This window comes from Paenibacillus sp. WC2504 (genome assembly GCF_052682475.1).
On sequence record NZ_JBQZFH010000001.1, the window covers coordinates 6,782,108 to 6,897,450 of the forward strand.

Genomic DNA, 115,343 nt, shown 5'->3' on the forward strand with positions numbered 1-115,343 from the left:
ATTGGTCTTTTATTGGTTAAGTTTGACACGTGATGGCTCCCCTACCCTTTGTTCAACTGTTTTCTTATTACTAAGGCTTTGGCTTTGACTTTGAAAATCTTCCGGCTTCATCTTCGTAATCATCGTTAAGGTTGGCAATCCCAAATACTGCAGCACTTCTTCCTCTGTTTTCAACTTATCGTCCAAAAACTCCAATAGAAAGGCAATTCCTAATGCAAGCATGAGTGAAACAACAAAACTGATGGCAATGTTTAAGTTTTTATTCGGTTTTACCGGTAGCGGTTGATCGATTTCTTTTGCTTCATTCAACAGCGAGATATTATCTACTTTCATAATCTTAGGTATTTCGCTTTGAAACACTTTAGATACAGCATTTACGATATTTGCAGCTCGCTCATACGAAGGATCTTGAACGATCAGGGTCATGACTTGTGTATTATTAACCGAGCTGACTTTTACGGTCTTAACTAATTTCTCGGCGCTTATTTTCAAATCCGGGTAATCTGTAACTACTTTATCCATAATTCTAGGGGTTTTAATGATTTCCTTATATGTATCAATCAATCTAATATTCAGATTTACTGTATTAATATCGACTTGTGATAAACCAACTTGATCATTCGATTTATTAACGATTAATTTTGTCGATGCCTCGTAAACTGGTTGTATAAAAAAATAACTAATAACACCTGTTGTAATCGTAGCTAGTAAAACAATTGTGACTATCATCCACACCCTTTTCTGTATAATTTTTATATAATCCCTTAAGTCGAGTTCCATTCTGTTCCCTCCGTATCTTTTCTGTCGATAAGTGTCGGTATTTATGAAAATTCAAGGAACCCCCCTCTAATATAAGAGGAGGATTCCTCAAGTCCTTATTTATTCAATAAACGATAAATTACTACAGCTGCTTGAGCACGAGTCGAATTTGCATTAGGATTGAAAACATTGCCCTCTTCACCGATAATGATTCCTTCACTTGCTGCAAGTGCAACACCATTTTTCAAAGAGCTGTTAATTTCATTTGAGTCAGCGAATCCTTTAAGAGCTTCATCAACCTTCGCTGGAGTGAGAGAAACTCCCTTGAGAGATAGCGCTCTGGAAGACATAACCGCCATTTCAGCACGTGTAATCTTCCCATTCGGATCGAATTTACCTGGTTCTTTGCCGTCTACAATCCCGTTCTTAACAGCAGAAGCAACATATACCTTGTACCAATCTTGATCATTTACATCATCAAAGTTTTCCGTTGCATTTGCGTTTTCCAAAGCAAATGTTTTGACGATCATTTTTGCAAATTCAGCACGTGTCACGAACCCATTTGGATCAAAGGCATTCTCAGCACGTCCTTCTAAAATCCCTTTCGCAGCTGCAACTTGAATTTGTCTGCCTGCCCACGCTTTTACTGAAGTTGTATCTTCAAAAGAAACTTGATTTTCTACGACAGTATACGTGGAGAAGGAGTTACGAACGCCTTTGAATGCCCCATTCTCATAACTTCCGCCGTAAAACTCTAATTTTCCATCTACGATTTTTGCCAATGACAGTAGTTCTGTATCGTATTTGTTACCGTTAGGTACCGGAATAGTTACTTCAACTGGTTTATTAAAGCTTGTTACTTTGCTACCGCCTGATGCAAATTCAAATTCATAGACACCGGATGCTACAGGTAACTGTGTTACACTCGTTGCGAATGATGTATCTTGGTTAGTCACCTTGAGGGTTGTATCTGCACCAAATTCAGCTGGACTAACTACGAGTGATAGACCATTCATAGAAATTGCGATCGTATCTATACCATTTGTGATCGCAGCTGCTAATAGTTCTTTTGCTAAAGGAATCTCTGTTGTTTTCGCATCAATGGCACCGAAATTAAGAGTAAGCTGAACTTTTACTTCCTTCGCATCCGGATTCAACGCCTTCAATTGATCGTTAAGCGCTTTGGCTTGTGCAGCAATGTTCTTCAGCTTGCTTACGAGTTCAGACACATTCAATTGCGGCCTCGCCGTATCGCCTTGGACTTTAATCAGAGATTTAAGATCTAAAGTTGCCAATTGCTTAACAGCATTCTCGACTTTGGTTTGAGCTTCTTTAAAGATCTCCTGCTTTCTTGCTTCGCTGGCCCCGTTCAATTCCTTCAATAAGCTACTTAAATCCGGTTTTGTTGGATCAGACGTAGTAGGCGGAGTTATGACACCGCCACCGCCACCACCACCGCCGGTACTAGGACCAGGATTTGTAGTAGAAGGATATAAAGTTATTACATCCTTAGAAATATAGAGCAATAATCCCATTTTCGTATCTCGCGCTTCTATTTTAGCGGAAGCTTGAGTAGTTCCAGTCAATACCAAAGCTTTAGCCACTCCGTCATATTTAATACCGGAACCAATAGCACTCCATTTAAGTAAATTTGAAGGCAATGGATACTCTTGGTTGTTATAAGTCACACTCAGAGCAGGTAATTCCACAGACGATGTACTTCCATTGCTTCTTGTATATTTAATTCTGTCTCCTAGCAGGTACCTTAACCCAGCAGACTCAACAGCTGTCCTAGCATCCTTGGCATTTGTTGAGTTCGATTGTGCATCGACATAATTTGCGATTTTGTTTTGCACAGCGTTCAGATCACCTAAAGTGATATCGTACTTGTTCAATAACTTAGAAATAAGCAGATCACTGTGTGCTTCTATTACATCTTTGGTAACAATATCATTAATTTCTTTTTTGATTGTTTCTGTATCAACTGCGCCACCAATAATGATGACCTCAGCCACTTTTGCCAGAAGCTCATCTTTTTTGCTGTTCAAAGCATCGAGTGCTGCTTGTTGGAATGCGATAATGTCACTCTTTTTCAAACCGTCTGGTTCATCAATACCCGGAAGACCGACTGATGTGAACAATAAACTGATCGCTGTTCGGTTGTTCTCGTCCTGGATCAAGTTGTCAATGGAGTTATAGTCTCCTAAAAACAAGTCTAAGGCATTGATAAGTTGAGCAGTGGCTGCGTACTGTAAAGATGGAGCATTATTTTTAATTTTGTCCCAGACTTCTGCCGTCAATTGATGCTGCAAGTTCTTATCTGTAATAGGATGATCTTTTACGTATTGTTTAACTGAATTCACACTAGCAAGTCCTACCGTATCTTTTGCTAATTCAGCATGTAAAGCATCTAGTTGATCTAGAACTGTATTCGCTGAAGCTGCATTAACTGTGAAACCAAGCTTGCTTGCCAACCCTTTCTCACTTAATGGAAGTCCAGCAATAGATGCAAACATCATGCTTGCTGCCAATGTAGTTACGGTTACTTTCTTTTTCATCGTCATGCTAAAATTCACCTCAATTAATTTAGTTAACTTATTTATTAGATTTCCAAAACTGAAACCACTTTGGTTTCCCCCAAACAGGTTGATATCTCTCGATTTCTAGGTCATGGATGATACTGTTTGCGTTATTTTGGAAGGTGTTCACGAGATCGATCCCCAGCTTTTCTTGCAATATGTCATAAGCCCCGGCAAGAGCAAATGCTCGATTTGTTGTATTATGAGCATCTGATGAAATGAAATGTGACAAATGATTTTTGCACAGATCCAGCGAAAAGGTTTGAATGGATTTGCCGAAGCTTCCTATTAGTGAATGGGCTGTTATTTGGGATAAAGCACCTAGCTGAATTAACTCGAGAAGTTTCAAGGGATTCTCAGCTATCTCCCGATTTCTCTCTGGATGAGCAATAATGGGTACTATGTTCATTAAGCTCAGCTCGTGCAGCAGTTCATGAGTACCTATTGATATCCGGTCAGAAGGGAGCTCTAACAACATATATCGAGAACCATTTAGCGTAGAAGTTTTCTTGGCTTCAATATCCTCAATTAATCCACGGTATACCCGCACTTCTTGACCAGCTAGTACACAAAGCGGAATATTCCTTTTTTCAAGCTCTTCACGGAATAATTTCACACGCAATTCAACAAATTCAATCTCATTTGTAAACTTGCCATTCTCATGATGAGGAGTAGCAATAACAGAGTGTATGCCCTGTACGACAGCTTGCTTAGCCATCGAAATGGAGTTCTCCAAGTCGCAGGACCCATCATCAACACCTGGTAGTATATGACTATGTATATCAATCATTAGGAACCTCATTTTGCTACTAAATAGTAAATAAGTCACAACAAAAGACAATTAACAACACTTTTTTTATTAAATACTCTCTGCAGTTTAGCATATTTGTAATATCCTGCCTACTGCAAATGCCAGGATATTTGAACTACTATCAGAACTTAATCATATCTTTAACTAATCTTTATAATATAAAAAAGGGATATAATATTTCGAAATTTTCCATGAATCTCCCAACTTTAAATGACCATAGACCTATTTACAATATATTATCCCAAGATACACGCATATTCGACATTTACCGACATTATATGCTACTTTCAAAGAGCTGAAATCCACTTTTTATTTATTAGACTATTCTGTCTATAATAACCAATTCTATTATCCCTTAAAGAAATCCAATTTAAAAAAGCCCCAATTAATTGTTCACAAAATTGAGGCTTGCTTTATTGAAAGTTTTAGAAATAACCTATTTTTTCCGAACACTCATAAGATCGCAAAGCCCAACAAAAAAAACAATAATCGTCGTCATAACAATAAATCGAAAATCCCAGGCATTGGGGAAATCATTCACTTTGGTTCCCGTTACACGCAAAATGATGACAAATAAGAGGAGGAGCAAATCAAAAAACATGCAATACGCCATACGGGCTGAAAGCTTGTGAAGGGGAAGTTTGTCCATCATCCTGCCAAATCCGAAAAGATCGGATGATTTGCTCGGTTCATTGGATTTATTCTGGGGGGAATTGTCCTTTGGAGGTTCAGTGTTCGGCTTTTGTTCGTTTGTCATCCTTTTTTACAGATCGTTGAATGGCCTCGTTGACGTCCAGCACATCCAACCACATTAGCATAGCTGCGCCGAAACAAAATCCGATTATGCATATCCCCCCAAAGTTTGATAATATATTCATTTGCCAAGTCATGAGCGCAGCCATTAAGCTTATAAAAAACAAGAAAATAATCCCCGTTTTTTTCATGAAGTTCCCGTTCATTATCTGTTACACCTCCCTTGCTCGAAGTTAAAATAGTATATGATAGATTGCTAGATTCCGTGTTCCTATTTACCGTATAAGTACAGATATAGCTAACATACCTGCTAAGAATTCAGCGTTACTGGGTCACTTGGCGGAGAGGTGCAACCTCATACTAGAAGTTGGCCTGCAGGGCAACTTTGGGAACTACAGGCCGCTATTCCAGCAAATCCAGCCCGGTTCCGCGTCTGAGCGGAATTACGGGGCTTTATTTCCTCCCAAACGCGCTGCTTTCCCTTGGAATAGCAAAATAGCGTCCACTAGTTCCCTTACCCTAGCCCAAGTGGTTGTTTGGGCTGAAATAGCGTCCTGCAGTTCCCTCGGCGAGCAGAGGGAACCGTTGGACGTTGGAGGTGGCGTTAACACCTCCTCCGCCGTTTAGCTTATTAAGAGCGCAATAGCAGCGAATTTTCATCCTTGAAGACACGTACGCTGCTAAGAATTCAGCGTTACTGGGACACTTGGCGGAGAATACCCCACACCAATAAAAAAGCCCGAAGCGCCACCCGCGCTTCAGGCTTAAATTATCTGTTCAGCAAGCTTCCCACATACCGCAGCAACTCATTGGCGCACACAGGGCAATACCCGTGCTCATCAATTAACTGCTTCGTCACATCGTTAATTTTCTTCAGCTGCTTCTCATCCGGTGTTTTCGACGATGTCGTAATCTTCACGATGTCTTTCAGATCGGCAAACAGCTTCTTCTCAATGGCTTCACGCAGGCGTTCGTGGCTGCTGTAATCGAATTTCCGACCTTTCCGCGAATAGGAGGAAATACGGATTAGAATTTCTTCCCGGAACGCTTTTTTCGCATTTTCGGAAATGCCGATTTGTTCCTCAATGGAGCGCATCAAGCGCTCATCCGGATCCATCTCCTCACCGGTGAGCGGATCCTTGATTTTGCCCCAGTTGCAGTAAGCCTCAATATTATCGAGATAGTTGTCGAAAATGGTTTTGGCCGACTCTTCGAAGGAATAGACGAAGGCTTTTTGCACTTCTTTTTTGGCGATATCATCGTATTCTTTACGCGCGACGGAAATGAAGTTGAGGTACCGTTCACGCTCATCCTTCGTAATCGACGGATGCTGATCCAGGCCATCTTTGAGGGCACGCAAGACATCCAGCGCGTTAATGCACTGAAGATCCTGCCTGATCAGAGCGCTCGAAATCCGGTTGATGACATAACGTGGATCGATACCGCTCATGCCTTCTTCTTGGAATTCATTTTGCATTTCTTTCAGATCAGCCTCTTTATAGCCTTCGACGACTTCGCCGTCGTACATCCGCATCTTTTTGACCAAATCCATCCCTTGCTTCTTCGTTTCCTTCAAACGGGTCATGATGGAGAAGATGGCAGCCACACGTAACGAGTGCGGGGCTGTGTGAATGTGCGACATATCGCTCTGTCCGATGAGCTTGTAGTAAATTTTCTCTTCATCGGATACCCGAAGGTTATACGGAATCGGCATGACAATCATCCTGGATTGCAACGCTTCATTCTTTTTATTGGCAATAAAGGATTTGTACTCCGTTTCATTCGTATGCGCAACGATCAACTCGTCGGCACTAATGAGCGCGAAGCGGCCCGCTTTGAAATTCCCCTCCTGCGTTAGTGAGAGTAAGTTCCAGAGGAACTTCTCATCGCATTTCAGCATTTCCTGGAACTCCATGATCCCGCGATTGGCCTTATTGAGCTCCCCATCGAACCGGTAAGCACGCGGATCGGACTCGGAACCGAACTCCGTGATCGTCGAGAAGTCGATGCTACCCGTCAGATCGGCGATATCTTGTGATTTGGGATCCGATGGACTGAACGTCCCGATACCGACACGGCCTTCCTCGGATACAAATACACGCTCCACCAAGACGTCTTCAATGCATCCGTTGTAGTCAGTTTTCAAACGCATTTGGCAGGACGGGCATAAGCTGCCTTCGATTTTCACATTTAACTCTCGCTCGATTTCGGGGCGCAATTCCATCGGAATAAGATGAAGCGGCTCCTCGTGCATCGGGCACCCTTTGATTGCATAGACGGCCCCTAAGTCTGTTTTGGCAAACTGCTCCAACCCACGTTTTAGCATTGTCACAATTGTGGATTTACCACCGCTTACAGGACCCATTAGTAGCAAAATACGTTTACGAACATCCAATCGACGGGCAGCGGAGTGGAAATATTCTTCTACCAGCTTCTCAATCGCTCGATCCAGACCAAAAATCTCTTGGTTGAAAAATTTGTAAGACTTGTGCCCGGATTGATCATTAATCCCTTGCGAAGCAATCATATCATAGACTCTGGAATGTGCAGTTCTTGCGAGTCCAGGATTTTTGCGAAGCAATTCTATGTACTCCGCGAACGTACCGGTCCAGCTCAATGCATCCTTCTCCGTACGATGCTCCGAAATTCTTTTGAATATGTCCATGGGTACCTCCTTTCACTGCTGCCTTTCAAAATATAGGTCAGCTCGTGATGGTGAATTGTGTACTACAATCCTATGCACCCACAGAAGAGAACTTGCCCGAAATTTTTATGAGAATTGGTTTTCATAAGAAAGAAAGTGCGCCCTGCTAATCCGGTTACCTGCACCTACTCCAGCTTTTGAGGCAAAGCCGGCATGGCCATAATCATCTTGGTGCCTTGTTCAAGCTTGCTTTCAATTCGCAGCCCATACTGCTCTCCATAGACCATTTGAATCCTGCGATGAACGTTCAAAACGCCGATGCCGCCCTTTTTACCCGCTTCATCCACTTCGCCGTCCGCAAGTCGATTGGTATTCAGCTTCTCCCGGAGCTGCGTAAGCTTCGCTTCTGACATCCCGGCCCCATTATCCTCCACACTGATCCAAAAGATGCCCTCATGAACGCCGCCATCGATCCGGACAATATGATAATCTTCCAGGCCGTCCGGGAAGGCATGTTGGAACACATTTTCAACCAGCGGCTGCAGCGTTAGACGCACCATGACATGAAGCAAATATTCAGGTCTAATCGCCACATCAATCTCGAACTCCCGGCCTATGCGATGCCTTAATACGACCAAATAATACATAACGTGCTTTAACTCGTTCGCTACTGTGATTTCCTCAAGGTTCGTCTGAACGGAGTAGCGCAGCATATAAGCCAATGCTTTCACAATTTCAGAAATCTCCTCAGAATCCTGAATAGTGGCATAGCAAACGATTGTTTCCAGCGTGTTATACATAAAATGGGGATTGATCTGCAGCTGAAGCGATTGAAATTCAGCCTTCTGGCGTTCCATCCGAATTTCGGAATTGCTTAATTCCACTTGCACTACACGGTCTACGGCTTCCGAAAGCCGCTTGACCATCAAATTATAACGGACCATCAGCTCGACAATTTCATCGCGGTGAGGCGGCAGCGGAATTGTCGCCCAATTCCCTTTCTCCGTCTCCCGCATGCCTGATTTGAGCGTTTGCACGGGTTTAGCAATGGATTTGCCGAATCGGTAGGCGAGCAGCATCGCCAAGATCAAAGTGAACAATCCGACGACCAGCGTTGTCGAGCGGATGTTGGAGAGCGGCTTGCGCAGCTCGCGAAGCGGCATGGACACAACAAGCTGCCAATCGGAAAACTCCGATTTGCGGCTTACATACATGCGCTCATCACCTTCATAGGCGTCAGCAAAGGAATGCGAATCGGCTTGATTCAGCTTATCAAAAAAAGCTTTCGGCACACTCGTGCCGACTTTTAACCCGTCAGGGTGATAAATGTAACGCCCTTTGTCATCAATGATAAATAAATACCCATATTTCCCCAAATCAATACCTTTCCATAAGGCGGATAGATCGGCAGACCGCATCTCAATCGCAAGCAAACCCGACAATTCCGGTGACGTGTAGCCGCGAATACGACGGACGATCGTTAGCATTTGATTCTCTTGCCCTTCAATGATCGTGTGATTCAGGATGCTTAATTGTCCGTTAGCCGTCGTATTGGCGAGGAAATAATCGCGCTGCTTTTGGATATCTTCGGCATTAAAGGATTGTTCATTCACATTATTATAATAATAAACCGCATTCTTCTTATCGCTGATCAGATAGACAGAAGCAAGTTTGGGATTACGTATAAATAAAGGGTCTACGCTAACTTCCCGGATTGTTTTACGATACAAATAGTAGTCATATTCTTCTCTTGTGGCAGGCAGATCAATGAACTCCATAATCTGTCTATTTGTTAACAGCGAGACAATCGAGCGCTCGTAGTCCTTCAGATACAGATCGGTATGGTGAACGGCGTTGCCGGCAATTTGATCCATTTGATTTTCTACCATTTCTTCCAGTTCTCCAGAAGTAATCATATAGGAGAAGAAACCTACACAGCTGAGCGAAAGAACAATAACAATGAGGAAATATGCAAATATTTTCTTCGTGAAACCTCTGATCTTCATTTGATACCTAGACTGGCGCGGTATTCCGTTGGAGAAACACCGACAATTTTCTTAAAGGTTTTTGTAAAATGGGGGTAATCGTCATACCCTACATCCGCTGCAACATCAACGATTCGAACATGCGGTGCGGACAGCATTTCTTTCGCCTTCGCCATTCGCTTGTTAATCCGGTACTGTACGAAGGTCTCTTGCGTGATTTTTTTGAAAAGCGAGCTGAAATACGTCGGCGTCAGTCCAACCATAGCCGCGACTTGATCCAAAGAAATATCCTCTGACAATCGGCTGTCGATATACGCCTTGGCTTCTTCCATCGGATCTTTGAAATGACCGCTGCGGACTGCATGCAGCCCGCTGATCATGTTCAAAAGACCTTTCTCAAAAGCGTCCAACGCTTCTTTGACGCTATCCGCCTGCAGATGAGCCGGAACGGACGCAGGCGAGTAATGGCGTGCTTGAAAGCGTTTCACAAGAAGCGCATTACAATCATCCAGCAGCTCTTTCAGCTGGGCCAGCGAGATATTCGCCGACAGGCAATATTCCCGCCAGCCTGTGATAAGGTGCTTGATTTCCTCCATTTGCAACGCCCATATTTGCTGTTCCATCTGATCGATCCACTCGATATAGCGGGAAGGGGATAAATAACCGTGTTTTGGTTTTTTGATCAGCTGATCCAGCATGTCATGGACATCGCTTTTGGTAGCCGGTTTCAATAAATAGTGCCTGACACCGTAATTCATACTCTTTTGTGCATATTCAAAGTCATTGTAACCGGATATGACAACGGTTTTGATATGAGGGAACTCCTCATGAATGATTTTGCATAATTCCAGTCCGTCCATTTTGGGCATGCGAACATCCGTCAACACCAGATCAGGCTCTGACGCCCGAATTTGCTCCAAAGCAGCTTCGCCGTTTTCGGCCGTCTGAATTTTGGAGAAAGCGGGGACGTACAGTTCCGCCATTTTTACCATCCCTCTGCGAATAACAGGTTCATCGTCCACGATCAGTACATGCATGTCCAGACCTCCTCATGCTCTCAGCGTTGCTAATCCAATTATGATAACCTACTGCTGTTCGTTCATCAACAAATGTGTTTGGGCAAATCGCCAAGTGACTTTCTGATAGGATGAGGATCCATCGTTTTCTCCCATCCATGCACCGATATAATGACCATCCTGATCGATCGTTACGCTCAAATTCCACCAACTGCATTTGCCTTGCTCGTAATCAAAGGTTTCGCCATCATCGTCATAAAGCCTTGCTGTGCCGGGTTCAGTGCCAAAGTGCACCAATTCAATCTCCGTAAGCGTCCCAGGTGCCGGAACATGCGAAAGCGCAGCTGTCATGGGAATAATGGAGCCGCTTTTCACAAAAACAGGGATATGCTCAAGGCCCGCCTGCACACGAATCACACGGCCGCCTGTATAGCGTTCTCCCGTCTCCAAGCCATACCAAATACCAGCGGGCAGCAGCACCTCACGCTCGGTTTCCCCCTCGACCAGAGGAGCAACAAGCAGGGCATCCCCGACCATATACTGATCGTCCCACTCTCTAGCCTTCTTCTTGCCGTAAGCGGCATCCGTCGTATTCAAAAGCTGCTGCTCATCAAGGGCTAACTTGGCTTCACCGTCAGCAATCTCTTCCGGCGTCAGTACGAACGGCATCGCCCGAAACGGCGGAATCCCCTGCTCGCGGTAAACAGCAAAAGCGGTATACAAATACGGCAGAAGTTTCATCCGCAGTTTGATATAATGCCGCACGGTGCCCTCTACCTCGGGGAAGGACCACGGTTTGGTCCCGTCTCCCCATGCATTCAGCATGGCCATCGGCGAGAAACACACCGTTTGCATACGCCGAACCCAATCTTCGGCATTTCTCGCCCGGCGGACCTCCGGTGTCCACAGCAGACCGCTGAAGGAAGCACTACAAATGCCTCGAATAAACTGCTTATGGTCATATAAATCCGAGTACAGAACATAAGGCATTGTCGAGGCAGCGCCGCCTGAAGCTCTGACCAGCCCGTACGTCCGGCGATTCTGGCTTCGGAAGAGATCAGCCGTCATTTTTTGGAACATCAAGCCATACATTTGTCTCATCTGCTCGCCGTCCAAGCCGGAAGGGAACTTGGCATGTGCCGGGAACATCCATGAATTGTTCGTCAATTCGCTGCCATCGCATTCATCCAGCTTGTACCCTGACACTCCGATTTGGATATGCTGTTCCTCATGCTGTTTCTTATAAAGCTCAGCTGCTTCTGGCAGCGAGTAATCCGGCGCAAGCCCGCCCCACACGGTATGAGTTCCCGAAAGCGGCTGCAAACCTGCATACAATTCGCTCTGAGGCGAAACGTAGGGGTGCTCCCAAAGGTTTACACGGAAGCCCTTCTGTGCCAATTCTTTGACAAAGCTAGCGGGCTCAGGGAATCGGCTTTTTTCCCATTCATAACTGACCGGATAACTATGGCTATGCCAGCCAGGCTCAAGTCCAATAACATCGCAAGGGAAATCGTTAAGGCGGAACTGCTCGGCTTCTTCAAGTACTTGCTGATCACTGTATAGTGTCGGAACACGGTGCCAGAAACCTAGTCCCCATTTCGGAGGCAAAACGCCTCCCCCGCACATTAAATTGTATCTAGCTACCACCTCAGAAAGAGTAGGCCCGCCAAATAAATAGACGACTGCGCCTTCGGCAGGAATCTGGATTTCCACTCGTGAAGCAACCGGCGTTGCCTTCCACCCCTTATCCGTATTGCGATCACGAATCTCTTCATGCTGCGTATCCTCTTGCTTCAAAGTAGAGCCGCAATGCATGGTTACGATGCGTGACGTATCCACCCAGACCCCATACCCTTGATCGCTCACATAAAAAGGGACGGGAGCATGCGTTTCACCGGTATCCTGCTTAGGATCGCTATTAACACGCAAAAAGCGGGTTCTTCCCCGTTGGTTCATTCGCAGCAGTTGAAGGCCTGTCCCATACAGCTTCTCGGTCCTATTTAGTGGTAAGGACAGAATAAAGCGCCCTCCCGCCTCCTCCAGCTGAACACGATCCCAGGCAAAAGGTGGCTCTACCTGCGGCATTTGCTCCAAAGCCTCATCCTTAGGTGCAACCCCCATCCAGGTTAACGGTGTGATCCCCTGAGGCTCTCCAATTGTCAAACGCCAGATACCTGGCGCTGTTTGTTCCCATTTTGTGATCGGCATGCTCGAACCTCCATTCATCTAAATTATTGGAACGGGAATTGCGTACGTCTTCCCGAATTCGCTAGCCAACTTGGCATAATGCACAAGCGCCTGCGTTTTCAAATAATCCCGACCGCTTGTCTCCGACTCTCGCCCTTCCCGCAGTGAAGCCAGGAATTCAGCCAGCGTATCTGTTAGATCAATACCGCTATAGTCCTCGATCAGTTGAGCCTCTCCGTCCCGTATGACGCGAATCTCTTTACCGACGTATTCAATCGCTCCCTCCGTACCTTCCAAGCGCCAATTCCCGCTCCACGGTGTTTCAGTCCCTCTGGCCGAGATGGAGGCGTTATATGAAGCCGTTATGCCGTTATCCATCTCCAAGAACACATAAGCATTAATAATGGCGCCGTCCTGCTCCCACGCATTGATCGGATTGTACAGCCTCGCCTGCACCGTTTTCCCTTCTCTTCCGCTAAAATAACGGAACAAATCAAAGTGATGAACACCAATGTCATCCAGAATGCTGACGGTGTATCTTCTTTGTACGTTGTGATATCTATAAAACTGTACATCCATAGAGGACAGGCTGCCGATAACGCCCTCGTCTAGAAGCTGTTTCATTTTACGTATATGCGGCATTCTCCGATAATTTTCTGCGATCATAAAAGGCAGCTTTTCTCGCTCCGCCCGAGTCACCACTTCAATGGATTCCTCATAATTAAAGGAGATCGGCTTTTCGCATAAAACCGCCAATTTACGATCAAAAGCCGCATGATTCACCACAGTGTGCACCATCGGAGACGTTACATTGACAAGAAAATCCGCTTGCTCTTTCTGTAAAGCTTCCTCTAATGAAGTGTAAAAAGGAAAGCGGTCATTCTGCATTTTCTCTTTCATCGCCTCATCCACTTCGACAACAGCTGCCAATAAACCTTGATCTCGCAGGCGCTTATACCAGCTAAATCCTGCCGAACCTAAACCAACCAATATCGCTTTCACGCGTTGGTCACCCCTTCATCGTCTCGTTGCCTTCATTATAGGAATTAATCCGCCACGCAGAAAGGATAAAATTAAGATCGTATGTCATTTTTTACGATTTTGGCATAGGGTAACCTCCTATTTCATTGAAATAACGCCCTGTAGTTCCCCTGGGAATAAAAAATATCCATCAGCAAACAGCTCTGCTAATGGATACTTTTCCGCCTTTATTTAATATCAATCATAATCGCGCCTTGTTTCTTGTTCCAACGATCGGTCGCTTCTTTAATTATCTCGTTACCGCCCTTAGACTTGTACTCTTCGATAACTTTAGGCCAGTCGCTGATCGGCTCTTTGCCGTAAATCATTTTAATCATATGATCAACGATAATTTTGGGACCTACATCGGGTTGCGGCGCCGCAAGATCCGGGAATTTAGAGAACGTGCTCAAATCCGGATAGAAGCCAATACCAGGCAGCCCTTCCTTCGTTAACACCTCATCAAAAGCTTTCAATGTCGCTTTGCCATCCTCGTTCAGCAGCAATCTTGGTTTATTGTAAGTGGAATCATGTACCGCCCACATCGTTCCGCTGCGGAAGCCTTCTTCATCCGTCTCTTCCTTGGTCGTAGGGAACTTGTAATTAATGTTGCCGCTACTGTCCTTGGTGTAAGTATCCCCTTCAATTCCGAAAGTGAAGAAAGTTTCGGCTTCCGGCGTAACCATCCAATCGAAGAATTTAATAATGTTTACAGCCGTTTCTTGCTTCACGTTTTTGTTAATAAAGAAGGTGCGAATGACCGGCGCATAATAGAAGTAGCCGCCTTTCCCTTCCGGCCCTTTGGGCGAAGCAAAGATCTCGACCTTGGACCCTGGAACGGCTTGTTGAATTTTCGTCCGGTATCCTGGCAAGCCTGAAGCGTTCTGCGACCAGATACCGGCTTTGCCTGACTCAATATTTTTGGAGAAATCCGTGGAGGAAATTGTAGCGAATTCCTTTGGAATCAAGCCTTCATCGTACATCGTTTTATACGTAGTCAGCGCTTTTTGTACATTTTCTACATCGAAAAATTTCGGAACAACCTGACCGTTCACCAATTCAAATTGATCCTTGTAAGGAAGCACGTCGTACGCGCCCAAAATAACGTCCGCATACTTGAAGTTTTCCCTCATCTGATACGGATTCTCGACGCCCAGCTTCTTGAACGCCCTTAGCACATTCAGGAATTCATCGACAGTTTTCGGCGCTTGAAGCCCTGCCTTCTCCAGCAGATCCGTACGAATGTAGGTCGAACGACGGGATGGATTGCTCAAAAATTCAGGCACGCCATAAATTTTGCCTTCATATGAAACACTATCCCAAGCGGCTTTCGGAATCAATTTCATCAAGTTCGGAGCGTACTGTTTCAGCAGATCATCCAGCGGCATGAACACGCCGTTCTCCACGGAACCGGACATGGACTTACTGCCTGGACCGCCAATGCTGCCAACAACATCCGGGATGTCGTTACTTGCGAACATGACGCCGAATTTGGCATCCTCCATCACCTTCACGTCAAGATCCGTATTGGTTAGCTGCTCCAGCTTCAGCACCCATTTGTCCTTGTTCAAATCCGGTACGCGGGTATGATAGCCAGTACTGACTGTCGTCGGGAAAAGGATAGAGAATTTCGCCGGTGCTTTCTTCGCATCTGTAGACGGCTGCGACGACGCTTTTTCCGCTACTTTGCTATCTGTTGAACAAGCGGTGAGTGCGGATGCTGCCATGATGACAGCGAGAGTGAGACTTATCGTTTTTTTCATATAACCCCTTCTTTCCAGCTTTTTTGCAAGCGGTTCCACTGCTCAGTGTTATCATAACGACTGCTTAAAATTTTCTGAATGTATAAATTTAAGGAGCTATGTCATTTTATACGATTGCTAAGCGGTCATCCTCATTTCTTTCCAAGAAAAAGAACGCCCTTTTTATTTTGATAACGATCGGTTGCTTCTTTGATGATTTCATTGCCGCCTTTGGTCTTGTATTCTTCAATCACCTTCGGCCAGTCAGAAATCGGCTCTTTGCCGTATATCATTTTGATCATATGATCCATAATGATTTTCGGAGCTGCATCCGAACCTGGCGAAGCAGCATCGGGGTATTTGCTATTCGCCTCCAAATCCGGAGCAAAGCCAATCCCAGATAATCCTTCATGAGCAAGAATGTTATCGAAAGCATCCAGAATATACGGACCGTTCGGATCTGTTTCCATTTTCAAACGGTTCACCGTACTTTCATGGGCGGAGTGCAAGGTGCCTCTATGATCCTGTTCTTCCTGTTCTTCTTTGTTAGTCGGCTCTTTATACTTGATTTTACCATCGACCACCGTATATGTGTCGCCTTCAATTCCGAACGTGAAGAACTTATAAGCCTCGTCTGACGACATCCAATCAAAATATTTCACGATCTCCGCTGCCGTCTCAGGCTTCACATTTTTGTTAATATAGTGCGCACTTGTAACCGGTAAATACATCAGATAGCCGCTTTTGCCATCCGGACCCTTAGGCGAAGCTATCACACCGACTTTCGCGCCCTTCACGGCGTTCGGAATATTCGTCCGGAAGTCATTTAAACTGACCAAGTTTGAAGACCATATGCCTACTTCGCCGGCTCGAATGTTTTTCAACCAATCCGTCGATGACGTCGTCGCGAATTCCTTAGCCATCAATCCTTCATCGTACATGGTTTTATAGACGGATAAAGCTTTCGTCATATTGTCCACATCAAAAAATTTCGGCACAACTTGACCATTGACCAATTCGAACTGTTCTTTGTAAGGAAGCACGTCGAAAGCGCCGAGGATCGTATCGGCATATTTTAACGTTTCACGCCCCCCATAGGGGTACTTAACACCCATCTCTTTAAATTTGCGGAGGACATTCAGGAACTCATCAACCGTTTTCGGTGCCGGCAATCCCGCCTTCTCCAACAAATCGGTACGAATAAAGGTTGCACGCCTGGAGGGATTGTTCAACCAGTTGGGAATGCCGTAAATTTTGCCATTATACGATACGGCTTCCCAGGCTTCCTTCGGTACCATTTTCATCAAATTGGGAGCATTTTGTTTTAATAAGTCATCCAGAGGCATGAACATACCCGCTTCTACAGAACCGGACATCGCTTTGTCTGTCGCTGTCCCCAAGCTTCCCACGACATCGGGCACGTCATTGCTGGCGAACATGAGGCCCATTTTGCTTACTTCCGTAATTTTTAGCGTGAGGTCGGTATTCGTCAGTTCTTCTAACTTTTTCACCCATTTGTCATTGTTAATATCGACACGGGTATGGTAGCCGGTATTGGCCGTTGTCGGATACGAAATGGAAAATTTCGTTGGCTGCTTTTTCGCCTCCGGTGCCGCCGTAGCCGCAGCGGTTTGCTGCGGCTCTGTAGTTCCTGTGGAGCATCCGGCCATAGTTCCAGCAGACAGTGCTGCGGCTAATGCCACAACTGCTACTTTTTTCAATGGAATCCCTTCTTTCTAATCGAAATTAGATGTGTTTCCATAAGGTTATAAGGTTAAGACTTGACGGAGCCTACCATCATACCTTGAATAAAGTGCTTTTGCAGGAACGGATAAACCAGAAGAATGGGTATTGTTGCAACAACAATAACGGCCATTTTGATCCCTTCAGGTGAAAGAAAGAGCATTAATTCGGATGATACATCCGATTGGCCGAACTGATCCGTAAATACAATCTCCCTTAAGCGGACCTGGAGCGGAATCCAATTCCGGTGATCGATATAAAAGACGGCTTCAGCATAACGATTCCAATGTCCAACTGCATACATGATCCCCATGGTCGCCATAGCGGGCTTGGAAAGCGGCAGTACAATGTTCCACAAGATCCGGAACTCCCCGCATCCGTCCATTCGGCCTGAATCCAGCAGCTCAACCGGTAGGTTCAGAAAGAAAGATCGCATAACAAATAGATTAAAAGCACTGATCGCCATCGGGAGCATCAAAGCCCATAGCGTATTAAGCAAGCCTAACTGCTTCACGAGCAAATAATTCGGAATTAGCGGTGCGCTGAAAATCAGTGTAAACAGCACCATAATCAGAATTGATTTACGGAACAAATATTCCGGCCTGGAGAGCGGATAAGCCAGTGTCGTTGTCATAAACAAATTGATGAATGTACCGAATACCGTAATAATGACGCTGTTCCGGAATCCTAACCAGATTGTCGGATCTTGCAAAATAAGCTTATAGCTTCCCAGTGTAAAACCAACCGGCCACAGAGAGACCTGCCCAGCATTAATCGCGACGTTATTGCTTAAGGATTGAGCAATAATATGGATAAGAGGAAGCACCATACTTAGTCCGAGAGCTCCCAACAGAATAATATTAATAAAATTAAAAATTTTATGGCCTCTTGTCATAATCATAACGAACTACCTCCTTTCTTATCTGTGTCATTAATACAAACCTTCACCCGTTACTTTTTTGCTGAATGCATTACTGAACATGATTAACGCTAAGCCGACAACCGACTTGAACAACCCAATAGCCGTTGTGTAGCTGTACTGACGGTCGACAAGTCCTGCACGGTATACAAACGTATCGATAATTTCCCCATTTTCGTTGTTGAGCGGGTTAAGGAAGACGAAGACACGTTCAAAGCCAAAGTCGAGAAAGTTTCCGATATGAAGCAAGAACAGAATGACAATCGTCGGTAAAATCGTCGGAATCGTAATGGAAAACACTTGCCGCAATCGGCTGGCACCATCAATTTGTGCGGCCTCGTAGAGATCAGGGTTAATCCCTGCAATAGCAGCCAAATAGATAATCGTCCCCCAACCGCTGTCTTTCCAAATGCCTGAGGAGATAAGAATCGTACGGATATATTCATTTTCCCCTAAAAAGTAGATCGGATCGACGCCGAATAAGCCGAGAAGATGATTAACGATTCCAGTAGACGGGGAAAGTACGCCGACAACAACCCCACCTACGATGACCCACGAGAGAAAGTGTGGCATATAGACCACGGTTTGAACGATTCTTTTGTAAGTCATGATGCGTAATTCATTGATTAATAAAGCTAAAATAATGGGAACCGGAAAGGCGAAGAGCAAATCGTAGATCCCGATCAAAATCGTATTTTTCAAAATCTGCAGAAATTCGGTGTACTGGAACATCCGCTGGAAATTTTCAAGTCCAACCCATGGACTCCCCTTAATGCCTTTGAATATGTTGTAGTTTTGAAAAGCAATAACTGAACCAAATAAGGGGACATATTTAAAAAGCAAGAAATAAATAATACCCGGTAGTGATATGACATAAATCGGCCAATGTTTTCGCATAAAAGCCCACTTCTGGCTCTGCGATGTGAAATTGTAAATTGTTCGATCAGATGGCTGAATTTTACTGGCCATGTTCTCCTCCCCTTCATGCCTGCAGCATTTAATGTACTTCTTTATCTTACAAGGGTTGGTAGTAGCTAGCGATGGCGAAACTTATAGCGCTTTGTGTTTTTTTATGATTGTTAAGCGAACAATTAACACTCTATGCCGTATCGTTTCGCTGCACTTCGATACAGCCAATCTTCCGCAATTTGTAGCGCCGTCGACTGGTCAATCCAGCCCGCTTCAATTTGATTCCACAGGAACTCGCCCACTAGTCGCTTAATCACGATAATTTTGCCGTAGCTCCACTCCATGCAGCGCGCATCGGACACGATCAGCGAGCTTTTGATAGCAGGCAGAGCCTCCAGCCTGTACTGCATGCTGTCACGGTATGTGCTCGCCCGGAAGTTAAACCACCAGTGCCCGCCAACGTGCACGTTAGGGAAGTTCCATGCAGCCTGCACGATATCCAGATTATTCAGCTCCGATGCCACGACAAGCTCAAACGGACAGGCGTACGCTTCAAATAAAGCGGACAGCTTCAAGATACGTTCCGGATCATTGACCGGCACAGCTGTTCCACACCAGGAGCGCTCTACGCCGAGAAATAGCTGCACGAGCAGTCCCCTCTGTTCAGCTGCTGCACCGATTTCGTGTAAAAGCAACATCAGGATCTCGTCTTTGGTGCTGTCCTGCCCGATAACGACCTTATGATTGGCGCTGGCCTTATAGCTTGGCAGCGTCGTCATAATCCCTTTGACGCCATCCTCTTTGTACGCATCCAACAATTTGCCCAGCTTCGCACTAGTTTCCGCCAAGGCCGCAGCACGGTCACTCGACGCTTCGATGTCCTTGACCCACGTCCCCAATTTGCCATCAATTCGCGGAATAAGAATGGCATTGTGCGCCATACCTTGAAACTCGGCGTGCTCCGGGATATTCACGACGAAACGTCGCGCTTGCATACGGTTGGCTACCTCTTGTGCCCAGTCGGCCCTTTGAGCAGACTGCTTGATGGCCCTATCGGCTTCCAGCACGGAAGCTTTATCGCTGAGCGTTATGCCATAAAGATCTTTGAGAATGTGCGTAAACGCAATGTTCATCAAGGTATTTCTGGTTGCTTGGTACGCATCCAAGAACGCAGAGATTCGCAAATCCTCCGGCAGCTCCATCGCACCTGCCGGATAACCTGCTGCCTGCATCTCGCGAAACAGCCAGAAGTAATGAGCTATTTCCCAAAAATCCGCAGCAGCCAGACGATCCCCCACAAGGTGGGTGTGAGTATCCAAAACCGGTTGCTGCAAAATATGTTTCGTGAATGCTTCTTTACTGAGTTGTATCCCCATGCTCATTTCTATTTCCTCCTCCTGCTGCTACGAAATTCGAATCTATTAACCTGCAAGAATTTGATCAATCAAAGCCAATTCTTCCTCTGTAAAATGAAGCTGGTTCAAAGCCGCCACATTATCATCCAACTGCTGCACTTTGCTTGCCCCGATTAAAGCGGAAGTCACGTGCCCCTTGCGAAGAACCCACGCCAGGGCCATTTGGGCCAAGCTTTGTCCCCGTTCCTGCGCTATCACGTTCAATCGGCGCGATTTCGCAATTTTCTCTTCGGTGATGTCTTCAGGCCGCAGAAACACACTGCCTCCGGCGGCACGCGAGTCGGCCGGAATGTTCTCCAAATAACGATCGGTGAGCAGTCCTCTAGCCAGCGGGCTGTAAGCGATCGAACCGATGCCCTCTTGGGCCAGCACATCCTGTAAGCCTTGTTCCAGCCTTCTTTCGAACATGGAATAGTGTACTTGGTGGATCACGAACGGAGTTCCCAGGCTTTTCAAAATACTCGCTGCCCGTTCCGTCTGCTCTGCATTATAGTTGGATACCCCAACATACAGCGCTTTCCCTTGGCGTACCGCTTGATCCAAAGCGCCCATCGTTTCTTCAAGCGGCGTTTCGGCATCAAACCGGTGCGAATAATAAATATCGACATAATCCATGCCCAGACGTTTCAGGCTCTGATCAAGGCTCGCCAGCATGCTTTTCCGCGAACCACGTTCTCCATATGGGCCATCCCACATACGATAGCCGGCCTTCGTGGCGATGATCAACTCATCGCGGTAGGGGTGCAGATCCTTTTTCATAATCTTCCCAAACGTTTCTTCCGCAGAACCTGCCGGCGGACCATAATTATTCGCAAGATCGAAATGCGTAATCCCCAAATCAAAGGCGTGACGCGAGAGTGCCCTGCTGCTCTCGAACGTATCTACGCCGCCAAAGTTATGCCATAAGCCGAATGAGATCGGCGGCAGCTTAAGTCCGCTTTTTCCCGTCTGATGATAAGCCATTTTGGTATATCGTAGTTCGTCTGCCAAATAGTTCATGAATGAAACCTCCTAATAGGTACGAGTTGAATAGAGTGATTATGAAAGGTAGAGGGTTGCCAGGCCGGAAGCTGGAATCGCCAGCTTATGAATACCTGCCGTAAACTGCGCGTACCTTTCCTCAACAATCTCACCCGTGCACGATGTAATGACCACTTTCGCTGCCTCAACCGGTTCTGATACCTCAAGGTACAGTCCATCCTGCCTTCTGCCGTTCACCACTATCCACTTCGACACAGATCTCGCAGCTGGAATAGACACAATGCTGTCATGGTAAGCGACAACAATCCCTTTATCACCTTTAACAGAACGTACAAGTGGATATAACAATTCCGGATTCATCGGCTCCATGCTGCCGGCCAGAAGCAGATCCCGGTTCTCTTTCCAAAAAGCAAGCCAATAGCCCAGCATCGCCAAATGGTCGGACGGCAATTTATCCAGAAGGACAGAAACTTGAGGGACGGAGAACAAGCAGTTAATCAGCTGGAGTGCGGCGCTTTCCACCGGCTCCTCCGGATGCCACATGATCATATCCGCATGAGCCGCCGTATTTCCGCAAATCAGTCGAATATCAATCGTCCGCACCCGGTTCTGAATGCTATCATTCGGACAATCCGACGCACGGAACATATTGCCGTACTTGCGCATCGCCGGCCCAATATACATTTGGCGAAACTCAATCATGATATCGGGTTTCAGCTCTCTCAGCCTGCCGATCGAATCCGTCAAGAGACGGTCAACAGCCGCCGGAATCGACTCATAATCCTTCCCTTCAACAGTTGAAGGGAGCTGCAGCTCCGGCGAATAAAACGTATCGATGAAATCCAGCTTGAATCCGTCCAAGTCCCATTCTTTCACCGCTTCTTCATATTTATGAATGATATACTCACGGACATCCGGGTATCTCGGGTCAAGCACGGCAGCGCCATGATTCTCATTAAAGCGCAAAATTTTATCCTTGAATTGATCCCACACACGACTGTATTTACCGATAAACGGCACAGAGTACCATAGAATAAATTTCATACCTAGACGATGAACCGCATCCACATGCCGCTTCATATCGGGAAATTTCCCCGCGTATGTCTCCCAATCGCCACAGTAGGCATACCCTCTGCGGTTATCCTCCGTCTGCCAGCCATCGTCAACGATGACGGCTTCCATCCCGAGCTTTTTGGCAATCTGGCACTGCTGTTCAATCTGTTCGTCCGTTACATTCTGGTGCATGCTGTACCAAGTTGAGTACATCGGTTCTTTGGCAGCGGCTGGGACGAAGGCAGGTCGGTACTCCGGCATTGAGCTCCACCACTCCTGCACGCCTTGTAAGCTTTCGTAGTAAGGAACATCTCTTGTGTCCACGAGAAGTTTGGCCTCATACGAACAAAAGGGAGCTGTCGTCTCCGCAAATAATTGGACCCGGCAATGGAAGTCCGCTTTCTCCTCGCTAATGCCTCCCGAGTAATGAACGGTATTCAGCGCATCCGAATACGCGAATGTAAGCCGATTGTGGCCAAGACCGTTAAACAGCGCATAAACAGGGGCCGAGGCCGCTGCGTTCGAGCGCAATGTGCGCATCCAGTCCGCCTTAAAGCTTTTATTACGGTCTTGCGCCGGATGCCAGCTGGCCTGAATGTCACATGCGGGATGGGACCAATTGATCGTTAAAACAGGGGGAACTGCCGCTTCTTCCGCATCCAGACGCAGCGTGATTAGATCGAGGCCCTCTTGCAGCTTCTCAGCTGCAAGGGACACCGTGAACGGATCACTCGCTCCATCTAACGTAAAGGTATGGGCAGCCGTCGTGATTTGCCGGTTCATACGGACTCCTCCTGCTGTTGATTCTTATGGCGGTTCAAGCCTGCATGGCACCATACGGTCACAATCGGATCGTCTTCACTCGAATTGAGATGATGATCTTCGCCTGGCTCAACAATCACGATGTCCCCCGTTGTAACCGGCGTATGCTCCCCGTTAATCTCCATGGTTCCGCTCCCCTGCAAAATGATGAACGCCTCACAATCCCCATGGATATGATAGTCTCTGCCATCCGGTCCATCATTGGTGTGACTGCGCTCACCTCGTTTGGCAAATGAAAGACCCCCTGAAGATAAGTAATCCCCTGGCAAAACATCTTGCAAAATGTGTCCGCTTTTGGTATCCCGCAGCTCGCTCAAACGCAGCTTTATCATCGTTACCCCTCCATTTTCAAACGGTAAAGGCGACTTCGAAAATCGCCTTTCCAGATCGGTAATTGCAAACCAACATGCATTAAATCGTCTCCGCCAAAACACGTAGCTCCAGTCTCATCAGGAGCATCCGCATCATACAAAAGATAATTGGCGCCTGCTTCCAAGCCCTTCAGACGCAGCTTCTTCAGCGGAGCATTGGGCTCAGCCAGCACTTGGAAATAAGCGACAAGCGCTTCTTTCTGATCCTCCGACACGAACATCCAAGCCGCGTCTACACCTTGGAATGGACTGCTCAACCGGTAAAATTCCCCGAATTGAATCAGCGGACGCAGCTGCTTATAGAGCGCAACCTGCCGCTTTACAGCTTCTTTTTCCTCCTCCGTAAACGTGGTCAAATCCAGCTCATAGCCGAAATTGCCCGACATGGCGGCATGTCCCCGCATATCCAGAGGAGTCGTGCGATGGACTTGATGATTCGGGATCGTAGAAACATGCGCCCCCATAGCGCTGATTGGATACACAATACTTGTGCCATATTGGATTTTTAGCCGCTCCACCGCATCCGTGTTATCACTCGTCCACGTCTGCGGCATGTAGTAAAGCATACCTGGGTCGAACCGCCCGCCGCCGCCGGAGCAGCTTTCGAACAACACGTTCGGAAATCTGGACGTGATCCGCTCCAACACTTCGTAGAGCCCAAGCATATAGCGGTGGGCCGTCTCCCGCTGCCGCTCCGGAGGGAGCAGAGCTGAACCGATTTCCGTCATATTGCGGTTCATGTCCCATTTAACATAGGCGATCGGACTGCTGGCCAGTATATCCGTTATGACAGTTACGATGTAATCCCTCACATCTTGGCGCGAATAATCCAGAATCAGCTGCTGTCTCGCCTCTGTCCTGCGCCGACCCGGCACGTGTAGACACCAATCGGGATGTGCGCGATACAAGTCGCTGTCCGGTGACACCATTTCCGGCTCAAACCACAGACCGAACGCCAGTTCCTGCCGGTTCACACGGCTAACCAAATCCGGCAGACCCTTAGGCAGCTTGCCCAGATCGACGAACCAATCTCCGAGCGAGCTTTTGTCATTGTCCCTTTTGCCGAACCACCCGTCGTCAAGGACTAGCAGCTCTAAACCGAGCTGTTTTCCAACGACCGCAAGCTCTTCGATTTTATCCGCGTTGAAATTGAAGTAGGTTGCTTCCCAGTTGTTGATGAGAATCGGTCTGTGACGATCCCGAAACTCCCCTCGGCATAGTCGCGTGCGGTACAGCTTATGGTAAATGCGCGACATGCCGCCAAGACCTTCTGCTGAAAATACAAGAACCGCCTCAGGCGATTGGAAAGCTTGCCCCGGTTCTAACAGCCAGGAGAAGTCAAAGGCATTAATCCCCATGACAACACGGGTTGTTCCATAAGGATCTACCTCTGCTTGCGCAACAAAACTTCCGCTATATACAAGACTAAAGCCATAGGCTTCTCCTTGATCTTCATCCGCCTGCTTCGAGAGCAGGGCCATAAACGGATTGAGCGAATGGCTGCTACTCCCCCTCCGACTCTCAATCACAGATCCCCCCGTTGCCAGAGGGCGTCTTTCGATATGGCGCTCGCGCGCCCAGGTTCCGGACAAATGGAGCATATCGAACTCGGAATGCGAGATGTCGAGGCCGAAACTCAACGCTCTGAGCAGCTTCATCGAACGGTTTCCCGTATTGATGTATCGAACGGATCTGGCAACCGCATCATGATCTCGAAAGACCGTATACGTCAGAATGGCTTGCAAACCGATCGCGGCATCTGTCAAAACGATATCGAGACTCTCCGCTTCGCCGTCCTCTTCCACATAAGTAGCCGGCAAGCCCTCCAGCTGCGGTTTACCCGCATATATCCGATGAGACTCATAAATAAGCTCACTGACGGTCGTCCCGTCTTCCATCTGCACCTGATAGGCAGGTACACGAAAATCACTGCCCCCATACGCCGGAAATTCCTGCGGCAGCGTATCGAGCGACAGCGTTAAATCATCCGGATCCGTAGACGGCGAAAATGAGCAGCGGCGCCGCATGGCGAGCAGCCCGCCAAGATTGCTTCCCCGCACCCGGCGTCCAAAGTGGACGTGAGCAAGATATTTGGATTTAACCAACTGCATGATGTAACTGATCGACTTCCCTTGAAGATGGAAGGTTTGCGAATTCGGATCGTACACAATTCCCATATCCTGAAGCTCCTTTCTTGTGCCATTAAATCTTTACATGTTTCCAAACCATCCGTTTAAACCTGAAATAAATGAGATTTGACCGTAGAAACTGATCGCAGGCAACAGCACTCCATAAGCCGAACATCCCCCACGAAAAGATATAAACAAATAAATAACTGAGCATGACCCGCACGCCCCAAACACCAATCAAAGTCGAGTACAATGGAAATCGCGTATCTCCAGCTCCCCGCAAAGCTCCGCCAAGAATGAACTGAGAGATTTGGGAAATTTGAATAAAACCAACGATCCGAAGCGCCCATGCCCCTTCGCGGATAATGGTGGCGTCATTTGTATACAGCCTAAAAATGGAGGGGGCAAACAAGATAAACACCGCCCCCATGACACCGCCTAAGAGCATGCCGTACTTCCGAATTTGCCAGACATACCGTTCAGCAAGGTCGGGTTTGCCGACGCCAAGCGTTTGCCCTACCAACGTAGAAGCCGCTATGGCAAAAGCAGCCCCGGGCATAAACGAGATTCCGATAATACTCGTCACAATTTGCGAGGCGGCAACCGCAACCGTTCCAAGTCCTGCGCATATTTTGACAAACGTCATAATTCCCAGACGCATAATGAGCTGCTCAAGGCTTGAGGGGATCCCGATTCTCAACATACGGTAAATCATGCTTTTATCCAGACGGCTTACCTCCGCCCAGCCAATCCGCACCGCAAATTTCCCACTGAACATAACGACTAAGAAGGCGATCATCGCCATAGCCTGAACCGCCAAAGTGGCGATAGCTGCTCCAGCAACTCCCATTTCCGGCAGGCCTAAATGGCCGTAAATCAACACAAACCCCAGGGATATGGACAAACACCCCGACAACACATTAATTTTCATTGGCGTCCGGGTGTCTCCAGCCCCGCGTAGAATAGCGGACAAAGCGGACGAGATGGAGGAAAATCCAATGGATAGAAACATCAGCCGGGCATAGTTCAGCCCATAGTGAACAACCTCAGGGCTAGCCCCCATCATTCGGAGCATCTCCTCCGAAAATAAGATGCCAAGTGCAACAATCAGAACGGCGAGCACAGAGCCGAGCATGAGCGATTGGCCGGCAGCCCGGTTCGCCTCCCCCCTATTGCCTGCTCCTGTGGAACGGGCAACAATGACCGTTGTGCCTGTATTCAGCGCCGCAAAAAGGACGGTCATTAGCATATAAGGCTGGCTTGTTAATCCAACAGCGGCAACCGCAACCCCTCCTAAATGGCCCACCAGAATCATCATCACCATTTGTGTCAGGTTAATGAGCAGCATCTCCGCCAAAGAGGGTCCGGCAAGTTTAAAAATCATGCGGCGGACCGCCTTGTGATCCTGCGGATCGACCGTGACGGAATCGCTGTAGGCTTCTGCTGCTTTCATGATCGGGCCGCCATTAGATGTTCCATCCCGGCAAATACGATTTCGTATTTTGCAGCATCTGCTCGAACAACATCTCCGCCTGATTCACATCGATGTTCACAAGCGGGTCATTCACAAAAGCATTGAACGCTAACGCCTTATCCTTTTGTAGAGCAGCCTTCAAAATTAGTTCTTGATTCACCGTGTGCTGCAGCACCAGATTATGCACGGCTGGCGGAAGCTCTCCTGCATAAACAGGGCGCAGACTGTTCGCTGAGAAATAAGCATTCGTCTCCACAACCGCTTCGAGCGGTATCCCCTTCATTTGACCCACATTCGGAACGTTGACATTCGTAACAAAGGGTTGAAGACCAATTAATCCTTTGAGCTGTCTAACTTCTTCCTCACCCGATGCCTTCAGCGGCAGCTTCTCTTCTCCACTAAGCAGCTTGCGGTAAAAAAGCTCCGTCGCAATGTGCTTCTCCACACGGCTTTCGACCGTCGTCAAGCCAAACTTCCAGTAGCGAACCGTATCCGGGTCCTTCATGTACCAAGGAGGCATAAATTCTGCCAGATGGCGATCGCCTGCCGCCGCAATAATCCCATAACGACGGAACAAATCAAACTTCACTCGGTTAGCGGCCGTGTACGTGTTCGTCATCCAGGCATCTTTGTTATGCTCGAAACCCGTCTCGTAATACTTATCTACAAACTTCCGATACATCGGAAGCAGATCGATATTTTGATAAGTGGCTTGATCGATCCAAGTAAAATGATTAATGCCCAGCACATTCACTTTCACTTCATCCCGGTGCACGCCCTCTATCCCTTCCATGTCACGCAGCATGCGAATCAGTAATCCTTGCGTACCAAAAATTTCATGGCAGCAACCGAGCGCCTTAATGCCAGGAAACACTTCGTATAACGTTCTCGTACAAAGCGTCATCGGATTCGTATAATTAAACACCCAAGCATCCGGCGAAAAACGCTCGATGGCTTGTGCAATTTCCACGTACATCGGAATCGTCCGCAGCGCTCTAACCAGCCCTCCAGGTCCGGTCGTATCACCTACCGCTTGGTAAATGCCGTATTTTTCCGGTTCATGCACATCGGAGGCCATCTCCTTGAACGTTCCGGGAAGAATCGAAATGAACACAAAATCACAACCACTTAGCGCTTCCTTCAGCGTCGGATAAGCCTTATAGGTCCATCTGGACTTCGTTTCGGCATAATCAGAAACCGAATTGCCCAATTTTTCGTTATTTTTGGCTTTGTCGTAGTCAAGATCATACAACCGAATCGTCCCTGACAATTGTTCGTCCAGCGCAAGATCCGCAATGAGATTTTTGGCCCAATACATGGAGCCCCCACCAATATAAGCAATTTGTATCTCATTAACTTTCCCGTTATTGAATTTCATTGTGCTTTTGCTCCTCCTCACCATCATCCAATCCTGCATACGCTACAAGTATAGAAAACAATCTGAATTAAAGGGATGGCAAAAATTTAGCGAGGTTGTGATTTTTTACACTTTTCACTCTTGCGGCATTATAAAAAAGACCGTTCAGACGCTCAGTCTGACGGTCTTAGTTTTTTTGTAGACAGTTGCTCTGCTGCTTCTACTTTTTTAGCTACCTACTCACCCTACTACTACCACTGTTTCTCTAGATACTTGCTTTGTTACTTCTACTTTTGCTTCTTAACTAGCATCCCTCGCTCTGCATTGGATGAAATCCAATGAAAGTACCCTTTTAAGCCATATTTTCCACCTTATATTGGAAGAAATCCAATGCGCCTCCTTCAAAACAGCCCATTTCAAGCTAAATTCGATCACCTCATTGGATTTAGTCCAATGAGATTGCTATTTTAGCCGTCCTATCCGCCCTCTCATTGGAATTCATCCAATGGAGCTCCCAGGCTCCGCTGGAACACAACAAAAAGACGCCCGAAGGAGCAAACAAAACTCCCCGGGCGTCCCAAACATCGTTTACAGCAGTCGCAGTAAACGCAAAACCGTAAACCGGTTGCGCACAAACAGCGCATCCCGCAGTGACGCCTCCACCAGCTCCGGCTCCACGCCGAGCTGCTCCGGCGCAACCGGTCCCTGCACATCCCCGAGCCAAGCAGCCAGCTGCTCGGGTGCAGGGACCGCTCGGGCGATGGCTTGCACATCGCCCCACCTCGAAGCGATGCGCGCTTTCAGCGCCTCGCTGTCAACAACACCGCCATCCGCCGGGAAATTCTCGGCGATGACTTGCTCAGCCATGGCCCCATAGGCCCCGCGGATGCGCTCCGCATCCGCCTCCCGGCTTGGGGCCTGGCTTTGCGCTAGGCGCGTAGCCGCCTCAGCGGCCGTGATGTCCCGCAGCGACGCATAGCGCTGCGCCATCATCACGGTCGCGACGCCGACCTTCGCGCCGTGCAGCAGCGCCCGGCGGCGCTGCTGCAGAAGCACCATCTCCCAATAGTGGGAGAGATGGTGCTCGGCTCCGGAGGCCGGCCGCGAGTGGCCGACCAAGAGCATGGAAAGGCCGGACAACAGCAGGCCTTCCATTAGCTTTAACATGCCGAGATTCGTGCGCTGCGCGATCTCGTCCAAGTGAGCCGTGCATAGCTCCACGGCTTCCAGCGTCAACTGCGCGCTCAGCTCGCAGTAGTGCTCGTCAAGCAGCACGCGGCCAAGCGACCAGTCAGCAAGCGAGGTATGCTTGCCGAGCATGTCGCCGAGGCCGGCTGCGATCATCGCTTGCGGCGCTTCCGCGAGCAGCGCGAGATCGGCAAAAATCGCTTCCGGTGAGCTCGCCGGAATCGTCGTTTTGAAGCCGCGCACGATGAGCGGTGCGCCGACCGAAGCGAAGCCGTCGACGGATGGCGCTGTCGGCACAGAGAAGAAAGGCCGCTTCGTGCGGTGACCGACGAAGCGCACGATGTCGTGCAGGGTCCCCGCCCCCACGGCAATCAGAACCTCCGATGATAATGGCGTGTCCAGCAGCAGCTGGACGATCGCTTCCTCATCGGCGGCAACTTCTCCCATCGCATTCTCACGGATCACGCTGATGCTGACCTTGACTTGCGCGGCTTCCAGCAGCCCGCGCAGCTTCACGCCCGCCGCTTGATACGTCTTTTCGTCCGCGACAAGCGTGACTTCACGATACCCGGCTTCTTTCACATAACCGGCCACCTGCCCCAGCGCATCTCGCTCAATCACGATGCGTCGAATCGGAACTTCATGCTTCTGACCACAAGCGCAATCAATCGTACGACCAAGCCATGTATCCAAAACCTCACTCATTCCCCAACATCCCCTCTCCATCTTCAAACCAAACGCCATCACTCGAACTTCAGCTTCCTCGAATCTCCTACTCCATCACTTGAACTTAAGCTTCCCTGAATCTCCTACTCCATCACGTCTCTCAAGATGTACGTACAAGTACTTCTTCCCCTATTTTAACAAAACCTATGCTATAATGATACACACTGCCTTCATCGCAAGTAGGAGGAGAATAGCCATCATGCCCATTCAAACCGAAACGGAGCTCTATGCTCCGGTGAAACAATATTTCGAAGAGCGCGGCTATGCCGTTCGCGGAGAAGTGAAACATTGTGACCTAGTCGCCATTCGCGGGGATGAGCCCCCCATCGTCGTAGAGCTCAAAAAAAGCTTCAACATCCCGCTCCTTGTGCAAGGTATCGACCGCCTTCGTCTAACGGAGCAAGTGTATGTCGCTTTCGAATTACCTAATAAAGGGAAAGCTCCACATCGCTTGGAGTGGGAGGACATCCGGCGTCTCTGCCGCATGCTGGGGCTTGGCGTCTTAACCGTACAATTCTACAAACGCAAAAAACCCGCAGTCGATCTCGTCTGCGAGCCTACGCCTTATACATTACGCCATAACAAAAGAGCGGCTTTACGGGTCGTCAATGAATTCCATGAACGCAGCGGCGACTACAACGTAGGGGGCAGCTCCAAGCAAAAGCTAATGACCGCTTACCGTGAGAAATCGCTGCATTGCGCCTATTTGATGCGTGAGCATGGACCACTCAGTCCGCGGAAGCTGCGGGAACTGACGAATAACAAAGCCGTCAGTTCCCTGCTCCAAAAAAACTACTATCGCTGGTTCGTTCGCCAAAGCCGCGGCATCTATCACATTACTCCGCTTGGTGAAAAAGCTTTGGCAGACTACGTTCACGTAACGACCGCTTTTTCTCCTGCGGAAGCACCCTAAGAATTCCTTAAGAGCGAACGACCACTTTATGAGCGTTCGCTTCTTCTTTTAACATGAGCAGCACTTTGTTCATCCAGATCGCGGCTTGTGCGCCCTCGCCCATCGCAATCGTTACCTGCTCCGCGTGAACACCTACATCACCAGCGGCCCAGAGGAACGGCACACTGGTCATTTTGGAACGGGCATCTGTCATGATGTGGCGATTTTCCAATCGTTCCGCACCTAGCTGACGAGCCAGATCCGACTTCACTTCATTTCCACCAAAAGCAATGAATCCGCGCTCCGCTTCCAGACGCTTCCCATTTACGGTCACAAGGCCGCCAAAAAGCCCATTTTCCTGTCCAAGTACCTCTTGAATATCATCCGCTATGTAAGTGATCCCTTTTTTCTTAAGCTCTTCCAGATTACTGCCTTTTACAGCGCACAAGCCATGGTTAACGTAAGTCAGCTTGTCCGTGCGAAGGCTGAGTTTCAGTGCCATGGCCGCTCCGACATCACCCGACCCCATCACAATCGTCGCTTTATTTCTTATTTCATACCCATCACAATCCGGGCAGACATAAATCGTTAATCCGAGGCAGGGCTTTAACCCTGGAATGTCAGGTATGCGATCCATCAAGCCTGTAGCTAGCAGCAGCGTCGGCGCTTCATATCCTTGACCAGACTTCCCCCATAACTCAAAGCCGTCGCCCGGCTTTCCTTTATTCACTGCTTGTACAACTTCATCCTGGGCAAAAGCTACCCCCAACCTCTCGGCCTGCAGCCTTCCCAGTCTCCGAAGCTCTTCTCCTGAAACACCATCTGGCCAACCCAGAAGGTTGTGATAACTTTTGCACAAGGTCGACCTGCCATAACCGGCATCAATCACGAGAACGCGGTGTTCATATCTGCCAAGCTGAATACCCGCCTGAAGTCCGGCAATGCCTCCGCCAACAATTATACTGTCATACTGTTCCATAACCTGAAGTCCCTCTTCTCCTATCATCTATCCCTAGGATAACCGGGCAAGGGTGCTTTCATGCTCTTGTTAACGATTCTTAATGGACCAGACCAAAGCGAATTGCGTGAGAGAGGCGATCATCAGAATCCACGGAATCATCCCGCCTTCCAAATCACTGCCAAATGTAATGAAGCAAAAAATGGAAATAACACGCCCTACATTTAGAAAAAGCTCTCGAACGACAACGCTTTCGACTTTCAATTCGCCCTTAAGCGGCAATTTGGCGATTAGCCCGTAGTAGTAACCCGTCATGGTATTGCCTTGCAGCGGCGAAAAGACTGAGTATAAAATCATAAATCCTACGACAGTCCAAATAGTAATGCTTCCTAATAAAAGCGACACACCTACCAAATACCCTATCGTGGAAATCGCTAGATACAAACGAGATTTGCTGCCCTGCGCATATTTGGAAATAAACATGCCCATGGCTATGCTTAAGCTGGAGTAAAGCACGCCTAGATAACCTACAATATCTTCCCGCGGCATGACTTGAAACAAGAGAATGTTCGGAAGGAATAACATCGTGCCTTGGAGTAAGCCCATACCGAAAAAACCAAGCAATGCCTTCAGCCAGTCTCGGTTTTTTTTCATAATGAGCCCAGTCCATTTTAAATAGTACACGCGATGATGTCCGCTCGAAGCTTTTATTTTCATAGATATCAAGGCAGCAAGTAGAAACATACAAAAAGCAATACCAAAAACGATGGTATAGCCGCTTAAGCCCTCTTTTAATCGAATAATAAACCCGGCAAGCGCCGGTCCTGCCAGAGAAGCCATCGTGAAGAAAATCATATTGTAGGCAAGATAGCGAATACGATTCTGCTCGGTTGAAACATCGTACATAAGCGTCAGATAACCTACCCAGTAAAAAGCAGCGGCGAGACCATTGAAAATGGCGAACGCTACATAATATTTCACAAGCGCTTCTTGCGCAATAATCACACTCAAGTAAAATAAACCGATCAGCATGATGCCTAAGCGGTACGAGACCATTCTGTCTTTCTTTTTGATCATCCAGCCGCCAAGGGCGAACCCAATCGGTGTCAAAATGTAAACGATAATGTTGTAAGTTCCATTCACGGCTACGCTGTGTGTTAAACGCCATAGATATAAGTTCAGAAACACACCCGACATCGAAGCGCCGAATTGAAAAGTAGAATGGATAATGAGCGAAATAATCGCTTCTCGCGTTAATCTTTTCTCTTGCGGCAAGGAGTTTCCCCTGCTTTGTAACCAAGTCTTGAATCGTAAATCCATCGTAGCCCCCCGCTCCTCAGTCTTCCTTATTGTAACAGCCCCCCCATCCTTCTGTTAAACGGCAAAAAGCCCCAGCTTTGGCGCTGAGGCTCTATTTCTATCCAATATCGTATTACTTCTTCAAGCTATCCCATGTTTTCTGGAATTCATCAAGCATTTGGTCCTTCGTATACTTCTTCGCGACATAACCTTGCATAATATCGCCGAATTTTTTACTGGATGCTTCGCCGCCAGGGAATTTGAACCAGTTCCAGCTCAATGTTTTACCAGCTTTGCTGTAGGAAATAATGTCTGCCGCCAATGGTCCAAGTACTTTCTCGTCAGCAGGAATGGATTTGAAAGCCGGGATGAATTTGAACTCGTCTGTGATATACTTTTTACCCACATCGGATGTTACCATCCAGTTCAGGAATTTCTTCGCTTCGTCTTTCACAGCGGAGTTTTTGTTGATTACCCAGTTGTTCGGAACACCAACAAACAATTTGTCGTTCGATGCAGCATCATCGTTGATCGGCATTGGCAAGAAGCCAACTTTAATGTCCGGGTTCGTTTTGGAAATTTGGACTTGTGTCCAGTTACCTTGCTGTGTCATAGCCGCTTTGCCGGTTGCAAAATCAGTTACTTGCGTGTTGTAGTCTGTTTGCAGCGGGTTTTTGTTACCATATTTCAATTGAAGATCAAATAAATTTACCCATTGATTAAATTGCTCATTACCCGGAATTTTCGCTGTTCCTTTGTTCAAACCGTCGATGAAAGCATTCGGATCTTTCTGATAAGCAAAAGGAAGGTTTACGAAGTGATTACCCAGTACCCACCACTCGCCATATCCGGTTTCAAAAGGTGTAATCCCTTGAGCTTGCAGCTTTTTAGCGGCATCTTCCAATTGTGTAATTGTTTTTGGAAGCTCTGTAATACCAGCTTTCGCGAACAAATCTTTATTGTATTGGAAGCCGTAGCCTTCAAGGTTCAGCGGTTGGCCGTATAGTTTACCATTTTTGGTCATGGGCTCTTTCGCCACGTCTACAAGGTCACTAACCCAAGGTTGATCGGAGAGATCTTCCAAGTTGTCGATCCATTTGTCCAGATCCGAGAAGCCGCCATTGTTGAAAATGTCCGGTTTGTCGCCGGAGTTGAACTTCGCCAGCAAAGCTGCGCCGTAATCTGCGCCGCCGCCTACCGTATCAATTTGAATTTTCACATTTGGATTCAGCTTTTGATATTCAGCTACCAATTTACCCAATTGATCAGCAATTTCTACTTTGAACTGGAACATTTTAATGGTTACAGGTTTACCAGCCGCAGCAGGTGTCGCTGATGCTGATGTCCCGGCTGAAGCAGCAGGCGCAGGTGTCTCTTCTTTTTTACCACAGCCAGCTGCAACCACAGAAAGTGTGAGTAATGCAGCCATACTGACCATCGTTAATTTTTTCATTGAGGTGAAGCCTCCCTTTTTTTGTTTACTCAGCTTACCCTGATAACAGGCCGTTCATTCCCTCGTCATCAGCTTACATGGTTTATTGTAAACACTTTCTTGAACCCTTAACACAGAGGATATTGAACATAAAGGTGGAAGATTTTGAACTTCCTAACAAAAATGTCACCCTTTTACGGAACCTGCTGTGATTCCTTCAACGATATGCTTCTGCATGGCCAGGAAGAAAATAACGATCGGTAGAACGCCGAGAGTTAGACCCGCCAAAGCCAAATCCCATTGCTTCGTATATTGACCAAAGAAGGAGAACGTCGCTAAAGGTATTGTTCGCAGCTCTGGACTGTTCAGCACGAGAGACGGCAGCAAATAATCGTTCCAGATCCATAAACTGTTCAAAATCACGACCGTCGTAGACATCGGTTTTAACAACGGGAACACGATACGCCAGAACACGCCATAGGGCGAGCAGCCGTCCACCGTGGCCGACTCTTCGATTTCGAGCGGAATCGATTTGATAAAACCGTGGAACAAGAAAACGTTAAGGGATACACCGAAACCAAAGTAACAAATAATCAAACCTATCTTGCTGTCCATCAGTCCAACTCCACTCGCTACACGAACCAGCGGGATCATAATGGACTGAAACGGAATGACCATCGCCGCAACGAAGGCCAAGAAAATAAGATTGTTGAATTTACTTGGCTTCCGTACCATGCGGTAAGCAGCCATGGAGCTAATCACGACTAGCCCGATATTGCTGAAAACCGTAATGATTAACGAGTTCATGAAAGCGCTAGGGAATTTCATGATCGTCCATACTTTTTTGTAATTATCGAAATACAACGTTTGCGGCAGCTTTGCCGTACTGGCAGCGAGCTCCGGGAAAGTTTTGAGCGAGTTGACAATAACAAAGTAGAACGGAACTAGAAAGAGCAGAGCGATCAGGATACCCAGCACTTCAAGCGTGAATAACCGTCCGGAATATTTTTTGACTGTTTCCATTACACTTCAACCTCCTTGCGTTTCGTATACATGACTTGGATGGTCGAAATAATGGCCACTACGATGAAGAACACTAATGCTTTCGCTGTTCCTAAGCCATAGTTGTTATTGCGGAACGCTTCTTGATAAATATTGATCGATACGGATTCCGTGGAGTTGAACGGTCCGCCTTTGGTCAAGGAGAAGTTCAAGTCGAACATTTTGAAGTTCCACGAAATCGTCAGGAATAGACATACCGTAACTGCCGGCATAATGAGCGGAACAATAATACTTCTAAGTACTTGGAAACGGGTTGCTCCATCAATATAGGCCGCCTCGATCATATCTTTGGGCACATTGGAAAGCGCCGCAATATAGATGATCATTAAGTAGCCCGCACCCTGCCAAATACTAACGATCGCAATCGCCCAGAAAGCGGTAGGCGCGTCGCCCAGCCAAGGCAGTTGGAAAAAGCTCCAGTTCGTCAATTCACCCAGTGTTCCGAAGCCTTTGACGAAAATAAACTGCCAGATGAACCCCAGCAGAAGTCCGCCGATGACGTTGGGCATGAAGAAAATGGTGCGCAGCACATTTCTCGTTTTCAGCGCTTGTGTTAGCAGCAGTGCCAACAGGAATCCGACAATATTCGTTAGAATAACATCCGTTACGGTAATCCGCGTTGTGAACCAGAAAGCGTTGCGGTAATCTTTGTCATCAAATAGAAGGTGTTTGAAATTGTCCAAACCGTTGAATTTCACGTTTGTCGTGACACCATTCCACTCTGTAAATGAATAATAAATGCTCATGAGAAAAGGAATCACTACAATGAGCGCGAAAAATAGGAACGCAGGTCCGATGAACACCCATTGCTGTAATAGTCCTGATAACCCCTTGCTCTGTTTCATGGGAATTTCCCCCTTACGATTAGGTAACTATAACCTATAGTATAAATACCTTTATCCTCCTGAAACACAGATAATCGTGATGCATTAGGTGGAATTTGTTGACCTCTACTGCTACAATAAAGGGTGAAAAGTCCACGAAGAAACCGAGTTGATTCGACATGTTTCGTCACAGCATACGCAACAAACTGATCCTTTTTCTGCTGATCGCCACACTCGTTCCATTCATTACCTCCATCGTAGTCTCCTATATATTCACCAAGGAAAAAGTCACCGAAGATACCATCACCAACAATTCGGCCCTCATCTCCCAAGCGAAATTGAATATATTAAACTATTTAAATGGGGTTGTCCAAGCATCTACGACGATCTATACAGGTCAGCATTTGTCAGAGCTCGGACAATTATACGATATTCTGGAACGTGAGCGGGATATCGATTATATGAGTGATAAAGTGATCAAAAGCGGGCTGCAGGTCATGTCGCATGCCGTTAAAGAGTTTAAACAAGTTTATTTGTATGCTTCTGTAAGCGACCGCTCCTTCTTGTCGAGTAACGATTTCACAGGAAGTACAACCGGGAAATATGAGTTTTTGCGTCCTTTTCCAGAAGGCAAAACCGTTTATTTTGAAACCACTCATTTGAATCACAGTTACAATATTGCAATTAACGTGTATTCTGCTCCAACACCGGTCCTGTCTATGCATCGCAAGCTGATGTACTCACCGAATAACACATCGATTGGGGAACTTATCATTGATCTTCATTTAGATCTGATATCGGAAATTTCCCAGAGCTTGTACACACATGACACAGAAGAATTGTACATTCTGGATAATGAGGGCTATATTGTTTTCGGTCCGGATCCTTCCAAATGGGGGCAGCGGCTTGAAGGCAGCTGGGGTAATGAAGCGATTCACAGCACATTGGATAAGGGCTCGTATGAATGGAGCAAAGGACCTTACGCCGGCATCAATGTTTTCGAAAAAATGAAAACGGACTATGTCGACTGGACGATTGTCAAACGTCTTCCATATGATCAATTAACCAAAAACGCTAAGCAATTAACACTCATCAACTCGCTTGTCCTGACTTTTTTCATGCTGATCGTTATCGGTGGAACGATCTATATTTCCATTCGTTTTACAGAACCGATCAAGCAATTGATCCGTTATATCACGCGCATTCAAGCCGGTCAGGTTCAACTGGGCCATATGCATAAAGATATCGAATTGACTCGCACCGATGAAATGGGCATTCTAGCCAATCGGTTCCACGGCCTCATGCAGGATTTGAATCAAATGGTCATGCGCGAATACCGTCTGGAGCTTGCGAACAAGTCCAATCAGCTTATGGCGCTGCAAGCTCAGATCAATCCGCATTTTCTGAACAATGCGCTGCAATCTATCGGTACGCTCGCTCTGCAGCACAATGCGCCCAAGGTGTATGCCTTAATCGCTTCCCTGGCCAAAATGATGCATTACAGCATGAATACGAATGAATCCGTTGTCCCTCTGGGCAAAGAACTTGAGCATATTAAAGCGTATCTGGAACTGCAAAAGCAGCGCTTTGAACATCAATTCCAGATCGTCTATGACATTGAGGAAGACACCAAGGCCATCTCGGTGCCCAAGATGATTATTCAGCCGCTTGTCGAAAATTATTTCAAACATGGTTTTAATCCAAGCGCAGCTGAAGATGGGCTCTTGCACATCCAAGCATCCAAACGGACAGAGGAAGACTATGAATTTTTAGAATTAATTGTTGAGGATAATGGAATTGGCGTTACGGAGGAGCGTTTACGCGAGATTAGAAACAGGCTGAATGCCCCCTCCACGGGCGATGAGGCCTGCATTGGGCTTAGCAATGTTCAAACTAGAGTCAAATTGTATTTCACGGATGACGCTACTCTTGACATTGAACATGCTCAGCCCCAGGGGTTAAGAATCGTCATCCATATCCCGATGAATAAGGGAGTTAACAGATGAAAGTTTTACTTGTCGATGATGAGAAACATGTACGCGATGCGATCCGGCTGCTTGTGAACTGGCAGCAGCACGGTATAGATACCATATTGGAAGCGCCGGACGGTGAATCCGCCACCGCGCTTATTGTCCAGCACCAACCTGAAATCATTATGACCGACATGATGATGCCCATCATGAACGGCGTGAAGCTGCTGGAGTGGCTGCAAGCGAACGCTCCAAACTCCAAAACGATTGTCATCAGCGGTCATGACGATTTCTCCTTACTGCGCCATACCTTGAAGTATGGAGGAACCGACTACATTCTGAAACCCATTGATCCGGATCAGCTGAATGAAGCGCTGGATAAAGCGATCCAGGCTTGGACCAAGGATGAGGAGCTTCGTCAAACCAATCGCGAGCTGAATATTGAAATGAATACGATTAAGCCGATGTATTGGGACAAGCTTCTTTCCGGTATCATCGCGGAGCCTTCCACGTATGAGAGCGCCGCTGAGCAGCTCGACAAAGAGCTTCAGTTGACCCGGAACATCAACGAGTGCCGGGTTGCCATTTTATCGCTAGATACCATGGAGCGCAGTGTGAAAAATAAGTTCAGCCAGAACATGGATCTCTTATTTTTCTCGCTCATCAATATTTGCAATGAATTTCTCACGACGGATGGCCGCGGCTACGCTTTCCGCCATTGGCACAGCGATACGGAAATTGTCCTTCTATTATGGAAGGATCTGCTCGGCGCTGAAGGGTTTTTGGAAAAAATTAATGAAGGCATGCGCACTACCCTGCACACACGCGTTGATTTTGGAATCGGCCGCTTGCATGCTTTTCCAGCTGATGTAACTTTATCTTATCAAGAAGCGCGTGATGCGCTTCGCAAACGCAACCTTAAAGCTAGGGATACCTGGATTCACAGCATGTTGAACCCTACCAAATCCCCTCAAGCTGCACCTACCTTCACCCAATATGAGGAGAAGATCAATCTGGCTATCCGCAGCGGGAGCATGGAGCAGATTGAGGATGCCATCCAGCAATGGATGGACACAGTCAAGCTAAGCGAGGTCATTACGCTGGAACAGCTCGATCTGTGGTGGCGCGAGTACACTGTCATGAAACGTCGCTGGGTGCAGCAGTTTTTCTCCGGCATTAGCGAGGACAAAGTCAAGGAGATGCTCGCGGATGAGCCAACGAGCGTCATTGTGCCGCTTGACGAACAGGGGATTCTGTCACTTTCACAGTGGCAGCAGGAGCTTACACGGAGTATCGTGCACATGTCCAAAATGCTGCTTGAGAATCAGCACAAGGACAAAAATGTTATTTTTGAAATTGCCGAATACCTGCAAAATCATTACCACGAAGATGTGACTTTGCAGGAAATAGCGAGCCGTTTTTTCCTGAGCCGCGAATATATTTCCCGCAAATTCAAGCAGGAGTTCGAGGTGAACCTCTCGGATTATTTAGGCCAGATCCGCATGAGCAAAGCGAAGGTTCTACTGCGCAATCCGCATCTTCGGATTTCCCAAGTGGCTGAAATGGTCGGTTATCAGGATGAGAAGTATTTCAGCAAAGTTTTCAAAAAATTAGAGGGGATTACCCCCAATGAATATCGAAAAACATCGAATTCCATCTAAATTTCTGTATAAAATAGGGAATATGCTATACTAGGAGACAGAGGTGATTATCATGAGTATGCAAATCGAGACAACGACGGCGAATTCCTTCCCTCGCGCGGCCAAAGCCACAAAAGCTGGAAGAAAAACGTATGTTTACTTGTTTCTTGGTTGGGTCATGCTGATCGCAATCGGAGTGGCAGCAGCCATGCTGTATACAGAGCATTTAAGACAACAAATAGCAACCGATATCGCACAGCAAACCCAGCAGCAATTGCAAGTCGTGCAGGAAGATTATCAGAAGCAAGTGACCGACTTGAAAGACAACGTTTCAACAGAGATGAAAGCTTTACAGACCAAGGTAGACTCCTTGAATGAACTGCTTGCCTTCACGAAGGACAGCGCCAACAGCAAGACCGATAATAGCAACCAGCTTTACACCCAGCTGGCTGATGTGAAGAAGAAGCTCGATGAGCTGCAGAAGAACTTGGATGTGTTGAAATAATGACGACCATTCAAGGTATCAATCGCGTCTTTCTGCTGGCTTGTGCTCCGTTCGTGGGCATGTTGATTTGGCTGCTTTTCGTTACCGCGAGTATCCCTATTCATCCATGGTCAACTGCACCCGCAGTTCCGGTTTCCTTTCAGCAAGAATCGTCTGCACTTGACAACTTGCTGACCAAAGCAACGACGGATGCTGCGCAAACCAAGACGATTATTCAGAAATATTTTGAACTTTACGAGAAAAGCACAGCCGAAGTCACGGCGGCCCTTCAGAGCGCGACAGCCCAAGTAGCCAAGCCCGGCATCATCTATGATGCGCGGATTACCGCGAAGCTTGGGAGTCCCATTCGCCAAGCCTCATCGGGCAATATCGATTTGAAATTATTTGCTTTGAGTGAAAATAACTACAAAGGTTATGCGCTTAAAGTAAACCTCAAAAGCGATAAAGCCATTAAGCTTGTTCTTGGCAAGGATAAAATGGGCTCCAGCGAGACCACTTTGGAAGCTGTGTCACGCTACGGCGCTATTGCCGGCGTAAACGCAGGAGGCTTTGCCGATGACAGCAAAGGCAAACGCTACCCGCTCGATACGACGGTGATGAACGGCAAGTACTTAAACGGCTTCTTCCCGACGAAAAATGATACGATTTTCATCGGATTGAATAAAGACCGCCAGCTGATCGGCGGCAAGTTCAGCTCCCAAGCTGAGCTGGACAAGCTGAATCCGCTGATGGGTTCGACCTTCGTTCCGACGCTCCTCAAGAACGGAGCCAAAGCGACCATCCCGTATCAGTGGCAAAGCTCGCCGGCGCGTGCTGCCCGAACCGTGATGGCCAATTACAAGAACGACCAGCTGTTGTTTATCGTGACCGATGGTTATGACGAAAGCGGCAACTCAGGTGCAACGCTTGCTGAGCTGCAGGACAAGATGCAGCAGTTAGGCATTGTTGACGCTTATAATCTGGATGGCGGCGGTTCTACTACGCTAGTCATGGGTGGAAGCGTCATTAACCGCCCGTCCGATGGGAAGCTGAGACCGCTGGCTACAAACTTTTTATTTTTCAAATAACTGAAATTATTCACACTTTATTCGTTTCTTTTTTTAGGATGGTTGGGTATAATAAGCCTTAACTATATGCTTTTACGTTCTTTAACCTATAGGGGGTGCAGCAATGTTTGGCTTATCAGCAACATTTTGGCTCGTTAATTCCGTTTTTGTGCTATTTCTCGTCGCTATGATGACGGCTTCCTATAACGAGGACAAAACTAAGGGCCTGTAAGTTTACCAAAGACCATCGGAATGTATCATTCTGGTGGTCTTTTTTACGTTCGGCTAAACGAAAAAAAAGCACCTCTTTCCCTGAAGGAAAGACGATGCTTTTTTCATTATTAGGCTCTCACTTTAAGTACATTCATTTCTGTTACACAAGTGCTGCATATGTAACGTTCTTTGAATTCACTCACGCTCTCCATACTGCCGCAAAATACGCATTTCGGGCGGTATCTCTCCAAAATGATATGATCACCCTGTACCAAAATCTCGACAGGATCCCCTTCATTCATTTGATATCGTTTACGTAACGATTTAGGCAGAACAATACGTCCCAATTGATCGACTTTACGAACGACTCCGGCTGGTTTCATCATAGGACTTCACCTCTCTTCCGCTATCATTTTCTATGCTCGCGTGTTGGCTTAGCATATCTATACGGACTGATAGGGAATACTATTCGCCGTTGGTCAAGAAACTCCTTCTAATTAAAAGCCGAAATTTCTTTTATTGTCAATTTTGTCGACACAGACCTAAATAATGTTGTCGTACTACTATCTAGTTCAACTAGTCAAGCCCCTCGAAACCGGTCTGCCGCAATGCCTCATAGAGCATAATGGCAACCGAATTGGATAAATTGAGCGACCGAACGTTATCCGACATCGGAAGTCGAAGCAGCGTCTCCGGATGCTGACGCAGAAGATCTTCGGGGAGACCTTTCGTCTCTTTGCCAAAAACTAAAAAGTCGCCATCCTGAAATGTAAATTCTGTGTAACGCTTTTTCGCCTTGGTCGTTGCAAAAAAGAAGCGATGCCCTTTATACATCTCCAGCACTTCGTCAAATGAATCATGATACTCGAGTTTTACGGAGTGCCAATAATCCAAACCTGCCCGCTTCAGCGTCTTGTCATCCGTCTGAAAGCCCAGCGGCCTGACCAAATGGAGATGCGTGCCTGTTGCCGCGCATGTCCTTGATATGTTTCCTGTATTTGCAGGAATTTCGGGTTCTACTAGTACAATATGAAAAGCCATCTCTGTCAAATTCACCTCATCTTCTATCCTATTATATGCGCCCACGGATTGCAATTTTACACAGGGTTAACTTTATCTTAATATGTCGATGATAGAGCCCCCTCATAATAGAGTTATCCTTCTCGATAAAAGGAGTCAACCTAAATGCTGAAAAAAAAGATCCTCGTTGTCGATGACGAACCTTCAATCTCAATGCTTATAGAGTTCAACCTGAAGCTCGTGGGCTTCGAAGTATATTGCGTATTCGATGGTGAAGCTGTATTTGATGCGATTCAAACTTTTCGACCTGACCTCATTGTTCTAGACCTTATGCTGCCGAAAATGGACGGCTTTCAAGTATGCCGTAAACTGAGAAACCAAAATAACCTCGTTCCGATTATTATGCTCACAGCTATGCAGGACCTTACGGATAAAATTGCGGGGCTCGATAACGGGGCTGATGATTACATGACGAAGCCGTTTTCGCCGCAAGAACTTATTTCCCGTATTCATGCTATTCATCGTCGGATTCAAACTTTGCCGTCTGCATCCGAGAACACGCCGATTACAATTGGCCAAATCTCCATCAAAGCGGACCAACGCGAAGTTACGATGAACGGCGCACCGATCGAACTCACACCCAAAGAATTTGAATTACTGCTATTCCTATGCAAACACCGCGGTAAAGTCCTAAGCAGACAACAGCTGCTTCATGGCGTCTGGGACTATCATTTCCTGGGCGATACCCGAATCGTCGATGTGCACATTTCCCATTTGCGCGATAAAATTGAACAAAATGCCCGCAATCCGGAATATATCATGACGATTCGCAATGTTGGTTACAAATTGACGGAGCCTGTCGTGAAGGAATCATTAGCTTAAGAAAAGGCAAAATCGCCGCCCGCTCAAAGAATCCGGGGCGGCGATTATTTATTTACCGTTCAGCAATTCTCTGGCGCCTTCTAGCTCCAAACTATGAAGCTTATTTACACGTCTCCGGAAATGTTCATCTGTACGGAATTCGGCTTGCAAAAACGAGCGGACTAAATCCTCTGCCAGCCAAGGCCCGATGATCTGCGCACCGAGGCACATGATATTTACATCATCATGCTCTACACACTGATGCGCCGAATGAATATCATGGCATACCGAAGCCCGAATGCCCGGAACCTTATTCGCTGCAATCGCGGCACCTACGCCTGTACCGCAAACCATGATTCCCCGCTGAAACTCCCCACCGCGCACAGCGTTGCACACGGTTCTAGCCACATCTGGAAAATCGACCGGCTCAACCGAATGACAACCGAAGTCGGTAACTTCAACGCCCAGTTTAGCAAATAACGGCTTCAGAGCTACCTTCAATTCATAACCGCAATGATCGCTTCCCAAGGCAATCTTCAAATGCCTTCCCTCCCTTACTACCTTGCGAGATGCCGACAAAACTAGCTGTTTGGCTCATTTCCCCTCATAGCTTCAATCAGCATTTGAAATAGCTTCAAGTCCTCTTTGGCATCCTCCGGCGTTGTTTTCGGCGTAACATCGTTCACGACTACATCGTAAAAATATTCAAATTGACAAGTGTACGCATCCTTAAAGGTAGGACGAACAACCGTTTCGCTATACGCTTCCCCATTGGTTTCGTTCACCTGCAGTGTTGTAGGAAGATGACGCATGTACGGCGTATTGTACTGTACCTTCAGCGATTTGTTGTTGCCGCAAACTTCAATGTGCGCATCAAAACGTCTTATATGGTCAATCCCCGTTTCATAGGTAACATGAAATCCGTCATATTCCAATATTGCGCTCATAAATCTGCCGTTATTCCATTGTCGAGCGGAAACAACCCTTTTGGGGAATCCGATCACTTCCCGCATCGCGGAGAGATCATGGCTTCCTAGCCCGCAAAGCAAACGATAGGCTGAACGCAAATCCGCAGGGGCTTCGCCGATGGCATCCTTCACCAATTTAGCCGCCCGATCGGCACGGTCTAATTTGGCATGCTCACTGATATCATCAAAACGGTGGACTTTGCTGGATTGATCGATAAACAAATGATTTCCCCCAATAATATCGCGGACCCTCACATAGTTGATTGTATCCAGCTTCTTCACTTCTTCAACCATTTGTACGAATGCCGGGGCATACCTTCTCATATAACCGACCATGACCTTCACGCCCATTTCATCCCGGACACGAATGATGTCATCGGCTTCTTGCAAGGTTAAGCACATCGGTTTTTCGATTAACACATGCTTTTTGTTCTGGAGAGCGGCAATCACACAATCCGCATGATATTCATCACTATTGCAGATGAGAACGGCATCCAGCTCTGGAAGGCTCGTCATTTCAGCAGCATCAACATAGCGGTTCGGCACGTGATACCTATCCCCGATCACCTCTAATAGCTTAGGTGAAATGTCGCAGATGGCAGCGATTTCATACCTCTCGGACAAAGATTCCAATACGGGAAAATGGATAATTTGGGCGACCTCGCCAAGACCGATAATGCCTATTTTTAACCTGGTCAATGAAACTTTCCCCCTTTAAACAGCCAACATTGTTTCCGTAAATGTATTAATCTTTTGCAATCTTGCGTGAAAGGCTCGATACAAACCATCCGCTTGTTCCTGAATTGTTCTTTCATTATTGGTGTACGGATTCAAACTTGTTGCATCATCCACCTGCTTAATTAATTCGGCAGAGATGGATCCTGCCCCTTTCAGCGCACCAGCCAGTCCACCAGCAATTGCAGCAACAGCCCCTGTATCTCTTCCCATATTTACGCCGGCAAGGATAGCTTCATACGCGTTTCCGTTTACTAATCTTAGAATGCAGATCGCCTTTGTTAATGCTTCGTTCGCAAAGCTGTTGCAGTAGGGAACTCCACAACCGTAATAAATTTTGTCAAAGGCCTCTCTCAATTCGCCGAAATCCTTGCAGTGTGCAGTACGTTTCAAGCCGGAGTCCAGCTCCTGTATGACATTATCACGAAGGTAGCCATACTTGTTGCCATCAATTTTGAGCGCAAGATCGGTATAATCGCAATATCTGAAAATGTCGCCAATAACGCTATCAACGGTTGCACCTGGCTTGGTAGCCGAAGCAATCGCTGCGGCGGAAACGCCTGCCCAGCGGACAGCGTAGCTTTTGGACGTCTGGTACAGCTGTCCGATTTCAAAGGCATCCGCAACCGCATTGCGAACATCGCCGGCATTAATTAAACCGATCGGCTGACAGGAGCCAGATGCACTGCTTAATCCCGCATAATCGCAATATTTACCGATGTCCCGGGCAGGGATACCGCTTTTGGCAACCGCCAGCAGCGTATTTTCAAACGGTTCCGTGATCATTCCGCCTGCGTTCGGTTTAATGTCCCTAACCCAGATGGAGCGGATATCTTCCGCATTTACACGATCTTGCTTGGCAAGGATGGCTGTCGTCATAAGCTTTTGTCTTTCCACTCCGTCTTCTGTCGTGCCTGCCTCACGTATCCAACCGTTGTTATTACGCTCATAGGGCAATAATGTATTCAAAACACCGTATTTCGCTTCAATCTCTTGATGGCTCATTCCCTCGACAGGAGCGCCCATGGCAGCACCCACATAAGTTCCCGCTATACAACCATAAAATTTTTCCTTCAGACTAATATTTTCGCTCATTGAAAGAACTCTCCTCACATAGTTAGATTATGCGCATTAGCTAAATTGCAGACATTTGTTCCGAATACGCTTTCAGTTTCAGTAGTCTTGAATGATAGGCCTGGTACAATCCTTCCGAATGTTCTTTCATCGTTCTGTGCGAATTACTTACAACGTGCAGCGAAGTTGCGTAATCAACTTGCTTAATCCATTCCTCAGGAATGGAACTCGTTCCGCTCAACGCACCAGAAATCCCAGCAGCAACCGCTGTAACGCAGTCCGTATCACGGCCCATATTAACAGCGGTAATCAAAGCATCCTTGACGTTGGCATTGACCATTCTGAATATGCATATCGCTTTAGTTACAACTTCGTTCGCATAACTTACCTCATATGGAATCCCTCTAATGCTATAAGACTCATACAAGACCTTGCGCAGTTCGCGAATATCCGTAATGTTTTGTGTGCGTTTAAGCTCACGGTCAATTTCCTTTACAACGACATCGGGGTCGCAATAATTGTAGATCGCCCCAATTACACTATCTACAGTTGCATTCGCTTTCGTAGCGGTTGCAATCGCCGTTGCCGTTACAGCCGCCCATTTTAACCCTCGTCCATTGGATGTTTGATACAGCTGTCCGACTTCGTTCACATCGTTAATGGCATTTTCCACATCACCGGCGTTAATGAGTCCAATCGGATGGCAGGAACGTGAGAAACTGTTCAGTCCGGCGTAATCACAATATTTCCCGATATCCCTGGCCGGAATACCGCTTTTTGCCATCGCTAGCAATACGGCTTCGAATGGCTCCGAGATCATGCCTGCTGACTCCGGCTTAATTTTCGCGATCCACTGTCTGCGGACTTCCTCAGCCGTAACTCGATCCTGTTTTTCAATAATGGCGGAGATCATCAGTTTCTGTCTCTCGACACCGTCTTCCGTCGTGCCCGCCTCACGCACCCAGCCATTATTGAAATGCTCGTAAGATACCAATTTATCCAGGATGCCATACGTTTCTTCCGTTCGTTCAAAATCCCAGCCCTCTACAGGTGCCCCCATCGCGGAACCAATATGAACACCAGCTATACAACCGTAAAACTTGTCTTTTAAGCTCACTTTTTCACTCATAGATTGTTCTCTCCTCAATTTGTTCTATGGATTATTTACTAATAAATAGATCAACATGATGTTTCGCCTTCTCTTAAAACGGGACAAATAAACTAGTACCCATCACCCCTTTCAAGCATTCATCCCTCTCAAATCTCCGAATGGTATCGTTGCCATTTTTAAAGACACGGAAGAATTAGAGAATGTAATCCTTGCCGCAAGCAATTACACGAACTCCTGTCATATCACCATAGAGCACCTTGATTTCTGCTTCGTAATCCCCCGCCTGATTCATCCGTTGAGAATACGTCCCCCATGCCTTACCTGTGCTCCAAAATGAGGTGAACCTGTCTGCATCGATGACAGGTGCAAATGCCATTGTGCCTTGAACCATGTCATATTTGAACCCGCTTAACGCGATAAGCAGACCCCAGCTGGCCATGGAGCGGACATAATGATGACCGCATTCCACCTCATTCCATGGATTACGCCGAATCCCATCGTGGCGATTCCGAACGGTTTTGACAAGCTTCAAGCCCTCTTCAAGAAAGCCTTCGTATATCAGATGTGTGGCTACCTGGTATTCAATGCCGGTCCAAACTTCATCTGAGTACACAAATGGCAGCTTCGGACGACCGCCTTGCGGCCAGGAGCAAAGCAGCATACCTTGTTCGTCGTTAAGCGCGTAGACACGCTGGCAGTTGGCATGCTTGTTAAAATTGTTTCTAAAATTATATTTAAACACTGCACTCAAGGCACTCCTCACCTTGTCTGGCGGAAGTAAATACCCAAGCCCATACAAATGCGCAAATTGTTGTCCCAGCAACTGATCAGACAGGCAGCCTAAACCAAGCTGGTGTTTATGTTGGTCTACATCCTCTACCATTTGCTCGTAGTACTCCCCATTCCACATTAATTCCTCGAGCCGGATGAGGCTTTTTTCATAGATGTCCCGATATGCCCTTGCTTTGTCGGCTTCTCCGAGATAGGCTGCTATTTCCTCCGCCGCCCGCAAAGCGCCTAAGAATATCGTTCCAGTCAGCGGGTTAGGGCCATGGAAATCAATATCATATGTGTTATGCTGCTGCCCATCCATCACGTAATCGCCGTCTGTATCCCAATGTTCCAAGCCGTAATGTAAGGCTTTCTGAACAGAAGGCCACAGTTCCTTAACGAATTCATCCTCTCCGCTAAGCTTCCATTCCCTAAAAACTCGCATGATGGCGCCCATCTGACCATCCGCAGCGCCCGGCGCTATGAGGTTGCCTGGCCATACGAACTCTGATTCGAACACTTTCGTAGCACGGTAGTTCATCTTGCCGTCTTCATGCATTTCCAGCAAAAACTCCGTTTGTCTCATGCTGCGCTCCAACGTTGGAAACAAAAATGCGGCAGTTTGTGCATAGTTCCATACATGCGTACAAGTTCCTTCACAACTGCCCAAATGATTCAAGCTGCCCTCAAAACCAAAAAACTTACCGTTTTTCAGCCAGAAGCAGGTTGTACTGCGAAGAACAGTAATATTGGCGGACATCGCGTCAAGCACATAATCAGGCAATGTACTATTAAATAAAGCGTTTTGGAACAGATACGTTTCCCTTTCTAATCTTTCAAAATGCTGTACGATGTAGGCTGCCGCCGACCATGAGCTGTCAAACCGAGTAGCATAATAGTTTTGGGTGATTTCTCTACCTTCTGCTCTGACACGGAACTGCTCGCTCCAGCCATTCATACGATTCGGGAAATACCAGCTCATGATAAACTGGAACTGTTTTGTTTCTCCTGGGGCCAGCGTTTCAAAGATACCTAAAGAACCGGTATCCGTTTTGCGATCGTCGGAAGGTGTCTCATAACCAAGATCGTTTAGTCGGCCATCTTCTGCGAAATCATCCCAAAATTCCTGAAGATAATCAAAATGGGCGCCTCGCAGCCAAACCCGCTTGCTCGTAACATTTGGATTCGTTGTGACTAGTGACATGTCGCCGTAAAGCAGATCGGTATCAGCATACTTATGGGAGTGAAAAAAAAGGCCGCTGATTCCATCTTTTTGCACAAAGTCATTAACATTCCGGCCTGTGGCAGGCAGCTCCATACTGCCGAAGGCGTTAAAGCTAATCCCGCCTATAGGATTAATTAACGAGCCCGCCACGGTCACATCTACAGGGCGGTCCGATACATTTTTTACCCAGTAAGTCATAACTGCCCCAGGGATACCAGAGTCATCCGCATTCAAAGGAATGAAGGGTGTATAAGCCTCCAGTTCCACCTGCACCGGCAATTCAGAATCCTCAAACACGATTCGGCAGATCGGATACTCGCCTGACATGCGGGATGCCTCCATTCTCGGAAGCCCGCCCCCCGCATACGGGGAATATCCATGAGGTTTGCTGTGCGGCGGTTTGAATTGCGACTGCAGCACCTTTGCGATGGAAGGCTCGCCCTCTTCCTTAGCCCATATTGCGAAATAAGAATTAGGAAAATGGAGTCCCTTATCAGGGTGATTGAAAAGCTCCCAATCTCTGAATTCACCCCGGCTGCCAAGCGATACGTTGCCAGTACCTATTCCCCCTAACAGGAATGCCGCCTCCGACGCTTCAGCAGTGAATGATCTGGCTGATCGGACATGTGATACCTTCTTATGGGATAACACCATGTTTTCTACTCCTATTTTTTCGCTTTTTTCTCTTGATAAATTTTGTTAACTTCATCTGTCCACTCTTTGCCGCCTCGTTTGTTGAATTCATCCACGTATTTATCGAACTCAGACAAAGGTGTTTTACCGGTAATAAACCGAGCGTAGTAGTCAGCTGTCAATCCGCGTAAATCGGCTTGGTACTTCAATTCTGCTTGTGAGTTCATCATATCAGCAGCATTCGTAATAACTTTCCAGTTGAAGGCATCTCGACGGGATTGAACCGCGTAAGTTTCTACCTTTAACAACGGAGCTTCGTTTTCAAATAAGGAGTACCATTGAATCCACTTGCTGTCTTTATTCCATTGCTCTGTGGTGTAGATTTTGCCGTCCTTCTTCTCCCATTGCACGCCTTCAAGACCTGTATACGTCGTAAAACCGCCTTCTTCGGTATTAAAATAGTTCATAAACTTAGCCGCAGCGGAAGGGTGCTTTGTATCCTTCAACACGACCACGCCACGGGCAACCATCCCTGCACCGCGTAAGCCCGATTCACCTCGAGGTCCTATCGGGGGAGCTATGCGAAGCAGTTCGACATTCGGATCGGTTTTCTTCATGGTGTTTTCCATATTTGATTCCCAGGTCCACCAGTTGGCTGATACACCATAACGATTTTTAACAAACTTCTCGTCTCTCACAGCCGAACTGTGCGTAAACATTTCTGGATCAATAAGTCCTTCTTTGTACCAGTTTGCTAACACCTGAAGAGCTTCCTTCGCTTCCGGGCGCGTTGTTTGGGGAATTAGCTTACCGTCCTTTTCAACGAAATAAACGCTCGCTTTCGCTGTGCTTACCCAAGGTGCATCTCCAGCGATAACGCCAAATGCTCCGAAAATGCCATCGAGTGAATCGAGTCCAAGGCCACTAATGCCATAGGTGTCTTTCGCGCCGTTGCCGTCAGGATCTTTCTCAACAAAAGCAACCAGCACATTGTGCAGCTCATCTAGTGTTTTAGGTACAGGCAGATTAACTTTTTTTAACCAATCTCCACGAATAACGAAATTATAGCGCTGCGGATGAAGCCAAAGCGGAATCGCCCACAATTTACCATCTACCGTAAAGTAATCTAACGCTTCCTTCGGAATATTCTTCTGAATATCCGGCATCAAACTCAGATATGGCTTCAAATCTAGCAATGCGCCCTGCTTTGCATAGTCAAAAACCGCTTGACTCGTTGGCATCATGGCAACGTCCGGTTTATCTTTAGAAGCCATAATGACGGGTACCTGATCCGCATAGTTCGCTGAAGGCGGGGAAATTTGTTCAAATTTCACGCCAGTGGTTTTTTCAATCGTATCTTTGATGGGATTGTTGTCTGGTGCCTTTTCAAAACCGCCCTTTGTATATAGTAGTTTAATAGGGCCTGCATCAGCGTTTGAAACTTGTGCCGGTGGCGATGCGTCGTTTTTGGTACAAGCGGTAACCAGGGATAGAAGCAATGCGGCGGATAGACCTAAGCTGACTTTCTGCTTTCCGTTCATTTTACATAACCTCCCATTGATTTGTTGTATTACAAACCTGCCGATTGGCGGGGCTTGCCGCTGCTTGGGAAACTGTTATCCATCGCTTATCCTTTAATGGAGCCAACCATCATGCCTTGCACAAAATAGCGCTGCAAGAACGGATAGACGCACATGATCGGCAGCACCGCCACTACGATAGTGGAATTAATAAGCACCGACGCAGGCGGTCTGTTGTCAGACAACGAACCGCCGAGCGCGAGTCCGCCGATATCATTCGCGACCAAAATTTCGCGTAATAACAGCTGCAGCGGCCATAACTGCCGGTCGGTGATATACAATACAGCGTCGAAAAATGAGTTCCAGTGAGCCACTGCGTAAAACAAGCTTATGGTGGCCAGGGAAGGCAGCATGACGGGCAAAATAACTTTCAGCAAAGTAGTCATTTCGGACGCACCATCGATAATCGCCGACTCTTCCAATTCAATTGGGATTATTTGGAAAAATGTCCGCATAATGATCAAATTGTACACGCTTAACGCGCTGGGAATAATCATTGCCCAAAACGTATTTGTCAAATACAAGCTGTTAACGACCAGGAAGGTTGGAATCATGCCACCGGAAAACAACATGGTGAAAAAGAAGATCCCCATAATGCCACCGCGCCCCGGCAAAAACTTCTTCGAAAGCGGATACGCTGTAAGAATGGTGATGACAAGGCTGACCGTTGTACCAATCAACGTTCTTAGAATAGTAATCGTATACGCATCAATAATCTTGGAGCTGCCTCGAAATAACCAGGCATAATACTCAAATGTAAGGCTTGTCGGTATAACGATAAATGCATTGGGTTGATTGATTACATCACTCATCGGTGTTATTGAGCTTAGCAGAACGGTGATTACTGGAAGCAGTGTCGCCAAAGTTATAACGGAAAGAATCAGCAGGTTAATTACTCCGAAAGCGCTGTCAGCATTGATTCCAAAAACACGGCGGCGTGGTCTGACGGTGTGCGAAAGTATCGGCTTCATCATTTATCCCCCACTTTCTCTAGGAAATAGTAGGTGGTAACGACCATTATGCACGCAATAACGGATTTGAACATGCCAGCAGCCGCCGAAATATGGAATTTATTTTCCAGAACTCCAATTCGGTAAACATAAGTATCAATAATATCTCCTACACCATAAAGCATCGGGTTATACAAGTTAAATACTTGCTCGAATCCTACATTAAGCACACTTCCCATTCGCAGCAGCAGCATGATCATAATAATTGGCATTATACTAGGAAGCGAAATCTTCATCATACACTGAAAACGTGTAGCACCATCCATCTTGGCCGCCTCATACAAATCCTGCGATACAACGGTCAGTGCCGCCAAATAAATAATGGCGTTCCAGCCCATCTCTTTCCAAATGTCGGATATAACCAATATGCTTCTGAAATAAACCTCATCGCTGAAGAAGTAAATGGCCTTCTCACCCATCATCTTAATGAGTTTGTTAACCGGTCCTTGATCGGATAGGAAGTTAAACATTAAACCAGACATAACAATCCACGATAAAAAGTGAGGCAGATAAAGAATGGTCTGGATACTGCGCTTAAAAATCAAAATGCGAACTTCATTGATTAGCAGCGCCAGCAAAATCGGAACAGGAAAACCTAAGATAATTTTATATGCGCTGATTATAAACGTATTTTTCATAGCTGTGATAAACTGAGGGGCTTGAAATAAATACATGAAATTGTCGAAGCCCACAAATTTACTGCCCCAAACCCCATTAAAAATTTGATAATCCTGAAAGGCAATGACCAACCCGAACATCGGTGCATAATGAAAAATGGCGATGTACAGAAGACCGGGGATTAACATCATATAGAAATACTTATAGCGGACGAGATTTTTCAGTAGCCTGGTCAACGCCAGCGGTTGACGTGCGGATCTTACCAACCTCACTGTCTGCGAACCTGAATTTTCACTCATATGAACACCTCGCAATCTATGTACAGTAATTGGCAACTATTAAATTTCTGAATATTCAAATAATAATTTACGCTATCCAACTATCGCTTCACTCCATTCAGCCCTTCCCGTTTGATACCTCTATCATAGCCCTCTCCTTATCCTGTAGTAAATACACAGTTAACATCTCAGATTGTGCAATTATGAAACAAATGTGCATTTATAAAATTGACACCTGTTAGATAATTGAATATTCCATAAATTTAACTTGTTCCCCTATAATACAACTTATCATTTCAAAATCCTGTTAACGATTGGAAAGGTGGCACAAAATGACTAAATCTACGTGGCACAAACTGGATGACAGCACCATGCTGCAAAGACTTACATTCCCGGAAGGCCGAGTTCGTATGGTATTGGATACCGACACATTTAACGAAGTTGACGATCAATTTGCCTTAGCCTATGCGCTGCTTTCCCCGGAAAAAATCGATTTACTGGCCGTTACAGCCGCACCTTTCTTCAATTGGAACTCGGTCAGCCCGGCGGATGGCATGGAGAAAAGCTATAAGGAAATCCTAAATATTATGCAGCTGATGGATGTGAAGAATGCTCCTCCGGTCTATAAGGGGTCATCGCAATACATGACCAGTCATACTGAGCCAGTGCCGAGCGAAGCTGCGGATAAAATCATTGACCTGGCTCTTTCATCCAGCGAACCGCTGTATGTGGTTGCCATTGGCGCCATTACGAATGTGGCATCAGCTATCGCAAAATGTCCTGAAATCATTAACAATATGGTCGTCGTATGGCTTGGTCCGAATGCCTACTGGTGGCCCACTCAGAAAATCTTTAATGTGTCGCAAGACTATCAGGCCTCTTCGCTTATTTTTGACAGTGGCGTCCCTTTAGTTGTACTCCCATGTCATGGGGTAGCGTCCCATTTGCTGACTACGCCATATGAAATTGATGCCTGTTTGCGTGGGCAAAATAAGCTTGGCACCTACTTCAGCGATATGTTCCACGGTCGATTTACCCGGTTTGGACAAAATAAGATGGGATGGTCCAAGGTACTTTGGGATGTTGCAGCTATTGCCTGGGTACTTAACGAGCAATGGGTGCCTTCTATGGTAAGGCGGGCTCCAGTTCTCAATCCCGGATTTACATATTCTTTCGATGATTCTCGTCACTTTTATAAAGAATCGATAGATATTGATCGGAGTCTAGTGTACATGGACCTGTTTGCCAAACTACGGGAGCTGCCTAGCTAAATTCGTCACGGTGGCAGTTATCGTTACTATGTTTAGGAGGGAAGCCGCATCAAAAAGCCAACCATTCTTGACGTTGCCGAAAAAGCAAACGTAACTCCCTCCACCGTATCCAGAGTTATGAATGCTTCCAGCCTCGTTAAACCTTGCACAAGACAGCGGGTACTGGAAGCCGCCAAGAGCCTCTGCTACATTCCAAACAAAACGGCTCGCGTGTTCAAATCCGGCAAAAGCCATATCCTAGGACTCGTGATTAGTACGCAGCATATTAGCGAACTCGTCTTAAATGCCGGATTCCAAGCAAGGTTTAAAGCGCTAACCGTCAAAGCGCACAACGAAGGATATAACATGCTCATTATCACTTCAACCGATGCTGAACCCAACTCCTACTTTGAGGTAATCAAAAATCAGGTAGCCGATGGATTTATCATATTAAGTCCGTCTATCAATGAGTCCTTGACCTCCCTGCTTGAGGAAGCCGGCATTCCCTATGTGTTCAATATGAAATATTCCAATAATCCCGAAGATAGTTACTATATCTCCTCGGATGATGTTGAGGGTGGATATATGGCGGCTAAATACTTGCTAGATTTGAACCATACGGATATTCGCTTTATTCTTGGTATTGTAAAAGGGACTATTATGCCTTTCAATGAAGATCGCGTGCTTGGTTTCAAAAAGGCACTCGAGGAATACGGCATCGCGTTCAAACCGGAAATGATCGTCACCATTCCCGGTCAGATGGAAGAGAGCTACAATTTAATCCATCAATTGTTCCAGACGCAAAAGCCCACTGCTCTGATGATTTCAAACGAAACAACGACGGTGGCCGCTTTAAATTATTTTTACGATTATGGTTACCGTATACCGCAGGATGTGTCTGTCATCGGTTTCGGTCCATCAGAATTTTTTCGGCATCATCGGCCGAATTTAACGAATGTCAGCTATGACATTACATGGTCCAGCGACAAGCTGGTCGATCTGCTGCTGCAGCGAATTGAAGGCAGGCCAGTGGTTCTTGAAAGACCAAAAAAACCCGAGCTGATCATTCGGGGAAGTACGGCAAGATATATTCACCCAACTGTCTTGGCAGTAAAAGAACACTGATGAAAAAACTCCGTACGAGTATGGGCTGGTCTCCTAGACCTGCTGCTCAATACGGAGTTTTCATTTTTCATGTATGGCATGTTAAGCTACCTATCGAGTCCGATCCCGACCTGCTCGCATTTCAGTTAAAAAATCCGGCCACCATTGCTTTTGATCCGATCGTTCATCCAACTTAGCCCTCTCTTCCACTATTCTGGGCAATAACTCCTCCGCTTTCTGCTTCAGCTCCTCTAAGCCACCGACCTCCGGCACAAGCCATTTTCTGCCGATTTGCGTGTGAAGCACCTCATCAGCCCAATCGTAATCCTGAAACGTGATTGCAAGCTCATTGTCCGACGTTTTGGCAATCTCCCACTCTAGCCGTTTTCCTGTCTTTTTGGGCATTTGCCTTTGCTCGAAATACCACAAAATGATGTGCGCTTCCAACGGTTCGAACTTCGTGTTCAATGTTAAGCTTGTTCTAAAGTCGATGGGGTATTTATAAAATTCAACACCGTCTTGATACAAACCAACCTCACCGAGCATGGAATGACGGGCCTCATCCCACAGTTGTCTGCTCATATCCACATAATAGTCCCACGGTTTCCCCTTCGTCTTGTAAATGATTGGCCCCATCCACTCTGGAACCGTCATTTCCTTCAACCTTTTATAGATCAAGGCATATGTTCTCTCGTCTGAAGGGCGTGTCTCTTCTAGATAATACTCATCTATTTTCCCCGCTGAGTTATACGTATCGGCAAATCGGGCATCCCGGCGTGGTTCAGCTTCCATGTCATAAGGCTTGCCATCCTCGGCACGAGGAGTAGTAGGCGTCCAGTTCGCTGATTTTTCCAAATCACCTGAGAAGCCTCCTGCCGCTTGCAAACAGCATTGCAAATGCTCCTGCCATTGTTGTGCGGCTATTCGATCCTCCTCTGTTATCTTCAACGCTTGTATCGCCTGCTCTCCCCATAGCTGCATCTCTTCTTCTTCCACTAAGATGATTTTGAGCACTCGACACGTAGGATGATCCACTAACGGATTGGTTTCTACCAAATACTTGTTTAAAGATCGAATAAGTTCCTTCTTAGCTACGCCATAAATACCTACCATAAGCTCCAGGGTCGTTTGCGACCGAATCAACTCCTGAAAAAACAATTCAATCGCAGCATCTGGTGTTTTGTCCAAATCATGCGGAGGTTCGCGCATCTCTGTAATTCGCTTACGAAGCATGGCACTATGCTCGGCATCGAGCCACATGTGCAAGCCGAAAGCACACTTTACTTCCCATTCAGGCACATGGGCAAGATGTGCGGCGAAAATGTTCGTCAGTTGGGTTTCCACGTACACGTACCTTTTCAATAAACTTACCGAACGGTCAATGCCATAACCGACATTGCAAGCTTGTTCATAGCTGCAAATACCTGCTAAAGGAATTAAACCCAGATTGTTATTTCTGACTCTTTCCATAGTTGCCCCCTTATCAAAAATAAGAATGGTACCGTTGCCATTTTTACTCAAGCTCCAAGGCGTTATAGAGAAGCAAGTCGCGATATTGCCCGGGTGTAATGCCTTCGCTTCGCTTAAAGGCACGTATAAAACTGTGCACATTATTGTAGCCAACTTTATTACTGATTTGACAAACCGTCCAATCATTCAAGGAAAGCAATTGCTTGGAGCTTACGATGCGCCTTGCAGTCAATAAGTTATAAAAAGTGCTTCCTGTGTACTGCTTCAGTAAGCGATTTATATATGTAGAGGAGCACTTCACTAACTCAGATACATGCTCAAGTCCAAAGTCCTGGTTAAAATGTTCATCGATGTAGGATTTGATCTCCCACACAATACGTTGGTTTTTGTCCACGCGCAATGCAAGCATATGCCTACATATATGCAGGCAAATCTCTTCCAAATAACGGTGAATCTCTTGCTTGGTTGCAAACTGCTCCATATTGGCACATGGGTCAATATCACATTCCATCATGTCTCTGAGTGTAAAACCAGCTTTATATACCGTTCGAATTATGGCATGCATCAAGTGAAGATACACACGCCTTGCCGCGCTCGTATCTTCTGGCTGAATAGCATCCATGCGCAGCTCAATGTAGTCCAGCGTACTTTGCAGCTTCTTGACTGTGCTCCGCATCATCGTACTGCAGAGCTTTTCTTCCAGTTCAAAAAGTGTTGCGTACTCATAACTCTTATGTTGATTCCGATCATCAAATGGGAGGCTTTCCCCATTCCTCGAAGCCGTCATTGGCATACGTGCAACATAATTCAAATTGTAAAAAGTGGTTCCTTTGTTTAAAAAATGATATGTACGCGTCATCTTCTTGGAAATTTGCAACGAATTATGCAAGGTCATACCCCTCTCTTTATTGAAATTTACACAAGAAATGGTACCGTTGCCATTTTGCTTTACAAAGAACTGAAAGCACTTACAACATTATATTAGACCCGCTATCAAAGGATGTCAACCTGAATTCCCACGTTTTTATTGAACAATTTGCTGTAATTTTATTAGATAAAATGATATAATGGCATCGTTATCATTATTTCATTCCACGCTTTCCCAAAGGAGAGAGTCTCCATCAAAAAGCCTACTATCCGTGACGTCGCCTTGAAGGCGAATGTCACTGCTTCTACCGTCTCTAGAGTATTAAATGATTCTGACCTCGTGAAACCCCGAACAAGGCAAAAGGTTCTAGAGGTCATCGAAAGTCTCGGCTACATTCCAAACAAGACAGCACGCATCTTCAAGTCCGGTAAAAGCTATATTCTTGGACTAGTGATTAGTCAGGCTCATATTAGCGAGATCATGTCAAATGCTGGATTTCAAGCGCAATTTAAAGGCTTGACCGAGAAAGCCCACAAAGAAGGTTACAACATTTTAATCATCACATCCGCTGAAGGGGACGCTTATTCCTATTTTGAGGTAATCAAAAATCAACTCGCGGACGGCTTTATTATTTTCAGCCCCTCTCAAAATGATACGTTGACTTCCTTGCTAGACGAAGCTGAAATCCCTTACGTCTTCAATATGAAATACTCTGACAACCCTCAAGACCGTTACTACGTATCCTCGGACGACTTCGAAGGCGGTTATATCGCAGCTAAATATCTGCTCGATTTGAACCATACAGATATTCGTATGTTGGTGGGAAGTGTCAAAGGCAGCATGTTATCCTTCAATGTCGAAAGAATAAATGGCTTTAAGAAAGCCTTGGCCCAGTATGGTGTACCGTTCAAAGAAGAAATGATCGTCCCTATTATTGGACAAATGGATCAAAGCTATAATGCGATCTATCAATTATTTCAGACGCAAAAACCTTCAGCACTCCTGATCTCGAATGAGATTACGACGGTCGCAGCCTTGAACTACTTCGCTGATCAGGGGTACAGAGTGCCACAGGATGTATCTATCATTGGCTTCGGGCCTTCCGAGTTCTTTCGCACGCTGCGTCCCAATTTAACGAATGTCGGCTACGATATAACCTGGACCAGTTCCAAGCTTGTAGATCTTCTGCTGCAGCGGATTGAAGGCAAGACACCGTCTTTTGAGATGCCCAAAAAACCGGAATTAGTCATCCGTGACAGCACTGCTCGATTACGGCAAGAGTGACACTTGGTCACTGTACAAGTTGCAACTCCCGCGGTGCAACGTGGCAAAGTCACGGTACTCTTCTTACTTTAAACGGCTTGCACGTCGCAAAAAATGAGCCTTATAAGGCAACAAATCCTCGGAGAGAACTACAGGGCGCTATTTTGGCAAATATCCGGCATGCCATGGAAGTAGAGGAACCACAGGGTCTTTTTTCCATGAAATAAGCAGAATTCCCCTAGAAATGGCCAAAAAAGAGTACCATAGTTCCCTCCAGTTCGCTATGAAGTCACTTTTCGCTAGAATTGCGCCTCGTCATTCCTTTATGTTCCACCGTACCGTACCGCCAAAGGGTAACTCCTCAACCATCCAACCTACTATAAGCCCAAAAAAAAGGCACCCAAAGGGCACCTTTTTCAAACCTTAAAAAACAAAATCATCATCCGTCAAAGCTTCAACGTGAATCGTACGCACATACCCGTTCCCTTTTTTCGAGAAAAAGTCGTGCTGTTTCGTCTTCGTGCTGAGTCCGTTCAGAACAATCGGATTAATATCCTCTTCCGGGAACAACGGCTCTACCCCTAAGTTCATGAACGCTTTGTTCGCGTTGTAGCGCAGGAATGCTTTCACATCATCCGCCAGCCCTAGAGGACCATACAGGCTTTCCGTATAGCCTTCCTCGTTCGCATGAAGCTCCTTCAGCAGCGCAGACAACGTCTCGTAAGCCTCATCTTGCTCAACAGGGCTAAGCTCTGCGTAAACTTCCTGAGCCAATACACCAATGTACAGACCGTGAATACTCTCGTCGCGTAAAATCAAATCAATGATTTCCCCGCTGCTTGTCATTTTACCCTGTCCGGCCAAATAAAGCGGGTAATAGAAGCCGCTGTAGAACAAGTAACTCTCCAGCAAAACCGACGCTGCCATCGCTAAGTACAACTCTTTGGTCGTCGTAATATTCTCATAATAATGGGAAATTTTATTCGCTTTGAACTGCAGATAAGGATTCCGCTCTACCCATGCGAATAGCTCATTAATCTCTTCTGTCGTCGACAGTGTCGTGAAAATAGAGCTGTACGATTTCGCATGAATTTGCTCCATCATGCCCATGAAGCTGAGCACCGCTTTGCGCTGCAGCCCGTCGACATGCTCAAGAATCTTCGGCATGCCAACGCCGCCTTGCATCGTATCGAGCAGCGTAAGGCCGCCCAGCACCTTCATGTAGAGCTCACGTTCAGCCCCGCTTAGCGTGATCCAGGACATTTTATCGTCAGACAATGGAATCTCTTCATCCGTCCAGAACTGCATAATGTTCTGATTCCAGAAGGTTATCGTGAAATCATCATCAGGCCGGTTCCAGTTCACCGCTTTTTTGACGATTGGCTGATTAATGGTAGTTGCCGTGCTCATCTATGTTCAATCCCCTTCCCAATTACACCGAACAGCTGACACATTCCTCAACGGATAGCTGATTCGTTCGCGTGTAGTAGAGCGATTTAAGTCCTTTGTGTGCCGCATACAGATACAATCTAGCAAGTTGTCTCGTAGACACATCACTATTTACGTGCAAAATAGTTGAAATGCCTTGATCCACATGCGTTTGAATTTCAGCAATCAGATCGAGAATTTTGAATTGATCCATTTGATACGCGGATTTATAGTAAAAATAATTGTCGCGAGCCATGAATGGCATCGGGTAGTATGTCGTTGAGTTCGCATATGTACGAGTCTCGATCGGTTCTACAATCGGCATTACGCTCGAAGTTGAGTTTTGGATATACGAAATACTTTGTGTTGGCGCAACAGCCAAACGGTACGCATGGTACAAACCGTGCTTCTGGACTTCATCTTTCAGCTTGCCCCAGTCACTTGGTGACGGGATCTCCATCCCTTCGAACAGAGCCTTCACTTTATCCGTAAGCGGACGGTAATCTGTTTCTGTGTAACGGTTAAAATAAGCGCCATTCGCATATTCAGACAGCTCAAACCCTTCAAAGACCTGCCCTTTCGCTTTGGCAATTTCCATACTTTTTTCGATCGAATAGTAGTTCATCGCCATGAAGAACGTGCGGACGAAATCCTTCGCTTCATCGCTTTCATAGCTGATTTTGTTTTTCGATAGATAGCCATGCAGGTTCATGACTCCCAGACCAACGGAGTGCAGCTCACGATTCGCTTTTGCCACGCCTGGCGCATTGCTGATCGTCGTCATGTCACTCACTGCTGTCAAAGCCGTCATGCCTTCATGAACGGTTTCACGCAATTTCTTGTGCCCCATCACATTTGCAATGTTCATGGAAGCCAAGTTACAGCTGATATCACGCAGAATCACATCATCTTGACCGTAATCATTGATTTCCGATGTTTCTTGCAATTGGAAAATCTCTGTGCAGAGATTGGACATTTTGATCGTTCCGATCCCTTTCAGAGCATGATCCCTGTTCGCGTTCGTACGATTCATCATATAAGGATAACCGGATTCCAGTTGCGTTGTCGCAATTTTGATCAGCATGTCACGCGCGCTCATCACGACTTTTTTCTTCACTTTCGGGTTGGCTAACAGTTCATCGTACATCTCATCAATATCTAGGTCATCCAGATGCTTGCCGTAAGCTTGCCACACCGTATAAGGCGCGAAAACATGAAGAGGTTTGTTCTCTTCGGCCAGCTTGTAGAACTTATTCGGTACGATAAGACCGATAGAAAGTGTTTTCAGACGCGATTTCTCATCTGCATTAATTTTCTTGCTATCCAGGAACTCCATAAGATCCCAGCCGAAAATGTTATAATAAGCCGCTCCGGAGCCTTTGCGCTGCCCCATTTGATCCGCGTAGGAGAACGCATCCTCCATCAGCTTAAGAACAGGCATAATCCCTTTGGCTGCGCGTTCTACGCCTTTGATAGACTCACCGCGCCCGCGAAGTTTGGACAAGTTAACGGCTACGCCGCCGCCAATTTTGGAAAGCTGCATGCATGTCGCCAGCACATAGTTAATCGAGTTGAGAGAGTCATCCATCTCCAGCAGGAAGCAGGAAACCATCTCGCCACGGCGGCTTTTCCCTGCGTTCAGGAATGTCGGCGTCGCCGGCTGCAAACGCTGTTCCATCATCGACACAGCAAGCGTACTAGCCGTCTCAACGTTACCGCGCCCCAAGTAAAGCGCTACAATCGCAACGCGATCCGGGAAATGCTCCAGGTACAAGGATTTATCGTCACTGCGCAAAGCATAATCTGTATAGAATTTCGAAGCTGCCATGTAGGAGGCGAACTCGAACTGATGATCGTGGGCCACTTGATAAACTTGATTTACTTCTTCTGATGTGTAGTACTCATAGACATTCTCATAATAGTTGTTATCAATCATATAACGAACTTTTGAAGAGGTATCGGGGAAAGTGAGGCTTTTACTGTGAACATCCTGCATAAAAACTTCAACAGCTTCTTTATCCTTCTCTAGTTGAAAAAAACCATCCGCTCCGCGTTGCATTAATAAATTATTCAGCTCAATGTGCCGCAATTGCATGTACCCCCTGAACAAATCGTTCTACATCATTTTTGGTGCCGGATAACTCAAACTTCGTTAACACAGGCACATCATACAGTTGTGAAATGGTGTCTGCGCTTTTGGCAAACCCGTCTCCCCAGTTGCGGTTGCCGCTTGCTGCCACTCCGATCAAATTGGAGGCGTTCGTTTCCAGGAAGGAACTTACCTTCTCTGGAACTTGGCCAAATCCGGTTGTGTAGGTAACGAGCACGAATGGCTCGTCCACTTTCAACGCTTCCTCGATTTGGATCGCCGGCATTTGAAGTTTGTTAATAAATCGGCGAACATTCCCCGTTTTCGAATCGTAAGCAATCAGCATGGGCTCCGTCTCCTAACATTTCTATCATTGGTTCAAACATTCTCGTACTTGTGTCAGTCTTATGTAGATAACCTATATGTAGTTAGTAATATAAATCTTACCGTCCATCCATATCTAGTATTGTCCTCTGTCTCATCGACAAAATAAGCGAATTTCCGCAAGCAGGAAAACGGCTGAAAATAGCGGTAAATCGGGTGTTTTCCCGGTATTACGCGGTATTTCCGCTGCGAATTCAGGAGTTGCCGAATTCGCTTTTTCCCACGACATCTAGTTGATAGATTCAAATTTATATCAATATATTGTGTTTGTCAACGTGTATTATGACACATTTCTGAGCCCGAAATAGGCAAACCCAGACGGGGCGTGGCTCGAGAGGATTTGAAAAAATATTTTCATTTTAGACTTGAAATTTTCACATTTGTCGAAAGGAACTTCGCCTGGAATCTCTTCTTTCACCCTACTAGATCTAGTTCCGCCCCCCCTCTCAGAAGAAGCCTCTCAAACCGTCTCAGAGGCCATCTTAAGACATTGTAAACGGCGAACCGCCCCTTCTATCCTGCGACAAAAAAAAGCTATCCACGCGCACACGAGGGTGCCATGAATAGCTCATTGATTTAGCTCATTGATTTCGTTCGTTACTAGCCGTTGCGTTTTTGGAAATCAATCATGAAATCTGCGAGCGCTTTGCAGGAAGCGTAAGGAACCGCATTGTAGGTAGATGCTCTCAAGCCGCCTACACTGCGATGGCCTTTCAACCCGACAAACCCGTTCTGCTCGGTTTCCTTGATGAATTTCTTCTCCAGCTCTTCATCCTGCAAGCGGAAAGTGATGTTCATTGCCGAACGGCTGCCCTTATCGACAGGACCACGGTAGAAACCGCCGCTTTGATCGATTGCGCTGTAGATCAAGCCTGATTTCTCCAGATTGTTCTTCTCGATAACAGCTAGTCCGCCTTGTTCCTGAATCCATTTCAGTACAAGGTTCACCATGTAGATGGAATACACCGGAGGCGTATTGTACAGGGAATTGTTTTTGCCGTGAATGTCATAACGAAGCATGGTCGGGATTGTTTTCGGCAGGTCCTGCAGAAGATCTTCTTTGACGATGACAACCGTCACGCCGGATGGACCTAGATTTTTTTGGGCACCGGCATAAATCATGCCGAATTTCGATACATCAACCGGACGGCTCAAGATATCGCTGGACATATCCCCGATAAGCGGCACATTGCCTGTGTCCGGGTAGCTTTGGAACTGAGCGCCTTCGATCGTTTCATTGGAAGTCAAGTGGAGGTAAGCGGAATCCGGATGAATGTTGATTTCACTGAGATCCGGAATTTTCATGAATTTGTTCTCTTTGGAGCTGGCAGCAATCGATACTTCTCCGAAAAGGCCTGCTTCCTGTACCGCTTTCTCAGCCCAAGCGCCAGTCAGCACATAGCTGCCCACTTTGCCCGGCTTCAAGAAATTCAAAGGAATCATAGCGAATTGCGTACTTGCTCCACCTTGCAGGAACTGTACTTGATAACCGTCAGGAATAGCAAAAATTTGCTTCAATAATTGCTGCGTTTCCGTATGTACTTGCTCGTACTCCGCGCTGCGATGCGAAATTTCCATGATCGACATGCCGATACCCTTAAATTCGACAAGTTCCTCTTGCGCTTTCTGCAAAACTTCGAGCGGTAATGCCGCAGGCCCTGCGTTAAAGTTATAGGCCCGATTTCCCATGAATGACCACACCTTTGCTTTTGTATTATGGCTATGATAGCAATATTCTCCTCATGCATCAAGTAAAACCTTAGTTGGCAATGCTAGTTGAAGCAGGAAACCGGAACCAGGATACACCGACATAAAAAGCCAAAAAGGAGTCCACACTCGCATGCATCCTTCCGCTCATTCGACAAAAGCGCTTTCAACACCGTCCGACACGTACCGGCTTTTTGTCGGCATCCAGCTCCCGCAAGACACGCAGCGGGAGCTGGCTCTCATGGCAGCCGCCCTCAAAGAGCGGCTGCCTTTCCAGAAGTGGACGCATCCGCAGGACGTCCACGTCACGTTATGCTTTCTCGGCGACGCATCCGCCGAGAAAGCGGAATCGCTGGCGCACGACCTGCGCCAGCTTGCAGCAGCTGCGCTGCCGCTGACCCTACACGCCGAGGGGCTCGGCGTGTTCGGACCTCCGGCAGCGCCGTCGGTGCTGTGGGCGGGCGTCGCCGGCGACCTGGACGCGCTGGCTGCGCTGCAGCGCGAGGTCGCGGGCGCCTGCGCCCGCCATGGCTTTCAGGCCGAGGCTCGCGCCTACCGGCCGCATCTCACGCTAGCCCGCCGCTACCGGCTAGCGGCGGAACCGTTCTCGCGCGCCTCCCTGGCAGGCGCGCCTTCGCTGCCCGCGTGGCAGGTAGAGGACATCGTCCTCTACCGCAGCCACTTGGGCCGGCAGCCTTCGTATGAGCCGCTGGGCGTTTTTCCTTTGGGCCCCGGCGTATAACTTCCATTATTTTCACAAATAATGTATAAACTTGCCTACTTTTTCTGATTGCCTATTGCATCTGACATCATCCTGGTGTAGTTCCCAATATTTCTGCAAGCCGGATATTTCGCTCAAATAGCGCCCTGTAGTTCCATCAAACTCGCAACTACTGCCTGCCGCCAAGTTCTTTTTGAAACGTAAGGAGGAAATCACATGCCCGATGCTTATGAAGTCATCGTACGCACCCTTTTAGCTGTAATCGTATTGTTCATCATGACCAAGATTCTTGGAAAAAGGCAAGTGTCCCAACTATCTCTGTTCGAGTACATCACGGGCATTACCATTGGAAATCTGGCTGGAGCGATATCTTTGGATATCGATTCCAAATGGTATCTCGGTCTAATCTCGTTAACCGTTTGGATCGCGTGTTCGCTGGGCATTGAACTATTACAGCTTAAAAGCAAAAAAATGCGCGATTTTATTGACAGTAAAGCTACCGTACTCATTAGAGATGGGAAGGTTTTAGAAGATAATTTAAAAAAAGAGCGGCTCACCACGGATGAACTTATGGAACAACTGCGCAAGCGGTCGGTTTTCAAAGTAGCGGATGTTGAATTTGCGATCATGGAGCCAAGCGGTGAAATCAACGTATTGCTGCATCGGGAGAATTTACCGCTCACTGCGAAGCATTTGGGCATCAAAGTTGCACCGGAGAAAGAGCCGCAAGCCGTCATTATGGACGGTGAGATATTAGATGAAGCGTTAGCAACCCTTTCATTTAACCGGGGATGGCTGAAAACGGAGTTGGACAAGGTCGGGGTAACGGTCGAAAATGTTTTTCTAGGGCAAGTCGATTCGTACGGCCAATTGTATCTTGATTTATTTGACGATAAGATCAACGTTCCCATACCGCAGGAAAAAGCTACTCTCTTCGCGACTCTGAAACAGATCGAAGCAGACCTGATGTTATACGGACTGACAACCAACAATAAACAAGCCAAAGCGATGTACGAGCAATGCTCCAAGCAAATGGAGGATATTCTCGATCAGCTTAAGCCTATATTGATGCGATAATATCAGAATGCTCCCCGCCGTGGCTACACGACTGGGGAGCATTTTTGTTTTAATCGAGCAGCACCTGTGATGCCGGGCCGCTTGCAAGCTCTATCATCCGTTTGACCTGCTCGACCGTATTCCGCTCAATTGATAGAGGCGGCAGCTCCTGTTCGCCGAAAAAGCCGACTTCGGTCGTTTCCAAACTGACCTCTAGCGCCTCACCGCCGACCAATTCGCATAAGATAAATATTTTGTAGACGTAGTTGGGGGCAGGCGGGTGTGCATGGCACTTCTTGTCCAGAACCGCCAGCAAACGCACAGGTTTGACTTGGTAACCGGCTTCCTCACGCGTCTCTTTGACAGCGACTTCGCTCGGTGTGTAGCCAATATCCGCCCAACCGCCTGGCAAAGCCCAAGCGCCGTCGGCTCTTTCCTTCACAAGGAGCACTTTGTTCTCCTTCAGAACAACCGCCCGAATATCGACCTTCGGCGTCTGATACCCCGTATCGCTGGCGAATAATTCCGTCACTTTGTCAATCGGAGTGTCCGTGAAGTGGCTCATCATCTCCACGCTAATCTTGCGCAGCGCCTCGTATCGCTCCAAATCATAACCGTTCTCGCCGTAAGCAAGCCCGGCTTGACTAATCGCTTGAATTTCTTTAGCCCATTGCAGCCATGGAATATTCATCCCTTACCCAACTCCATCCCGATAAATGTTTTAATTCCGGTATAGATAGCGACCATTTCTTCCAATTTCATTCGAACGAGCCCGCTGGAAGAGGGACATACGTACTCTACTACGCCTGGTACGATGGGATCTGGCTGGCTGCCCCAAGCCATCCCTCTGCGTCCGCTATACTGCTCATAAACCCCTTTGCCTACAAAACATACAACCCTCGGCTGCATGTTTTGTATCTTCTCCCTGAGAATGATGCGGCCTTGTCGGTACTCCTCAGGCGTTATTTCAGCAGCCGTCAGTGAGGGTCTCGCCACGATATTCGTAAACCCGTAGCCAAGTTCAAGCAGGTCTTGATCTTCCTGCGGCTTATAGAGCCGAGGCGTTAATCCAGCTTGAAATAATATGCGATAAAAGCGATTGTTCGGATTCGCATAGTGATGGCCGGTTTCACCCGATCGAATACTAGGGTTATATCCCACAAAAAGGATAGATAAATGCTCCTTCAAATGATCCGAGATCGGTTTTATATCCACCATCCTTCAGCACTCCTTCCATGCTTGTATCACTTTGTCTAACTATTTTCACTACTTCAATTAGGTTACCACTTTCCCTATATAAACTTCAACGATTCATAAGGTTTCCCAAGTACGGCCGAAGCATCTCCTTTTAACCAATGATCCACCAACGTACTGTACACAGAGCGGAAATCAACCTCATATTTCAAATCCCCGTTATCCAAATTGCTTAAACTCGGGTAAGCGCCATAGAGACCGCCTTTCACTTTCCCGCCAATCACAAACATCGGTGCTGCCGTGCCGTGATCCGTACCGCCACTCCCATTTTCCTTCACACGACGCCCAAATTCGGAAAACATCATAATAGCAACCCGATCCTGCAGACCTTGTGCCTCCAAATCCTTATAAAAAGCTGTCAGACCCTGATCCACCTGTGTCAAAACCCTGGCATGCTGCTCCTTTTCATCGGCATGATCATCGAAACCGCCAACTTGGACATTAAATACGCGCGTTCCCGACTTTCCCGCCAGCAGCTTGACAACGAGTTGAAGATCACTGGCAAAATTCGTTTTGGGATACTCCACTTTGTTGGCATAAGAGGCTGTTAAAGATTGTATGGCTTCAACGCTTTTATAAGCTTCATACCCGCGCCCCGAAACGACCCGCAGCTGTTCCATCTGGTTCTGATCGCTATACATATCCAAAAAAGCTTTGGTTATCCGATTCTTATCCATCATCGGCGTTTTGGGATCGATCACATGATACGATTCCAGCGATTGAATGACGGGAAAGCTCATCTTCTCCGAGGCAAAAGCTTTGCTGCCCGCCGCACCGACCTGAACCGCTTTAAGCGGATTCGCATTATCGCGCAGCGAAGACTCTATATAGCGGGCCAACCAGCCGCTCCGGCTAATTTTCGCAGGCTCTGCGGTCTGCCAAATTTCCATGGAACGGAAATGGGAATGATCCGGCTCCGGGTAACCGACGCCTTGAATGATCGCCATGTTTCCGTTTTTGAAAAGGTCAGAGAGCCCTGATAGGCTAGGATGTAAGCCTACTTGATAATCAAGCGCAAGCACGTCCTTTTGCTGATAGGCTAATGTCGGCCTTGAATCGTAATATACGCCTTGCCCATATGGAATCAGCGTATTTATGCCGTCATTGCCTCCGCTAAGCTGCACAACAACCAGCACCGGCTCGTCGACATCGTCACTGGCTCCCCCGGCGAATATCGATCTGCCTGTTTCTGTAAACAAAATGCCGCCAAGGCTTAACGTAGCAAACATCGCGGTCCCTTTCAGCAGAAATTCCCTTCTTGTCAATTTCATGGCCTTCACCCCCGTTATTTCATTTGCGCTTCCGGACTAATCAAAAGGAGCTGCACCAAGCCTCGTAAACCGGCATTTTTCTGCTTTGTATGTAAGAGGGTATCTTCCACATAAGCGCTTAAACCTTTCATCGTCTTATCAGACAGTTGAGTGATTCCTAGACGCTGACTCCACAACTTCACCCATTCCTCCGGCCTTTCCGCCTGCTTCGGCGCAGTGCCCACCAGCTTGTTGTTCATTTGCGCAGCCATGGACTCAGCGAATTGATACCTCGCGAGCAGCAAATTGGTGTTCAGCCATGATGCACCGCCTCTCCAGCCTGCAACGTCCGGGGGTGAAAACAGTTCCTGCCCCATCTTCCTCATCGCTTGCGCATGCCCCTTGGCCACATGCAGCTGCATGGTTTTGAGAATGCCAGCAACATAATCAGCCGGTGTTTTAATAAGGGATAGCCGCAAATCGGGGTTATAGAAGTCATCCGACATGAACAGCTCGTGAAGCACTTCTCCGATTGTCGCCTTCTCAGTGATCAGCTTTGCCACTTGCTGTACCCAGCTGTCTGAAGGATTGTCTGTGGCGAAATATTTGAGCAATTTAAAGGCCAGAAAGGTAGATAACGACTTTTGATGAAAAATAATCTCAATAGCCTCATCACCGTCGAGATTCCCCTTCTCACCGAGCAGCGTTTTCGAATCATTGTCATGCTGTTTGGCATTAAACGCTACTTTATTCTCCTTCTCATTATAGGTCCAGCCTGTGAAAGCCCTTGCCGCTTCCTTCACATCCGTTTCGGTATATTGACCAATTCCTAGTGTAAAAAGCTCCATCACTTCACGCGCATAGTTTTCATTCGGTTTGTTTTTCTTATTGCGATTCACATCAAGCCAGATCATCATAGCCGGATCTTTGCCGATAGCGAGTACCAGTTCCTTATAATTGCCTAATGCATACTTCCGGAACAGCTCATTTTGCTGAACCATCAGTGTGACATTCTTGACCTTGTAATTTGCTGTCGCAAAATGTCCATGCCAAAACAACGTCATCTTCTCAATCAACGGCGCGCTGGAATTCACCATCCGGTATAACCAATACATTTGCTGATCGCCAAGCTGTAACGGATCCAGAGCTTTTTTGCTGTCTGCGTTTAACTGATCAAAAGGTGTCAGCGCCGCCGTTTCGGTCAATGCTTCTCCTGCGATAAGCCGACGCACCGTCTCTTCACGCCCCAGCGCCACACAAGCGTTAACTTCACCCTCTGCCCCTCCAAATCCGGCCCGAAGCAATAAATGAACAACTTCTGTGTTCGTCCAAGTTACTCCCATGATTTCCCTCCACGCCTAATTTTCCATACCTTAGCACATAAATGTGTCAAAAGTATGTAGGAACAAAAAAGATAGAAACTCAGAACTTGTCTGAATCTCTATCTTTATTAGGAACCTTCGCTTGCATCATCAAAAGCTCATAGGTAGCTGAAACGCCCCCTAATACGCTAAACTTCGTCTCATACGCTTTGTACATATCGACGAACAAACGCCGTCTGCCAATGCCGGGCGCAACCGCTGCTTCTGATGTGCTGGCTCCCATTGCTTTAACTGCATGCAAAAAATCCTTTGGCGTCGGATACGTTTCTACGTGGAGCAAGCGATCTTCATGAATGTGCGTGTGCGTAAAGCCGCTGTCAACAAGCATTTCTCTCCACCCTGCACCGGATTGAAAAGTCAGCCCGTGCCGCTGCGGCTGCTGTCCGTTCTGTCGGTACGCTTCCATGAAAGACTCATGCAGCTCATAAAATGTTGTCGGCCCGAATGTCGTAAACACCAACACGCCGCCCGGGCGAAGAAGACGCCGAAGGTGCTGAAGCGTCTGTTTCGGCTGCTGCAGCCACTGAAAACAGGCGCCGGAGACGATCAGATCGAACGAAGCCGGCGGTGCGGTTGCCGACCACTTTTCCACATCGCCATGGATGAAGCTTATGTCCCTGTCAGCTGGCTGACTGCCTCGAACACGCTGCTCAGCCGCCCGAAGCATGCCAGGTGCAAGGTCCAGCGCGGTAATCGACGCTATGGGGTACTTTTCAACTAAGCCACTCGTCACAATGCCTGTGCCACAACCAATCTCAAGAATGCTGCCTACTCGCGCTGGTGTACTCTTTCTTGTAACATCCAACACCCCGAGAGCTTCTGCAAGCTGCTCAGCCATCATTTTCTGTACATTGGCATGTTCATCATAAGATCCTGCCGAACTCCGATTGAATTGACGTTCAATTTCCATACTGCTGTTCATCGCGCCACCGCCTCATCTCCGCTGCGATCTCCTCTTCCCTTCCTACAAATGGTGCATGACCGCAATCAGGAAGGGCATATAAATAAGCGCGAGACAGGCCCGCTGCAAGCTCTTCCGCCCCTTTGTAAGGGCATATCAGGTCTTCCCTACCATGGAACAGAAGCACCGGACACACAATTTCCGAGAGTACTGCGCTGACTTCCACTTTCCGCAAAATTTGAAGTCCTGCCAGCAGAGAGGGAGCTGTCCACGTACCCATTCGAGGAAGTTTGTCGCTGATTCCTAACTCCCGCTCTGTTTCCGTCCACAAAATTTGGCGAAAATTGGTTTCAACTGCAAGCGCATCCTGCATAGTGGCCTTCATCATCTGCCGCACATAAGCATCAGGCTGACCAAAATGGGCCTCATCTTTAGAACGAATAAAACGTGCCGTAGCTGCAAATAAGATGAGACCGTCCGCAAGACCTCTAGCTGCTAAATGGAGCGCCAGCAATCCGCCAAGCGACCATCCGCCAATAAAAAGAGGTCTATGTAGCGCCGATATTTTCCATTTCCTTACCATTTGCTCGGTGTTCGTCAACAAATCTTCCGGCGTTTCAGCTTCGCTAAAGTCGAGATACACATGCTGATATTCAGGCAGCGTCTTACAAAGTTGATCAAACACCTCGGGCGGCATACTCCACCCAGGCAACCATACGATCGTTGCTCTCTTCTCTGGTGTCATCGTCCCATCACTCCAAGCTGCAGCCCTACTTCACGAATGCACGCCACTGCATCCCGCAGTTCTTTATCTGTATGGGCAGCGGATAAGGAGAAGCGGATACGAGCTGTCCCTTCTTGAACCGTCGGCGGCCGGATCGCCACCGCTGCGATGCCTTTCTCTTCCAACGCAGCGCTGAAGCGCAAGGCAGTCTCATTATCGCCGACGATCATCGGCACGATAGGAGAATCGCCGATTCCAACGAGGAAGCAGGCCTTTTGCAGATGAGATCGAAAAGAACGACTATTGGTATGCAGCCGTTCACGCCGCCAGTGTTCCTGCTGCACAAGCACTAAAGCTTGAGCAATGCCTGCGACCAGCGCAGGCGGCATCGCCGTTGAATAAATAAGCGTACGCGCCTTGTTTACGAGAAAATCAATGAGCATCCGGCTCCCGCACACATAAGCTCCATAGGCGCCGAAGGCTTTGCTGAACGTTCCCATATGGATGTCCACCTCGTCCTTGACCCCACGTATATGGCATAATCCCTCGCCATATCTTCCATAAATTCCTCCGCTGTGCGCTTCGTCCACCATCAACATCGCTCCATACTCATGCTTGAGCAGGATGAGATCTTCCAAGCGGGCCTGATCTCCGTCCATGGAGAAGACCGCATCCGTAACGATCAGCTTTCGCTTCCTGTCGCGGTGTTTGTGCAGTAACGCTCCCAAATGCTCCATATCGTTATGCCGGTAACGGGCCAACTCCGCCCGGCTCATTAGAATACCGTCCACAATGCTGGCATGATTCAGTTGATCGCTAAATACTACATCATCCCGGCCAACCACGGCTCGGATAACTCCTGTGTTTGCCATATACCCATTGGCAAATACAAGGGCTGCTTCGCAGCTCTGCCAATCGGCAATGGCTGCTTCCAGTTCCGTATACGCAGACCGGTTGCCAGTCACAAGGCGGGATGCCCCCGCGCCAACCCCTTCCTGGAGAAGTACCTCTCGCATCGCTTCAATCATCGCAGGATGCTGGGACAGCCCAAGGTAGTCGTTGCCGGACAAGTTGAGCAAGTTGGGCAGGTTGGGCTCCTCTGTTCCGCGGAACATGCGCCCAGGAAACCCTGAAATCGCCGAACTTGCCCGCAAGGATCGTTTTAAGGAGGCTTCGTCCAGAGAGGCTAGTTCCTGTTCCATCCATTTTAAAGAAGATTCCGCACTCATTGTCCGTACCACCTTACAAAGCGTTAAGTTCAATCTCAAAACCCAAATCTTCAATCATTTGGTGATCCACACCAATCGATTGACCTGCCGTTGTCAGATAATCACCGACAAATAGCGAATTGGCCGCATACAGCGACATAGGCTGCAATGTACGGAGATTTACTTCACGGCCTCCCGCTACACGAATTTCTTTGGATGGACAGATGAAACGGAATAAAGCGAGCACTTTCAAAGCCTTCATCGCCGGAGTGCGGCCTGCATGCTCCAATGGCGTTCCAGGAATGGCATTGAGGAAATTAATTGGTATCGAATCGCTGTCCAGATCACGCAGCGCATAGGCCATTTCCACAATTTCTTCATTGGTTTCGCCCATCCCGATAATGACGCCGGAGCAGGGGGACATGCCGTATGTCTTGACTTTTTCGACCGTTTCAACACGCTGATCGTACGTATGGGTCGTCGTTATCGACGGGTAGTTCGCTTTGCTCGTATTGAGATTATGGTTGTACCGATGTACACCTGCTTCTGCAAGCCGCTGCGCTTGCTCGTCCTTCAAAATGCCTAGGCAAGCGCAAATTTTTAGCGGCATCGTTTCACGAATCTCTTTCACGGCATCCACGACTTGCGCCAATTCCTTGTCGGTCGGTCCCTTGCCTGCCGCTACAATGCAGTATGTTCCGGCTTTACGCGCCATAGCTTCACGTGCGCCGGCAAGCAGCGTATCTTTATCAAGCAAGGTATATTTACTTACCGGCGCCGTAGAAACAATCGATTGCGAGCAATACCCGCAGTCCTCGGGACAGAGTCCGCTTTTCGCATTAATAATCATGTTCAATTTGACCTTTTTGCCGTAATAGTGCTTTCTTACTTGAAAAGCGGCTTGCAGCAGCGGCAACACCTCATCATCGCTTGCTTCGAGCACAGCCAGCCCTTCTTCTTCCGTCAAACGTTCGCCGTTTAATGCTTTTTGGGCCAACAAAGGCCACTCCTTATGGGTTGAAATGATGTTCATATTCAAGTTCATGTTCTCCTCCTTGGCATTCATCGGGGCACAATTTTTAGCGCTTTTTTGATCGGCGCAAGTTGTATGGATTTCCTGGCGGTATGCATGAAAAGTTCTGTATGAACCTCAGCAGGCAAAAAAGGAAACCGGCCGAGAACGGTAAGACCGCTATACTTCTCGATGAGCTCCGCGTTTGTGACAACGCTCGGATCGTTTTGAATTTCTTGATCATCACAGTCATTTAAGATAACGCCTAGAATCGGGATTCTATACTGCGATAAAAAAGCTGCCGTCAAAATCGTATGGTTAATTGTGCCTAGTCCGGAACGGGCAACAATCAGTGCAGGTATTTGAAGCTCTGCGATCAAATCCACTATCAGAGCATCCTCGTTCAGCGGAACGGCCACGCCTCCTGCGCCTTCGATCAGCAGGGCATCGTATCGCTCGATAAGCGGTTTGCCCGCGGCGATCAGCTCCTGCAGCGTTAAGGTCACGCCGGCAAGCCTGGCAGCAAGCATTGGAGCCAACGGCGCTTCAAATGTGTATGGCGCAACGGTATCCGGCTGCTCTTTTATCCCTGTTAGCTGCAACAACCGCTCTGCATCCGTTTCACCACTGCCCAGGCATGCGCCTGATTGTACGGGCTTCCACACGCCTGCCTGGCAGCCGTCCGCACGAAGCGCCGCTGCTATCGCAGCTGTCACCATCGTTTTGCCGACTCCGGTGTCCGTACCTGTGATAAACAGCCCCCGTATCGGCTCCTCGTTGTCTTTGTTCATCGTCCACCTCATCCTTCCGTGACCTGAATAATGGATGCCGCCAAAATCTCCGTCATCACTCCAAGCTCAGCCTCTGTGCTGGCTAATGGCGGGATGAAGACAATCACATTGCCCAGCGGCCGCGTCAGCATGCCAAGCTCTCTGGCTTTCTGGCTCGTTCGCACGCCAATTCGCTCTCCCCACTCGTACGGTTCTCGTGAACCTTTATCACGTACAAGCTCGATTCCGATCATCAGCCCTTTCTGCCGGATTTCACCGACGTGCGGTCTATCTTTAAGCGCCGCTAGTTTATTTGCAGTAAACACTGCCTTAGAACGAACACCCTCCAACATGTTCCTCTCCTCAAAAAGCCTTAAGCTGGCCAAAGCTACCGCACAACCGAGCGGGTTTCCCGTGTAAGAATGTCCATGGAAAAAGGTTTTCTGCTCCTGATAGTCCGCATAAAAGGCGCCATAGATTTCATCCGTCGCCAGCGTTGCCGCTACAGGCAAGTAGCCGCCTGTGAGTCCTTTTCCCACCACCATCAGATCCGGTGTTACGTTTTCCAAATCACAGGCAAACATTTCCCCCGTCCGACCGAAACCGGTCGCTACCTCGTCGGCAATGAGCAGCACGTCATGCTCACGGCAAAGTTCAGCCATCTCGCTTAGGCAGCCTTCCGGCATCACGACGATTCCACTGGCTCCTTGGACTATCGGCTCCACAATAAGCGCCGCAATCTCATCTGCCCTTGCTTCTAGCAGGTCTCGCAAAGCATGTATCGTCGCTTCTTTGGCTCCCTCCGCCCCCCCTTCATGCCGATAAGCATAGGGGTAAGGGATGACATGCGACTGGAACAGCATGGGGCGAAACACGTCATGATAGAGCGGAATTGCTCCAACGCTCACAGCGCCTATTGTATCTCCGTGGTACGCTTGCCCCATTGTGATAAAAGATTTTTTATGACGGCGCCCCTTGTTATGCCAATACTGGAAAGCCATTTTAATCGCGATCTCCACTCCGGTTGCTCCAGAATCCGAATAAAACACTTTGTTTAATCCACTTGGCGTGATATCTACAAGCCGCTCAGCCAGTTCAATGGCGGGGATATTAGCCATACCTAGCAAGGTTGAATGAGCAACAAGCTCCAATTGGTTCGCAATGGCTTGGTTAAGCTCCGGTACATGATGTCCATGAACGTTTAGCCAAACAGACGAAAATCCATCGTAATACGCGCGTCCTTGGACATCATAAAGTCTAACGCCCTCTCCACGCTCAATGATGAGAGGATCCTCGTTATTGTAGTCTTTCATTTGTGTAAAAGGATGCCAGACGTGCGACTTGTTGAGGGTCGCAAGTCGTTCGTAGGACTTTGACACGACATTCCCTCCTAAACAGAATTTATTGTTAACCTGAAATTATATATTTAGGTTAACAATAGATAGTGGTCAGTTTAGCAGATCATTACATCATTGTAAACACATTTTCATTCATCGTGGTTAACAATTAAAAAAAGAGCAATACAAAGCGTCTGAACGCTTGCATTACTCTTTTTAAATATAATATGTGAATTTAAATCATTTCTTGTCGAACAAGCTATTGTCGAACTTTCAATACGGTTGTCAAATCGAGGAAGGCATTTAGGACACGTCGCACGCGTTTATCGACATCCGGATGAATATCGCTGTAAGCCACTCCTGTTTGAAAACTTTTACGCTGATCGCTGCCAATGGAAATCCACTCAGGGCAGTTAATGCCGTGAAGATTGCGCACGATAGTTTGCAGCTGAGTCAGCGAACTGACAGCTACGGCACCGCCCGATGAACTGACGGAAAGCACGGCTTTATTATTAAAATGGTCTTGTCCCAGATGATCCAGTGCATTTTTCAGAACACCAGAGATTCCGCTATGATATTCAGGCGTCGCTAACACGATACCATCCGCTTCATGCATCGCAAGCTTCAGATTTTCAAGTGCTTCATGACCGCCATGAGCATCGTCCGGTGAATAAAACGGTATCGGTGTTTTGTTCAGATCAATTAGCGTGGCTTGATGTCCATGTGATTGAACCAAGTGTTGAATGTACTCCGTGAGTCTTGTACTTGTAGCTGCTTGTTGATTGCTTCCTGCAATTAAGGTGATTCTCATTATATATCTTCCTTCCCAGCGTTGGAATAATAAAGAATAAGAAATGATTTGATTGATGCTTTTATTATACATGGTTTTCATTAAATTTCCAGAGATAGATTATAATAATTATTAAAAAGGTATTATTATCAATTAAAAAAGCTGCCCCCACCATGGAAAACCATGGTAGAAGCAGCTCATCTTTATAAACGATATAAGTGCTAAAGAATTAGCAATCGAAGTATAGGTTGTACTCGTGCGGGTGAATGCGGATTGCAACTTGTTTCGCTTCGCCACGTTTCAATTCGATGTAGTTATCGATGAAATCTTGTGTGAATACGCCGCCTTCAGTCAAGAATTCGGAATCAGCTGCAAGAGCATCAAGAGCTTCGTCTAATGTACCTGGAACGCTGCGGATTTCAGCTTTCTCAGCATCAGACATTTCATAGATGTTTGTATCGAAAGGACCGTATCCAAGTGCACGTGGATCGATTTTCTTTTTGATACCGTCAAGACCAGCCATCAACATTGCTGCGAAAGCAAGGTATGGGTTAGCTGTGCTGTCCGGTGTACGGAATTCGATACGACAGCCTTTAGGTGTTACAGCCGCGATTGGAATACGAACTGCTGCGGAACGGTTACCTTTGGAGAATACAAGGTTAACCGGTGCTTCGTAACCAGGAACCAGACGTTTAAAGGAGTTTGTGCTTGGGTTCGTGATGGCAATCAACGCAGGAGCGTGGTATAGAATACCGCCAATGTAGTTGATAGCTAGTTCACTAAGGTTAGCGTAAGCGCCTTTTTCGTAGAACAGTGGGTTGCCTTCGTTGAAGATAGACATATGAACGTGCATACCGCTACCGTTGTCGCCAAACAGCGGCTTCGGCATGAAAGTAGCAACTTTGCCATATTCTCTAGCAGTGTTAGCAACGATATATTTGTATTTGAGCAGGTTATCTGCTGTTTTAGTTAAAGTGTCAAAACGGAAGTTGATTTCAGCTTGACCAGCTGTTGCCACTTCGTGATGGTGACGTTCGATGCGAAGACCTGCGTCAGCAAGTTTGTTACACATTTCGGAACGAATGTCTTGTTGAGAATCGATTGGAGCTACTGGAACGTAACCGCCTTTAACTGGAACTTTATAAGCAAGGTTACCGCCTTCTTCTTTGCGGCCAGTGTTCCAACCAGCTTCTTCGGAGTCAACTTCGAAGTAAGACTTGTTCATGCCATTTTCAAAACGAACATCGTCAAAGATGAAGAATTCGGATTCTGGTGCGAAGAATGCTGTCGTACCTACACCAGTTGTTTGAAGGTATTCTTCTGCTTTTTGTGCGATACTGCGTGGATCACGATCATAACGTTCGCCTTCTGGCGTATGGATGTTGCTCATAATGATCAATGTTGGGTGAGCTGTGAAAGGATCTACATAGGCAGTTTCCGTATCTGGCATCATTACCATGTCAGATTGTTCAATACCACGGAATCCTGGGATGGAGGAACCGTCAAAAGCTACGCCGTTTACAAATGTTTCTTCATCTACTTCAGAAGCTGGCAAAGAGATATGCTGTGCTTTACCGGAAAGACCTACGAAACGAAAATCTACCCACTCAATATTTTTTTCCTTGATAAGGTTCAACACGTTTTGAACTGACATTTAAAAAACCCTCCCATTTCCGTACATTCAACGTACTTTACATGATTAATGTTCAACTTTTTGTTGTTATCTTGCACATATTATATAGCGATTAAGCTTTCACAGTCAATACTTATGTCAGGTATTTTTTATTTATGTGTAAGCTATGCTCACACTATTTCACAGACTTTTCTTATATACAAATAAAGGAAACGAGTTTCTTCCTATATAGAAGAAACTCGTTTCCTTGAACATATGATTATGCCAGAATAGCTTCTTTCTTCGTGTCGAACTTTTTGCCAAGTAATGGTGCAAGCTTCTCTAAATCTACGAGCAAGTTTGCAAATTGGTCTGGGAACAGCGATTGTACGCCGTCACCGGTCATGGAGTTGTCCGGATCCGTATGCATTTCGATGATCAAACCGTCCGCGCCTGCAGCAACAGAAGCTTTCGTCATCGGAACGACCAGTTCTCTGCGACCTGTACCATGACTTGGATCAGAAATGACAGGAAGATGGCTAAGCTGTTTAAGGACTGGAATAGCAGATAAATCCAATGTGTTACGTGTGTAAGTTTCGAATGTTCGGATTCCGCGCTCACAGAGCATAACATTCGGGTTGCCGCCGGCAAGAATGTATTCTGCTGCATTCAGGAATTCGTCATAGGTGGAGCTGAATCCGCGTTTCAACAGAACCGGCGTTTGAATCGTTCCCAGCTTGCGAAGCAGGTCAAAGTTTTGCATATTCCGTGTGCCGACTTGCAGGATATCTGCATACTGTGCGCACACATCTACGTATTCAGGAGTCATAACTTCTGTAATCGTTAGAAGTCCATGCTTCTTGCCCGCTTCAGCCATCATGATCAGACCTTCTACGCCGACGCCTTGGAAGCTGTAAGGTCCTGTTCTTGGCTTGAATGCGCCGCCGCGCAGCACTTGCCCCCCAGCCGCTTTCACCAAACGGGCGATTTCATCGATTTGCTCCGGTGTTTCCACGGCGCAAGGTCCGCCCATAACGACCAACTGCTCGCCGCCAATTTCCACGCCTTTAATGTTGATAACTGTATCTGCCGGATGGAAGTCACGGCTTGCTAGTTTGTATGATTTCGAAATTTTCACGACTTGTTCCACTCCTGACATTTGGCGCAGTTGTTCTGCTAATTTGGGATCTGCTTGACCGATAATACCGATGACCGTGCGATCTTCACCTTTGGAAACGTGTGCTTGCACACCTTGCTTCTCGATAAATTGGACGATTTCTTGAATACGCTCGTCAGACGTTTTGTTAGAAGTAACGGCGATCATGATATACACGCTCCTCATTTATATGGGTTGTTCCACTTAAACACTTCAACGCTTGTTCGCTTCTACGCTTTTAATCACTAAAGTAAATATACAACGCTTGACGAAGATTCGTCAAGCGTTAATTTATTTGCTATTCTTCTTGCTTAGAAGGTGCTAGCTGATCCTTGCGGAGTCTGCGTTTCTCTTTGCGACGATTTGTATGGTGTTTGAGGAAGAGCACGACAGGGAAATAAGCAATAATACCGAGAATGGTTCCAACCACCATCCCACCAACAATCAAATCCAAACCGCTTCGGATAATATTGGATAAGATATGAGGCAGATGATGAATCAGATACACCTTGACATGCTTCGGTACCAGCCAATCTCCGACCTGCTTATTGAGTATTGAGAACGGAAGATAAATCACTTTGCCGAATACAAACCCAATTAATGCCGCAGGCAGATTAGCTCTTAACAAATAGACCAAAGGAAAAATAAGAACGAATGCAAATCCAGCTGTAGGCAGAGTAAACATTTCTATAGCCAGACCAATTGAAAAGCCGCGCGCTACCTTAGAAGGGCCGCCTTTGGCACGTAAAAGAAGTAAATATTTGTACCTAAACCAGCGTTTGCTGCTTTTCCAATCGTAGCGAGTTTTCATCATTTTCACCTTCTGAGTGCTCTGCATGCTGGTCACAATCCCGCCCTGTGGAATAAATACGAATTACTCACTGCTGGCTGCTTTGGACTTCACAGCCGGAATGAGCTTCTTCATATTAATAGTACGTGTAACTGCCCAAGTGGTTTCATCTTTCGGATCGTAACTTTCCAGGTAAGAAATGACTTCTTTGGTAATCGGAGTAGGCGTTGAAGCCCCTGAAGTCACCCCAACTTTCCGGACATGGGTTAACCATTCACGATTCAATTCAGTGATATCAGCTATTCTATACGCCTTGACTCCAGCAATTTCCTCTGAAACTTGCGCTAAGCGGTTGGAATTATTGCTTTTGGGGTCTCCGACAACGATAACCAGATCGGATTCTTTGGCTTGCTCTGCCACAGCTTCTTGTCGTACCTGCGTTGCAAGACAGATCTCATTATGAATTTCGGCCTTAGGGAACAGCTCTAAGAGACGATTCATGATGTGCCTGATATCCCATTGGCTCATGGTTGTTTGATTCGTAATGATGATTCGCTCTGACTTAATGCTCAAACGATCAGCCTCTTCCAGCTTCTCAATAAGATGCACAAGGCCAGGGGCAACTCCTACGGCGCCTTCCGGCTCTGGATGCCCCTTTTTACCAATATAGATAACTTCATAGCCGTCTGCTACTTTTTCACGAATTAAATCGTGCGTTTTTGTCACATCTGGGCACGTTGCGTCGACAACCGTCAAACCTTTGTCTCTTGCTCGTCTTCGAACCTCGGGAGAAACGCCGTGCGCCGTGAAAATGACAGTACCTTTTTCAATTTGCTCCAAAATTTCCAGACGGTTCTCACCGTCCAGTGTAATGACGCCCTCTTCTTTGAAGAAATCGGTGACATGCGCATTGTGCACAATCATACCTAATATATAAATTGGTCTTGGAAGATTTAAATTTTTTGCAGTTTGCATAGCCAATGCCATCGCGTCTACGACACCATAACAGTAGCCTCTTGGAGAAATTCGTACGACTTCCATGCCTTCCACCCGCCTACATCATCTGTTTTCCTTTTATTATAACGGATTACACAGGTAGAGGAAAGTTAGCCGGCAACCATATCATAAAAGTACTGCCTTCATCTTTGCGTGTCGTCACTTCAACGGACCCGCCATGCTCATCAATAATCCATTTGGCAATCGATAAGCCTAGCCCTGTACCCGTGGTTAACCCTCTGGATAAGTCGGCACGATAGAATCTGTCGAAAATATGCGGGATATCTTCTTTGTCCATTCCAATCCCCGTATCTGCAATTTGAATGCCGATAAAATCATTCGTCCGCGACACTTGAATCGACACGGTCCCGACCGGCGTATACTTAAATGCATTTTCAATGAAAATAAACAGCAGCTGCTGCAAATAATCACGATTCCCCTGTACGATGGCATGGTCCAGAACTTCCAGATCACCCACATGCCATTCCGCTGTATGCTCTAACAACTGCGCCCTTCTCACAACTTCCTGCACGAGCGGCAGCATTTCGACAGGATGCTTCTCCATAACAACTCCCGCATCTGCTCTGGCAAGCGCGAGAAGATCGTTCACGAGCCTGCTCATCCGCTGCGCTTCTCCGGCAATGTCGTGCATCGCTTCCAGCGACATTTGCATCTGTTCCGGTGTGGCGAGCTCGGTCCCCGAAGTCTTCTTCCACATTTTCTCCAAAAGGTCCACATTTCCTCGAATCGTCGTCAGCGGTGTTCTCAACTCATGAGAAGCGTCTGATACAAATCTACGCTGTGCACGATAGGCTTCATCCAGCTCCAGATAAGTAATCTGGATGCGTGAAAGCATACCGTTGATCGTTTGGGTAAGCCGGCCGATTTCATCAAGCGGCCCTTGGTACTCAATTCGCTTCTCCAAATCGTCTCCGCTTCCGATTTGATTGGCGGCATCAATCACGCGTTCAATCGGCTGAAGCGCCTTGCGCGATAGAAACCACCCGAGCGAAGCGGCAACGATAATCGTAAACACTGCCCAGAACATGAGCGTATACTTAAGGGTAACGGCCGTTCTCTCATAGCTGCCAATAGGGACCGCTGCTTGAAGAATTCCGATCAGATTGCTGGCTTGATCATAGATGCCTTGGTAATAGATGAGGAAATCCTGCTCAAGCACTTTGGTTTTTTGAAAAAAACCATCGGCATCCCCCTTCAACTTATCAATGCTAGAAGCATCAAGAGGCAAAGCTACATTATAAAATTGCAGGTTAGCCGAGCGATTATAGCTTTTGAGATTCACATTATATAATTGCAGGAACGTATTTGTAGAATAGAAATCTCTGTTCTCCAATTCTAATTCCACGACAAGCCCCTTTTGTGAAAGGGCGATGCTTTTCTGAATACGCAGGGAGGTATTCCCCGCTTCCCGTTTCAAATCCTGACGGATCTGATCGTACAAAAAGTAATTCAAGAAAACGTACAGCACGATCCCGAATAGCAGCATCGTTAATGCCAAAACACCTGAATACCAAAGCGTCAGCCGCAAACGAAGCGACATATCAGGATTCCCCTCTCAAGACGTACCCCGCTCCCCGGACGGTTTGAATCAATCGTTTATGGCCAAACTCTTCGGTCTTTTGACGCAGTAGCGCTATGTATACCTCAAGAACATTGGATTCGCCGCTGTAATCGTAGCCCCATATTTTCTCCATAATAATGTCGCGTGAAAGGACACGCTTCGGATTCTGCATGAACAGGTGAAGCAAATCAAACTCTTTGGTCGTCAATTCAATCAATTTATCGTCACGGAATACTTCGCGCGTATCCAGATCAAGGATTGTATCCTCATAGGTTAAACGATTCGTCGGCTGCTCCGTCCGATCCGTTCGACGACGCAAAAGCACTCGCACCCTTGCGAGCAGTTCCTCCAGCGCAAAGGGCTTGACCAAATAATCGTCTGCTCCAAGATCCAAGCCTTTCACACGATCGCTAATTTCATCTTTGGCCGTTAACATCAGGATCGGCACCTCGCTGCCGCTTTCACGGATGCGTCGTACAACCTCCCAACCGTCAATATGCGGCATCATCACGTCTAAGATCAGTAAATTGGGCTCCGACCTCAGCATTTGCTTAAGTCCTTCAGCGCCATTGCTTGCCGTTTCAACGGAATATCCTTCAAAAGCCAGGCCACGTCTCAACATAGACGTAATTTTCTCATCATCATCGATCACCATAATATTTTCCCTCATTGGTTGGCCCCCCTTCTTCCTTTTCATTGTATCAAAATCAGCTCGGCAAGCAAAAAGAAGCAGAGCCTGCAAGCTTGCGGCCCGCGGGTCTCCACTTCCTTTTAACCGTACGCACGAATCTTTGTTTATAAATAAGTTTCTTCCTCTTATTCAGCAGGTGTTTCAGCCAACGTATTTTTGTCTCCTACTGTAAGCGGCACATCCATCCGTTTGCCGTCACGAATAACACCTAACGTTACTTTATCGCCAACTTTTGTAGCTTGAACCTTCGTAATCAACTCTTGAGAGTTCTTGATTTTCGTACCGTTAATATCAACAATTACATCGTACTGGCGCAGGCCGGCTTGGAAAGCAGGGCTTTTACGTTGAACGCTGCCAACTAATGCCCCATCCGTATTGGAAAGCTTCAGTTCGCTAACCCAGTCTTTGCCGATATCTTGCAATCCTACACCCAAGTAAGGAACTGGTTCTTTAGGAATTTGAACGTTGTTTTTCAGGTTCTCCAAGACGGAAGAGATCGTGCTTGTCGGAATGGCAAATCCAATACCTTGGGCTTGCGAGCTTACCGCCGTGTTAATTCCGATAACCTCACCGTTCAAGTTGAGCAGAGGTCCGCCGGAGTTACCAGGGTTAATGGAAGCGTCTGTTTGAAGCAAGTGCTTATACTCGCGTGTTCCTTTGGTATCTGGAATAGAGATCGGACGTTCCTTCGCACTTAGCACACCAACAGTTACCGTATGATCAAAACCGTAAGGGTTACCGATGGCAACAACCCAATCTCCAACATTCACATCTTCTGCTTTGCCAAGAGGGAGAATCGGGAAATCTTTGTCGCCTTCAATTTTGAGGACAGCCAAGTCTAAGTCATAGCTGTTACCCAGCAATTTGGCTTTGAATGGTTTATCGTAACCCTCAACCGTAATTTGCACTTCATCAGCGCCGTCAACCACGTGTTCATTCGTTAAAATATAGCCTGTTTTCTCGAAAATAAACCCGGTTCCCATCCCTGCCGGCTGAAGTTCGCCGCTGCCTGAATCTTGCGTACCGCTTTTCGGTGCGGTATTACCGCCGCCGTTATCCCCAAAGAATTGACGGAAGAACGGATCATCGAACAGCGAGTTACCGCCGCGGGTCGACTGCTTCGGTTTCACCAAAGATTCAACTTTCACGATCGCTGGTCCCGCATTTTGAGCAATTGCGGAAATGTTGCCAGGGCGGACAACATCAAGCCCTACATTTTTCACTTCGCCGTTGTCGCTGGAACTCTTCGTAGTAGCCGTAGTCGAGCTGCCCGAAGCCAGAGGCTGGTTGCCTGTGAACAAGTTCATTTTGTCAGCGCTGAACATGAGTCCTCCAACGACCAAGGCTCCAGCCATAAAAGCAGCGAAAACGCTTTTTACAGAAGAAGAACGTTTTCTAGTATGCGAATCCCAAGGACCAGGTCCTTGCGCAGAACTTACATCAGGGCCAAAGCTGAATGGGCGCAAATTCTTAGGCGGGGTAACCTCGACGCTGGACGTTCCCTCTGTGCCTGATGCGGAAGTTGTAAGGGCTTCCTGTTCATTATTCTCGTTAAAAGCGGACTTGTACGGTCCATAAGAATAATAATAGGAAGGTCTTTCTTTGTTCGGATCATGCGGTTCTTCAGGGTTCGTTTCTTTGCGGTTCATGGAGTCGTTCGATTCGCTATTGTTATTCTGCGACTTGAAGAAGTCGCTGTAGTCTTTTTTGTTGTCTTCCATAGTTCTTACCTCCATTTGTCTATACGAGTTATAAAGTGCATGTTTGTTAGTTGGATGATTCCTTGCTGTCTATGGTACTATCATGCACTCACAACCTTAAACGAATATTAAAAAACAATAAAATGGAGGTAAAAAAAGGGCACTTTTATTGTATCCAAGCTTGTTCAACCTTTTTAAGCAGTCCTGCGGCTTCTTTTACCCATTTATCTTCTACGGCAGCATCCGGATCGAGCGGCGCCTGAAACTGATCAATCATCGCTCCATAGGTTTCCGCTTCCGCTTCTTGATCAAGGCCTTCATTATAGACATGTTTCAGCACAAATGGGGTTCCCACTTCTACGATGGCATCCGTCGCCTCAGTATCGCCATCAATTCTTCCCGTCACAACTTGAAAAGGAATACGCAACCACACTTTATTGGCTTCATCTAAAGAGCGATCAAAATAGCCATGGTCATAGTCCCAGTTACCGCCCAACGCAAAGTCAAACTCCTGCAGGTGGTCTCTTACACTGTCGAAGGACTCTTTGACCTGTTCTAATGAAGAAGATATTATTTTCATTCCGACACTCCTTAAGCGCTCATATTAATTTCCTTACGCATAGAGTGTTCCAAAATGTAGTTTTTATGTGTTATGAGGGCCTACTTCCTTAAACCCAACCTTTTCGGTGTGCAAAAATAGCCAACTGTGTACGATCATCTAATTCACACTTCATCAGCAGGTTACTGACGTGTGTTTTCACCGTTTTTATACTAATAAAAAGTTCCTCAGAAATGTCTTTATTACTTTTACCTTCGGCAATCAATAACAGCACTTCCTTCTCGCGTGAAGTCAAGCCTTCTTCCTCCGGCATGGCGTTGCGCTGTCTAACCCCTCTCGTTAGCGCCATTGACACTTCCGAATTCATCACAGGCATGCCGCGGTATGCGCTCTGGATGGCGTGAATCAATTGATCGGACGAGACGGTTTTCAGCATATAGCTGATAGCTCCCGACTCTACCGCCTCAAGCACCTTGGCTTCTTCCAGAAAGCTGGTTAACATAATGATTTTGACCTGCGGAAATTTGGCGTAAATTAATTTGGTTGCTCCGATCCCGTCGAGCACAGGCATTGTGAGATCCATCAAAATGACATCAGGGAGCCCTTGGGACAACTCGCCGTTTAACTTATCGAACGCTTCTTGCCCATTACCGGCTTCCCCCACAACTTCCAGACCAGGTTCCATCGAAATATAAGTCCTTAAGCCAACACGAACCATATCGTGATCATCAACAATCATTACTTTTATGTTACTCATGGCTTTCTCCCTCTCTTTCCTTTGTGACGATGCCAGTCTGTCCTGTAAAGCGCGGAATGCGGACCCTAACACGGGTGCCTGAGCCTAATTTACTGTCGATTTCCACTTCCCCACCCAGCTTTTGCGCTCGTTCTCTCATCGTGGATAAACCATGGGAAGCTGAGGAGATGTCCTTTCGCTCGAATCCTTGGCCATCGTCTTGCAGCTGAAGCACATACTGATGCTCTCTTTCATAAATAGCCAGCCTTACTCCTTTGGCGGAAGCATGCTTCACTACATTCGCAAGACCTTCTTGGATAATCAGGAAAAACTGATGCTCAATCGCTTCTGAAATCGGATCGCGCAAAGAAACGTCAAGCTGGCCCTGCAGCTCATGGGTCCGGCAATATTCCGGAAACCACTTCTCCAGGGCTTCTTGAAGGCTCATATCATTCAATTCAATCGGTCTAAGCTGTGAAATTAAGCCTCGCATTTGCTTCTGGGCATGGTGAGACATTTGAATCAACTGATTCATGACCGCCCCCGCTGCATCCGGGTTTCTTTCCAATATTTTGGGCAGAGAGGAAGCTGACATATGAATGGCGAAAAGCTCCTGGCTCACCGTGTCGTGCAAATCACGCGCAAGCCGGCGCCGTTCTTCCATAACGGCATTCTCTGTAAGCTCTTGATCGCGAATTGCTTCGGCCTCTCCAAGTTTTTGCAACAGTTGAACACGCTCTTCGACAGAAGCCGCCATTTTATTAAAAGCATCATATAAGTACATGAACGGTTCAACAGGCTCAAGCTCAACACGACTGGCGAAATTCCCTTTAGATAGTTCGAGCATAGCCACATGAAGTTCATCGACCTTACGCTGCCATCTCTTGGTTGCTACATAACCTACTGTTAAACAGACCGCTAAAATGGCAATGAGAAACCACATCCGGAACTCCCATGATGCAAGCTCCCGGCTGTAGTATTCCAGCACAATAAAAATACTTGAGACAGTGAGTAAACTCGAAATCAGAAAGTAATTCAGCAGCTGCCACTTCATATTGAACATTCGCAATTTGTACATGCTCCATCCTTAACCTATCTTTTTGATTGTAATATCACCGATAAACATGCTTGTCGTAACGATAAGCTTTCGTTCAGCTTCTTCATAATGGGAGGTCTGTGTCCTCACGCTGCGCAGAAAACCGCTCTCACGGCGATCAAGAACCTTCATATCCCCTATAAAAGAACTTGCCATCACGCGAACCTCAACATCCAGATCGTTAGGAATAAAAATTTTCACGTCGCCGATAAAGGCAGTTACATGAATCGTTGTTTCTCCAAGCGGGATGGCGGCACGGGTCAGGTCAATCACAGAATCTCCAATGAAGTGAGAGATTTGAATCGGCTTAAGCTCCCAAGCTTCTTGCCCCAGATGCACATCCCCGATGAAGCCGTGACGATGAAGAACATCACCTGAATCAAAGTTGCGCACGAAGTCATCGTAGCGATGGCCGTAACCGTGACTGTGACTGTGCTTGTGAAGATTCTGTGTTTTCGGCTGGCTATGTGATTCAGGTTGAGCTGTTGTCGCCTTCGCGGATGATTCTCCCGAGCCAAGCCATTCGTCTGCATGTTTTTGATGAAATTCGCCATGAATATCTTTGAGAACTTCTTTTTCCTCGTCGCTCAGTGCACGCTTGGTTTCGTTTCCTGTGAAAAGGTCCCGCTCTACTTTTTCCTTATGGTTCCAGCCGGCGGAGTCCCAAGGATTACTATGTCTCTCGTGCTCCTTACGTCTTGCTTCCCGTCTCTCTCTTCTTGCTTGCTCTTTCGCTTCTTTCATTGAAAGCCAGTCCGGTGATTCTCTACGGCCAGGGCGGAAGATAACGTTCAGCCCGAATAAGATTAAGGCAACAGGAGCCAAAATTTTAAACATGTCTCCCAGCGAGCGATCGGTGAGATTCAGATTCTTAAGAAGGAATATCGTTCCGACACCGCAAACGAGTAAGCTCCAAATCGAACCTCCCCAATGATACTTACGCTGCCATAGGAATCCGACGAGCCCGTAAAAGATGAGAATGACAGGCCAATACGTGGAAAACATATAAGCAAGGTCAATATGAATGAACCCCAGTTGATTAAGTAAAAATAGGATACCTGCCGTCACAAGGACAAGCCCCCAAATCATGCGTTGAAACATATGCGGATTCATACGTTCTTCCTCCATTTGTGTACATCGTTGTTAAGATACTTCTAGTCTATAAGATCGAAGCAAGATTGAAAAGAGACGAGGGATTGAAGGCCGCCTCGGTCTAGAGACTGAGTTTTTCGAGCACAAACATAAAAAAACTGACATGGATTTGATAGATACGAACAATATGCCACTTATGTTATATATTCTTACGCATTTCGTTGACATGCTTATCATGAGAACCGTATAATTGTTCCATTAGAACGCTTCGAATATAAGGGAGAGATTACAAATGGATCAAATCCAACAGCTTTCCAGCGGTCTAGATACCATATGGGTGGTACTAACGGCTGCCATGATTCTATTGATGGAAGGGGGCTTTGCGTTACTGGAAGCAGGCTTTGTCAGGCAGAAAAATGCTGTAAGCATCATTATGAAAGTGTTTGTTGATATCGCTTTCGGAGCACTTATTTTTTATTTCATCGGTTTCGCACTCATGTATGGCAAAGACGCAGGGGGAATCATCGGCACAAGCGGCTTTTTCATGGGAGGAGATTTGACACACATCGTGCTTAACATCTCACATGAAACCTATTGGCTATTCCAATGCGCTTTTGTTATCGCTGTTATCTCCATCGTATCGGGAGCTGTAGCCGAACGCATCAACTTCCGAGCTTACATCCTTTACACCATTGCCATGACAGGTTTAATTTATCCCATTGCCGGTCACTGGGTGTGGTCAGTCGGTGGCTGGCTCGGCAAGCTAGGCATGGTTGATTTCGCTGGATCGGCTGTCATTCATGCACTTGGCGGCTTCTCGGCACTCGCTGCCGCTATGATCATCGGCCCGCGGATCGGTAAATTCTCTGCGGATGGATCGGCCAACATCGTTCCACCGTCCAATTTACCGCTAGCTTCCGTAGGCGCATTCATCCTATGGTTTGGTTGGTTCGGCTTCAACTCCGGCAGTACGCTAAGTGCTACCAATACATCGATCGGCCATATTGCCGTAACGACCATGTTGGCTGCAGCTGCAGGCTGCGCAACCTGCATCCTGTTTACGATGTTGCGCTATCGCAAGGCTGACCCGCCGATGGTTATCAACGGCGCGCTTGCAGGGCTCGTCGGCATTACCGCAGGTTGCGCATTCGTCAGTGATGTTGCCGCCATTTTCATTGGAGCTGTTTGCGGCATCGCGATGGTCTACGCAACTGAAATGCTGGAAGCCAGACAAATTGACGACCCCGTCGGAGCGTTTCCCGTGCACGGCATCAGCGGCAGTATCGGAACACTGGCTGTAGGCTTGTTCGCACAGCCTGACGCTGTTCGCGAAGGTACAGCCGGTTTATTTTATGGCGGCGGATTTGGACTGTTAGGTGTTCAAGCATTGGGTCTCGTTACGATTTGTATTTGGGGCTTTGCCCTCACATGGGGTGTCATGAAGCTCATCAACCTCATCGTACCTCTGCGCGTAAGCAGTGACGAAGAGCTCGTAGGGTTAGACGTAGGGATCCACGGGGTTCCCGCTTATAGCCAGGAGGATGGTTTTCTGGACTTGGAACAATTGAAAAGAGGATAAAATCGACAGCAAAAAACCCTTCCAGACGGAAGGGTTTTAATTTGTTATTAGTTAAGCAGCTCTTCGAAATCATCGGGCATGGTGATGTCTTCGCCAGGCTTGGATTCGTTCATAATCTGTCTGGCCCGTGCTATTTCGGCACGCAACTTGTTCACTTGCTCCATTGGCTTCTTCACATAATGGATATACTCAACGGCCAGATGATGGTCAGGTTTCTTCCCCGTAAACATGCGACGAAGTGAAGACATCGCCTGATAAGCCCGCTCTTCCTTCATTCTCTTCATTTCGTAACGCTCCACTACCTGCTCAATCTCTAAAGCCTGCTGCTCCTTGCGGGCAATGTAAGCTTCCAAGAAAGGAAATACCTCCGCGGCTTTCCTTGATGTCTTTTGAGAATTACCGTCCAGTCGCATAGCATTCAGCATAGTCACTCACCTATCTCTCCATGTTAACATTCATCACAGTAATCTTATTTTACACTAAAACTATGGTTTTGAGAACCATTATTTCAAGATTAAATCGATTCCTACGACACCAATCGGGGTTCCCGTGTCACCTATTATCGCTTTGGATAAAGTAATACACGGTTTCTTCGTAATAGCTGACACGTATTCCTCCGAAACGAAGAGTTCACCGGCCATCGCCCGCTTCCACCACTCTCTCCCCTTCCCATTCACAAGGCCGGCTTCAGGCAGTGAAAAGATGAAGGTCCCGTCTGCCCGGTTCGACCAGATCGCCTCAATACCATCTGTTTTCTTCAAAACTGCGCTTAATTGAGCGGCATGATTCCCATCGATCAAGGAAGTGATGTCAGGTTTGAGGACAAGAGCGCTGAGCAGCTGCTTCATCTCTTGAATATTAACGTTGGTTGTCCCTTTCGTATTTTGCAAACCAACGGCTTGAATAGCTTGGATAAGCTCTGTCGACGAGCGATCAAGATTTTGATTGATGTGCTGAAGCATCGAAACTTCCTGGCGCTGCTTTTTCATTTGCAAAAGCGTGTTCTCCACGCTGTTCATGGTTTCGTTCATCAAATCTACCACTTGTCCGAGCGAGGACCTCGTACCTGTTACTAAGGTGGACTGCGTTTTGGTTGAGGTTGTCGTACTTGCAACGAGATTGTTGACATGCAGGATAAGCGAGAAAATCGTATCGATCTTTTCCTTCATCACCTTCATTTCGCTAATGCCTAAAGCAACCGACTTCTTCTCTTCTGCAACTGCTGCGACAACTTGCGCAACGCCACTCTCAATAGCGGTCAGAATTTCTGATGAGGTTGTCACCGCTTCATGGCTTTGTGCAGCCAGCTTCTTGATCTCCTGTGCGACAACCGAAAAGCCCCGCCCTTGCTCACCCGCTCTAGCGGCTTCAATGGAAGCATTAAGAGCAAGCAACGACGTTTGATTGACCACTTCAGCAATGAACGTATTGATTTCTTCGATTTTAGAAGTATGAGTGGTCAGATCCTGAATCTTACGCTGCATCGTATCATTATTGATATGCAGATCGCTCATGACTTCGTCTGTGGCATTCAGGGAGCGGCATACATCGACAACCGTGTCTTTGGTCTGTTCGCTCTCTTTGTGCATATGTAACGATGAGTCTAAAATATGGTCGGCTGCCGCCGCCACCTGCTGAATCGCTGCGAACGCTTCCTGCAGCTGTCCTACCGCTTGATCGCTGCGAGCCTTCAGATCCTCTTCCCCTTGAATGGACGCATCGGCAATGTGCAGAAGTTGGCTAATTGAGCGATTCACTTCTTCTACCGCCGCTGCCAATCGATCCGCCACGACTTGTGATTCCTGAATAAAGGTTCGGAATTGCACCTGCTGCTGCTTTTCAGAGTCGAGTGAAACGCTTGATGACTTATTCATAACAGTGATCAATATCCCTAAAAACAAAAAAACAGCCAAACTCGCAGCCGTAAACCAAAAAGATGTTGAAAATAAAGCCGTAACACTTAAGGCAATACCGATGAGAATAAGACCATACAACCAAGCTTTTAGTTTCGTCTCTGCCTGCATAAGCAATTGGCACTCCTCCCAGATGGGCAAATGTTAGATTTTGCTACATTATATCGAAAATAGGCGACGATGAAAAGAAATAAAAAAGCAGAGACCCCTAAGGATCCCTGCTTTTTATTAACATCGCTATGGTTATTCGTTATTTGTTTTGGTTTTGTGTGTTCGTTTGTTGCTGCTTGTTAGGTACCGCAGTTTCCGTAGCGAATTCTACGTCTTGTGCTGCTTTCTTGTTGTTTTTGTTCTTAGCCATGTTCAATCACCTCCTGTATGTATATGGTTTCCCAAACAGGACTTTTTATGATGAAAAAGTTTAGCCTGAACCATTTTTATAACGATTTGGTAGGAGACAAGATCTCATCCTTCAATTGATTCCAAATGAGCTCCGTCACCTTGCCGCTCCCCTGCTTGACGATAAAGACTTTGACGGTTTTTTTGCCCCATTCCTTGTAGACCTGATCTTTCGTGTCAAAATACAAGTCAATTTTCTTCCCTTTAATCGCACTTCCCGTGTCGGCAACTACCCCGTAACCGTATCCCGGAATAAACAAAACCGTGCCCAACGGAAAGACTTTCGTGTCTGCAGCGATAGTCGATAACGCTTTGTCGTCCCGCTTTACTTTGATTCCTGAAAAGGTAATCCCGTATTCAGGATGATCCGGATTTTTACCCGTGGATTCTTTACCCGCATAATAGCCGGTAGCCGTCACTTCAACCGACTTAAGCTTGGACAAATCGGAGTCCAGTTTCGGCACATAGCGATAATTAACTTGCTGCCTACGATCTTGTGTTACTGGCACAGAAACAGGTTCCGAATTGCTCGGAGCATCCATTTGGTGCGGCACTTGTATATGGCTTACGGTTTCTGCCGTGTTTCTTGTTTCTTGTCCGAAAAGCGCAATCAAAACATTCATGATCATCCATGTTCCAAGCCATTTGGGCTTCGTAAATAACGCAGTAAACATTATTTTGATACCTCCCCTACTATTGCAGGTTGTCCAGTTCATTCCAGAATTAAACCTCCATATGCAGACTCACTGATTAAAATGCCCCCTTTGCGTTCCCTTATACATACCAAAATGCCTAATTTTGAAAACAAAAAAAGCAGAGAAGAATCACTCTTCTCTGCTTTCGTTTTATATGATTATAGTTTTTTGCTTATTTCTTCATTGATCATGCCGATAACTTGATCAATCGGATGTGTACCCAGGTCCCCTTGACCGCGTTTACGGACAGACAGACTTTCATTCGTTACTTCATTTTCCCCGACAACGAGCATGAATGGAATTTTCTCCAGCTGCGCTTCGCGAATCTTGTAACCCAGCTTTTCATTGCGGTTATCCGCTTCAACACGAATACCTGCAGCCAATAGACGCTCAGTAACCTTATTTGAGAATTCCTCAAAGGCAGGCGATACCGGAATGACTTTGGCTTGTACTGGCATTAACCAAGTTGGCAGAGCACCTGCGAAATTTTCAAGCAAGAAAGCTGTCATCCGTTCCATAGTCGAGATGATCCCTCTATGAATAACAACCGGACGATGCTTCTGGCCATCTTCCCCTGTGTACTCAAGCTGGAAGCGCTCCGGCAGCAAGAAATCAATTTGGGCTGTGGAAAGAGTCTCTTCTTTCTTAAGCGCTGTTTTGATTTGTACGTCAAGTTTAGGACCGTAGAATGCAGCTTCCCCTTCAGCTTCGTAGAATGGAAGTCCTAGCTCTTCTACAACTTCACGCAGCATGCGTTGGGAAGTTTCCCACATTTGATCATCTTGGAAGTACTTCTCAGTATCCTTAGGATCGCGGTAGGAAAGGCGGAAACGGTAATCCGTAATGCCGAAATCAGCATAAACTTGACGGATCAAAGTAACTACACGTGAGAACTCTTCTTTAATTTGATCCAAACGACAGAAGATATGAGCGTCATTCAGTGTCATAGCGCGAACACGATGTAGACCGGTTAATGCGCCTGACATCTCATAACGGTGCATGGTGCCAAGCTCTGCGATACGAACCGGCAGATCCCGGTAGCTGCGCATATCGCTCTTATAGACCATCATATGATGCGGGCAGTTCATCGGACGAAGAACTAGTTCTTCATTGTCCATGACCATTTTTGGGAACATATCTTCGCTATAGTGATCCCAGTGACCGGAAGTTTTGTATAGATCCACGTTGGCAAGAACCGGAGTGTATACGTGTTGATAGCCTAAACGCTCTTCCAAGTCTACAATGTAGCGTTCCATTGTACGTCGCAATTTAGCACCATTTGGCAGCCAAAGCGGTAACCCTTGACCAACCTCACGGGAGAATGCGAACATTTTCAGCTCTTTACCCAGCTTGCGGTGGTCACGTTTTTTCGCTTCTTCAAGCAAATGCAAGTGCTCATCCAGCTGCGCTTTTTTAGGGAACGCAGTTCCGTAAATACGCTGCAGCATTTTGTTTTTCGCGTCTCCGCGCCAGTAGGCACCAGCTACGCTTAACAGTTTGAAAGCTTTGATCTTGCCAGTTGATGGCAGATGCGGTCCGCGGCATAGGTCAAAGAATTCACCTTGATCATAAATCGTGAGCACGGAATCTTCCGGCAAATCACGGATTAATTCAAGTTTGTACGGATCTTCCATCTCGGTGAAAATGCGAATTGCTTCCTCACGGGAAACCACACGGCGAGTAATCGCCAGGTTTTCGTTAGAAATACGTTCCATTTCCTTCTCGATTTTCACCAAATCCTCTGGATTCAGCGGTGTTTCCAAATCGATGTCGTAGTAGAATCCGTCTTCAATGACAGGTCCGATTCCTAATTTTACAGCCTTCTCGCCATAAATGCGTTTAATAGCTTGAGCCATTAAATGAGCTGTACTGTGACGATACATTTCCAATCCCGCTTCGTTGTCGAGCGTTAAAATCTCAACGTCAGCATCATTTTCCAAAGCGAACGACAAATCAACCGATTTTCCGTTCACTTTACCGCCTACCGCATTTTTCTTCAATCCGGAAGAAATGGATTCCGCCACTTGCTCAATGGTCGTTCCAACTGCGTACTCTCTCACTGCGCCATCTGGTAATTTCACTTGTACAACCATCTTCGTTCCTCCTGTATATATATGATTGAACGCAAAAAAGCACACTGCATCCCATAAGGGACGAGTGCGCTCAGCTCGTGGTTCCACCCTAGTTCGATTCGCTGCATGTCTTATCGAGCATGGCGAATCCTCATCAGCATTCGGTAACGGGAATGATTCCGGTGTTATATACTAACAGCCTGCAAATCAGGCAGAATTCCACAACACGGCTACAAAGGGGTAAACAATCTGTTTCACTGAAGGAGATTGCAGCCTGGTCTCCTCTCTCTGTACAGCTCTTGCAGAAAGTTCTTGTCTTTGATTAACGCCTTCGCTCACTATTATAATTGGCTCTTCGTCCAAGGTCAAGGGGATAGTAGGTCTTGTTTTTTGGCTTCCCCCAAATAAATGTCACATGTTCGGCAATAGGAGCACACCGTCGTTCGATCTTCAAAGATTTGCCTAATCGTTTTGATAATCGTCATGTCAGCGTCTCTCGTGTGAATATAGATGTTTGCAGGAGATACCGTTATCAACGTGCTCACGATCATATCTTCAAAATTAATGTCCTTCTCCAACATTTCCATCTTGAAAGAAGCATCAAATTCATTGGCATCAATGAGTTCCATACGATCATTCAAAATAACAAACTCATGCCCGCCTTTGTGAATGAGATGAACAACCGGAATTTTGGCTTCTTGAATATACACAAAATATTGCAAAAGAGAAATAAATTCCTGGTACTGGCGATCCATCATGAATTCGTCTATCGCATATTCCGCGATTTCCCGCAGCTCGTCCGTGTAATCTTGCAAACGGAAATGCAGGAAGCCGTCCAAACTGAGCCTTGAAGTTTCTTCTAATGCCAACATTAGCTGGTCGACTAAGACTTGTCTGCGCCGCTGAATGCCGAAACTGTTGGTAAGAACAGGGAAGTCCTCTGTCCCTGTATCTGTATAAACCGTTGGTTTACAGTACCCTTCGATAGCTTCCAAATCTTCCTTGGCCTCATATTTAAACTCTTTGATAAGCAATTGACGCAAGATACTTGATTCCTTGTCCGCAATGATGTGATCTGCCAATACACCAGCCAGATTCGGCAACATTTGGCGTCGCATCGCTGAAATTTCCTCGTCCGTCAGCTTCGATTCCAGGCGGATATATGCATGTGTTTCTGACCATTCGTATGCAATAGTCCATCCACTTTCAACCATATGTAAAAGTTGCAGCTCACGTTCGATTTGAGCGCTTAGCGAACGCACATAGGACTCATCAACCTTCATGATCACGATAGTAAACAGCTCCATACCCTCACTCCTTCCATCAATACATCCTCCTCTTAAGAGTATATGGTCGATAGGTAGGAGATATACAACGAACAAATTGCCATTTCCTTTCAGTATTCTTTATCAAATCTTTAAGTAAAGTTATTCCAATCCCACAAATTTTCATGCTATGATAGTCATCGTAGTGCTTTAGTCTCATATTGGAGTGAGTATCCATGCAAATAGACGCATATCAACTGCACAGACACGCTTGGAACCGCAAGCTGCTGAACACCTACTGGTTCCTGGTCATGATTCAACTACCTTTCGAACTTCTCTACTCTTTCACTGCAAAAAGGGATGCATCCCTTACGTCAGGGCATCTCATTGTCTCCGTCCTTACCATGATCCTCATCTTGCTTATGCTGGAAACGACCAATAAATTTTATAAAAATCACTTGGATTACCAGATTATAAGCGGCGGTGCGATTTTATCCTTCACGATTATTTTCTTCAATTATGAAATAAATCTAGTTATCCTTTATCTTTTGCTTCCAATTTTCGTTTCTATTTTTTACCTGCAATTTTCTAAGATTATATACTCCATAGGTTTATCTCTAGTCTCCTTCTCTATTCTTTTTCTTGTCAAATTGCGCTTACTCGCAGATTACACCTTCATAGATCTGCTGACGATATTGCCGGTGCTGACCATTATTTCGATCATTACATTCGGCATTATCAAGCGCGGTGTTGAAATCCTGAACAATTTGCAAATAACAACGGAGTTGAAACAGGAACTATTGATCAAAAATATTATTATGGACAAGCTCTCCAAAACAGATGCGCTAACCGATTTGTACAATCATATTACCTTCCATGAATACTTGGATGAGCTTATTGTGCAAAACGCTTTAGGTCACTTCTGCATTCATATCGCTGTGCTCGACATCGACAATTTCAAGAAAGTCAATGATACTTACGGCCACAGAGCCGGTGACGCCGTTTTGAAGAACGTCAGCAGCACCTTGAAAAGTCATGTGGGTCTCAATGATTTTGTAGCACGATATGGCGGTGAGGAGTTCGCTATCATTTTCACAGAGAAGAACACTGATGTGGTGTTTGACCTGCTCGAACGAATTCGTTGGCAAATTTCCCAAATGAAACAGGAAGAGCTAAACGGCCAATCTGTCACCATCTCTATCGGGCTCAGCGAGTACCAACCTGGAACTTCCAAAGAGCTGCTTTTCGCCGGCGCCGATCAATCCTTATACACAGCCAAGAAAACGGGTAAAAATAAAACGATCATTCACACCGCTCCCTTGAAGGAAGTGCGATAATTAACGCAGAAAAGCCTCCAACCACTACACTAGTGGAAGGAGGCCTCTTTATTTATTAATTCTGCATAACAAAATCTTTATCAATTTTCACGTTTTCGTCATCAAAAACACGCAAAATTTGATATTTCGTGTTCCGCTGCGCAGGGATTTTACCCGCTTGGCGAATGATGTCCAGCGTCGAAGTAACGTTGACTTTGTGTGTCGTGCCCGCCGCGGATACCACATTTTCTTCAATCATCGTAGAGCCGAAGTCATTGCAGCCATAGCTCAGGGTCTGTTTACCCACTTCAGGTCCCATTGTAACCCAAGAAGATTGGAAGTTCGGCACATTGTCGAGCATAATCCGGCTAATTGCCAATGTTTTCAAATATTCTTCAGGTGTTACTTTCTCCGCCTTCATATTCGTATTATCCGGTTGGAACGTCCACGGAATAAACGCAAGGAAACCAGGTGTATTAAGCTTCTGCATCAATACGTCGTCCTGTGCATCACGGATACGCAGCATGTGAAGCGCGCGCTCCTCCATCGACTCACCAAAACCGATTACCATGGTACCCGTTGTGTGCATACCAATTTTGTGAGCGGTTTGCATGACGTCCATCCAGTCGCGCCAAGAGCCTTTGAGCTTGCTGATTTTGCGTCTAGTACGGTCATCCAAAATTTCGGCGCCGCCGCCAGGCAAGGAATCCAGTCCAGCTTCGTGCAATTGGCGAACTACCTCTTCTAAGGATAATCCGTCTGAAACGTCTTTCATTTTCATAATTTCAGCTGGTGAGAAAGAGTGCATCGTAATGTCAAAACGCTTCTTGATCTCACGAAGAATGTTCGTGTAATAGCTGAATGGCAAGTTCGGGTTGGTACCGCCTTGCATCAGGATCTCCGTACCGTTGACATCCAGTGTCTCTTGAATCTTCTGGAAAATCGTCTCGTCCGGCAATACATATCCTTCAGCTGAACCAGGCGCACGATAAAACGCACAGAATCTGCAGTATACATCACAAATATTGGTATAGTTGATGTTCCGGCCAATAACGAACGTGGTAATCGGGTCCGGATGCCATTTCTTCATAATTTGATTCGCAGTATCGCCAATTTTCTCTATTTGATCGGATTCGAACAGTGTAATGCATTCTTCTACATCAATTCGGCCGCCTGATTGTGCTTTATTTAAAATACGATCGATCGGTTTCACAGCTCTTCACTCCTTTAATTTCTGATGGCTCGTATCCATTTATCGTACCATACTCATGCCAAAAAAGCAGCAAATTGCTGCTTTCATACGTAGGAACCTTTTTCAAATATGACTATTCTGGGAATTCCGGAACGTTTAACCGCGAAGCGCTTGCTCCAGATCTTCAATGATGTCTTCAATGTCTTCAAGACCAACCGAATACCGGACAAGACCGTCCGTAATGCCTCGCTGCAGGCGAACTTCCTTCGGCATCGCTGCATGAGACATCATAGCCGGATAGGACAAAATGCTTTCTACAGCGCCTAGAGAAACGGCTACCAGCGGAATGCGCACTTTGCTCAGCATCTTTTTCGCTTTTTCGCCGGAACCTACATCAAAGGAAACTACGGCTCCATAGCCAAGAGACTGCTTTTCATGAATCTCTCTACGTGGGTGGTTCGGAAGACCCGGGTAATACACGACCTCAACGTCAGGCTGTTCAGATAGCCATTGTGCCAATCTTTGCGCGCTTTTCTCCGACACTTCCATACGGGCTTTCAAAGTTTTCATTCCGCGGATGAGCAGCCATGAATCTTGAATGCCAAGAACATTGCCTAATCCATTCTGAATCTGCTTCATTCTGCGGCCCAAGCTGTCATTCGCAACTACGGCAAGTCCAGCCAGGACGTCACTGTGTCCACCCAGGAATTTGGTTGCACTGTGAAGTACAATATCAATCCCTAACTCAATTGGACGTTGATGATATGGCGTCATGAATGTATTATCCAGCATCGTCAACAAATCGTGCTCTTTGGCAAAAGCAGCTACTTCTGCGATGTCGGTGATTTTGAGGGTCGGATTGGAAGGTGTTTCCAGAAACACTGCTTTTGTGTTAGAACGCAGCGCTGCACGAACTTGGGCCATATCCGTCATATCAACAAAGGTTGATTCAACCCCCATCCGATTCATAATCGTTGTAAGCAAGCGGTATGTACCGCCATACACGTCTTCCGTCACGATCACATGATCTCCTTGTGAAAGAAGCATGAATGCCGAGGAAATCGCGGCCATGCCGGAAGCAAAAGCAAAGCCGCGCGTTCCGCCTTCGAGAAGGGCAATGTAGTCTTCCAAGGCTTGACGGGTTGGGTTGCCGGAACGCGTATAATCATACTCCGGAGAAACCTCCAAATCGGCTTGATGGAAGGTTGACGCTTGATATAAAGGCACGCTGGAAGCACCTGTTACTTCATCAATTTCAGCGCCAAAGTGTATGAGTTTGGTAGCGAATTTGCCGTGCGGCTTGCGTTTATCGTTCGGTGAATGGCTCATTACAGGGATTCTCCTTCTAATTCCGCTTGTGCTTGGCTAAGCGCATTCGCTAAATCTGCGATAAGGTCATCCTGATGCTCAATGCCGACAGAGAAGCGCAGAAGGCGGTCATCCACGCCGATTTGTTGGCGAATTTCAAGCGGGATATCCGCATGCGTTTGTACAGCTGGATATGTCATCAGCGATTCAACGCCACCTAAGCTCTCAGCGAAAGCGATAAGTTGGATGTGACGCAGAATTGGCTCAACCAGTCTGGCGTCTTTCACTTTAAAGGAGAAAATCCCTGTGTTTCCGATCGATTGTTTGTTTTGAATAGCATGACCTGGATGAGACTCCAGTGCCGGGTAGTAAACATCACTGATCAGCGGGTGCTCCAGCAAGAAGTTCGCGATGGCTGTTGCATTCTGTTCATGACGCTCCATACGAAGCGCCAATGTCTTCATACCTCTCATCAAAAGCCAGCTGTCTTGCGGCCCAAGCACGGCTCCAATCGAATTGTGAAGGAAGGCCATCTGCTCCGAAAGCTCCTTGCCCTTGGTCACAATCAAACCGGCAAGCACATCGTTATGTCCACCCAAATATTTGGTCGCGCTGTGAACGACAATGTCTGCCCCCAGCTCTAATGGGCGCTGTAAATAAGGAGTTAAAAGCGTGTTATCGACAATGGACACAATACCCTTCTTACGGGCCCATGTACATACAAGCTCGATATCTGTAATCATCATGAGTGGATTCGTCGGCGTCTCAATGATCAGCCCTTTGGTATTCGAACGGTAGGCAGATTCCAAGCCGTCCAAATCGTTCGTATCTACGTACGTAGCCGTCACACCGAAGCGAGACATGATTTTCTCGAGCAGACGGTACGTACCGCCATATAAATCCAAGGAAACGATCAAATGATCGCCTTGGCTAAAGTAGGCAAAAACCGTTTGCAGGGCTGCCATGCCGGATGAACATGCGAAACCCGCATCTCCGGATTCCAATTGAGCGATCGCATCCTCAAGCACTTTACGAGTTGGGCTTTTGGTACGCGCGTAGTCAAAACCGGTGCTTTGACCGAGCTTCGGGTGACGGAAAGCAGTAGCTTGATAAACAGGGAAGCTGACAGCTCCGGTTACAGGTTCTTCGATGGAGCCAATTTGGGCGAGACGACTTTCGATTTTCAACAAAGGGAGTTCCTCCTCATGATTTGGGTTCGAATTACAGTGACGCACTTGCCAGGCTTTCATTGATATTAGCGGTAAGCTCAAAAGGCGTTTCTTGGTACACATAATAGTTCAACCAATTGGAGAACAGCAGGTTCGCATGGGCTCTCCAAGTGTTATAAGGCTGCCGGCTAGGATCATTGTTGGGATAATAATTTTTGGGGATATCAATAGGAAGTCCTTTGCTCACATCCCGATCGTACTCCCACTTCAATGAATTCGCATCATACTCGGAATGGCCCGTTACGAAGATATGTTTGCCATCACGTGTTGCCGCGATATAAACACCGGACTCCTCTGATTCGGATAAAATCTCCAGGTCCGGACATCGCTCAATGTCTTCACGGCGAACATCCGTGTGGCGCGATTGCGGCACGTGGAAAATTTCATCAAATCCGCGAAGCAGCTTCGTATTCGGCACCTCTACCGTGTGCGGGAATACACCGAATATTTTGTTGTCCAGCGCAAATTTACGAACCCCGAAGTGATGATACAAGCCCGCTTGGGCTGCCCAGCAAATATGCAAGGTTGAAGTGACGTTTTCTTTGCTCCAATTCAGGATTTGCGTCAACTCCTCCCAGTAATTCACATCTTCAAACTCCATCTGTTCGACTGGGGCACCAGTAATAATCATGCCATCCAGCTTTTCTTCTTTAATATCGTCAAAAGTTTTATAGAACATCTCCAGGTGTTCAACGGAGGTGTTCTTGGATGTATGAGTTTTCGGATGCAGAAGAACGAATTCCACCTGCAGCGGCGTATTCCCGATCAAGCGCAGCAACTGCGTCTCGGTCGTTTCTTTGGTAGGCATCAAATTTAACAAAGCAATGCGAAGTGGACGTATATCCTGGTGATACGCGACAGATTCGTCCATGGTGAAGATGTTCTCTTGGTTTAAAATTTCTTTGGCAGGCAGGTTGTCAGGAATCTTGATCGGCATCCTGTTCACTCCTCTTCATGGGTTATTTTGGGTGTATGGAAATGCAAAAATGGCCTTCTCTGGAATCAGAGAAAGGCCATGGAATGTCACTGTCAATGTCCTTCTCTTATCTCCCAGATTCGCTTGTTACAAGCGGTTCCGCAAGAATTAGCACCGTGCATCCCTTTGCTTGCAAAGGTTTGTCGGTTGCCGGGTGTCATAGGGCTAGTCCCTCCACCTACTCTTGATAAGAAAATGAAACGTATGCGATTAAAATCATCATACTATAAAATAATGTAAAGTCAAGACATTAACCGATCCTGACAACCTGTAAAACAGAAGAAATTGCATCAGGCTGTCCATCTATGATATTATTGATACGAAATGTATCGTAATTTGGTGTTTAAATAGCTCAAAACAGGGTTAAATAAATATCAAACTGATTACATTATCTAACCATCAAAAGGGGGTCCATTATGTCCGCACCATCTTCGGATAACTTCTCTGCTTTCGCTTCATTAAATCGATATTTCGCTCTAATTGAAACATCGAAGCCAACTAGGCAACAAGCTGAGGATGCCGCTGCCTTATTATGTCGAGTCTACGGAGCAGAGAGTGAAGAAGATCTGCTGCTCCGAGGTAATCCTGAACTGATAGACATTTATCAAGAAATGAAAGGAAAGATCTTGAAAGCCGCCATGTAATTCATGGCGGTTTTTTTTGACACCGAACAAGCCCTGAATCCATAGAGTATCTAAAGCACATTCTTACTTGTTGCGCCAAACTTTTTGGCTTGAAACAGGGTATATGAAGGGTTATACTAGACAAGTATTATTCGACATGGACGCAAAAGGGGGGCATACGTTTGGACGGGGAACCGAGGAGTAGCACCTGCAAGTTTTGTAAATTTTATAGTGTAGGAATGCAGTCGGTTATTCCATCATTCGTAGTCTCGCGCACATGATGAACGTAACCGGCTGATTCCATGCAAAGGGGTGGATCAGATGAAAACACGGTGGGTTCAGAATGGCATTTTCACATTGGTCGAAGACGTGTCTGTCGCACTAACACCTCCAGAACAAGGCTTTTATTGGATCGATGCAGGGATCGAGGATTTAGAACTTCTTCAACCTTTATTCCATCTACATGATTTGGCCGTGGAGGACTGTTTGAGCGAAGAGGAGCAGCGTCCTAAGATTGAATTTTATGATTCGCATTATTTTATCGTGATAAATAGCATTCGTTTTGATGATGAGGAGATTTTCCTTCGCGGACTTAATCTATTTCTTAGCAAACATGTCATTATTACCGTTACTAGACAAAAAATCAATGAACTTCGCGCTTTAAAGCCGTTTCTCTGGGAAGAGGAGGTCAACAGCGCCGATCGTTTCCTATACCATCTAGTCGATCTTGTCGTCGATAACTACGTTGCGGTTGGTGACCGTATCGAGGCCAAGATTGAAAAGCTGGAAGAAGATATTCTGGTAGCGACCAAAAAAACGCACTTGAATGAGATCATCGGACTTCGTTCGGAAATTCTCTGGCTCAAAAAAGTGCTTGTTCCACAACGTGATGTGATCGGTACACTCGGCAAGAAGGATCTCAGGCTGATCGACCACCAGCTCCAGAAATATTTTGGCGACATTTATGAGAATGCCGTCAAAATAGTGGATACATTCGATACGCTCCGCGATTTGATGGGGAACTTACGAGAAGCTTACCAGTCCAGCCTGGCGAATCGCGCGAATGATATCATGCGGGTATTTACCGCGCTGACAACCATTTTCATGCCGCTGACGTTCATTACAGGGGTGTTTGGAATGAACTTTGATAACATTCTAGGGCTCCATGTCGCTCACGGCGATGAGTTCGTCTTAGCGTTTATGGGTGTGTTAGGTATTGCTATGTATATTTTATTCCGTAAAAAAGAATGGCTATAAATAAAAGGAAGGGCTTCTTGAAGCAGCGGATTGCTGTACAAGAGGCCCTTTTTTAGGTTATGGCGAAACCCGCTTAATTTTCACAAACTTTCGTTTTCCTACCTGAACAATATCGCCGTCCTGCGGCTGGAGTGTTTCATGGATATTCGTCATTTTCGTTTCATTAATTTTCACTGCGCCTTGCTCAATGCTGCGTCTTGCCTCTGCGTTGGAAGCTTGCAGCCCCATAGAAACAAGCAGCTTAATGATGGCGATCTGGCCAGCTTCGAGAAGTTCCTCGCTGATCTGCATTTCTTCGATATCGTCCGGCAGCGCCCGCTTCTGAAAGACCGTAATAAAATGCTGCTCAGCCTCTTGAGCTTGTTCCGCACCATGATACATACGCACATATTCCTTCGCCAACTTCATCTTGGCATCCCTTGGATGGACGGAACCCGCCTCCAGTCCCTCTTTCAACTCCTGAAGCGCCTCGCTTGAGATCGCAGTCGTTAACTCATAATATTTCAGCATAAGCGAATCCGGAATCGACATCGTTTTGCCGAAAATTTCATTCGCGTTCTCATCGATACCGATGTAATTTTTCAAGCTTTTGCTCATTTTCTGCGTGCCATCCAGCCCTTCGAGCAGCGGCATCAGAATAGCCACTTGGCCGTCTTTCACCTCATAGGCGCCTTGCAGCGTGCGTCCCATCAAAATATTAAATGTCTGATCCGTACCGCCAAGCTCAATGTCGGTCTCAAGTGAAACGGAATCGTAGCCTTGCATTAACGGGTAGAAAAATTCATGCACATGAATCGGTTGATTAGCCGCGTATCTTTTGGCGAAATCGTCCCGCTCCAGCATCCTCGCCACCGTTACTTTACCCGCAAGCTTCAGCACATCATCAAATTTCAGTTCACCCAACCAACTAGAATTGTAGTAAAAGGTTGTTTTGGTGAAATCCAAAATTTTGGACAGCTGCGTCTGGTACGTTTGAGCATTATGCTGAACATCCTCTTCTGTCAGCTGCTTGCGCGTTTCCGACTTCCCCGTTGGATCGCCAATTCGACCCGTGAAATCTCCAATGATCAGCTGAACTTCATGGCCTAACTCTTGAAATTGCCGAAGCTTTTGCAAGACAACCGTGTGCCCAATATGAATATCAGGCGCAGATGGATCTAAGCCCAATTTCACTTTCAATGGTTTCCCCGTCACAATTGCCCGGGTAATTTTCTGTTTCAGAGCATCTTCCGGTATGATTTCAGCCGCACCACGTTTAATGATTTGCAGTTGGCGCTCGACTTCCTGCCTTTGTGCATCGGTTAATTCGATCCCCGTCATCTTGCAATCCCTCCTCATCGTTATAAAAAAAAACAAAAAGACAACCAAATCGTCCACAAAGGGACGAGACGGTTGTCTCGCGGTACCACCCTAATTAAAGCGAAGCATCTGCGACTCTCATTCGCAGCCTTCTCTTTCACTTAGTCATTGTAACGGCATCGAATGCCGGGTATAAGCTACTGATGCTCTCAAACAGAGCATGTTCCCTCAACCAACTCGGAACGGTAATTCGGAGCTATGCTTGCATCGGTTTGCACCTTCCACCGACTCTCTGCAGCAGCGGCAGTACTCCTACTAAGGGGTTAGCCCCAGTTCGTCATCGCTTTGATTGCTATTAAGATTATTGACCATTTAATCATATCTGCCTAAGCTCTGTCAATACTAGCTTGCAGCTTGTGCGCTCATGCTTTCCTTCTCCTTGCGAAAACGCAATCGCAGCAATCGCAGCCACTCATAAGCGCGGTCGAGTTCTTTGCCTTTCAGTTCTTCCGTACCGCCCATACGCTGAAGAACCGGTTTCAGATAACGGTCGCCTTCCGATTCAAAAGCGTTCCATGCTTTGATCTGTTCCTCCTCCGGGACCGAAGCTAATTCTGCTTCCACTAACAGATCCATATCATAGCCTTCCCGGTCAAGTTCCTCTACCCACAGCAGGAGCTCTCTGCGCGGCATCGTCAAATCGGTTTGAAGATCAGCCAAGCTGCCTCCGCGGGCAGTAATCTCGAGCAGCTTGCGTTTGCTGACCTCACGGTCCAGCTCCATACGCAGCTTCTGCTCCTTCTGAGCAAGGAGCCAGGACTCGAACTTGACGATATCGACGCTCTTAGCAACCCAATCTAACGGAAAGCCGTTCGTGCGCGTATATTCTGCGGTAATCTTTAAAATATCCCCCGCATACATATTGGTCTTCTGCTCACCAAAGCCGGGTATTTGCTGAAGTTCTTCCTTGCTTTGGGGTAAGAAAACAGATATTATGCGCAGCACCCGGTTCGTGGCGAGAATATACGGCGCTTTGCCTTCGCGCGAGGCTTGTTCGCGTCTCCACGCACGAAGCTGCTCGTACACTTCTTCGCTTGGGTTTTCTTCGCAATAATAAGTCAGCATCTGCGTCATTCTCGCTTTACCAGACAGCACTTGGGCGGATTCCAGCTCCGAGCTCACAATGGGACGAAAGCCGCTGCGAAACTTCTCGCGCAAACCATGACGGAAGATGCTTAGCATCTCATCCCAGCTCATCCCCTGGTACCACTGTGCTTGCTGCGGCTTGCCCGTGCTGTCGGGCTCGTTCCAGAACACATTCCACACGCCCTGCTCTTCAGCAATCGACACCTGTGCTGATAATACGCGATGATCCCCCGTTTCTTTCTCCAATGTGTTTAAAAAAACAATGTTCATACTTACCTCCTCCAAACGTTTACGAAAATAGGGTAAGAAAAACGAAAAAGCACCTCTTCAGCTAGGCTGAAAAGGTGCTTCCCTTTTTCTAATATCCAAATCATACCATGTTTGTAAGATGGACGCAACCTATGTTTTGTTGACAAGCCTATTTCGGTTATAATGAAAGACATACCAGAATGAAAAGAGGGCCCTTATGTCTGATTATGACTTTTTATACGACCATCAAGAAGAGACGACAACGCGTTTTGTATGCTTCGTCGGCAATGCGCTGCACCGTTTTGACCTTGCAATCATGACTACAACCCGTTATTACGGCAAAAAGCTTGTGATTGACTTACAATCAGGACGCAGTGCGGTAATTGGTCCGGATGACTTGGCCGAAGAGGGATACCTGGAGTACGTATTCAAGCTCAATGAAGAGCAAGCACTGGAACTGAATGAATTTTTATCCCAAATTATCGGTTCCATTCATTTCACGGATATTTAACGGATCAGCGGGGGACACTGGAAAAAGCATGCGCAACCCAGATGAGGAGGCATTTTCCATGAGTGTTGAAGAATCCGCGAAAGATAAGTATACCGAAACAAAGGGGTTCATACCCGAGCAGCGAGATGTATACACCGATTTGGAGACGGTCGAATCTCAGCGAAACGACCTGATTCCTGAGGAATTTCCCGAAGGCCCTTATGGCACAAGCCTAAACACGGAATCGCTGGGCAAAAGCACGCCTTGGCGAAAAGATCAGCGCCCGCCGAACCGGTTTTCCTATGAAAATCACGAGCTGCATGAAGGCCTCAAACGGGACTATCCTGGCGCAGATGATAACCGGAATGAACCTTCGAATCAAGAATAAGAAAGAGGCAATCTTCAAGCAGATCAAAGCGCTTGAGGATTGCCTCTTTTTTAATTATTTACCGAGCAGCTCCAAATGTCTACCAATATGATGACGCAAACCTTCAGCGAAGACGTCTTCCTGCTCCGTCATCGTACGGAAGAATTCTTCAGCAAATTGCTTGCTGCCATCGGCATTTTTTGCTTGCAGCAGCAGGCCGTATGTGATGTGCAGCAATTGGCGCGCATTGTTTTCTTCCATGTAGTTTGGCAGATCGGCATCCGCGACTTCAGCAAGAGGAACGATGGCATCGATGTCCGTCGTCACGTGGTAATAAGCTGTCGCTTCTGTAAAATGATCCAAAGCAAATTGATGCATGCGGCGATACAGGGATGGGTTTACTTTTGCTACAACACGTACCGCTTCGAGCCAATTTGTACCTGCCGTTTTGATATGGAACAAACCTTTCGTGTATTGCCCGATTAGTGGGAACACACTGAACTTGTCGCTACCGGAATGAATGCTCAGCTTGTATTCAAAATGTACGGCAATCGCCGCATGGCTCGCCAGCTCACGCTCAAATTGCGCGATATCGCCAATGTAGTCGATCCCTTTTTGGAATTCCCCGCAGAAGCGCGGCGCCATGCTGAAAATCGTAACCCCACGGTCACGAAGCTCGTTCGCTACCAAGTAGTGGGCTTCAGGCGATGTCGGTGTAGCCGTCTCATCAATCGAAATTTCAAAATCAACCGCACGATCCAGCGTTGCGATATATTTGCGGTAAATAGCTTCCATGAAATTAATGGCTGCGTCGTAGATCAGCACATCTTTTTGGAGCGCTTCACGCGTGTAGTTAAGTGCTGCACCTGGTACATCAGCAGGCGTCTCCAAGTAACGTTTCTCATAGTGCTCACGCAAACCGGCTGGCAAAGCTGCATATTTAACTGCGACCTCATCTGCGGACAATGTTTCAATCGTGTTGTCGATGTTCTCCGAGCAATCGAGCGTCAGCATCGTAAAGCCAAGACGCAGTGCATACTCGATGTCTTCCTCTTTCTTCAAATGGTCGCCGTCTGCGCCATAGCCATCTTTGTAGCCTTCTTGGAAAACCGCATAAGCAGCCGCGTCCAAAACATCCTCATACGTTCTGCCTGTAAGCGCAAGCTCACGAATACTTTGCTGTGCCAACACGGGACGGATATCTCTGCCGCGAATCGTTTGAATATGTCCAGGGCTTGCAATACCAAGGCGATCACCCAGACCCATCGTAGCCACCTGCGTGCCAAATGCTTGCGGGGCCGTATAAGGCAAGAATTGATTCAGTGTCAAACGGTTCTCGTGCGTTAATGGAGCCACTTTCGCGCCATCAACAACTTCTCCGTTTAATTGGTTGTACAAATCGCTCTCACCAACCGCAACCAGCCGCTTTCCAGCCTCCGTACGTACCATAACAAGCGAAGTATTTCCAATTTGTGTTAAAGATGAACCATATACTTTAACGCCTGGCGCTGATAACGTTGATGTATTTCCTGATTTGATTGCGTCTATAAGCTCTTTCATTTTGTGTGTTCCTCCCTTATTTTGCAAACGTTTGCTATTTTCTTATAGCTTAATCATATCGCAAGTTAGGAGCGTTTTCTCTTCATCTATTCCTATTTTCAAGGAAAACTATTCATATTTTTCACTGCGCTTATGTTATACTTCCATTACAACAACTTGAACAAAAGGAGTACTCTGATGCCCAGCACCGTCACCTTCGGCAATGAGGATGAAGGCCCATTTTATATTCAACATATTCATCGTCATGGATCGTTCGAGAGAACACAGCACATGCATGATATGTATGAGCTCTATTATTTGTACGAAGGTGAGCGCATGTATTTCATTCGGGACCGCTCGTATCTCATCCTTCCGGGAGACCTGGTGCTCATTAATCGGCGCGAGCTTCACGCTACTTCGGACTCCGATAAGCTTGGGCATGCGCGTGTCGTGATGAATTTCAGCGATCACTTCCTGGAGAGCATGAGATCCGATGCTCCTTTCCTGCTCGATGCCTTCACGCATACTGCGCCGGTGCTCAGGCTCGATCTCCCGACACGTCGTTTTGTCGAAGACATTCTCGGCAAAATGATTCATGAAGCAAAAGAACCTCAGCTCGGACAAACCTTCGCTTTGCGTCATTTTCTGATCGAGCTGCTGCTGTTCACTACACGTTTTATTCGCCAGCATCCGGTCACATCACCGGAGCATGTCTCTCCTTTACATCGGAAAATATCGACGATTGTGCGTTACATTAACACCCATTTTGCCGAGCTTCTGCGATTGGAAGAGCTAGCGGAAAGATTTGAAATCAGCCCGGCGTATTTAAGCCGTATGTTCAAGGAGATCACCGGATTTTCACTTGTCGAATATATCAATCTTGTTCGTGTCCAGGAAGCGCAAAGGCTGCTCACAGAGACCAAACTGAAAGTAATCATGATTGCTGAACAGGTCGGCTTCGGCTCCTTAGTCCAGTTCGGCCGTGTCTTTCGGCAGATTACCAAAACTACGCCGCTCCGCTATCGGCAATCGGCGATGAAATTCTGAGAGAAGTAGCTCATTTCTCGCCAAAAACGATAAGAAGCAGCGTTAGGGCTGCTCGTTGAACAGCTTGCTCGCTTTTGCTAGCACGCGCAAAAAGGAGGATGCCAATTCTATTCGGCACCCTCCATTTTATATTAACCGATTAACTTGATTAATCCTTTGTACGCAATTTCCTCGAACTTCGCGATCACTTTCTCCCGCTCCATCGCCCATCCGCAATCCTCAAGCGCACAGGCAACAGGCGCATCCAGACGAATCGTCGCCAAGTCACGCGATAGATGCAGCATCTCCAACTCCGCTTCAATTTTGGCTCGAACACCTTTGGGCAGCGCAGCCAGATTTTCCAAAATGCCTCCAATATCCTGATACTCGTTCAGCAGCTTGGTCGCTGTTTTCTCCCCGATTCCTTTGACGCCCGGGTAGTTATCCGCCGTGTCGCCGGTTAGACCTTTCAGATCAATAATCTGCGCAGGCGTCAGACTTTTCTCTTCCATCAATGTTTCCAGGGTATAAACCATGTAGTTGGAGTGCCCTTTTTTCATAATAATGACTTCCGTGCTCTCATTCACAAGCTGGAGCATATCATGATCTCCGGTCAAAATTTGAACTTTCGTCAGCGGGCTGTATGTACGGGCCAGTGTTCCGATGCAATCGTCAGCTTCGTAACCGACAACACCAATATTCGGGATGTTAAAGCTGGCCGTCACTTCTTTTACCAAATCGAATTGTGGAATTAACTCCTCCGGGGCAGGCCCGCGATTCGCTTTGTATGCTTCAAATTTCTCCGTACGGAACGTTTTACTCCCCATATCCCAGCAGCACACCACGTGAGAAGGCTTAAAGGTTTGAATCGCATCAAGTAAATATTTCAGAAAACCGTATACGCCATTAATCGGCACACCGTTTTCTGTTTTCATAATATAACCGCTCGATGAAGTGGCGTAATAACCGCGAAATAATAACGCCATCCCGTCAACTAGCAGCACGGAACCCGATGAATTCTCTGACAACATAATCGCTCCTATCCAAATAAATATATGTTCAGTATAGCACGACAGCGCTCTCCCCGGCACAAAAAACCACCATCAGTAAAAGTTACCAATGGCGATTCAAACACTATGTTCCCTCATTTATTTCAAAACGTACTCAGCTAGTACGCTCTGAAGTTCGTATATGTTTAAGCTTTTGTTAAACTTTTTTTCAATCGGCGTATGTGTGCTGCTGATCCATATCTTCATTTCTGCATCGAGATCAAAAGTACCTGCTGTCTCAATACTGAAATGGGTAATGCTTTTATAAGGAATCGAGTGAAGCTCCATTTTCTTGCCCGACAATCCTTGTTTATCTACTAATATTAGCCTTTTGTTGGTAAAAATAAAAAGATCACGGATCAGTTTATACGCTTTTTCGATCGTTTCTGAACTTGCCAACACATGAGCAAATTCCTTATTCACATCCGCCAGATTAAGCTCCGAGGCGTTCCCCATTAAACCATCAAATAAACCCATTGCTTCTCCTCCTTGAACAGCTGTCTATCTAAATGCAGCCACACAAAACCCGCCATCAGCAAGTGAATACTAATGGCGGGTTATGTCATCTGTATGCCAATTTAGCGACTGGTATGCCAGTTAATTTCTTGGATAAACTGCGTGACGGACTCATGTAACCGAGTAGAAATTTCATCCTCTAGAATGGCTTGTCCTTGTTCGCCCCAAGTCACCTGTTTATCAAGCACATACACACCTTGCAAAATATTTTGTGCGCCCAATGCGGACAGCACCGGTTTAAGCGCGTAATCGATGGCGAGCAAGTGAGATAGCGTACCGCCTACGGCTAAAGGGAGCACAATTTTACGCTCCAGCCCCTTTTGCGGGAGCAGGTCAAGGAATGCTTTTAGCACACCGGTATAGGAGGCTTTGTAAACAGGCGTAGCTACAAAAACGGCATCTGCTGCAGCAACAAGCGCGTTCGCGCTCACAATGGCTTCGCTGTCAAATTTGGCGTACAGCAAGTCTTCTGCAGGGATATCGCGCACTTTGATCCAGTCTACGGTAAGACCCGCTTGCACCAATTCATTCTTCGCTACTTCAATAACCCCGTGTAATCGGGATGTGGGGGTTGGACTTCCTGAGATAATGACTACCTTCGCCATTTCGTTCACACTCCATTATGGTTTTTGGATAAAAAAGAAACCCCGCTTCCATTGTTCAATGTAAGGTCGGAGTCTCCTGTTGTTCGGTCGACTTTTAATTCATAGTATTTTGCTTGGGATTATCTTACCATCGCCTGTCAGGCACGTCAACCACTTTTCTTAAAAGAAGTTCCAGCCCGGCAGCCACCGGAGGAAGAAGGAATACCTCGATGGAATCATCATCCCTGAAAGAATCGGATAGAACAGAGCAAACAAGACGAATACTCCTAGTAAATAACCGTAAACCCATCTTCTTTTATGAAGCGGACCTTCTTCCAAATAATCTTTGATATAGTAGGTCAGAATGAGCACCAGGAACGGCACCATGGCAAAATAGTGATAAATAAAAGTGAGCCTCGGCACCAGCATCCATGGCAAGTATTGGGAACAATAAGCGATTAACAGCATGCGCAGCAGCTTATCTTTCCTCTTCACAGCCACATAGAACGAGCAGATGACCGCGATAAAGCCAGGCCACCAAACCAGCGGATTTCCGAACGAGACGATGCTCGACAACATGCCCTGCGGCATAAACTTGGCTTGATAATACCAGATCGGGCGCAGCATCATCGGCCACTCCCACCAAGGGGATGAGAACGGATGAGTCGCTACCAAATCCTTATGATACTTGTACATATGCACCTGATAAGTGACGACATCCTTCAGCTGATGTCCAGGTCCCGGAACCATCATGAAAGGAATATACGATAGCGTATAAATACCTAACGGAATGATAACAAACGTTAGTACGCACCACAGGAGAGTAAGGATCGTATTTTTTGCAAATAGTTTCTGCACAAGCAGTAATCGGCTGCGCTCCGAATCGGATAAAGCCGGCTTCGTATCCTCCTCAGCCTCATCCCAAGATGAGATGACCTGCTCTGGATCTTCCGTATCCACCTGAACCT

Annotated in this window: 100 protein-coding genes, 1 riboswitch and 1 other annotated feature (2 of these 102 running past the window's edge); of the genes, 18 read left to right on the forward strand and 82 right to left on the reverse strand. The window is 46.8% G+C overall.

The features are described from left to right. From ACUN27_RS30665 to ACUN27_RS30775, 23 genes are all read right to left on the reverse strand, one after another. Positions 1-29, reverse strand: the beginning of a protein-coding gene (locus ACUN27_RS30665; RefSeq protein WP_445560156.1) for a CpsD/CapB family tyrosine-protein kinase. Its footprint begins 658 nt before the window's first position; the window shows 29 of its 687 coding nt (coding positions 1-29); it begins with the start codon at positions 27-29; its stop codon lies beyond the left edge, outside the window. Then, positions 10-780 carry a YveK family protein gene (locus tag ACUN27_RS30670; RefSeq protein ID WP_445560157.1) on the reverse strand — a complete coding sequence of 257 codons (771 nt, stop codon included), beginning with the start codon at positions 778-780 and terminating at the stop codon, positions 10-12. The genes ACUN27_RS30665 and ACUN27_RS30670 overlap by 20 nt, the downstream gene beginning before the upstream one ends. Positions 781-875: 95 nt before the next feature. After that, positions 876-3,323, reverse strand: coding sequence for an S-layer homology domain-containing protein (locus tag ACUN27_RS30675; RefSeq protein WP_445560158.1), 2,448 nt, complete (start codon positions 3,321-3,323; stop codon positions 876-878). A 31-nt stretch (positions 3,324-3,354) separates the two neighbouring features. Beyond that, positions 3,355-4,140 carry a tyrosine-protein phosphatase gene (locus tag ACUN27_RS30680; protein WP_445560678.1) on the reverse strand — a complete coding sequence of 262 codons (786 nt, stop codon included), beginning with the start codon at positions 4,138-4,140 and terminating at the stop codon, positions 3,355-3,357. 445 nt (positions 4,141-4,585) lie between these two features. Continuing rightward, positions 4,586-4,906: a hypothetical protein gene (locus ACUN27_RS30685; protein ID WP_445560159.1), complete on the reverse strand. Its 321-nt coding sequence runs from the start codon at positions 4,904-4,906 to the stop codon at positions 4,586-4,588. Further along, positions 4,878-5,093, reverse strand: a complete 216-nt coding sequence (locus ACUN27_RS30690) for a hypothetical protein (protein WP_445560160.1) — start codon at positions 5,091-5,093, stop codon at positions 4,878-4,880. The genes ACUN27_RS30685 and ACUN27_RS30690 overlap by 29 nt, the downstream gene beginning before the upstream one ends. A gap of 578 nt (positions 5,094-5,671) precedes the next feature. After that, positions 5,672-7,567, reverse strand: coding sequence for a PrkA family serine protein kinase (locus ACUN27_RS30695; protein WP_157319472.1), 1,896 nt, complete (start codon positions 7,565-7,567; stop codon positions 5,672-5,674). 164 nt (positions 7,568-7,731) lie between these two features. Then, positions 7,732-9,552: a cache domain-containing sensor histidine kinase gene (locus ACUN27_RS30700; protein ID WP_445560161.1), complete on the reverse strand. Its 1,821-nt coding sequence runs from the start codon at positions 9,550-9,552 to the stop codon at positions 7,732-7,734. Then, the gene (locus ACUN27_RS30705; protein ID WP_315953423.1) at positions 9,549-10,568 is read right to left on the reverse strand and encodes a response regulator transcription factor; all 1,020 of its coding nucleotides are present in this window, start codon (positions 10,566-10,568) and stop codon (positions 9,549-9,551) included. Before ACUN27_RS30705 ends, ACUN27_RS30700 begins: the two co-directional genes overlap by 4 nt. Positions 10,569-10,616: 48 nt before the next feature. Next, the gene (locus ACUN27_RS30710) at positions 10,617-12,755 is read right to left on the reverse strand and encodes a TIM-barrel domain-containing protein (protein WP_445560162.1); all 2,139 of its coding nucleotides are present in this window, start codon (positions 12,753-12,755) and stop codon (positions 10,617-10,619) included. Positions 12,756-12,773: 18 nt separating this feature from the next. Then, a complete protein-coding gene (locus ACUN27_RS30715) occupies positions 12,774-13,736 on the reverse strand; it encodes a Gfo/Idh/MocA family protein (RefSeq protein ID WP_326061850.1) in 963 nt (320 codons plus the stop codon). A gap of 206 nt (positions 13,737-13,942) precedes the next feature. Continuing rightward, positions 13,943-15,517 carry an extracellular solute-binding protein gene (locus ACUN27_RS30720; protein WP_445560163.1) on the reverse strand — a complete coding sequence of 525 codons (1,575 nt, stop codon included), beginning with the start codon at positions 15,515-15,517 and terminating at the stop codon, positions 13,943-13,945. A gap of 131 nt (positions 15,518-15,648) precedes the next feature. Continuing rightward, positions 15,649-17,217 (reverse strand): extracellular solute-binding protein, encoded by a 1,569-nt coding sequence (locus ACUN27_RS30725; RefSeq protein ID WP_445560164.1) that lies wholly within the window; start codon positions 17,215-17,217, stop codon positions 15,649-15,651. 53 nt (positions 17,218-17,270) lie between these two features. Next, on the reverse strand, positions 17,271-18,140 hold the full coding sequence (locus ACUN27_RS30730; protein WP_315953418.1) for a carbohydrate ABC transporter permease: 870 nt from the start codon (positions 18,138-18,140) through the stop codon (positions 17,271-17,273). 30 nt (positions 18,141-18,170) lie between these two features. Next, the gene (locus tag ACUN27_RS30735; RefSeq protein ID WP_315953417.1) at positions 18,171-19,127 is read right to left on the reverse strand and encodes an ABC transporter permease; all 957 of its coding nucleotides are present in this window, start codon (positions 19,125-19,127) and stop codon (positions 18,171-18,173) included. A gap of 122 nt (positions 19,128-19,249) precedes the next feature. Further along, the gene (locus ACUN27_RS30740; RefSeq protein ID WP_326061848.1) at positions 19,250-20,449 is read right to left on the reverse strand and encodes a glucuronate isomerase; all 1,200 of its coding nucleotides are present in this window, start codon (positions 20,447-20,449) and stop codon (positions 19,250-19,252) included. Positions 20,450-20,488: 39 nt separating this feature from the next. Beyond that, positions 20,489-21,481: an aldo/keto reductase gene (locus ACUN27_RS30745; RefSeq protein ID WP_326061847.1), complete on the reverse strand. Its 993-nt coding sequence runs from the start codon at positions 21,479-21,481 to the stop codon at positions 20,489-20,491. 39 nt (positions 21,482-21,520) lie between these two features. After that, positions 21,521-23,299 carry a glycoside hydrolase family 36 protein gene (locus ACUN27_RS30750; protein ID WP_445560165.1) on the reverse strand — a complete coding sequence of 593 codons (1,779 nt, stop codon included), beginning with the start codon at positions 23,297-23,299 and terminating at the stop codon, positions 21,521-21,523. Next, positions 23,296-23,670: a cupin domain-containing protein gene (locus tag ACUN27_RS30755; RefSeq protein WP_315953413.1), complete on the reverse strand. Its 375-nt coding sequence runs from the start codon at positions 23,668-23,670 to the stop codon at positions 23,296-23,298. The genes ACUN27_RS30750 and ACUN27_RS30755 overlap by 4 nt, the downstream gene beginning before the upstream one ends. Before the next feature lie 2 nt (positions 23,671-23,672). After that, positions 23,673-25,886 carry an alpha-galactosidase gene (locus tag ACUN27_RS30760; RefSeq protein ID WP_445560166.1) on the reverse strand — a complete coding sequence of 738 codons (2,214 nt, stop codon included), beginning with the start codon at positions 25,884-25,886 and terminating at the stop codon, positions 23,673-23,675. Between the two features lie 25 nt (positions 25,887-25,911). Then, positions 25,912-27,291, reverse strand: coding sequence for an MATE family efflux transporter (locus ACUN27_RS30765; RefSeq protein WP_445560167.1), 1,380 nt, complete (start codon positions 27,289-27,291; stop codon positions 25,912-25,914). Between the two features lie 13 nt (positions 27,292-27,304). Then, positions 27,305-28,690, reverse strand: a complete 1,386-nt coding sequence (locus tag ACUN27_RS30770) for a family 4 glycosyl hydrolase (RefSeq protein WP_445560168.1) — start codon at positions 28,688-28,690, stop codon at positions 27,305-27,307. A 567-nt stretch (positions 28,691-29,257) separates the two neighbouring features. Next, positions 29,258-30,562: a sn-glycerol-1-phosphate dehydrogenase gene (locus ACUN27_RS30775; protein WP_445560169.1), complete on the reverse strand. Its 1,305-nt coding sequence runs from the start codon at positions 30,560-30,562 to the stop codon at positions 29,258-29,260. Between the two features lie 220 nt (positions 30,563-30,782). Between ACUN27_RS30775 and ACUN27_RS30780 the strand changes: the two genes are divergently transcribed. Beyond that, positions 30,783-31,496, forward strand: a complete 714-nt coding sequence (locus ACUN27_RS30780) for a DUF2161 domain-containing phosphodiesterase (RefSeq protein ID WP_445560170.1) — start codon at positions 30,783-30,785, stop codon at positions 31,494-31,496. Positions 31,497-31,503: 7 nt separating this feature from the next. Here the strand turns inward: ACUN27_RS30780 and ACUN27_RS30785 are convergent, their stop codons facing one another. From ACUN27_RS30785 to ACUN27_RS30805, 5 genes are all read right to left on the reverse strand, one after another. After that, the gene (locus ACUN27_RS30785) at positions 31,504-32,454 is read right to left on the reverse strand and encodes an NAD(P)/FAD-dependent oxidoreductase (protein WP_379173648.1); all 951 of its coding nucleotides are present in this window, start codon (positions 32,452-32,454) and stop codon (positions 31,504-31,506) included. Between the two features lie 69 nt (positions 32,455-32,523). Next, complete coding sequence (locus ACUN27_RS30790) at positions 32,524-33,753, reverse strand: MFS transporter (RefSeq protein ID WP_315953406.1); 1,230 nt, start codon at positions 33,751-33,753, stop codon at positions 32,524-32,526. A gap of 112 nt (positions 33,754-33,865) precedes the next feature. Continuing rightward, positions 33,866-35,185, reverse strand: coding sequence for an ABC transporter substrate-binding protein (locus ACUN27_RS30795; protein WP_315953405.1), 1,320 nt, complete (start codon positions 35,183-35,185; stop codon positions 33,866-33,868). A 165-nt stretch (positions 35,186-35,350) separates the two neighbouring features. Beyond that, a complete protein-coding gene (locus tag ACUN27_RS30800) occupies positions 35,351-36,187 on the reverse strand; it encodes a carbohydrate ABC transporter permease (RefSeq protein ID WP_315953404.1) in 837 nt (278 codons plus the stop codon). Then, on the reverse strand, positions 36,187-37,071 hold the full coding sequence (locus ACUN27_RS30805; RefSeq protein ID WP_445560171.1) for a carbohydrate ABC transporter permease: 885 nt from the start codon (positions 37,069-37,071) through the stop codon (positions 36,187-36,189). The genes ACUN27_RS30800 and ACUN27_RS30805 overlap by 1 nt, the downstream gene beginning before the upstream one ends. Before the next feature lie 158 nt (positions 37,072-37,229). On the opposite strand from ACUN27_RS30805, the gene ACUN27_RS30810 reads away from it, so the two are divergent. The 4 genes from ACUN27_RS30810 to ACUN27_RS30825 are packed head-to-tail and all read left to right on the forward strand — an operon-like array spanning position 37,230 to position 42,232. Further along, positions 37,230-39,056, forward strand: coding sequence for a cache domain-containing sensor histidine kinase (locus ACUN27_RS30810; RefSeq protein ID WP_315953402.1), 1,827 nt, complete (start codon positions 37,230-37,232; stop codon positions 39,054-39,056). Beyond that, positions 39,053-40,681, forward strand: coding sequence for a response regulator (locus tag ACUN27_RS30815; protein ID WP_326061838.1), 1,629 nt, complete (start codon positions 39,053-39,055; stop codon positions 40,679-40,681). The genes ACUN27_RS30810 and ACUN27_RS30815 overlap by 4 nt, the downstream gene beginning before the upstream one ends. Positions 40,682-40,733: 52 nt before the next feature. Further along, on the forward strand, positions 40,734-41,165 hold the full coding sequence (locus tag ACUN27_RS30820) for a hypothetical protein (RefSeq protein ID WP_157319491.1): 432 nt from the start codon (positions 40,734-40,736) through the stop codon (positions 41,163-41,165). After that, complete coding sequence (locus ACUN27_RS30825) at positions 41,165-42,232, forward strand: phosphodiester glycosidase family protein (protein WP_315953400.1); 1,068 nt, start codon at positions 41,165-41,167, stop codon at positions 42,230-42,232. Before ACUN27_RS30820 ends, ACUN27_RS30825 begins: the two co-directional genes overlap by 1 nt. A gap of 320 nt (positions 42,233-42,552) precedes the next feature. Here ACUN27_RS30825 and ACUN27_RS30830 read toward each other — a convergent pair whose 3' ends face one another. Together ACUN27_RS30830 and trmL are read right to left on the reverse strand one after the other, a co-directional pair. Further along, positions 42,553-42,807 carry an AbrB/MazE/SpoVT family DNA-binding domain-containing protein gene (locus ACUN27_RS30830; RefSeq protein ID WP_127457616.1) on the reverse strand — a complete coding sequence of 85 codons (255 nt, stop codon included), beginning with the start codon at positions 42,805-42,807 and terminating at the stop codon, positions 42,553-42,555. A gap of 193 nt (positions 42,808-43,000) precedes the next feature. After that, positions 43,001-43,465, reverse strand: coding sequence for a tRNA (uridine(34)/cytosine(34)/5-carboxymethylaminomethyluridine(34)-2'-O)-methyltransferase TrmL (trmL, locus tag ACUN27_RS30835; protein ID WP_127457615.1), 465 nt, complete (start codon positions 43,463-43,465; stop codon positions 43,001-43,003). Positions 43,466-43,609: 144 nt separating this feature from the next. On the opposite strand from trmL, the gene ACUN27_RS30840 reads away from it, so the two are divergent. Then, positions 43,610-44,326 (forward strand): response regulator transcription factor, encoded by a 717-nt coding sequence (locus ACUN27_RS30840; RefSeq protein ID WP_127457576.1) that lies wholly within the window; start codon positions 43,610-43,612, stop codon positions 44,324-44,326. Positions 44,327-44,374: 48 nt separating this feature from the next. Here ACUN27_RS30840 and ACUN27_RS30845 read toward each other — a convergent pair whose 3' ends face one another. The 8 genes from ACUN27_RS30845 to ACUN27_RS30880 all read right to left on the reverse strand — a co-directional run bounded on the left by ACUN27_RS30845 (position 44,375) and on the right by ACUN27_RS30880 (position 54,329). Beyond that, entirely contained in the window at positions 44,375-44,845 is a 471-nt protein-coding gene (locus ACUN27_RS30845; RefSeq protein ID WP_315953398.1) for an RpiB/LacA/LacB family sugar-phosphate isomerase, read from the reverse strand. 41 nt (positions 44,846-44,886) lie between these two features. Then, positions 44,887-45,972 (reverse strand): Gfo/Idh/MocA family oxidoreductase, encoded by a 1,086-nt coding sequence (locus ACUN27_RS30850; RefSeq protein WP_445560172.1) that lies wholly within the window; start codon positions 45,970-45,972, stop codon positions 44,887-44,889. Positions 45,973-45,987: 15 nt separating this feature from the next. Then, the gene (locus tag ACUN27_RS30855; protein WP_445560173.1) at positions 45,988-47,103 is read right to left on the reverse strand and encodes an ADP-ribosylglycohydrolase family protein; all 1,116 of its coding nucleotides are present in this window, start codon (positions 47,101-47,103) and stop codon (positions 45,988-45,990) included. A 40-nt stretch (positions 47,104-47,143) separates the two neighbouring features. After that, positions 47,144-48,211 carry an ADP-ribosylglycohydrolase family protein gene (locus tag ACUN27_RS30860; protein WP_315953395.1) on the reverse strand — a complete coding sequence of 356 codons (1,068 nt, stop codon included), beginning with the start codon at positions 48,209-48,211 and terminating at the stop codon, positions 47,144-47,146. A 175-nt stretch (positions 48,212-48,386) separates the two neighbouring features. Then, positions 48,387-50,843, reverse strand: a complete 2,457-nt coding sequence (locus tag ACUN27_RS30865; RefSeq protein ID WP_445560174.1) for a GH116 family glycosyl-hydrolase — start codon at positions 50,841-50,843, stop codon at positions 48,387-48,389. Positions 50,844-50,854: 11 nt separating this feature from the next. After that, positions 50,855-52,363: an extracellular solute-binding protein gene (locus tag ACUN27_RS30870; RefSeq protein ID WP_315953393.1), complete on the reverse strand. Its 1,509-nt coding sequence runs from the start codon at positions 52,361-52,363 to the stop codon at positions 50,855-50,857. Between the two features lie 86 nt (positions 52,364-52,449). Continuing rightward, on the reverse strand, positions 52,450-53,373 hold the full coding sequence (locus ACUN27_RS30875; protein ID WP_445560175.1) for a carbohydrate ABC transporter permease: 924 nt from the start codon (positions 53,371-53,373) through the stop codon (positions 52,450-52,452). Beyond that, positions 53,373-54,329, reverse strand: coding sequence for an ABC transporter permease (locus tag ACUN27_RS30880; RefSeq protein ID WP_445560176.1), 957 nt, complete (start codon positions 54,327-54,329; stop codon positions 53,373-53,375). The genes ACUN27_RS30875 and ACUN27_RS30880 overlap by 1 nt, the downstream gene beginning before the upstream one ends. 311 nt (positions 54,330-54,640) lie before the next feature. On the opposite strand from ACUN27_RS30880, the gene ACUN27_RS30885 reads away from it, so the two are divergent. Both ACUN27_RS30885 and ACUN27_RS30890 read left to right on the forward strand, forming a co-directional pair. Continuing rightward, entirely contained in the window at positions 54,641-55,579 is a 939-nt protein-coding gene (locus tag ACUN27_RS30885; protein WP_445560177.1) for a nucleoside hydrolase, read from the forward strand. Between the two features lie 63 nt (positions 55,580-55,642). Beyond that, the gene (locus ACUN27_RS30890; RefSeq protein ID WP_445560679.1) at positions 55,643-56,683 is read left to right on the forward strand and encodes a LacI family DNA-binding transcriptional regulator; all 1,041 of its coding nucleotides are present in this window, start codon (positions 55,643-55,645) and stop codon (positions 56,681-56,683) included. Between the two features lie 90 nt (positions 56,684-56,773). Here ACUN27_RS30890 and ACUN27_RS30895 read toward each other — a convergent pair whose 3' ends face one another. Beyond that, on the reverse strand, positions 56,774-58,132 hold the full coding sequence (locus ACUN27_RS30895; protein WP_445560178.1) for a hypothetical protein: 1,359 nt from the start codon (positions 58,130-58,132) through the stop codon (positions 56,774-56,776). Positions 58,133-58,175: 43 nt separating this feature from the next. Further along, entirely contained in the window at positions 58,176-59,021 is an 846-nt protein-coding gene (locus ACUN27_RS30900; protein WP_315953388.1) for a helix-turn-helix transcriptional regulator, read from the reverse strand. Positions 59,022-59,267: 246 nt separating this feature from the next. On the opposite strand from ACUN27_RS30900, the gene ACUN27_RS30905 reads away from it, so the two are divergent. Continuing rightward, positions 59,268-60,284 carry a LacI family DNA-binding transcriptional regulator gene (locus ACUN27_RS30905; protein WP_445560680.1) on the forward strand — a complete coding sequence of 339 codons (1,017 nt, stop codon included), beginning with the start codon at positions 59,268-59,270 and terminating at the stop codon, positions 60,282-60,284. A 402-nt stretch (positions 60,285-60,686) separates the two neighbouring features. On the opposite strand, the gene nrdF is transcribed toward ACUN27_RS30905, so the two are convergent. The 4 genes from nrdF to serC form a co-directional block, all read right to left on the reverse strand. Continuing rightward, a complete protein-coding gene (nrdF, locus tag ACUN27_RS30910; RefSeq protein ID WP_315953387.1) occupies positions 60,687-61,673 on the reverse strand; it encodes a class 1b ribonucleoside-diphosphate reductase subunit beta in 987 nt (328 codons plus the stop codon). 22 nt (positions 61,674-61,695) lie between these two features. Beyond that, a complete protein-coding gene (gene nrdE / locus ACUN27_RS30915; protein WP_315953386.1) occupies positions 61,696-63,780 on the reverse strand; it encodes a class 1b ribonucleoside-diphosphate reductase subunit alpha in 2,085 nt (694 codons plus the stop codon). Further along, on the reverse strand, positions 63,767-64,126 hold the full coding sequence (gene nrdI, locus ACUN27_RS30920; protein ID WP_127457572.1) for a class Ib ribonucleoside-diphosphate reductase assembly flavoprotein NrdI: 360 nt from the start codon (positions 64,124-64,126) through the stop codon (positions 63,767-63,769). Before nrdI ends, nrdE begins: the two co-directional genes overlap by 14 nt. A 638-nt stretch (positions 64,127-64,764) precedes the next feature. After that, positions 64,765-65,853, reverse strand: a complete 1,089-nt coding sequence (gene serC / locus ACUN27_RS30925) for a 3-phosphoserine/phosphohydroxythreonine transaminase (protein ID WP_315953385.1) — start codon at positions 65,851-65,853, stop codon at positions 64,765-64,767. Between the two features lie 151 nt (positions 65,854-66,004). Here serC and thpR point away from each other — a divergent pair, with 151 nt between their 5' ends. Both thpR and ACUN27_RS30935 read left to right on the forward strand, forming a co-directional pair. Next, the gene (thpR, locus tag ACUN27_RS30930) at positions 66,005-66,613 is read left to right on the forward strand and encodes an RNA 2',3'-cyclic phosphodiesterase (protein WP_445560179.1); all 609 of its coding nucleotides are present in this window, start codon (positions 66,005-66,007) and stop codon (positions 66,611-66,613) included. Between the two features lie 195 nt (positions 66,614-66,808). Further along, entirely contained in the window at positions 66,809-67,669 is an 861-nt protein-coding gene (locus tag ACUN27_RS30935; RefSeq protein ID WP_315953383.1) for a DUF421 domain-containing protein, read from the forward strand. A 49-nt stretch (positions 67,670-67,718) separates the two neighbouring features. Here the strand turns inward: ACUN27_RS30935 and ACUN27_RS30940 are convergent, their stop codons facing one another. From ACUN27_RS30940 to liaF, 22 genes are all read right to left on the reverse strand, one after another. Beyond that, positions 67,719-68,339 (reverse strand): NUDIX hydrolase, encoded by a 621-nt coding sequence (locus ACUN27_RS30940; protein WP_326062622.1) that lies wholly within the window; start codon positions 68,337-68,339, stop codon positions 67,719-67,721. Further along, entirely contained in the window at positions 68,336-68,857 is a 522-nt protein-coding gene (locus ACUN27_RS30945; protein ID WP_326062629.1) for a mismatch-specific DNA-glycosylase, read from the reverse strand. The genes ACUN27_RS30940 and ACUN27_RS30945 overlap by 4 nt, the downstream gene beginning before the upstream one ends. 83 nt (positions 68,858-68,940) lie before the next feature. Then, positions 68,941-70,173 (reverse strand): DUF1501 domain-containing protein, encoded by a 1,233-nt coding sequence (locus ACUN27_RS30950; RefSeq protein ID WP_445560180.1) that lies wholly within the window; start codon positions 70,171-70,173, stop codon positions 68,941-68,943. A 14-nt stretch (positions 70,174-70,187) separates the two neighbouring features. After that, positions 70,188-71,495, reverse strand: coding sequence for a DUF1800 domain-containing protein (locus ACUN27_RS30955; RefSeq protein WP_445560181.1), 1,308 nt, complete (start codon positions 71,493-71,495; stop codon positions 70,188-70,190). A gap of 79 nt (positions 71,496-71,574) precedes the next feature. After that, a complete protein-coding gene (gene bioC, locus ACUN27_RS30960; RefSeq protein ID WP_445560182.1) occupies positions 71,575-72,456 on the reverse strand; it encodes a malonyl-ACP O-methyltransferase BioC in 882 nt (293 codons plus the stop codon). Then, positions 72,434-73,180 (reverse strand): alpha/beta hydrolase, encoded by a 747-nt coding sequence (locus ACUN27_RS30965; protein ID WP_445560183.1) that lies wholly within the window; start codon positions 73,178-73,180, stop codon positions 72,434-72,436. The genes bioC and ACUN27_RS30965 overlap by 23 nt, the downstream gene beginning before the upstream one ends. Further along, positions 73,177-74,388 (reverse strand): 8-amino-7-oxononanoate synthase, encoded by a 1,212-nt coding sequence (bioF, locus tag ACUN27_RS30970; protein ID WP_445560184.1) that lies wholly within the window; start codon positions 74,386-74,388, stop codon positions 73,177-73,179. The genes ACUN27_RS30965 and bioF overlap by 4 nt, the downstream gene beginning before the upstream one ends. Before the next feature lie 13 nt (positions 74,389-74,401). Beyond that, the gene (gene bioB, locus ACUN27_RS30975) at positions 74,402-75,412 is read right to left on the reverse strand and encodes a biotin synthase BioB (RefSeq protein WP_445560185.1); all 1,011 of its coding nucleotides are present in this window, start codon (positions 75,410-75,412) and stop codon (positions 74,402-74,404) included. Positions 75,413-75,429: 17 nt separating this feature from the next. Then, positions 75,430-76,170, reverse strand: a complete 741-nt coding sequence (bioD, locus tag ACUN27_RS30980) for a dethiobiotin synthase (RefSeq protein ID WP_445560186.1) — start codon at positions 76,168-76,170, stop codon at positions 75,430-75,432. 8 nt (positions 76,171-76,178) lie between these two features. Continuing rightward, positions 76,179-77,528: an adenosylmethionine--8-amino-7-oxononanoate transaminase gene (gene bioA, locus ACUN27_RS30985; protein ID WP_445560187.1), complete on the reverse strand. Its 1,350-nt coding sequence runs from the start codon at positions 77,526-77,528 to the stop codon at positions 76,179-76,181. A gap of 217 nt (positions 77,529-77,745) precedes the next feature. After that, on the reverse strand, positions 77,746-78,297 hold the full coding sequence (locus ACUN27_RS30990; protein ID WP_445560188.1) for an NADPH-dependent FMN reductase: 552 nt from the start codon (positions 78,295-78,297) through the stop codon (positions 77,746-77,748). A 208-nt stretch (positions 78,298-78,505) separates the two neighbouring features. After that, complete coding sequence (gene glnA, locus ACUN27_RS30995) at positions 78,506-79,930, reverse strand: type I glutamate--ammonia ligase (RefSeq protein ID WP_127457793.1); 1,425 nt, start codon at positions 79,928-79,930, stop codon at positions 78,506-78,508. A gap of 238 nt (positions 79,931-80,168) precedes the next feature. Then, a complete protein-coding gene (gene aroF / locus ACUN27_RS31000) occupies positions 80,169-81,212 on the reverse strand; it encodes a 3-deoxy-7-phosphoheptulonate synthase (protein WP_445560189.1) in 1,044 nt (347 codons plus the stop codon). 130 nt (positions 81,213-81,342) lie between these two features. Further along, the gene (locus tag ACUN27_RS31005) at positions 81,343-81,858 is read right to left on the reverse strand and encodes a DUF2062 domain-containing protein (RefSeq protein ID WP_246069306.1); all 516 of its coding nucleotides are present in this window, start codon (positions 81,856-81,858) and stop codon (positions 81,343-81,345) included. A gap of 60 nt (positions 81,859-81,918) precedes the next feature. After that, positions 81,919-82,875 (reverse strand): 4-hydroxy-3-methylbut-2-enyl diphosphate reductase, encoded by a 957-nt coding sequence (locus ACUN27_RS31010; RefSeq protein WP_315953371.1) that lies wholly within the window; start codon positions 82,873-82,875, stop codon positions 81,919-81,921. Positions 82,876-82,921: 46 nt separating this feature from the next. Continuing rightward, positions 82,922-84,391, reverse strand: a complete 1,470-nt coding sequence (locus tag ACUN27_RS31015; RefSeq protein ID WP_315953370.1) for a sensor histidine kinase — start codon at positions 84,389-84,391, stop codon at positions 82,922-82,924. 1 nt (position 84,392) lies between these two features. Further along, positions 84,393-85,082, reverse strand: a complete 690-nt coding sequence (locus ACUN27_RS31020) for a response regulator transcription factor (RefSeq protein ID WP_315953369.1) — start codon at positions 85,080-85,082, stop codon at positions 84,393-84,395. 146 nt (positions 85,083-85,228) lie between these two features. Continuing rightward, positions 85,229-86,824: a S1C family serine protease gene (locus ACUN27_RS31025; RefSeq protein WP_315953368.1), complete on the reverse strand. Its 1,596-nt coding sequence runs from the start codon at positions 86,822-86,824 to the stop codon at positions 85,229-85,231. 145 nt (positions 86,825-86,969) lie between these two features. Next, positions 86,970-87,383 carry a YugN family protein gene (locus ACUN27_RS31030; protein ID WP_445560190.1) on the reverse strand — a complete coding sequence of 138 codons (414 nt, stop codon included), beginning with the start codon at positions 87,381-87,383 and terminating at the stop codon, positions 86,970-86,972. A gap of 88 nt (positions 87,384-87,471) precedes the next feature. Continuing rightward, a complete protein-coding gene (locus ACUN27_RS31035) occupies positions 87,472-88,119 on the reverse strand; it encodes a response regulator transcription factor (RefSeq protein ID WP_315953366.1) in 648 nt (215 codons plus the stop codon). After that, a complete protein-coding gene (locus ACUN27_RS31040) occupies positions 88,112-89,176 on the reverse strand; it encodes a sensor histidine kinase (protein WP_315953365.1) in 1,065 nt (354 codons plus the stop codon). The genes ACUN27_RS31035 and ACUN27_RS31040 overlap by 8 nt, the downstream gene beginning before the upstream one ends. A gap of 9 nt (positions 89,177-89,185) precedes the next feature. Further along, positions 89,186-90,307, reverse strand: a complete 1,122-nt coding sequence (liaF, locus tag ACUN27_RS31045) for a cell wall-active antibiotics response protein LiaF (protein WP_445560191.1) — start codon at positions 90,305-90,307, stop codon at positions 89,186-89,188. A gap of 271 nt (positions 90,308-90,578) precedes the next feature. Between liaF and ACUN27_RS31050 the strand changes: the two genes are divergently transcribed. Continuing rightward, positions 90,579-91,865: an ammonium transporter gene (locus ACUN27_RS31050; protein WP_315953363.1), complete on the forward strand. Its 1,287-nt coding sequence runs from the start codon at positions 90,579-90,581 to the stop codon at positions 91,863-91,865. A gap of 47 nt (positions 91,866-91,912) precedes the next feature. Here ACUN27_RS31050 and ACUN27_RS31055 read toward each other — a convergent pair whose 3' ends face one another. The 5 genes from ACUN27_RS31055 to ytxC all read right to left on the reverse strand — a co-directional run bounded on the left by ACUN27_RS31055 (position 91,913) and on the right by ytxC (position 98,251). Beyond that, entirely contained in the window at positions 91,913-92,290 is a 378-nt protein-coding gene (locus ACUN27_RS31055) for a hypothetical protein (RefSeq protein WP_315953451.1), read from the reverse strand. Positions 92,291-92,368: 78 nt separating this feature from the next. Then, positions 92,369-93,889 carry a methyl-accepting chemotaxis protein gene (locus ACUN27_RS31060; RefSeq protein WP_445560681.1) on the reverse strand — a complete coding sequence of 507 codons (1,521 nt, stop codon included), beginning with the start codon at positions 93,887-93,889 and terminating at the stop codon, positions 92,369-92,371. A gap of 326 nt (positions 93,890-94,215) precedes the next feature. Continuing rightward, a complete protein-coding gene (locus tag ACUN27_RS31065) occupies positions 94,216-94,851 on the reverse strand; it encodes a 3D domain-containing protein (protein WP_315953362.1) in 636 nt (211 codons plus the stop codon). 179 nt (positions 94,852-95,030) lie between these two features. Then, positions 95,031-96,965 carry a threonine--tRNA ligase gene (gene thrS / locus ACUN27_RS31070; protein ID WP_315953361.1) on the reverse strand — a complete coding sequence of 645 codons (1,935 nt, stop codon included), beginning with the start codon at positions 96,963-96,965 and terminating at the stop codon, positions 95,031-95,033. Between the two features lie 344 nt (positions 96,966-97,309). After that, the gene (ytxC, locus tag ACUN27_RS31075) at positions 97,310-98,251 is read right to left on the reverse strand and encodes a sporulation protein YtxC (protein WP_445560192.1); all 942 of its coding nucleotides are present in this window, start codon (positions 98,249-98,251) and stop codon (positions 97,310-97,312) included. A 194-nt stretch (positions 98,252-98,445) separates the two neighbouring features. On the opposite strand from ytxC, the gene ACUN27_RS31080 reads away from it, so the two are divergent. Next, entirely contained in the window at positions 98,446-99,546 is a 1,101-nt protein-coding gene (locus ACUN27_RS31080) for a GGDEF domain-containing protein (protein ID WP_315953359.1), read from the forward strand. 55 nt (positions 99,547-99,601) lie between these two features. On the opposite strand, the gene mqnC is transcribed toward ACUN27_RS31080, so the two are convergent. The 4 genes from mqnC to metA form a co-directional block, all read right to left on the reverse strand. Next, positions 99,602-100,738, reverse strand: coding sequence for a cyclic dehypoxanthinyl futalosine synthase (gene mqnC / locus ACUN27_RS31085; RefSeq protein WP_315953358.1), 1,137 nt, complete (start codon positions 100,736-100,738; stop codon positions 99,602-99,604). 135 nt (positions 100,739-100,873) lie between these two features. Continuing rightward, positions 100,874-102,046, reverse strand: a complete 1,173-nt coding sequence (locus ACUN27_RS31090) for a trans-sulfuration enzyme family protein (RefSeq protein WP_315953357.1) — start codon at positions 102,044-102,046, stop codon at positions 100,874-100,876. Beyond that, positions 102,046-103,212 (reverse strand): aminotransferase class I/II-fold pyridoxal phosphate-dependent enzyme, encoded by a 1,167-nt coding sequence (locus ACUN27_RS31095; RefSeq protein ID WP_445560682.1) that lies wholly within the window; start codon positions 103,210-103,212, stop codon positions 102,046-102,048. Before ACUN27_RS31095 ends, ACUN27_RS31090 begins: the two co-directional genes overlap by 1 nt. Before the next feature lie 34 nt (positions 103,213-103,246). Beyond that, positions 103,247-104,191 carry a homoserine O-acetyltransferase MetA gene (metA, locus tag ACUN27_RS31100; protein ID WP_315953356.1) on the reverse strand — a complete coding sequence of 315 codons (945 nt, stop codon included), beginning with the start codon at positions 104,189-104,191 and terminating at the stop codon, positions 103,247-103,249. A gap of 103 nt (positions 104,192-104,294) precedes the next feature. After that, positions 104,295-104,424: riboswitch (SAM riboswitch) on the reverse strand. A 222-nt stretch (positions 104,425-104,646) separates the two neighbouring features. Here metA and ACUN27_RS31105 point away from each other — a divergent pair. Then, positions 104,647-104,874: a hypothetical protein gene (locus ACUN27_RS31105; RefSeq protein WP_127457775.1), complete on the forward strand. Its 228-nt coding sequence runs from the start codon at positions 104,647-104,649 to the stop codon at positions 104,872-104,874. 300 nt (positions 104,875-105,174) lie between these two features. Continuing rightward, entirely contained in the window at positions 105,175-106,110 is a 936-nt protein-coding gene (corA, locus tag ACUN27_RS31110) for a magnesium/cobalt transporter CorA (RefSeq protein WP_315953355.1), read from the forward strand. Between the two features lie 57 nt (positions 106,111-106,167). Here corA and tyrS read toward each other — a convergent pair whose 3' ends face one another. Together tyrS and ACUN27_RS31120 are read right to left on the reverse strand one after the other, a co-directional pair. Continuing rightward, positions 106,168-107,430 (reverse strand): tyrosine--tRNA ligase, encoded by a 1,263-nt coding sequence (tyrS, locus tag ACUN27_RS31115; protein ID WP_315953354.1) that lies wholly within the window; start codon positions 107,428-107,430, stop codon positions 106,168-106,170. Between the two features lie 56 nt (positions 107,431-107,486). Beyond that, positions 107,487-107,749: a binding site (T-box leader), on the reverse strand. Positions 107,750-107,811: 62 nt separating this feature from the next. Continuing rightward, on the reverse strand, positions 107,812-108,825 hold the full coding sequence (locus ACUN27_RS31120) for an HRDC domain-containing protein (RefSeq protein WP_445560193.1): 1,014 nt from the start codon (positions 108,823-108,825) through the stop codon (positions 107,812-107,814). Positions 108,826-109,021: 196 nt separating this feature from the next. Between ACUN27_RS31120 and ACUN27_RS31125 the strand changes: the two genes are divergently transcribed. Both ACUN27_RS31125 and ACUN27_RS31130 read left to right on the forward strand, forming a co-directional pair. Further along, complete coding sequence (locus tag ACUN27_RS31125; protein ID WP_167061910.1) at positions 109,022-109,315, forward strand: DUF3055 domain-containing protein; 294 nt, start codon at positions 109,022-109,024, stop codon at positions 109,313-109,315. Positions 109,316-109,373: 58 nt separating this feature from the next. Continuing rightward, positions 109,374-109,682 (forward strand): hypothetical protein, encoded by a 309-nt coding sequence (locus ACUN27_RS31130; protein ID WP_181646387.1) that lies wholly within the window; start codon positions 109,374-109,376, stop codon positions 109,680-109,682. A gap of 54 nt (positions 109,683-109,736) precedes the next feature. Here ACUN27_RS31130 and ACUN27_RS31135 read toward each other — a convergent pair whose 3' ends face one another. Further along, positions 109,737-111,221 (reverse strand): tagaturonate epimerase family protein, encoded by a 1,485-nt coding sequence (locus ACUN27_RS31135; protein ID WP_315953352.1) that lies wholly within the window; start codon positions 111,219-111,221, stop codon positions 109,737-109,739. Between the two features lie 177 nt (positions 111,222-111,398). Here ACUN27_RS31135 and ACUN27_RS31140 point away from each other — a divergent pair, with 177 nt between their 5' ends. Further along, complete coding sequence (locus ACUN27_RS31140; protein WP_315953351.1) at positions 111,399-112,247, forward strand: helix-turn-helix transcriptional regulator; 849 nt, start codon at positions 111,399-111,401, stop codon at positions 112,245-112,247. Positions 112,248-112,378: 131 nt separating this feature from the next. Here ACUN27_RS31140 and ACUN27_RS31145 read toward each other — a convergent pair whose 3' ends face one another. From ACUN27_RS31145 to ACUN27_RS31160, 4 genes are all read right to left on the reverse strand, one after another. Then, on the reverse strand, positions 112,379-113,257 hold the full coding sequence (locus ACUN27_RS31145) for a 5'-3' exonuclease (RefSeq protein ID WP_315953350.1): 879 nt from the start codon (positions 113,255-113,257) through the stop codon (positions 112,379-112,381). A gap of 117 nt (positions 113,258-113,374) precedes the next feature. Continuing rightward, positions 113,375-113,752 (reverse strand): PH domain-containing protein, encoded by a 378-nt coding sequence (locus ACUN27_RS31150; protein ID WP_326063596.1) that lies wholly within the window; start codon positions 113,750-113,752, stop codon positions 113,375-113,377. 101 nt (positions 113,753-113,853) lie between these two features. Then, the gene (gene ssuE / locus ACUN27_RS31155) at positions 113,854-114,396 is read right to left on the reverse strand and encodes an NADPH-dependent FMN reductase (RefSeq protein WP_315953348.1); all 543 of its coding nucleotides are present in this window, start codon (positions 114,394-114,396) and stop codon (positions 113,854-113,856) included. A gap of 159 nt (positions 114,397-114,555) precedes the next feature. Beyond that, positions 114,556-115,343, reverse strand: the final stretch of a protein-coding gene (locus tag ACUN27_RS31160; protein ID WP_445560194.1) for a glycosyltransferase family 39 protein. The gene runs 2,461 nt beyond the window's last position; the window shows 788 of its 3,249 coding nt (coding positions 2,462-3,249); the start codon falls outside the window, past its right edge; the stop codon is at positions 114,556-114,558.

Bases quoted from the DNA above. Each gene is read 5' to 3' on its own strand.
- ACUN27_RS31120 (WP_445560193.1), bottom strand. From the start codon at position 108,825: ATGAACATTGTTTTTTTAAACACATTGGAGAAAGAAACGGGGGATCAT.
- ACUN27_RS30875 (WP_445560175.1), bottom strand. From the start codon at position 53,373: ATGAAGCCGATACTTTCGCACACCGTCAGACCACGCCGCCGTGTTTTT.
- ACUN27_RS31025 (WP_315953368.1), bottom strand. From the start codon at position 86,824: ATGGAAGACAACAAAAAAGACTACAGCGACTTCTTCAAGTCGCAGAAT.
- ACUN27_RS30785 (WP_379173648.1), bottom strand. From the start codon at position 32,454: ATGGAACAGTATGACAGTATAATTGTTGGCGGAGGCATTGCCGGACTT.
- ACUN27_RS30780 (WP_445560170.1), top strand. From the start codon at position 30,783: ATGCCCATTCAAACCGAAACGGAGCTCTATGCTCCGGTGAAACAATAT.
- ACUN27_RS31065 (WP_315953362.1), bottom strand. From the start codon at position 94,851: ATGTTTACTGCGTTATTTACGAAGCCCAAATGGCTTGGAACATGGATG.
- ACUN27_RS30670 (WP_445560157.1), bottom strand. From the start codon at position 780: ATGGAACTCGACTTAAGGGATTATATAAAAATTATACAGAAAAGGGTG.
- nrdI (WP_127457572.1), bottom strand. From the start codon at position 64,126: ATGCTGATTGCTTACGATTCGAAAACGGGGAATGTTCGCCGATTTATT.
- ACUN27_RS31140 (WP_315953351.1), top strand. From the start codon at position 111,399: ATGCCCAGCACCGTCACCTTCGGCAATGAGGATGAAGGCCCATTTTAT.
- ACUN27_RS30675 (WP_445560158.1), bottom strand. From the start codon at position 3,323: ATGACGATGAAAAAGAAAGTAACCGTAACTACATTGGCAGCAAGCATG.
- ACUN27_RS30860 (WP_315953395.1), bottom strand. From the start codon at position 48,211: ATGAGTGAAAAAGTGAGCTTAAAAGACAAGTTTTACGGTTGTATAGCT.
- ACUN27_RS31080 (WP_315953359.1), top strand. From the start codon at position 98,446: ATGCAAATAGACGCATATCAACTGCACAGACACGCTTGGAACCGCAAG.
- corA (WP_315953355.1), top strand. From the start codon at position 105,175: ATGAAAACACGGTGGGTTCAGAATGGCATTTTCACATTGGTCGAAGAC.
- ACUN27_RS31010 (WP_315953371.1), bottom strand. From the start codon at position 82,875: ATGGAAGTCGTACGAATTTCTCCAAGAGGCTACTGTTATGGTGTCGTA.
- ACUN27_RS30790 (WP_315953406.1), bottom strand. From the start codon at position 33,753: ATGGATTTACGATTCAAGACTTGGTTACAAAGCAGGGGAAACTCCTTG.
- ACUN27_RS31135 (WP_315953352.1), bottom strand. From the start codon at position 111,221: ATGAAAGAGCTTATAGACGCAATCAAATCAGGAAATACATCAACGTTA.
- ACUN27_RS31005 (WP_246069306.1), bottom strand. From the start codon at position 81,858: ATGATGAAAACTCGCTACGATTGGAAAAGCAGCAAACGCTGGTTTAGG.
- ACUN27_RS30990 (WP_445560188.1), bottom strand. From the start codon at position 78,297: ATGAGAATCACCTTAATTGCAGGAAGCAATCAACAAGCAGCTACAAGT.
- ACUN27_RS31145 (WP_315953350.1), bottom strand. From the start codon at position 113,257: ATGTTGTCAGAGAATTCATCGGGTTCCGTGCTGCTAGTTGACGGGATG.
- serC (WP_315953385.1), bottom strand. From the start codon at position 65,853: ATGGGAAATCGGGCCTATAACTTTAACGCAGGGCCTGCGGCATTACCG.
- ACUN27_RS30855 (WP_445560173.1), bottom strand. From the start codon at position 47,103: ATGAGCGAAAATATTAGTCTGAAGGAAAAATTTTATGGTTGTATAGCG.
- nrdF (WP_315953387.1), bottom strand. From the start codon at position 61,673: ATGAGCACGGCAACTACCATTAATCAGCCAATCGTCAAAAAAGCGGTG.
- ACUN27_RS30820 (WP_157319491.1), top strand. From the start codon at position 40,734: ATGAGTATGCAAATCGAGACAACGACGGCGAATTCCTTCCCTCGCGCG.
- ACUN27_RS30800 (WP_315953404.1), bottom strand. From the start codon at position 36,187: ATGGAAACAGTCAAAAAATATTCCGGACGGTTATTCACGCTTGAAGTG.
- ACUN27_RS30680 (WP_445560678.1), bottom strand. From the start codon at position 4,140: ATGAGGTTCCTAATGATTGATATACATAGTCATATACTACCAGGTGTT.
- ACUN27_RS31040 (WP_315953365.1), bottom strand. From the start codon at position 89,176: ATGTACAAATTGCGAATGTTCAATATGAAGTGGCAGCTGCTGAATTAC.
- ACUN27_RS31105 (WP_127457775.1), top strand. From the start codon at position 104,647: ATGTCCGCACCATCTTCGGATAACTTCTCTGCTTTCGCTTCATTAAAT.
- ACUN27_RS30935 (WP_315953383.1), top strand. From the start codon at position 66,809: ATGCCCGATGCTTATGAAGTCATCGTACGCACCCTTTTAGCTGTAATC.
- ACUN27_RS30700 (WP_445560161.1), bottom strand. From the start codon at position 9,552: ATGAAGATCAGAGGTTTCACGAAGAAAATATTTGCATATTTCCTCATT.
- ACUN27_RS30720 (WP_445560163.1), bottom strand. From the start codon at position 15,517: ATGAAAAAAACGATAAGTCTCACTCTCGCTGTCATCATGGCAGCATCC.
- ACUN27_RS30770 (WP_445560168.1), bottom strand. From the start codon at position 28,690: ATGAAATTCAATAACGGGAAAGTTAATGAGATACAAATTGCTTATATT.
- ACUN27_RS30830 (WP_127457616.1), bottom strand. From the start codon at position 42,807: ATGAAACCAGCCGGAGTCGTTCGTAAAGTCGATCAATTGGGACGTATT.
- thrS (WP_315953361.1), bottom strand. From the start codon at position 96,965: ATGGTTGTACAAGTGAAATTACCAGATGGCGCAGTGAGAGAGTACGCA.
- ACUN27_RS30740 (WP_326061848.1), bottom strand. From the start codon at position 20,449: ATGAGCATGGGGATACAACTCAGTAAAGAAGCATTCACGAAACATATT.
- ACUN27_RS30955 (WP_445560181.1), bottom strand. From the start codon at position 71,495: ATGGGAGTAACTTGGACGAACACAGAAGTTGTTCATTTATTGCTTCGG.
- ACUN27_RS30750 (WP_445560165.1), bottom strand. From the start codon at position 23,299: ATGAACCGGCAAATCACGACGGCTGCCCATACCTTTACGTTAGATGGA.
- ACUN27_RS30810 (WP_315953402.1), top strand. From the start codon at position 37,230: ATGTTTCGTCACAGCATACGCAACAAACTGATCCTTTTTCTGCTGATC.
- bioD (WP_445560186.1), bottom strand. From the start codon at position 76,170: ATGAACAAAGACAACGAGGAGCCGATACGGGGGCTGTTTATCACAGGT.
- glnA (WP_127457793.1), bottom strand. From the start codon at position 79,930: ATGTCAGTTCAAAACGTGTTGAACCTTATCAAGGAAAAAAATATTGAG.
- ACUN27_RS31020 (WP_315953369.1), bottom strand. From the start codon at position 85,082: ATGAGGGAAAATATTATGGTGATCGATGATGATGAGAAAATTACGTCT.
- bioC (WP_445560182.1), bottom strand. From the start codon at position 72,456: ATGAACAGCAGTATGGAAATTGAACGTCAATTCAATCGGAGTTCGGCA.
- ACUN27_RS30795 (WP_315953405.1), bottom strand. From the start codon at position 35,185: ATGAAAAAATTAACGATGGTCAGTATGGCTGCATTACTCACACTTTCT.
- ACUN27_RS30760 (WP_445560166.1), bottom strand. From the start codon at position 25,886: ATGGGAATTGTGTACGATCCGAATTCGCAAACCTTCCATCTTCAAGGG.
- ACUN27_RS30950 (WP_445560180.1), bottom strand. From the start codon at position 70,173: ATGAAATTGACAAGAAGGGAATTTCTGCTGAAAGGGACCGCGATGTTT.
- ACUN27_RS31030 (WP_445560190.1), bottom strand. From the start codon at position 87,383: ATGAAAATAATATCTTCTTCATTAGAACAGGTCAAAGAGTCCTTCGAC.
- ACUN27_RS30805 (WP_445560171.1), bottom strand. From the start codon at position 37,071: ATGAAACAGAGCAAGGGGTTATCAGGACTATTACAGCAATGGGTGTTC.
- ACUN27_RS31150 (WP_326063596.1), bottom strand. From the start codon at position 113,752: ATGGGTTTATTTGATGGTTTAATGGGGAACGCCTCGGAGCTTAATCTG.
- ACUN27_RS31050 (WP_315953363.1), top strand. From the start codon at position 90,579: ATGGATCAAATCCAACAGCTTTCCAGCGGTCTAGATACCATATGGGTG.
- ACUN27_RS31015 (WP_315953370.1), bottom strand. From the start codon at position 84,391: ATGTCGCTTCGTTTGCGGCTGACGCTTTGGTATTCAGGTGTTTTGGCA.
- ACUN27_RS30755 (WP_315953413.1), bottom strand. From the start codon at position 23,670: ATGATAAAGCTGCGTTTGAGCGAGCTGCGGGATACCAAAAGCGGACAC.
- ACUN27_RS30825 (WP_315953400.1), top strand. From the start codon at position 41,165: ATGACGACCATTCAAGGTATCAATCGCGTCTTTCTGCTGGCTTGTGCT.
- ACUN27_RS30685 (WP_445560159.1), bottom strand. From the start codon at position 4,906: ATGACAAACGAACAAAAGCCGAACACTGAACCTCCAAAGGACAATTCC.
- ACUN27_RS31125 (WP_167061910.1), top strand. From the start codon at position 109,022: ATGTCTGATTATGACTTTTTATACGACCATCAAGAAGAGACGACAACG.
- ACUN27_RS30735 (WP_315953417.1), bottom strand. From the start codon at position 19,127: ATGGCCAGTAAAATTCAGCCATCTGATCGAACAATTTACAATTTCACA.
- ACUN27_RS30695 (WP_157319472.1), bottom strand. From the start codon at position 7,567: ATGGACATATTCAAAAGAATTTCGGAGCATCGTACGGAGAAGGATGCA.
- ACUN27_RS31055 (WP_315953451.1), bottom strand. From the start codon at position 92,290: ATGCTGAATGCTATGCGACTGGACGGTAATTCTCAAAAGACATCAAGG.
- ACUN27_RS30865 (WP_445560174.1), bottom strand. From the start codon at position 50,843: ATGGTGTTATCCCATAAGAAGGTATCACATGTCCGATCAGCCAGATCA.
- ACUN27_RS30710 (WP_445560162.1), bottom strand. From the start codon at position 12,755: ATGCCGATCACAAAATGGGAACAAACAGCGCCAGGTATCTGGCGTTTG.
- tyrS (WP_315953354.1), bottom strand. From the start codon at position 107,430: ATGACGGGGATCGAATTAACCGATGCACAAAGGCAGGAAGTCGAGCGC.
- ACUN27_RS30775 (WP_445560169.1), bottom strand. From the start codon at position 30,562: ATGAGTGAGGTTTTGGATACATGGCTTGGTCGTACGATTGATTGCGCT.
- thpR (WP_445560179.1), top strand. From the start codon at position 66,005: ATGCATCCTTCCGCTCATTCGACAAAAGCGCTTTCAACACCGTCCGAC.
- ACUN27_RS30880 (WP_445560176.1), bottom strand. From the start codon at position 54,329: ATGAGTGAAAATTCAGGTTCGCAGACAGTGAGGTTGGTAAGATCCGCA.
- ytxC (WP_445560192.1), bottom strand. From the start codon at position 98,251: ATGGAGCTGTTTACTATCGTGATCATGAAGGTTGATGAGTCCTATGTG.
- ACUN27_RS31035 (WP_315953366.1), bottom strand. From the start codon at position 88,119: ATGAGTAACATAAAAGTAATGATTGTTGATGATCACGATATGGTTCGT.
- ACUN27_RS30895 (WP_445560178.1), bottom strand. From the start codon at position 58,132: ATGGAAAGAGTCAGAAATAACAATCTGGGTTTAATTCCTTTAGCAGGT.
- metA (WP_315953356.1), bottom strand. From the start codon at position 104,191: ATGCCGATCAAGATTCCTGACAACCTGCCTGCCAAAGAAATTTTAAAC.
- aroF (WP_445560189.1), bottom strand. From the start codon at position 81,212: ATGATCGCCGTTACTTCTAACAAAACGTCTGACGAGCGTATTCAAGAA.
- bioB (WP_445560185.1), bottom strand. From the start codon at position 75,412: ATGAACTTGAATATGAACATCATTTCAACCCATAAGGAGTGGCCTTTG.
- ACUN27_RS30940 (WP_326062622.1), bottom strand. From the start codon at position 68,339: ATGAATATTCCATGGCTGCAATGGGCTAAAGAAATTCAAGCGATTAGT.
- ACUN27_RS30870 (WP_315953393.1), bottom strand. From the start codon at position 52,363: ATGAACGGAAAGCAGAAAGTCAGCTTAGGTCTATCCGCCGCATTGCTT.
- ACUN27_RS31130 (WP_181646387.1), top strand. From the start codon at position 109,374: ATGAGTGTTGAAGAATCCGCGAAAGATAAGTATACCGAAACAAAGGGG.
- ACUN27_RS31060 (WP_445560681.1), bottom strand. From the start codon at position 93,889: ATGCAGGCAGAGACGAAACTAAAAGCTTGGTTGTATGGTCTTATTCTC.
- ACUN27_RS30840 (WP_127457576.1), top strand. From the start codon at position 43,610: ATGCTGAAAAAAAAGATCCTCGTTGTCGATGACGAACCTTCAATCTCA.
- ACUN27_RS30815 (WP_326061838.1), top strand. From the start codon at position 39,053: ATGAAAGTTTTACTTGTCGATGATGAGAAACATGTACGCGATGCGATC.
- ACUN27_RS30690 (WP_445560160.1), bottom strand. From the start codon at position 5,093: ATGAAAAAAACGGGGATTATTTTCTTGTTTTTTATAAGCTTAATGGCT.
- trmL (WP_127457615.1), bottom strand. From the start codon at position 43,465: ATGGCTTTTCATATTGTACTAGTAGAACCCGAAATTCCTGCAAATACA.
- bioF (WP_445560184.1), bottom strand. From the start codon at position 74,388: ATGAGTGCGGAATCTTCTTTAAAATGGATGGAACAGGAACTAGCCTCT.
- ACUN27_RS30730 (WP_315953418.1), bottom strand. From the start codon at position 18,140: ATGATTATGACAAGAGGCCATAAAATTTTTAATTTTATTAATATTATT.
- ACUN27_RS30745 (WP_326061847.1), bottom strand. From the start codon at position 21,481: ATGAACTATTTGGCAGACGAACTACGATATACCAAAATGGCTTATCAT.
- ACUN27_RS30885 (WP_445560177.1), top strand. From the start codon at position 54,641: ATGACTAAATCTACGTGGCACAAACTGGATGACAGCACCATGCTGCAA.
- ACUN27_RS30965 (WP_445560183.1), bottom strand. From the start codon at position 73,180: ATGACACCAGAGAAGAGAGCAACGATCGTATGGTTGCCTGGGTGGAGT.
- ssuE (WP_315953348.1), bottom strand. From the start codon at position 114,396: ATGGCGAAGGTAGTCATTATCTCAGGAAGTCCAACCCCCACATCCCGA.
- ACUN27_RS31090 (WP_315953357.1), bottom strand. From the start codon at position 102,046: ATGAGCCATTCACCGAACGATAAACGCAAGCCGCACGGCAAATTCGCT.
- ACUN27_RS30705 (WP_315953423.1), bottom strand. From the start codon at position 10,568: ATGCATGTACTGATCGTGGACGATGAACCTGTTATTCGCAGAGGGATG.
- ACUN27_RS30765 (WP_445560167.1), bottom strand. From the start codon at position 27,291: ATGAAAGCAGCAGAAGCCTACAGCGATTCCGTCACGGTCGATCCGCAG.
- liaF (WP_445560191.1), bottom strand. From the start codon at position 90,307: ATGAATCCGCATATGTTTCAACGCATGATTTGGGGGCTTGTCCTTGTG.